Source organism: Vibrio sp. T3Y01, from assembly GCF_013114525.1.
GTDB lineage: Bacteria > Pseudomonadota > Gammaproteobacteria > Enterobacterales > Vibrionaceae > Vibrio > Vibrio chagasii_B.
In genome coordinates this window covers 1-115,343 of the sequence record NZ_VTXJ01000014.1, presented here as the reverse complement: position 1 = coordinate 115,343, position 115,343 = coordinate 1, and the positions used below count along the sequence as shown (strand labels likewise).

Annotated in this window: 88 protein-coding genes and 3 pseudogenes (1 of these 91 running past the window's edge); 54 read left to right on the top strand and 37 right to left on the bottom strand. The window is 43.9% G+C overall.

All coding sequences use genetic code 11. The annotated features are described in order from the left end of the window. Positions 1 to 199: the 3' portion of a Na+/H+ antiporter NhaA gene (gene nhaA, locus F0232_RS15995; RefSeq protein WP_008222837.1), read on the top strand. Its footprint begins 965 nt before the window's first position; 199 of the gene's 1,164 nt are visible here — the last part of the coding sequence; its start codon lies beyond the left edge, outside the window; its stop codon occupies positions 197 to 199. A 195-nt stretch (positions 200 to 394) separates the two neighbouring features. On the opposite strand, the gene F0232_RS15990 is transcribed toward nhaA, so the two are convergent. Both F0232_RS15990 and F0232_RS15985 read right to left on the bottom strand, forming a co-directional pair. Continuing rightward, complete coding sequence (locus tag F0232_RS15990) at positions 395 to 1,006, bottom strand: OmpA family protein (protein WP_105059381.1); 612 nt, start codon at positions 1,004 to 1,006, stop codon at positions 395 to 397. Then, a complete protein-coding gene (locus F0232_RS15985) occupies positions 1,006 to 2,313 on the bottom strand; it encodes a TolC family outer membrane protein (protein ID WP_061031658.1) in 1,308 nt (435 codons plus the stop codon). The genes F0232_RS15990 and F0232_RS15985 overlap by 1 nt, the downstream gene beginning before the upstream one ends. A gap of 300 nt (positions 2,314 to 2,613) precedes the next feature. Here F0232_RS15985 and F0232_RS15980 point away from each other — a divergent pair, with 300 nt between their 5' ends. The 4 genes from F0232_RS15980 to fabV all read left to right on the top strand — a co-directional run bounded on the left by F0232_RS15980 (position 2,614) and on the right by fabV (position 10,885). Then, positions 2,614 to 6,066 (top strand): VCBS domain-containing protein, encoded by a 3,453-nt coding sequence (locus tag F0232_RS15980; protein ID WP_105059328.1) that lies wholly within the window; start codon positions 2,614 to 2,616, stop codon positions 6,064 to 6,066. A gap of 437 nt (positions 6,067 to 6,503) precedes the next feature. After that, positions 6,504 to 7,133 carry a TetR/AcrR family transcriptional regulator gene (locus F0232_RS15975; RefSeq protein ID WP_061031656.1) on the top strand — a complete coding sequence of 210 codons (630 nt, stop codon included), beginning with the start codon at positions 6,504 to 6,506 and terminating at the stop codon, positions 7,131 to 7,133. A 56-nt stretch (positions 7,134 to 7,189) separates the two neighbouring features. Next, positions 7,190 to 9,472: an acyl-CoA dehydrogenase gene (locus F0232_RS15970; protein WP_061031655.1), complete on the top strand. Its 2,283-nt coding sequence runs from the start codon at positions 7,190 to 7,192 to the stop codon at positions 9,470 to 9,472. A gap of 210 nt (positions 9,473 to 9,682) precedes the next feature. Continuing rightward, the gene (gene fabV, locus F0232_RS15965) at positions 9,683 to 10,885 is read left to right on the top strand and encodes an enoyl-ACP reductase FabV (RefSeq protein ID WP_061031654.1); all 1,203 of its coding nucleotides are present in this window, start codon (positions 9,683 to 9,685) and stop codon (positions 10,883 to 10,885) included. Positions 10,886 to 11,268: 383 nt separating this feature from the next. On the opposite strand, the gene F0232_RS15960 is transcribed toward fabV, so the two are convergent. Continuing rightward, entirely contained in the window at positions 11,269 to 12,951 is a 1,683-nt protein-coding gene (locus tag F0232_RS15960; protein ID WP_008222852.1) for an aspartate:alanine antiporter, read from the bottom strand. Between the two features lie 242 nt (positions 12,952 to 13,193). Then, entirely contained in the window at positions 13,194 to 13,457 is a 264-nt protein-coding gene (locus tag F0232_RS15955) for a GrxA family glutaredoxin (protein ID WP_004741562.1), read from the bottom strand. Between the two features lie 520 nt (positions 13,458 to 13,977). On the opposite strand from F0232_RS15955, the pseudogene F0232_RS15950 reads away from it, so the two are divergent. Next, a pseudogene (locus F0232_RS15950) lies at positions 13,978 to 15,123 on the top strand (iron-containing alcohol dehydrogenase); the annotation flags it as partial. A 237-nt stretch (positions 15,124 to 15,360) separates the two neighbouring features. On the opposite strand, the gene F0232_RS15945 reads toward F0232_RS15950, so the two are convergent. From F0232_RS15945 to F0232_RS15925, 5 genes are all read right to left on the bottom strand, one after another. Further along, positions 15,361 to 16,215: a MurR/RpiR family transcriptional regulator gene (locus tag F0232_RS15945; protein ID WP_004734686.1), complete on the bottom strand. Its 855-nt coding sequence runs from the start codon at positions 16,213 to 16,215 to the stop codon at positions 15,361 to 15,363. A 360-nt stretch (positions 16,216 to 16,575) separates the two neighbouring features. Continuing rightward, a complete protein-coding gene (gene panP, locus F0232_RS15940) occupies positions 16,576 to 18,219 on the bottom strand; it encodes a pyridoxal-dependent aspartate 1-decarboxylase PanP (protein WP_008224390.1) in 1,644 nt (547 codons plus the stop codon). A 118-nt stretch (positions 18,220 to 18,337) separates the two neighbouring features. Further along, complete coding sequence (locus F0232_RS15935) at positions 18,338 to 18,865, bottom strand: hypothetical protein (protein WP_008224391.1); 528 nt, start codon at positions 18,863 to 18,865, stop codon at positions 18,338 to 18,340. Positions 18,866 to 19,039: 174 nt separating this feature from the next. Then, a complete protein-coding gene (locus tag F0232_RS15930; RefSeq protein ID WP_061031651.1) occupies positions 19,040 to 19,945 on the bottom strand; it encodes a lysine exporter LysO family protein in 906 nt (301 codons plus the stop codon). A 39-nt stretch (positions 19,946 to 19,984) separates the two neighbouring features. After that, a complete protein-coding gene (locus F0232_RS15925; protein ID WP_105059330.1) occupies positions 19,985 to 20,905 on the bottom strand; it encodes an HDOD domain-containing protein in 921 nt (306 codons plus the stop codon). A 358-nt stretch (positions 20,906 to 21,263) separates the two neighbouring features. Between F0232_RS15925 and F0232_RS15920 the strand changes: the two genes are divergently transcribed. Beyond that, positions 21,264 to 21,845, top strand: a complete 582-nt coding sequence (locus tag F0232_RS15920; protein ID WP_004741568.1) for a TfoX/Sxy family DNA transformation protein — start codon at positions 21,264 to 21,266, stop codon at positions 21,843 to 21,845. Between the two features lie 140 nt (positions 21,846 to 21,985). On the opposite strand, the gene F0232_RS15915 is transcribed toward F0232_RS15920, so the two are convergent. From F0232_RS15915 to F0232_RS15905, 3 genes are all read right to left on the bottom strand, one after another. Further along, positions 21,986 to 22,528, bottom strand: coding sequence for a hypothetical protein (locus tag F0232_RS15915; RefSeq protein ID WP_004741569.1), 543 nt, complete (start codon positions 22,526 to 22,528; stop codon positions 21,986 to 21,988). A 293-nt stretch (positions 22,529 to 22,821) separates the two neighbouring features. Then, on the bottom strand, positions 22,822 to 23,319 hold the full coding sequence (locus F0232_RS15910) for a response regulator (RefSeq protein ID WP_061031648.1): 498 nt from the start codon (positions 23,317 to 23,319) through the stop codon (positions 22,822 to 22,824). Next, positions 23,312 to 25,255: an ATP-binding protein gene (locus F0232_RS15905; RefSeq protein WP_105059331.1), complete on the bottom strand. Its 1,944-nt coding sequence runs from the start codon at positions 25,253 to 25,255 to the stop codon at positions 23,312 to 23,314. Before F0232_RS15905 ends, F0232_RS15910 begins: the two co-directional genes overlap by 8 nt. 184 nt (positions 25,256 to 25,439) lie before the next feature. Here F0232_RS15905 and F0232_RS15900 point away from each other — a divergent pair, with 184 nt between their 5' ends. The 4 genes from F0232_RS15900 to F0232_RS15885 all read left to right on the top strand — a co-directional run bounded on the left by F0232_RS15900 (position 25,440) and on the right by F0232_RS15885 (position 31,455). Beyond that, positions 25,440 to 26,702, top strand: a complete 1,263-nt coding sequence (locus F0232_RS15900) for a DUF945 family protein (protein WP_061031646.1) — start codon at positions 25,440 to 25,442, stop codon at positions 26,700 to 26,702. 163 nt (positions 26,703 to 26,865) lie between these two features. After that, the gene (serC, locus tag F0232_RS15895; protein ID WP_061031645.1) at positions 26,866 to 27,960 is read left to right on the top strand and encodes a 3-phosphoserine/phosphohydroxythreonine transaminase; all 1,095 of its coding nucleotides are present in this window, start codon (positions 26,866 to 26,868) and stop codon (positions 27,958 to 27,960) included. 343 nt (positions 27,961 to 28,303) lie between these two features. Further along, positions 28,304 to 29,452, top strand: a complete 1,149-nt coding sequence (locus F0232_RS15890) for an extracellular solute-binding protein (RefSeq protein ID WP_061031644.1) — start codon at positions 28,304 to 28,306, stop codon at positions 29,450 to 29,452. Next, complete coding sequence (locus F0232_RS15885; RefSeq protein ID WP_105059332.1) at positions 29,449 to 31,455, top strand: GGDEF domain-containing protein; 2,007 nt, start codon at positions 29,449 to 29,451, stop codon at positions 31,453 to 31,455. The genes F0232_RS15890 and F0232_RS15885 overlap by 4 nt, the downstream gene beginning before the upstream one ends. A 37-nt stretch (positions 31,456 to 31,492) precedes the next feature. Here F0232_RS15885 and F0232_RS15880 read toward each other — a convergent pair whose 3' ends face one another. Then, positions 31,493 to 32,305: a helix-turn-helix domain-containing protein gene (locus F0232_RS15880; RefSeq protein ID WP_061031642.1), complete on the bottom strand. Its 813-nt coding sequence runs from the start codon at positions 32,303 to 32,305 to the stop codon at positions 31,493 to 31,495. Between the two features lie 87 nt (positions 32,306 to 32,392). Between F0232_RS15880 and F0232_RS15875 the strand changes: the two genes are divergently transcribed. Next, entirely contained in the window at positions 32,393 to 32,635 is a 243-nt protein-coding gene (locus F0232_RS15875; RefSeq protein WP_105059333.1) for a hypothetical protein, read from the top strand. 65 nt (positions 32,636 to 32,700) lie between these two features. Then, positions 32,701 to 33,393: an MOSC domain-containing protein gene (locus tag F0232_RS15870; protein ID WP_105059334.1), complete on the top strand. Its 693-nt coding sequence runs from the start codon at positions 32,701 to 32,703 to the stop codon at positions 33,391 to 33,393. A gap of 76 nt (positions 33,394 to 33,469) precedes the next feature. On the opposite strand, the gene F0232_RS15865 is transcribed toward F0232_RS15870, so the two are convergent. Further along, a complete protein-coding gene (locus tag F0232_RS15865) occupies positions 33,470 to 34,186 on the bottom strand; it encodes a 3'-5' exonuclease (RefSeq protein WP_105059335.1) in 717 nt (238 codons plus the stop codon). 5 nt (positions 34,187 to 34,191) lie between these two features. Next, the gene (locus F0232_RS15860) at positions 34,192 to 36,081 is read right to left on the bottom strand and encodes a DUF294 nucleotidyltransferase-like domain-containing protein (RefSeq protein WP_061031638.1); all 1,890 of its coding nucleotides are present in this window, start codon (positions 36,079 to 36,081) and stop codon (positions 34,192 to 34,194) included. 150 nt (positions 36,082 to 36,231) lie between these two features. Here F0232_RS15860 and F0232_RS15855 point away from each other — a divergent pair, with 150 nt between their 5' ends. After that, entirely contained in the window at positions 36,232 to 36,876 is a 645-nt protein-coding gene (locus tag F0232_RS15855; RefSeq protein ID WP_105059336.1) for an outer membrane beta-barrel protein, read from the top strand. A 103-nt stretch (positions 36,877 to 36,979) separates the two neighbouring features. Here F0232_RS15855 and F0232_RS15850 read toward each other — a convergent pair whose 3' ends face one another. The 3 genes from F0232_RS15850 to F0232_RS15840 form a co-directional block, all read right to left on the bottom strand. Beyond that, a complete protein-coding gene (locus F0232_RS15850; protein WP_061031636.1) occupies positions 36,980 to 38,170 on the bottom strand; it encodes an amino acid aminotransferase in 1,191 nt (396 codons plus the stop codon). A 202-nt stretch (positions 38,171 to 38,372) separates the two neighbouring features. Next, positions 38,373 to 39,875: an HD-GYP domain-containing protein gene (locus F0232_RS15845; protein ID WP_105059337.1), complete on the bottom strand. Its 1,503-nt coding sequence runs from the start codon at positions 39,873 to 39,875 to the stop codon at positions 38,373 to 38,375. A 299-nt stretch (positions 39,876 to 40,174) separates the two neighbouring features. Beyond that, positions 40,175 to 40,474 carry a hypothetical protein gene (locus F0232_RS15840; RefSeq protein ID WP_061031634.1) on the bottom strand — a complete coding sequence of 100 codons (300 nt, stop codon included), beginning with the start codon at positions 40,472 to 40,474 and terminating at the stop codon, positions 40,175 to 40,177. A 219-nt stretch (positions 40,475 to 40,693) separates the two neighbouring features. Between F0232_RS15840 and F0232_RS15835 the strand changes: the two genes are divergently transcribed. Both F0232_RS15835 and F0232_RS15830 read left to right on the top strand, forming a co-directional pair. Continuing rightward, positions 40,694 to 42,094 carry a PLP-dependent aminotransferase family protein gene (locus tag F0232_RS15835; protein WP_061031633.1) on the top strand — a complete coding sequence of 467 codons (1,401 nt, stop codon included), beginning with the start codon at positions 40,694 to 40,696 and terminating at the stop codon, positions 42,092 to 42,094. A 138-nt stretch (positions 42,095 to 42,232) separates the two neighbouring features. Then, positions 42,233 to 42,439, top strand: coding sequence for a hypothetical protein (locus tag F0232_RS15830; protein WP_061031632.1), 207 nt, complete (start codon positions 42,233 to 42,235; stop codon positions 42,437 to 42,439). Positions 42,440 to 42,568: 129 nt separating this feature from the next. Here the strand turns inward: F0232_RS15830 and asnS are convergent, their stop codons facing one another. Continuing rightward, positions 42,569 to 43,969, bottom strand: a complete 1,401-nt coding sequence (gene asnS, locus F0232_RS15825) for an asparagine--tRNA ligase (RefSeq protein ID WP_061031631.1) — start codon at positions 43,967 to 43,969, stop codon at positions 42,569 to 42,571. Positions 43,970 to 44,565: 596 nt separating this feature from the next. Between asnS and F0232_RS15820 the strand changes: the two genes are divergently transcribed. After that, positions 44,566 to 46,056 carry a SulP family inorganic anion transporter gene (locus F0232_RS15820; RefSeq protein ID WP_061031630.1) on the top strand — a complete coding sequence of 497 codons (1,491 nt, stop codon included), beginning with the start codon at positions 44,566 to 44,568 and terminating at the stop codon, positions 46,054 to 46,056. 109 nt (positions 46,057 to 46,165) lie between these two features. Here the strand turns inward: F0232_RS15820 and F0232_RS15815 are convergent, their stop codons facing one another. Continuing rightward, positions 46,166 to 47,788, bottom strand: a complete 1,623-nt coding sequence (locus F0232_RS15815; RefSeq protein ID WP_061031629.1) for a methyl-accepting chemotaxis protein — start codon at positions 47,786 to 47,788, stop codon at positions 46,166 to 46,168. Between the two features lie 747 nt (positions 47,789 to 48,535). Between F0232_RS15815 and F0232_RS15810 the strand changes: the two genes are divergently transcribed. Beyond that, complete coding sequence (locus tag F0232_RS15810) at positions 48,536 to 49,678, top strand: amino acid permease (protein WP_102423477.1); 1,143 nt, start codon at positions 48,536 to 48,538, stop codon at positions 49,676 to 49,678. Positions 49,679 to 49,772: 94 nt separating this feature from the next. Here F0232_RS15810 and F0232_RS15805 read toward each other — a convergent pair whose 3' ends face one another. From F0232_RS15805 to F0232_RS15795, 3 genes are all read right to left on the bottom strand, one after another. After that, on the bottom strand, positions 49,773 to 51,134 hold the full coding sequence (locus tag F0232_RS15805) for an L-serine ammonia-lyase (RefSeq protein ID WP_061031627.1): 1,362 nt from the start codon (positions 51,132 to 51,134) through the stop codon (positions 49,773 to 49,775). A 121-nt stretch (positions 51,135 to 51,255) separates the two neighbouring features. Continuing rightward, entirely contained in the window at positions 51,256 to 52,509 is a 1,254-nt protein-coding gene (locus F0232_RS15800; protein ID WP_061031626.1) for an aromatic amino acid transport family protein, read from the bottom strand. A gap of 309 nt (positions 52,510 to 52,818) precedes the next feature. Beyond that, positions 52,819 to 53,418, bottom strand: a complete 600-nt coding sequence (locus tag F0232_RS15795) for a CoA pyrophosphatase (protein WP_061031625.1) — start codon at positions 53,416 to 53,418, stop codon at positions 52,819 to 52,821. 281 nt (positions 53,419 to 53,699) lie between these two features. Here F0232_RS15795 and F0232_RS15790 point away from each other — a divergent pair, with 281 nt between their 5' ends. Together F0232_RS15790 and F0232_RS15785 are read left to right on the top strand one after the other, a co-directional pair. Next, positions 53,700 to 54,242 (top strand): heme NO-binding domain-containing protein, encoded by a 543-nt coding sequence (locus F0232_RS15790; protein WP_061031624.1) that lies wholly within the window; start codon positions 53,700 to 53,702, stop codon positions 54,240 to 54,242. Position 54,243: 1 nt separating this feature from the next. Continuing rightward, positions 54,244 to 55,962 carry an ATP-binding protein gene (locus tag F0232_RS15785; protein ID WP_061031623.1) on the top strand — a complete coding sequence of 573 codons (1,719 nt, stop codon included), beginning with the start codon at positions 54,244 to 54,246 and terminating at the stop codon, positions 55,960 to 55,962. 89 nt (positions 55,963 to 56,051) lie between these two features. On the opposite strand, the gene pabB is transcribed toward F0232_RS15785, so the two are convergent. Further along, positions 56,052 to 57,425, bottom strand: a complete 1,374-nt coding sequence (pabB, locus tag F0232_RS15780) for an aminodeoxychorismate synthase component I (protein ID WP_061031622.1) — start codon at positions 57,423 to 57,425, stop codon at positions 56,052 to 56,054. A 520-nt stretch (positions 57,426 to 57,945) separates the two neighbouring features. Between pabB and F0232_RS15775 the strand changes: the two genes are divergently transcribed. From F0232_RS15775 to F0232_RS15745, 7 genes are all read left to right on the top strand, one after another. Beyond that, positions 57,946 to 59,463 (top strand): fumarate hydratase, encoded by a 1,518-nt coding sequence (locus F0232_RS15775; RefSeq protein WP_004741550.1) that lies wholly within the window; start codon positions 57,946 to 57,948, stop codon positions 59,461 to 59,463. Between the two features lie 164 nt (positions 59,464 to 59,627). Then, positions 59,628 to 59,813 carry a hypothetical protein gene (locus F0232_RS15770; RefSeq protein ID WP_008222261.1) on the top strand — a complete coding sequence of 62 codons (186 nt, stop codon included), beginning with the start codon at positions 59,628 to 59,630 and terminating at the stop codon, positions 59,811 to 59,813. A 209-nt stretch (positions 59,814 to 60,022) separates the two neighbouring features. Beyond that, positions 60,023 to 61,396: a YcjX family protein gene (locus F0232_RS15765; protein ID WP_105059338.1), complete on the top strand. Its 1,374-nt coding sequence runs from the start codon at positions 60,023 to 60,025 to the stop codon at positions 61,394 to 61,396. A 15-nt stretch (positions 61,397 to 61,411) separates the two neighbouring features. Then, the gene (locus F0232_RS15760) at positions 61,412 to 62,485 is read left to right on the top strand and encodes a YcjF family protein (RefSeq protein WP_105059339.1); all 1,074 of its coding nucleotides are present in this window, start codon (positions 61,412 to 61,414) and stop codon (positions 62,483 to 62,485) included. Positions 62,486 to 62,629: 144 nt separating this feature from the next. Beyond that, positions 62,630 to 64,174, top strand: coding sequence for a transcriptional regulator TyrR (gene tyrR, locus F0232_RS15755; protein ID WP_102425570.1), 1,545 nt, complete (start codon positions 62,630 to 62,632; stop codon positions 64,172 to 64,174). Positions 64,175 to 64,192: 18 nt separating this feature from the next. Continuing rightward, positions 64,193 to 64,780, top strand: a complete 588-nt coding sequence (gene rimJ, locus F0232_RS15750; protein ID WP_004741545.1) for a ribosomal protein S5-alanine N-acetyltransferase — start codon at positions 64,193 to 64,195, stop codon at positions 64,778 to 64,780. A 141-nt stretch (positions 64,781 to 64,921) separates the two neighbouring features. Continuing rightward, the gene (locus F0232_RS15745; protein WP_004741544.1) at positions 64,922 to 65,395 is read left to right on the top strand and encodes a DUF2947 domain-containing protein; all 474 of its coding nucleotides are present in this window, start codon (positions 64,922 to 64,924) and stop codon (positions 65,393 to 65,395) included. A gap of 50 nt (positions 65,396 to 65,445) precedes the next feature. Here F0232_RS15745 and F0232_RS15740 read toward each other — a convergent pair whose 3' ends face one another. Further along, positions 65,446 to 66,444, bottom strand: coding sequence for a sensor domain-containing diguanylate cyclase (locus F0232_RS15740; RefSeq protein WP_105059340.1), 999 nt, complete (start codon positions 66,442 to 66,444; stop codon positions 65,446 to 65,448). Positions 66,445 to 66,776: 332 nt separating this feature from the next. On the opposite strand from F0232_RS15740, the gene F0232_RS15735 reads away from it, so the two are divergent. After that, positions 66,777 to 66,992, top strand: a complete 216-nt coding sequence (locus tag F0232_RS15735) for a hypothetical protein (RefSeq protein ID WP_105059341.1) — start codon at positions 66,777 to 66,779, stop codon at positions 66,990 to 66,992. Between the two features lie 157 nt (positions 66,993 to 67,149). On the opposite strand, the gene F0232_RS15730 is transcribed toward F0232_RS15735, so the two are convergent. The 3 genes from F0232_RS15730 to F0232_RS15720 form a co-directional block, all read right to left on the bottom strand. Beyond that, complete coding sequence (locus F0232_RS15730) at positions 67,150 to 69,990, bottom strand: Hsp70 family protein (protein WP_105059342.1); 2,841 nt, start codon at positions 69,988 to 69,990, stop codon at positions 67,150 to 67,152. Between the two features lie 153 nt (positions 69,991 to 70,143). After that, the gene (locus tag F0232_RS15725; RefSeq protein WP_105059343.1) at positions 70,144 to 72,072 is read right to left on the bottom strand and encodes an Hsp70 family protein; all 1,929 of its coding nucleotides are present in this window, start codon (positions 72,070 to 72,072) and stop codon (positions 70,144 to 70,146) included. Continuing rightward, positions 72,072 to 72,704: a DUF2760 domain-containing protein gene (locus tag F0232_RS15720; protein WP_105059344.1), complete on the bottom strand. Its 633-nt coding sequence runs from the start codon at positions 72,702 to 72,704 to the stop codon at positions 72,072 to 72,074. The genes F0232_RS15725 and F0232_RS15720 overlap by 1 nt, the downstream gene beginning before the upstream one ends. A 350-nt stretch (positions 72,705 to 73,054) precedes the next feature. Between F0232_RS15720 and F0232_RS15715 the strand changes: the two genes are divergently transcribed. Together F0232_RS15715 and F0232_RS15710 are read left to right on the top strand one after the other, a co-directional pair. After that, positions 73,055 to 74,593, top strand: coding sequence for a sensor domain-containing diguanylate cyclase (locus tag F0232_RS15715; RefSeq protein ID WP_105059345.1), 1,539 nt, complete (start codon positions 73,055 to 73,057; stop codon positions 74,591 to 74,593). Between the two features lie 87 nt (positions 74,594 to 74,680). Next, on the top strand, positions 74,681 to 75,211 hold the full coding sequence (locus F0232_RS15710; RefSeq protein ID WP_061031613.1) for a 3'-5' exonuclease: 531 nt from the start codon (positions 74,681 to 74,683) through the stop codon (positions 75,209 to 75,211). 134 nt (positions 75,212 to 75,345) lie between these two features. On the opposite strand, the gene F0232_RS15705 is transcribed toward F0232_RS15710, so the two are convergent. Beyond that, the gene (locus tag F0232_RS15705; RefSeq protein ID WP_105059346.1) at positions 75,346 to 75,876 is read right to left on the bottom strand and encodes a cytochrome b/b6 domain-containing protein; all 531 of its coding nucleotides are present in this window, start codon (positions 75,874 to 75,876) and stop codon (positions 75,346 to 75,348) included. Between the two features lie 186 nt (positions 75,877 to 76,062). On the opposite strand from F0232_RS15705, the gene F0232_RS15700 reads away from it, so the two are divergent. From F0232_RS15700 to F0232_RS15685, 4 genes are all read left to right on the top strand, one after another. Next, positions 76,063 to 76,419 (top strand): antibiotic biosynthesis monooxygenase, encoded by a 357-nt coding sequence (locus F0232_RS15700; protein WP_105059347.1) that lies wholly within the window; start codon positions 76,063 to 76,065, stop codon positions 76,417 to 76,419. 15 nt (positions 76,420 to 76,434) lie between these two features. Further along, the gene (locus tag F0232_RS15695; RefSeq protein ID WP_105059348.1) at positions 76,435 to 77,115 is read left to right on the top strand and encodes a hypothetical protein; all 681 of its coding nucleotides are present in this window, start codon (positions 76,435 to 76,437) and stop codon (positions 77,113 to 77,115) included. A 65-nt stretch (positions 77,116 to 77,180) separates the two neighbouring features. Beyond that, the gene (locus tag F0232_RS15690; protein WP_105059349.1) at positions 77,181 to 78,137 is read left to right on the top strand and encodes a winged helix-turn-helix domain-containing protein; all 957 of its coding nucleotides are present in this window, start codon (positions 77,181 to 77,183) and stop codon (positions 78,135 to 78,137) included. Continuing rightward, entirely contained in the window at positions 78,127 to 78,564 is a 438-nt protein-coding gene (locus F0232_RS15685) for a hypothetical protein (protein WP_102426187.1), read from the top strand. The genes F0232_RS15690 and F0232_RS15685 overlap by 11 nt, the downstream gene beginning before the upstream one ends. 117 nt (positions 78,565 to 78,681) lie before the next feature. Here F0232_RS15685 and F0232_RS15680 read toward each other — a convergent pair whose 3' ends face one another. The 3 genes and pseudogenes from F0232_RS15680 to F0232_RS15670 all read right to left on the bottom strand — a co-directional run. After that, on the bottom strand, positions 78,682 to 79,131 hold the full coding sequence (locus F0232_RS15680; protein WP_105059350.1) for a TerB family tellurite resistance protein: 450 nt from the start codon (positions 79,129 to 79,131) through the stop codon (positions 78,682 to 78,684). 110 nt (positions 79,132 to 79,241) lie between these two features. Further along, positions 79,242 to 81,230 carry an alkaline phosphatase D family protein gene (locus F0232_RS15675; RefSeq protein WP_105059351.1) on the bottom strand — a complete coding sequence of 663 codons (1,989 nt, stop codon included), beginning with the start codon at positions 81,228 to 81,230 and terminating at the stop codon, positions 79,242 to 79,244. A gap of 92 nt (positions 81,231 to 81,322) precedes the next feature. Next, positions 81,323 to 81,718: pseudogene (locus tag F0232_RS15670) on the bottom strand (hypothetical protein); the annotation flags it as partial. A gap of 81 nt (positions 81,719 to 81,799) precedes the next feature. Between F0232_RS15670 and F0232_RS15665 the strand changes: the two are divergent. The 5 genes from F0232_RS15665 to F0232_RS15645 all read left to right on the top strand — a co-directional run bounded on the left by F0232_RS15665 (position 81,800) and on the right by F0232_RS15645 (position 90,759). Continuing rightward, positions 81,800 to 83,116 (top strand): MipA/OmpV family protein, encoded by a 1,317-nt coding sequence (locus F0232_RS15665; RefSeq protein ID WP_008222110.1) that lies wholly within the window; start codon positions 81,800 to 81,802, stop codon positions 83,114 to 83,116. 398 nt (positions 83,117 to 83,514) lie between these two features. After that, on the top strand, positions 83,515 to 84,561 hold the full coding sequence (locus F0232_RS15660) for an alcohol dehydrogenase catalytic domain-containing protein (protein ID WP_008222112.1): 1,047 nt from the start codon (positions 83,515 to 83,517) through the stop codon (positions 84,559 to 84,561). Between the two features lie 22 nt (positions 84,562 to 84,583). After that, positions 84,584 to 85,795 carry an OFA family MFS transporter gene (locus F0232_RS15655; protein ID WP_008222114.1) on the top strand — a complete coding sequence of 404 codons (1,212 nt, stop codon included), beginning with the start codon at positions 84,584 to 84,586 and terminating at the stop codon, positions 85,793 to 85,795. A 285-nt stretch (positions 85,796 to 86,080) separates the two neighbouring features. After that, a complete protein-coding gene (gene hrpA, locus F0232_RS15650) occupies positions 86,081 to 90,121 on the top strand; it encodes an ATP-dependent RNA helicase HrpA (protein ID WP_105059352.1) in 4,041 nt (1,346 codons plus the stop codon). A gap of 143 nt (positions 90,122 to 90,264) precedes the next feature. Next, positions 90,265 to 90,759 (top strand): outer membrane beta-barrel protein, encoded by a 495-nt coding sequence (locus tag F0232_RS15645; protein ID WP_061031603.1) that lies wholly within the window; start codon positions 90,265 to 90,267, stop codon positions 90,757 to 90,759. 134 nt (positions 90,760 to 90,893) lie between these two features. Here F0232_RS15645 and F0232_RS15640 read toward each other — a convergent pair whose 3' ends face one another. Further along, positions 90,894 to 91,646 (bottom strand): hypothetical protein, encoded by a 753-nt coding sequence (locus F0232_RS15640; RefSeq protein ID WP_105059353.1) that lies wholly within the window; start codon positions 91,644 to 91,646, stop codon positions 90,894 to 90,896. Then, a complete protein-coding gene (locus F0232_RS15635) occupies positions 91,567 to 92,376 on the bottom strand; it encodes a hypothetical protein (RefSeq protein WP_171750865.1) in 810 nt (269 codons plus the stop codon). Before F0232_RS15635 ends, F0232_RS15640 begins: the two co-directional genes overlap by 80 nt. Before the next feature lie 311 nt (positions 92,377 to 92,687). Between F0232_RS15635 and F0232_RS15630 the strand changes: the two genes are divergently transcribed. The 8 genes from F0232_RS15630 (at position 92,688) to pheT (ending at position 104,795) form a co-directional block, all read left to right on the top strand. Continuing rightward, positions 92,688 to 93,872, top strand: coding sequence for a hypothetical protein (locus F0232_RS15630; protein ID WP_253821964.1), 1,185 nt, complete (start codon positions 92,688 to 92,690; stop codon positions 93,870 to 93,872). A 376-nt stretch (positions 93,873 to 94,248) separates the two neighbouring features. Continuing rightward, entirely contained in the window at positions 94,249 to 95,034 is a 786-nt protein-coding gene (locus tag F0232_RS15625; protein ID WP_004741595.1) for a TetR/AcrR family transcriptional regulator, read from the top strand. A gap of 170 nt (positions 95,035 to 95,204) precedes the next feature. After that, positions 95,205 to 97,667, top strand: a complete 2,463-nt coding sequence (locus tag F0232_RS15620) for an RND family transporter (RefSeq protein WP_253821963.1) — start codon at positions 95,205 to 95,207, stop codon at positions 97,665 to 97,667. Positions 97,668 to 97,711: 44 nt separating this feature from the next. After that, complete coding sequence (locus F0232_RS15615) at positions 97,712 to 98,518, top strand: outer membrane lipoprotein-sorting protein (protein ID WP_171750864.1); 807 nt, start codon at positions 97,712 to 97,714, stop codon at positions 98,516 to 98,518. 9 nt (positions 98,519 to 98,527) lie between these two features. Next, the gene (locus F0232_RS15610; protein WP_105059356.1) at positions 98,528 to 99,760 is read left to right on the top strand and encodes a hypothetical protein; all 1,233 of its coding nucleotides are present in this window, start codon (positions 98,528 to 98,530) and stop codon (positions 99,758 to 99,760) included. A gap of 203 nt (positions 99,761 to 99,963) precedes the next feature. Further along, positions 99,964 to 101,073, top strand: a complete 1,110-nt coding sequence (locus tag F0232_RS15605) for a GGDEF domain-containing protein (protein ID WP_105059358.1) — start codon at positions 99,964 to 99,966, stop codon at positions 101,071 to 101,073. Between the two features lie 332 nt (positions 101,074 to 101,405). Beyond that, positions 101,406 to 102,389, top strand: a complete 984-nt coding sequence (gene pheS, locus F0232_RS15600) for a phenylalanine--tRNA ligase subunit alpha (protein ID WP_004741591.1) — start codon at positions 101,406 to 101,408, stop codon at positions 102,387 to 102,389. Between the two features lie 18 nt (positions 102,390 to 102,407). Continuing rightward, positions 102,408 to 104,795: a phenylalanine--tRNA ligase subunit beta gene (gene pheT, locus F0232_RS15595; RefSeq protein WP_105059359.1), complete on the top strand. Its 2,388-nt coding sequence runs from the start codon at positions 102,408 to 102,410 to the stop codon at positions 104,793 to 104,795. Positions 104,796 to 105,128: 333 nt separating this feature from the next. Here pheT and F0232_RS15590 read toward each other — a convergent pair whose 3' ends face one another. From F0232_RS15590 to F0232_RS24945, 3 genes are all read right to left on the bottom strand, one after another. Then, positions 105,129 to 107,267: a glycoside hydrolase family 3 N-terminal domain-containing protein gene (locus tag F0232_RS15590; protein WP_253821962.1), complete on the bottom strand. Its 2,139-nt coding sequence runs from the start codon at positions 107,265 to 107,267 to the stop codon at positions 105,129 to 105,131. A gap of 419 nt (positions 107,268 to 107,686) precedes the next feature. Continuing rightward, a complete protein-coding gene (locus F0232_RS15585) occupies positions 107,687 to 108,859 on the bottom strand; it encodes a hypothetical protein (RefSeq protein ID WP_216608291.1) in 1,173 nt (390 codons plus the stop codon). A gap of 14 nt (positions 108,860 to 108,873) precedes the next feature. Beyond that, positions 108,874 to 109,356, bottom strand: a complete 483-nt coding sequence (locus F0232_RS24945; RefSeq protein WP_216608290.1) for a hypothetical protein — start codon at positions 109,354 to 109,356, stop codon at positions 108,874 to 108,876. A gap of 414 nt (positions 109,357 to 109,770) precedes the next feature. Here F0232_RS24945 and F0232_RS15580 point away from each other — a divergent pair, with 414 nt between their 5' ends. The 7 genes and pseudogenes from F0232_RS15580 to F0232_RS15550 all read left to right on the top strand — a co-directional run. Further along, a complete protein-coding gene (locus F0232_RS15580; protein ID WP_171750862.1) occupies positions 109,771 to 109,908 on the top strand; it encodes a hypothetical protein in 138 nt (45 codons plus the stop codon). A 350-nt stretch (positions 109,909 to 110,258) separates the two neighbouring features. Further along, positions 110,259 to 110,855, top strand: coding sequence for a chromosome partitioning protein ParA (locus tag F0232_RS15575; RefSeq protein ID WP_105059361.1), 597 nt, complete (start codon positions 110,259 to 110,261; stop codon positions 110,853 to 110,855). A 192-nt stretch (positions 110,856 to 111,047) separates the two neighbouring features. Beyond that, positions 111,048 to 111,647, top strand: coding sequence for a chromosome partitioning protein ParA (locus tag F0232_RS15570; RefSeq protein WP_105059362.1), 600 nt, complete (start codon positions 111,048 to 111,050; stop codon positions 111,645 to 111,647). Positions 111,648 to 111,838: 191 nt separating this feature from the next. Next, a complete protein-coding gene (locus F0232_RS15565) occupies positions 111,839 to 112,438 on the top strand; it encodes a hypothetical protein (protein WP_061031590.1) in 600 nt (199 codons plus the stop codon). A 191-nt stretch (positions 112,439 to 112,629) separates the two neighbouring features. Continuing rightward, positions 112,630 to 113,229 carry a hypothetical protein gene (locus F0232_RS15560; protein ID WP_061031589.1) on the top strand — a complete coding sequence of 200 codons (600 nt, stop codon included), beginning with the start codon at positions 112,630 to 112,632 and terminating at the stop codon, positions 113,227 to 113,229. Continuing rightward, positions 113,222 to 114,745, top strand: a complete 1,524-nt coding sequence (locus tag F0232_RS15555; protein ID WP_171750863.1) for a hypothetical protein — start codon at positions 113,222 to 113,224, stop codon at positions 114,743 to 114,745. Before F0232_RS15560 ends, F0232_RS15555 begins: the two co-directional genes overlap by 8 nt. Before the next feature lie 299 nt (positions 114,746 to 115,044). Beyond that, a pseudogene (locus F0232_RS15550) lies at positions 115,045 to 115,335 on the top strand (alpha/beta fold hydrolase); the annotation flags it as partial. Positions 115,336 to 115,343: the final 8 nt, after the last annotated feature.

The window sequence follows — 115,343 nt, the reverse complement described above, 5'->3', positions numbered from 1 at the left end:
CGCAGTGTCTGTGCTGTGTGGTATTGGCTTTACGATGTCTATCTTTATTTCATCGCTGGCATTTGGCCCTACAAACGCAGATTTCGATACGCTTGCTCGATTAGGTATCCTGATGGGTTCAACGACTGCAGCTATCTTAGGTTACTTCCTGTTAAGTATTTCTTTACCGAAAACTAAGCACCAAGAAGTAAAACTTTAATCGGTAACTGGCTCGGCTTACCGTCGAGCCACTTCCCAAGGAATAAGCTAACTCTTGAGTAGCACCAGCCACTGAACCATTCCCGAGAGCGATGTGGCTACAAATAACAAAAAGCCGCGATAGGCAATCCTATCGCGGCTTTTCTCTTTTTGTTTAATGCTCTTCCTTTACGTACTGTAACTGCGAAGCCTCTGTCTATTTTTCAAGTGTGGTGAAGATGGTCCACTCTTCTACGATTTGTTCGCTTAATCCAACCACGGTTGCGGTTACTTTGCGGTTCAAAGCATGGGAAGTGGGATCATCGCCATCACTCTCTAAGCGTTCTTCACCATAACCCACAATTCTCACACGTTCCGGCTCGATACCATTTGCAAGTAACTCATCTTGAACGTTATTTGCTCTCTTTTTGGACAGCTCTAAGTTGTATTCGTTTGAACCAAGCTTACTTGCGTAACCTTGAATTTCGATGGATGCACTTTTGTAGGTTTCAAGAAACTCTGCCATGGTGCTTATTTGGTCCGAGAATATTGGATTAACCTCATAGGAGTCGTGAGCAAAGAGTATTTTAAGTTGTCTCACTTCTTCTGATTTAATTGTTTCTCCACAGCCTTCATTGTCGACTTGCGAACTTTCTGGTGTACCGGGGCACGTATCACGCGCGTTTACGACACCATCCTTATCATCGTCTTGGAGGTCCGATATTTGTTCTGCCTTAGGTGTCTCAATATACTCTTCTTCCTGTTGGCTAGAACAAGCGAGCAATGTCATGGTTAATGCGGGAAGTAGTAAGTAAGTGATCTTCATAATTAATACTCCACTGCCGTTGTCCACTCATCTGGAATATCAACCAGTAGAGCGTTCAATAAAGAACCCGTTGCGTTCATTACTCGATACTTAGCGTATTGTTCAGCGTAATGGGCATCTAAATAATCTTTTCGAGCTTCAAACAGCTCATTCTCAGTGTTGAGCAAATCTAACAGAGTTCGTTTGCCAATTCGGTATTGTTTGCCATAAGCGATAACCGTCTCCGATGCTGAATCAACATGGTCAGATAAGAAGTTCTTTTGTTGCAGTGTTAAATCCAAGGCACTCCATGATAGGCGAAGCCCTTCTTCGACTTGACGATATGCTCTATCCCTCAAGTCTTTTGCTTTATTTAGTTGATAGGCGGCTGCTTCCGAGTTCGCGCTGTCTGTGCCACCGTTGTATAGGTTGTATCGCATTCTCAGCATCGCCAAAGTTTCTTGGCTAGAACCTTCGTCACCGCCTGCATCATCTCGCCATGATTGTGATGCTTCAATGGAGAATGTCGGGTAATTCACGCCTTTCGATTGTTTGTATTGGAAGTGCGCTGAATCGACATCCGCATTTGCGACTTTGATGACTGGGTGTTTGTCTAATGCATCAACGAGGGCATCCGTTAATGACAACGGAATCATTGATATATCGGCTCTTGGGTAGATTAAACCAAGTGGTTCTTGACCAACCACTCTTCGAAATTGGGTATGTGTATCCACTAGATTATTCTGAGCTGCTAGTAAGTTACCGTGAGCTTTTGCAATCCTAGCTTCTACTTGTGATACATCTGCTGTGGAGCCGATACCTGAGCTTGCTCGCTTTTTGATGTCCTTATAGATTTTTTTATGGATAGCAAGGTTACTTTCTGACAGTGCCAAGACTTCGGTTGCCTTTACCGCGTCTAGATATATTTGTGTTACCTCCAATGCTTTGTCTTCGGCATCAGCGATCAATTGCAAGCGAACCGACTCAGCTTCAGCAGCCGTCCGATCCATGTCGTATAACGTCGCAGAGCCATCCCACAGCAACTGAGTGAGGGAAATCGTCGCTTCCTTTCTGGTTAAGTCAGTATCGGGCCCATTGTTTGGTGCAGGGTTTATACCTTCATAACCAATACCAGCGTCAAGGTCGATACTGGGTCTGTATGCACCACTAGAAGCATCGTTACGCTTTCTCACACTCTCAAATTCATTAAAGATACTTTTTATCTCAGGGTTGGTTGCCAAAGTGATAGCGACAGCCTGTTCCAGAGTTTGAGCGGCGAGTGGTGTTGCTGCAAATACGCAGCATATTATGGGCAATTTAAACAATTTCAAAGTAGCTCTCCTTCTACTTTCAATGTTTTTCCGTTTCCCAACCTGCGTTTACCGCAGAATTAAGAGAGGGCTATTAAACGAAGCTTAGGACATTTGCCAAAAAATGCGAAGTTTGTTGAGTTATTTTTGCTTGTAAGTGGTTATTGCTATTGACTAATTTGAAAACTTGATTAATACACGTGCGCTAATGAGTTGATTATCAATAGTATGACTACTAAATTTATTGTAAGAAATTGCCATTGAACACAATGGGAGTGGGCCCGTGTTTTGGCGTATTCTGGTAGAAGTGGGAACGTGGATATGGGAAACATAAACCTAAATATACTAGGCTTGGCTAGTGGAAGCGTCGTGCTCGATGCTCAAGGTCAAGTCAGACGTTTGTCTCCTGGTGAGCAACCCGCCGCCGGTGATGTCATCATCAATCTTGGTACAAACCAGAACAGCGTGCCAGACGTCTCAGCACGATTTGTAGGTAGCCAAAACCAACAAGTAGACCTCGATATTGACGATGCGGTCGCTCAAGTCCAGCAAGCTATCGAGCAAGGCTTCGATCCAACGGAACTGGGAGAAAAGTTCGATACTGCTGCAGGTGAGGAGGGATCGAGCCTTACCAACAGCGGTAGGATTGAACGAACGGGCGCAGAAACGTTAGCAGAAACTAATTTTGAAACTGACGGTTTTGAATCTCAGGGATTGTCTGAGACTCAGAGTGTCGCTCTTTTTGATATTATCGCGTTAGTGCTCGTATCCGGTGAGACCGACGTTATCGAGTTTGAGCAGGATGAGCCTATTGAAACTGGGGGAGCGATAACCAGCGATAATCCAGACGTTACCTTTGTGGGCAAAGAGGTTGACGGGGATAATGGGCTTGGAACTTTCATTATTAATGAAGACGGGACTTGGACTTTTACTGCTAACAGTCCCTTCGATGAGCTCGCTGACGGTGAGCAGATTCAAGACACAACGACTGTGCAAACCTCTGATGGTCAAGAACAAGTCATTACAGTCACCATCATCGGTACTGATGATGCGGCTGTGGCAACTGATGATTCTGGAAGTGTAACCGAAGATATCAATGTAGATGAAGTCACAAACCAATTGGTCACTTCTGGGCAAGTGGTGGTGACGGATATAGATAGTGATATTCCTACCTTTTTGCCTAACGGCGATTTCAACCTTGAAGGCTCAACAAACGACTCACAGATTGGCGTTTTAACTATTGACCCTGATGGTGCTTGGACCTACGTCGTTAATAACGATGACGTGCAATACCTAGATGACGGCGAATCTGTTACTGAGGTTTATACCGTTACGGCCAGCGACGGCACCACAGGTGAAGTGACCATTACAATAAATGGTGCGGATGACCCATCTGAAATAACGGTAGGTGAAGGGGATTCGGACACCGGAGAGGTGACTGAGGACGTTGAGGTTGATCTAGAGAGCAATAATCTGACTACTTCTGGCACACTGACTATCACCGATGTTGATGCCAATGATGTCGCAGCTTTCCAACCAAACGGAATTTTTACCCCAGAAGGTTCAACGAATGAAACCGCATTGGGGATGTTGACCATCACTGACGATGGTGAATGGACCTACATTGTTAACAATGATGATGTTCAGTACTTAGATGACGACGAGTTTGTTACTGAGGTTTACATCGTAACAGCAATAGACGGCACAACCAGTGAAGTGACCATCACTATAAACGGTGCGGATGACCCATCGGAAATCACTGTAGGTGAAGGGGATTCGGACACCGGAGAGGTGACTGAGGATGTTGAGGTTGATCTAGAGAGCAATAATCTGACTACTTCTGGCACACTGACTATCACCGATGTTGATGCCAATGATGTCGCAGCTTTCCAACCAAACGGTATTTTTACCCCAGAAGGTTCAACGAATGAAACCGCATTGGGGATGTTGACCATCACTGACGATGGTGAATGGACCTACGTTGTTAATAATGATGATGTTCAGTACTTAGATGATGACGAGTTTGTTACTGAGGTTTACACCGTGACAGCAATAGACGGTACAACCAGTGAAGTGACCATCACTATAAACGGTGCGGATGACCCATCGGAAATCACTGTAGGTGAAGGGGATTCGGATACCGGAGAGGTAACAGAGGATCTTAATGTAAACACCGAAACTAATGAGTTAATGGCATCTGGTACATTGACTATTACTGATGTCGATACCAGCGATAACCCGGCGTTTAAGCCAAACGGAGTGTTTACACCAGTAGGGTCAACGTATTCACTTGCTCTAGGCATGTTGACTATCACACCAGAGGGAGCCTGGAGTTATGTTGTCGATAACAATGCTGTCCAATACTTAGGGGACGATGACACCGTAATCGAAAGGTATGTTGTTACCGCGACCGATGGTGTTGAACATGTTATTGAAATTACAATTAATGGTGTGAACGATGCGCCTGAAGCAACCAGTTTTACTGTCGTCAATGATGATGACGCCGTGATACCAATTCTGTTCGATTCTGAAGATGGTGGTATACCTGACTACATTTCAGATGTGGAAGATGATCATAATGACATAGCTTTACATGTTCGTATTCAGACACTGCCAACCAGTGGCACATTGCTATATACCGATGAAAATGGCGTTACTAGAGAGATTGTGCAGTCTGATGTGGATAATGAAGTATTGTTTATTCCAAACAACATTAGCTTCGTTGCCGGGCCTGGTCAGCCATTTGAAATGGGCTTTAGTGGCGAGCCGGAGGATATGCCAGCGCTCGTTGATGGATTTTACAATTGGGGGGTAGAGGTTTCCCCGACAGAGAGGCTGATTACATTAGAAAATGGCAACACGATTACTCTATCGATTGAGGACAACAACGATAAACCTCTGAAGCAATACCAAGGAGAGCAGCCTCATGTTGGCTTTGGTATTGGTGATACCGATGGTAGAGGTATGAACAAACAGGAAACCTTGATCCTCGATTTTTCAAATAACCCACTAGAGGTCGTTGACTTTGGTTTAGACGGTTTGGGTGGTGCGTTTAACACCAATAGTAACGTTTATGTGGAAGTTCTTTATACTTTCGCTGACGGTACAACACACACAGAGCAGTATCAAAAAGACCCTGGCGACACTGGGAACAGTCAAATTCTTTATGATTTTAGTTACTCCTCACCAAGTAACCCCATCGTGGGCATGGAGCTTTCGTCGACAGGGGGAAGTTGGGAGCTACGCTATGTACAAGGTAATGAAGCGGTTACCGATGACCCACAATTTGACTATGTTGCTGTTGATTCAACGGGTACCGAAAGTAGCGTAGAAACAGTGACCGTTGATATTGAAGAGCCACAACAATATAACGTGATAAGTGCAGCGAGTAACGAGCCCTTATTCGCGGGTTCTGGTAATGACTTACTGATTGGTGACAGTGACGATAACATTTTCACCTGGTTAGATTCAGCGCTTGATAATGGTACGGATATCATCAAAGATTTTGAGCTGTATACGAATGGTTCAGGTGATTTGATAGATCTCAATGATCTGCTAGAAGACCCACAAGATGAAACTCAAATGGCTGAGCTACTGGGTATGATTGAGGTTAATGTTGATGGGGATGATATTGCGTTGTCAATCCCAATCAATGATGGAGGTGATTCTCAAACTATTGTTGTAGAGGGGATTGCAACAGAAGTGGCCGCATCGGTTGACTTAGGTAATGATCTCGCAGTGCTGGGAGAGCTCATTAAAAATGATGCGGCCTGATATGTCGGGCCATGGTGCCAGCGTTTAGTCTAATCATAGCCCCCAATATTGGGGGCTTTTTTGTGGGAGAACACTGCCGGTAAAGAGTGAATCCCAGGCAAAAAAAAGCCCAAACCAACGTGGTTTGGGCGGATACAAGTATAGGAGTTAATAAGGAAAATGCAGTAATTAAGAAAGCAGGGAGAACAACAAGTTTGACGGCCTGTTAAACTTCTAAATACTCTGTTTTCTACGTAATTTATGACTCCCCATTTCTAATTCAGTTCCCAGAAAATTCATTAAATTTTACTTTTTTCTTAAACATCCCGCGATTCAATCGGTTAGTGGCGATATTTTTTAACTGGTACGACCAATTTGTGAAAATGTGATGTTGCTTGCTTGTTAAATAAATGTTCTCGTCGTATATTTCAAACAGTTGTTTAATACGAGTGATTGAAATGGCACCAAGAAGTACAACCAAAGACAAAATCTTAGACGTAGCTGAAGGCTTGTTTGCTGAGCATGGCTTTAATGACACCTCTTTACGCACCATTACGGGCAAAGCGAACGTCAACCTAGCTTCGGTGAACTACCACTTTGGCGACAAGAAAACTCTGGTTCGTGCGGTACTCAATCGCTACCTAGAAGCATTCATGCCTGCGCTGCAAGATGCACTAGTGAACTTAAACTTGAACGAAACGTATTCTATGAGTGACGTGTTTGAGTCTTTGAGACAGCCATTAAGAGCACTGAATGATGTAAGGCCAAATGGTACTAGCAGATTCATGTTACTTATCGGCAGAGGCTACACGGACGTACAGGGGCATTTGCGTTGGTTCATTACGACTCGTTACAGCGAAGTACTCACTTTGTTTACTAGCTCAGTAATGAAGGCTAACCCGAACCTCACCAAAGAACAGTTATTTTGGCGATTGCACTTCACCCTAGGAACTTGTGTATTCACCATGGCTTCCAGTCAAGCTCTCGTAGAAATTGCAGAGAATGATTACGGGAAGAAAATAGATGCCAAAGCAGTGGTCGATATTTTAATTCCATACTTGGCCGCTGGCATGTCAGCAGAAGAATAAAACAATAAAAAGCGAATAAATTCACAACCAATATAGTGAACAAAAGGATCTGAACTATGAGCTCTCTAAGACAAAAATGGGTAAGTGACCCAGCTTTTAAACTCTTTAAAAAAGTACTACCACCACTATCTAGCACTGAAAAAGAAGCGATGGAAGCGGGTAGCGTGTGGTGGGACGGAGAGCTGTTTTCTGGTAAGCCAGACTTCACTAAGCTGCACCAATACCCGAAACCTCAACTTTCATCAGAAGAGCAGTCTTTTATGGACAATGAGCTAGAAACCTTGCTTTCTATGCTTGATGACCATCAGATTGTGAAAGAAGATCGAGATCTTCCGAAAGAAGTTTGGAATTTCTTACGCAAAGAACGCTTCTTTTCTTTGATTATTTCTAAAGAGTACGGCGGTCGTGAATTTTCAGCACACGCAAACTCAACGATTGTTACTAAGATCGCAACTCGTAGTATCAGTGCCGCGGTTTCTGTAATGGTTCCTAACTCTCTTGGCCCTGGTGAGCTTTTATCTCACTATGGTACTCAAGAACAGAAAGATTACTGGCTACCACGTCTTGCTGACGGTACAGATATCCCATGTTTCGCACTAACTGGCCCAGAAGCGGGTTCTGATGCAGGCGGTATTCCTGATGTTGGTACTGTATGTATGGGGATGCACGAAGGTAAAGAGACACTGGGTATCAAGCTTAACTGGAACAAGCGTTACATCACGCTAGCACCAGTCGCAACAGTACTTGGCCTAGCATTCAAACTGCACGATCCAGAAAAGCTATTGGGTGATAAAGAAGATATCGGCATCACGTGTGCGCTTATTCCAGCAGATCATGAAGGTGTTGTGATTGGTGAGCGTCATGACCCACTAGGCCTGGCGTTTATGAACGGTCCAACACGCGGCCACGACGTATTCATTCCTATGGAATGGCTAATCGGTGGCGCAGATTACGCAGGTAAAGGCTGGCGTATGCTGGTGGAGTGTCTATCTGCGGGTCGTGGTATCTCATTACCAGCATTAGGTACGGCAATGGGCCACCTAACGGCAAGAACAACAGGTGCATACGCATACGTTCGTAAGCAGTTTGGCATGTCGATTGGTAAGTTTGAGGGTGTTGCAGAGAGCTTAGGTCGCATTGGTGGTTTAACGTATCTACTAGAAGCGACACGAACTCTAACGACGACATCGCTTGATATGAAAGAGAAACCGGGCATCGTAACGGCTATCGCGAAATACCACATGACAGAGATGGCACGTACCATTCTGAATGATTCAATGGATATTCACTCTGGTCGTGCAATTCAAGATGGTCCGATGAACTACTTGGCTGCGCCTTACCTAGGTATCCCAGTTGCAATCACAGTAGAAGGTGCAAACATCCTGACTCGTAACCTGATGATCTTTGGTCAAGGTGCGACACGTTGTCATCCATACGTATTGAGCGAGATGGAAGCGGCAGCTAATCCAGATGAGAAGCAAGGCGCGAAAGACTTCGATGACTTGTTATTCAAGCATATTGGTCACGCAACTAAGAACACATTTGGCGCGTTCGGTGCAGCATTGACTGGCTCTAAGTTTATTAAAGCGGACATGAGTGGTCCAACTAAGCCTTACTACCAAGACCTGACTCGTCTGAGCCGTGCATTAGCGGTAAGTGCAGACTTCGCGATGCTAACTCTAGGTGGTGAACTGAAACGTAAAGAGCTTATCTCTGCACGTTTAGGTGATGGTCTGAGTTACCTATACATGGCTTCAGCTGCGCTTAAGAAGTATGAAGACGAAGGTCGTCAACAAGCAGACTTAGACTATGTACACTACGCGGTTCAGCACTGTTTCCACCATGCTGCAAAGGCACTACAAGAGGCGTACCGTAACTTCCCGAATAAGGTGGTTGGTAAGGTACTTAAAGGTCTAATATTCCCTGTGGGCAACCACTTCGAGAAACCAAGCGATGATCTGACAGTCCAGTTGGCTGAAAGCTTGATGACTCCGGGTGCACACCGTGAACGCCTGACTCACCTTTGCTACATCGGTCAGGAAGAAGACGATAGCGTTGGCTTGATGGAAAATGCGTTCAATGCGATGTACAGCATCAAACCACTTGAACGTAAGATCTTTAAAGCGGTTAAAGAGGGCAAAGTAGCACGTAAAGGTCTACTGCAAGACAAACTTGCTCAAGCACTGGCAGCAGACGTACTGACTCAAGACGAAGTTGACCAAATCATTGCAGCAGACAAACTACGCTACGCTGCAATCCAAGTTGACCACTTCAGTCACGATTACAGTGAAACTTTGACGCGAAAAGAGTTAAAACCTAAGCTAAATAGCGTTGCTTAGATTAAGAAATGATAAAAGGCACCTTAAAAGGTGCCTTTTTTTGTTTTTGTCGTAGAAGTCGCAATAGACGCGTTAACAAATGGTGACTTAGTCAGCAAATATTTACTGAGTGCTCCAACCACTTGCATTTTCACCACATTTTTACAGAAATTAGATGCCATTTGCGTACGAAACTTTTATCCTTAACCTGATTTTTTAAGGAAGTTGAATATGATCATCAAACCTCGAATTCGCGGATTCATCTGTACTACAACACATCCAGTCGGTTGTGAAGCTAATGTAAAAGAACAAATTGCTTACACAAAAGCTCAAGGCCCAATCGCAAACGCACCTAAACGTGTACTAGTTGTTGGCTCTTCAAGTGGCTACGGCTTGTCTTCACGTATTGCGGCTGCATTTGGTGGCGGCGCTTCAACTATCGGTGTTTTCTTTGAGAAAGCCGGTACTGAGAAAAAGCCTGGCACAGCTGGTTTCTACAACTCAGCAGCGTTCGACAAGTTTGCTAAAGAAGAAGGCCTATATTCAAAAAGCCTGAATGGCGATGCTTTCTCTAACGAAGCGAAACAAAAAACAATTGACCTGATCAAAGAAGATCTAGGCCAAATCGATATGGTTGTATACTCACTGGCGTCTCCAGTACGTAAAATGCCAGAGACTGGCGAAGTAATTCGTTCATCTCTAAAGCCTATCGGTGAAACGTACACGTCAACTGCGGTTGATACGAACAAAGACACAATCATCGAAGCAAGCGTAGAGCCTGCAACTGAAGAAGAGATCAAAGACACTGTAACTGTAATGGGCGGTGAAGATTGGGAACTTTGGATCAACGCTCTTTCTGAAGCTGGTGTACTAGCTGACGGTTGTAAGACGGTAGCTTACAGCTACATCGGTACTGAACTAACGTGGCCAATCTACTGGGATGGCGCACTAGGTAAAGCTAAGATGGATCTAGACCGTGCAGCGACAGCGCTGAATGAGAAGCTAGGCCAAACTGGCGGTACTGCAAACGTTGCTGTTCTTAAGTCTGTTGTGACTCAAGCAAGCTCTGCAATCCCTGTTATGCCTCTTTACATCGCTATGGTGTTCAAGAAGATGCGTGAAGAAGGTATTCACGAAGGTTGTATGGAACAGATCTTCCGTATGTTCAGCCAGCGTCTATACAAAGAAGACGGTAGCGCTCCAGAAGTTGATGACGTAAACCGTCTACGTCTGGATGATCTAGAACTGCGTGACGACATTCAAGAACACTGTCGTAACCTATGGCCTCAAATCACAACTGAAAACCTAAAAGAGCTGACTGACTACGTTGAGTACAAAGAAGAGTTCTTGAAGCTATTCGGTTTCGGTGTTGAAGGTGTTGATTACGAAGCTGACGTTAACCCAGCTGTTGAATTTGATGTAGCTGACATCTAATTCAAATTATCGAATCTAAACGAATAGGCGCTCATTGAGCGCCTATTTTTTTGTCTGCTATTTGATTAAAGAGATTAAGAGCAGATACGGGATACGAAAAGATTAAGAGCGGATTCGGGATGCGAGTGGCGGGATGAGAAGAGATTAAATAGCAGATGTGGGATTCGAGTGGCGGGATGTGAAGAGGTTAAGAGCAGATACGGGATGCGAGTGGCGAGATACGAAAAGATTTAAGAGCAGAGACGAGTGGCGAGATTCGAGATGCGAAGAGAGCTAAGAGTAGGAGCGGGGAAGGAGGCTTGAAGTGCTAAAAACAAGCAATAAAAAATGCACTAACCCAGATGAATTAGTGCATTAGAAATGAATCGTTTAGCGATGTGTCGCTAGCTGATAATGATGATGAATGTACCAGCTAAGGTCATCAAGATGTTTGCTATTGCGTAAGTGCCCGCGTAACCCAGTGCTGGAATTGTTGAACGAGCGTGGTCATTTACGATGTCCATTGCAGGAGCACAGGTTCGTGCACCGATGATGGCACCAAACAACAGTGCACGGTTCATTTTCAATATGTACGCGCCCACTAAGTAAGCGAAGAATACCGGGATTACACTGACGATCAGAGCAATACCAATGACCTGAGGGCCAACTTGGGTCAGGTGCTCGAATATTTTTCCACCAGCGCTTAAGCCGATACCGACCATAAAGAACATCAAACCGAGGTCTTTGACCATGTTCAATGCCCCCTGAGGTACATAACCAAAGGTAGGGTGGTTCGCTCGTAAGAAGCCAAGCATGATACCGGATAGCAGTAGGCCAACCGCGTTACCTAAACCAAATGAAACCTGGCCAAATGTCATCGTGATCAAACCAAATAGAATGCCCAAGATAAAGAAGCTACAGAACGCCATTAGATCCGCCATTTGGCTGTGGATCGAGATGAAACCAATTTTCTCTGCTAGGCCGTGAACACGACTCTTTTCACCACTTACCTGCAGTACATCACCTTTAGAAAGCACGATGTTTAAGTCCATCGGCATTTCAATCTGAGCTCTTACTACGCGGTTTAGGAAACAACCATATTCAGACAGGTTTAAGTCTGATAAGCGTTTACCTGCGATACTGTCACTTTTAACGACGATCTCTTCTTCCACGATACGTAGGTCAAGAAGGTTACGGTCGAAAACCTCTTTGCCATTACGGAAACTTGGGTCTAGGCGCGCGTGGCTATCCGGGAAACCAACCAATGCGATCTCGTCGCCTTCTTGCAAAATGGCATCACCATCTGGGTGTGCAAGAATGCCATTACGGCGAATACGTTCGATGTAACAGCCTGTTTGGCGATAGATACCCAACTCACGCAGGTTTTTACCGTCAGTCCAAGAGATAAGTTCTGGTCCCACACGATAAGCACGAATAATTGGCAGGTAAACCTTGCGCTGGCCCGAAGCGCCTAAGCCTCGTTCTTGCGCAATTTGCTCTGCTGAGTCGTGCAGATTTACTTTCTGAAGTTTTGGAATCAGACGAGCAAACATAATCATACTGATTAAGCCAACTAGGTAAGCCATCGCGTAGCCGACCGATAGGTTTTCGATAATCAGGCTTAAATCCATGTTCCTAGGCACTTCAGCAAGCCCTGAGTTGAGTGCGTCCTGCGCACCTACCAAGATTGGTGTCGCCGTTAGTGCACCAGCCATCATGCCGGCAGAAAGTCCGAAACTAAGGCCTAAGTACTCGCTGCAGAAGTAGGTAAGCGCAATAGCTGTGGAGAGCACCACTAAACTTAAAATAAGGTAGTGTTTGCCATCTCGGAAAAAGATACCAAAGAAGTTCGGTCCCGCTTCAATACCCACACAGTAGATGAATAGCATAAAGCCAATCGTTAGGGCATCTGCGTTAAATGAGAAACCTAGGTGACCCATCACAAGAGAAGTAATCAGGACACCTATTGAGTTGCCAAGCTGGAGGCTACCAAAGCGAATTTTACCAATGGCTAAACCAATCGATAAAACAACAAAGATGAGGAGAATGGGGTTTTGTTCTAGCAGAAAAACAACGTCGATATTCACAGTGGTCGCTCAATAATAGGCGTGAAAAACAGGGTAAGTTTGAAATGTGGATTGTATCTAAATATAAATAAATTATAAGTGATATTTTCCCTTTTTACTTGATTTTGACCAGATTCTTATATCGCATGAAAACTGGCTATAAAAAAAGCCCGCTTTAATAAGCGGGCTTAATAGAAATCTTACAGTCTGACACTAAAAATGTTCAGCTGATTATGGGCTTAGCCCAAGGTTTGAAATCTAAATTAGTCGAAAAGACCTAGGTTTTCTTTTGCGTATGCTTCAAATTCTGTGCAGCCGCCGATGTGGTCTTGGTCGATGAAGATTTGTGGCACAGTTTCAACTGGCTTACCAACAGTCTTCTCTAGGTCTGCTTTGCTGATGCCTTCAGCGTGAATGTCAACATAACGGTAGTTGAAGTCATCACGTTTTGCTTTAAGAGTTTCTGCGTGCTCTTTTGCACGAACACAGAATGGGCAAGCTGGGCGACCAAAAATAACTACAAACATTTCATTTCTCCTAAATACGGGATGAGGCTCGTTAACCGAAAATACGTCAACTATTCTTAATTGAACAAGACTCAAAAATTCTTGAATCCAACTATGCCCTAATGCCCTAGGGAAATAAAGATGGAATTACCTCTTAATACAATAGGTTTTGCCTATCAGAACAAATAATCGTCATAATAAGGATCCATGCTGGTTTTTGATAGGTATCTAGATTGAGTACCCTTAGAAGTAGAGTGTGAATTACCCCTAAGAAACCGACTTTTATCTATCTTTAGCGCGACAAGTTGCACCGCGTCAAAAAAATTGCGATTAGAACGAGGCATCTTATTACAGATACGCGGAAATAAAGAGTTCGAGTGACACGCGGGTCAATACTACTTGTTCGCTCTCTTTTTCCCTATTCGACGCTTGTAAGCATAAGCGTCTTACGAATCGATTTTAAATCAAGCTTGAGATACAAAGATACATTCCAACAACCAAGAGTTCGCAGTTTTGTTTGGTCATAGGCGCAGGAGGCACCATGTTTCAATTTATGACATCTACAAAGATCATCTTTGGTGATGGAGCACTTTCCGCTTCATTGTCTCTCTTCAACCAATACGGTTACAGCGTACTGTTGGTGACAGGTAGCACATTAGAGCGCACATCCATTGTCACCGATTATCTAGATGCTCAAAGCATGCGCTATCAACACATCGCAGTTACTGGCGAGCCTAATATCAAAATGGTCGAAGAGGCCGCGATATCTGCACGACGATTTAAGCCAGACATGGTGATTGCTATGGGCGGCGGCAGTGCGATAGATATGGGGAAAGCGTTAGCAGCCGTACTACCTAACCAAGGCAACCTCTATGACTATGTTGAAGTGGTTGGACGTAATGTGCCTCTCAAAACCAAGCCACTGCCTTTTGTTGCCATTCCCACCACTGCGAGTACTGGTGCTGAAGTCACCAAGAACGCAGTGCTTAAATCAGGGCAAGACCAAGTAAAGATAAGCTTAAGAAGCCCAGACATGCTGGCTGACGTAGCGATTGTCGACCCAACTTTGACTTATGGTACTAACCTATACTTGTCAGGGCGCGGCGCAATGGATGCCTTTACTCACTTGATGGAAGCTTATGTATGCGGAGACCCAAACCCATTGACGGATATGATCTGTGAAGAAGGGTTGCGTAAGCTCAGTGGTTCCGTGGTGCAAGCGTGTGTTTATGATGAACCGCAAGCACGCTCTGATCTGGCATTCGCTTCCATGCTTGGTGGTATGGCAATCACCAACGCCAAGCTAGGTGCTGCGCATGGTTTAGCGTCTGCATTGGGCGGAAAGATATCGGCTCCACACAGCGTGATTACTGCTCGGTTAGCCCCATTTGTGATGCTAGAGAATATTGAGGTCGCGAGGGAGCATCAAAGAAGCGATATTTTAGAGCGCTATCAAAGGATTGCTCAAATAGTCACGGGCAAAGCACAAGCCTCGGCAGAGGATGCCATTCAGTGGTTATCAGAAGTACTCGATACGCTTAAGCTACCAAGTCTATTAGAGTTTGGTGTTTGTGAAGCGCAATTCGAAGAGGTATCGGCTGATGCACTTAAGTCGGTTGCTATTAAAGGGAATCCATTGCCATTGAATCAAGAGCGTTTGATTCATATTCTGCAGCAGGTTTGCGAGAAGTGCGATTGTGGCGAGCGCAGAGGCTCCGAGGCGTTGAAGCACCAAGATGAAGAGTCTTCAATGGTGGAGTCGAGTTTCACGATCATCAACTCTTATGCCTCAGAGAATAGTGTGGTGGAGAAGGGGAACAGCTGGACCATTTAATAGTATTGGTAAATGGCCATGACACTATTGAAGACGTAGATAAAGAAAAACGGAGCACTTGGCTCCGTTTTTTAATTCTAATCTTTGGGGTTAGAACTGAGAGTATTTCTCGTAGCGTGAATCACGAAGTGACTCTTTGACACGCTTTAGATTTTCTCTGAAACCTGAGCCACGACGCAATGTAAAGCCAGTTGCTAATACATCGATAACCGTCATTTGCACAACGCGGCTTGCCATTGGCATGTAAACGTCAGTATCTTCTGGCACATCCAATGAGATAGACAGTGAGCTTGCCTTATCAAGTGGAGAGTCTTTCGCTGTGATAGCGATAACTGTCGCGCCGTTTTCGCGAGCTAGGTTCGCAATCTCAACTTGGCTCTTCGTGCGGCCTGTGTGAGAGATAAGAACGATAACGTCGTTATCGCTGCAGTTAATGCAGCTCATGCGTTGCATCACGATGTCTTCAAAACACGTGATTGGGATATTAAAACGAATAAACTTGTTTTGAGCGTCTTTCGCTACGGCAGAAGAGGCACCTAGTCCGAAGAACGAAATGCGTTTTGCTTGAGTCAACAAGTCAACCGCACGGTTCACTTGCATCGCATCTAGACTGTTTTTAGCAACGTCTAGACATGCCATAGTTGATTCAAAGATTTTGTGCGTATAAGCATCTGGACCATCATCTTCTTCAACATTACGGTTCACATAAGGTGTACCGTTCGCCAAGCTTTGAGCTAGGTGAAGTTTAAAGTCAGGAAAGCCCTTTGTGTCTAAACGACGACAGAAGCGGTTAACTGTAGGCTCACTTACGTCAGCCATTTTAGCTAAGGTAGCAATGCTAGAATGGATTGCAGTTTGAGGGGAAGCCATAATTACTTCGGCTACTTTACGCTCAGACTTGCTGAAATTTTCCAGGTTTTTTTGTATTTTTTCTAATGTATTCATAGTGTTCACAAGGGTATAGAGAACAACTTGCTAGTTAATATCTTTTTACCAGGGGGTATGGCTGAAACAAATTTCAGTAAACACAGTACCAACGCAGTGTTGGGTGTTGTAATTACTGCTGTATCAAATAGATATCAAGCTAACTAGCACCATAGAGTCAGTATAAACCCAACATACTATTTACTAATACAAAAACACGGGATGAATGCTTAAGAATATGACAGGCCTCAACAAAATTTTAGAAAAGTACAGAATTGGAAGAGGCTTTGAGCAAAAAGAATGCGATTTGAGTATGAACTGACAGCTAAGTTACATCAAAAAGAAATAAATTTTCAATTTGATGCAACTAAAATTGAATGGCTATGCGTTTATTTGCGTAACCAGTTTGGTGATCTTACCCATCAAGTTAGGAGCAAGTTTAGAGATTTCACGCTGCTCTTCAAGTACAGAAGAAAGAATCTCGTTGCCCGTTAAGGGATTAGCAAGTACTACGCGGAAAACGATGATTGGCTGATGAGCCCACGCTTCAGGGTTTAGGCGAGTACGAGATACAAACGATTTGCCTGTTTCACGCTGTTTCTTCTGGATAAACTTAGTCAGTTCGTTCAGAAGTTCGTTCAACTCTACACGCTGTTCAGGAGCTGCTTTAAGCAGGGCTGCTTTTACCACTTCAGGAACGTAGCGGTAGGTCAGTAAGCAAAGCTCTGGTTCAGATACCAGTTCGAAATCACTTTGTTCTTTGATTAGGTCGGCAAAGTAGCGTGCTTTGTTGATGCTTTGATCGATCAGCAGTTCATAGCCTGGACGGCTGATGATGTGCATTGCAGCATAAACCAGCATCGCCATACCTGAACGAGAACCTTCTAAGGTATGGCTACCTAAGTCTTTCGATCCTTTACGCAGAATGTATTGCGCGTGGTGTTCAATGGCTGTCATCGCATCTGGTTTTTTAAATAGAACCATGCCAGCACCCATAGGGATGTAAAGCTGTTTGTGAGCATCGATAGTGACCGAATCAGCCAGCTCAATACCATCTAAAAGGTGACGGTGATTATTCGACATCAAGGTCGCACCACCCCAAGCTGCATCGACGTGGAAATGACAGTCAGACTCGGCACATACCTCTGCAATATCTCTTAGTGGGTCGATATTACCGGTTTCCGTTGTACCTGCGACGCCGATAACGGCGAAAGGCTTAATTTTGTTCTGCTTGAGCTGCTCGATCTTCAGTCGTAGGTCGTCAGTACAGATGCGATTGTCGTTATCTGTTTTAACTGATACAAGACCTTCCTGACCAATACCCAGTACGTCAGCGGCTTTTTTCAGGGAGTAGTGACCACGTTCAGAGACTAAGATGGCTAGACCTTCGTAGTCGTAGTGTTTCATGGCTTTGAATAAGCCTTCTTTCTCGACACCTTTGAACGAGCCCTGTGCTTTTAGTGCATTGTTACGTGCGACCCAAAGCGCAGTAATGTTCGCGATAGTACCACCAGAGCAAAACGCCCCTAATGAGTGATTTGCACTGTGCATCCAACGAGAATAGAACGCGTCATCATCTTGATAGATTAAGCGATGAAGCATACCTAGAACTTGACGTTCTAAAGGAGTGAAAGCTTTTGAAGTCTCGATTTTTACTAGGTTCTGATTCAGCGCAATCATGATTTTAGAAAGCGGCATCAAGAAGTAAGGCAGGGCAGACGTCATGTGACCAATGAAGCTTGGTGAAGACGTATGAACCGAGTGCGATACAAGAGAATCGAGGAGATGCTCAGTATGTTCAGAAACAAACTCAGGCTGCTCTGGGATATGAGCATTTGAAAAATCTTTCTCAATTTCACGCAGTGGCTTTTCTTCAGCCACGATATGTTCACGTAAGAATTGATTCAGGTTTCGTGAAAGTTTGTCTTCAATTTGAGTGAGTGTTGAATCTGGGCCTTCAGGTACCGTGAAGATACGTAGAAGACTGTCGAAGCTAACATCTGCTGTTTTTTGTTCCGTAACCATAGCAAGCGAGTTATTTTTCTAATATTGACGCGAGCGGGACAATCTAAACGAAAACGGGAACAATGTCCCGTCTTAATTATGAAATCCAACTTCTCATAAAAGCCTATTAAATGAGGGGTTACTTACATTTAATCGCTTCAAGTTCAGCAATAGACGTGTTGTAACGCTGCAGTGCTGTATCGATCTGTTTAGGGTGGCTAAGTAGCTCTGCAAACGCAGAACGCAGCTCGTAGTTTTGAGCGTGAGGCTTTGATTGACGGTCGTCGAACGTCGTTTTTGCTACCTTGCCTAGTTCATCATCGCGCTGTGATAGCGTTTTAATGTCATGTTGCTCAAGTTGCAGCCAACCTTCAACAGGTTGCTCTGTAGCTACTTTGCTTGAGTCGTTTACCAAGTAGTAGTGTACCGCTGCACGATTTAGCTCGAAGTGGTGCTTACGGCCTTCAAGGAACCACTCGCTGACTTCTGTTAGCTCTGGGTATTGTTCAGAGGTGAGTTCAGCAAGATCGGCGTACCAATTTAGAGAAGCGTCGATGTAAGCATCGTATTTTTTCGCTTGGCACTGGTTTGTTTCAGACATTGAATCTGCTGCAAAAGAGAAAGTAGAAGTTGAAGCTAGCAGTAATGCGACGCAAAGGCGTTTCATAGCGGGTCCTTTTGTAAGTTTATTCTTGTTATTACTTTGTCGTTACAGGTTACCGTGATCATTCTTTGTTGAGCAATGACACTTAGTGTCTTTTTATTTGGGTAACTGTATCGGTATCTTGGGCGTTGGTATTCGAGATGCATTCTAATCTAAATCGATCGCTATTCCTGCGATCTAGTTAGCAAGAGATACAAAGAACAACATCAAAATGGGCACGAGTAGACTCAATATAAATCCACTAACAATCGCGATCGGCACACAGCGGACGCCGCCTGTTGTTTGAATAACAGGCAAAGTGAAGTCCATGGCGGTAGCTCCTGCATAACCAATAGACGTACATGGATAGCTACGAATGAGCACTGGAATCAGGACTAAGGCAACAAGCTCTCTCAGTAGCTCAAGCATGAATGACGCTCCGCCGTAAACCGGACCAAATGCATCGCCCATTAGGATTCCAGCCAAAGAGTACCAACCAAAACCAGAAGACATGGCTAGCGCTTTAAACAGAGGGATATCCAACAAGTAAGCCGCTATCACGCCGCCTAACATAGAGGTGATAATTATCGTGACAGCGATGACCATGCCATGCTTGTTGAGCAAGATTTGTCTAAGGGTTAAACCACTGTTACGCAGTTGGATGCCGATGAAGAACAGAAGAACGAATAGGATCCATTCGCTGGCAGTGTCAACCCAATCTAGGCCGATAGGCAGAACGAGTCCTGCGATAAGACCAGAGCCGACAACCAAAATGAGCTTGGCAGATTCCATTGCCATAGAAGACAGAGGGAGCTTCTTTTGGCTGCTGTCTGTTTTTAGCGGCAGTATTTTGTCTATAGCGGGCAATGCCATCAGGTTACATACACTCAAGCAGACAAAGAAAGTGACCGTATAAAGAAGGATTGTCTGTAGGTTGCTACCAAGATTATCAAGCGCGGCAAGGCTTAATCCCATCAGCGCCAGAATTACATAGATCAAGCGCGATGTAGAGCGGTTGATGAATTCTAGCGTTTGGGTGTTTGAAATTGAAAATAGATACCCCACAACAAGTGGAGCAAATATGAAGATCATCCCTGTAAACATGCTTTCCTCTATTGCAATTACTTCAACTTTTTCTATGACTTAGAAGCCACTAGCGTTGATCACGTCGTTTAGCTTTGCATTAAAATCATGTTTACTCAAGTTGCTTAGATTATAAAGCACTTCTGCACCTGTCACGTTGAGCTCAACTTCGTGATCATCGATGTTTTCATCCTTGTTTCTGAACATCAGTAGGTGGTTAGCAATGCGTGCGATATCTAAGTAAGAAACTTCACGTTCTTCTTGTTTATTGATGGTGTTGCTGCACACGTCAATGAAGTCGCTGTCGAAGCCCCAACGCTTGAGTACTAGCTTGCTGGTAGCTGAACATTGACCTTGGAAAATCTGCAGAGCAATATCGTGGTCGAGGTAGTTACCGTTCTCAAGGTATAGGTGGTATTCGCTTACTAAGCAGAACAGCCCAATATCGGCTAACAAACCAACTAGCAAAGACTTCTCATGTTCAAGGTAGCGATATTCAGCAGGCGCGATCTCTTTAAAGCCATTGGTCACCAGTACCATGGTTGCGCCTAACTCTTTTGATACAGAAGCGCTTTGAATCAATAGCTGGTTACACTCTTTACTTAAATCAACAGAGTGCTTGAGCTGCTCGATCGCTTGTGCTGTCACGATGTCACGAACTCGCAATATGCCCAGGCGTGAAACGGCCGTCATAATGTCGACACAGGTAATGTTGCGCCTGTTAAAGACGACAGAGTTAGCCACTCGAATGACTATGGCGGTAAGGCCTGGGTCTTCAAGTAAGCACTCGGCAACCTCGGCTATCCCAGTCGATTCAAGGGTACAAAGTTTTTGGATTTTAAGTACAACGTTAGGGATAGGAGGAAGGGTTATTTTTCCCGCTGAGATGGAATGTCCAACAAGTTGGGCAAATTCTGATTCTAGGCCCTTAAGAAGAAGTGCCTTGTTTTGTGGTAGCCAGAAAAACGATAAATGATTCATATAAAAAGTAAAAACATGTATGTCCTACCATTTTACAAGCCACAATGCTGCGAGGCAATACTGATCGGTCCACACGAGCTTTTAAATATTGAACCGGTGTATCATCAAGCGTCAAAATTCAATCACGGAATGATAGCTTTGTGTGATGTTAATCATGAAAAAGCGTAATACACAATTGATTGATGTGAACTAAGTCCAGACTTATTTTTCTTTTCGAAGTATCATTTATTTAAAGGTGAAAAACGCAACTATAATATTCACCTAAACAATAAAAATAGATTTAAAAAATTTTTCGCATAAAAAGCTGCTTGTCTGGTGATCAACCTAATCGGGGTAATTTGATTAAGGATCAACGGATATGACCGAGACAGCATTTATTAATTACGTGAATCAATTTGGTGAGCATCAAAAACGTTCTATGTTCGGAGGTATTGGCCTCTTTCAAAATGACGCTATGTTTGCCTTATTGAGTGAAGGTTGTTTATTCATTAGAGGTGGCAAGTCATTAGATAAAAAACTGGCAGATCTTGATTGTGAAAAGTATCGCCATGTGAAAAAACAGACAACAGCAACCGTAAACTACTACGACATTACTGATCTGTTCACATGCGAACATCCTGAATTGGATAGCATTATTCGTACTTCTATCGATAATTCAATTCAGCAGCGCAGCTTCAAGAAGTCATCTGCTAGCCGTAGATTAAGAGATCTTCCTAACATGCAGCTTACGTTAGAGCGCATGGTGAAAAAGGCGGGTGTCGATGATGTTTCTATGTTTATGCAGTTAGGCGCACCAGAAGTATTTAATAAGGTTCGCAAAGCGTACGGAAACGATGTTGACCTAAAACTACTTTGGAAATTTGCGGGTGCGATTGATGGTATCCATTGGAAACTATTACAAGAACCACGCAAGCAGCAATTATTAAAGAGCTGCCACTAAAGAAGTCGTCCTTATATGCTTGAAATTACAGTTTATAAATAAAAACCGAGGAATAAATCCTCGGTTTTTTTGTTTCTGTCTCGACTAAAGAGACTGAGTCTTCTCTTAGAACCCGAAGGTTCGAACTCGTCAGCTAAGTATTAGTACTTGAAGCGAGCTGTGAACATTAGCTGATCACCGTAGAAGTCGTTGATACGAGCTTCAGCGCCGATAGAGAATAGCTCTGTAGAGTGGAAACGTGCGTAAACAGAACCGATCCAATCATCGTTGTCATCGATAGAAACGTAACCACCTTTACCACCAACTTCTAGTTGTGGACCAAGCCATTGGCGAACACCAATGTTCACTTCCATGCCGATATCAGTAGAGCTTGTGTGTTCAGGTTGAACGATGCGCGCTAGCATTTCACCTGTTAAGTCAGCCCAGTTGTTGATTGGAGCGTGGAAGCCAAGACCAACAGCAGAGTCGAAATCACTTTCAAATTCTGAATCAATGCGCGCAATCGCGTGAGCATTTGGGTGGATAGACTTACTGAACGCGCCACCAAATGTAACAGGGCTAGCACCGATACGTGCTTCAAAGTAATCGTAGCTGAAGTTGCTCATTACTTGTGGTTGTTCTTCGACAGCTAGCGCTTGGCTCGAAGCCAACAGCATAGCGGTAGTAAGTAGTATTTTGCGCATAACGACCGTAAACCTTTATTAGTGTTAATTCCTTTGGCTTGAGAGAAATCGACAAACCATAAACATCGAGACAGTTTAATCTAACTCACGGAAAAGTAATCCATTAAAATGTAAATCCTTAATCATTTAGTTAAAAAATAAACAAATTAAGGGTCAGTCTGCTACGGAGATCTCATGTTTTAGAGCAAATAAGAAAACGAGATGAGTAAATCATCCAAATTTTATATGTATCCATTGGCGCCTTATATTGACTGCTGTTTATCTCATTGCCCTTCAAACGTTAATTGTTAACGTTATTCTCCAAAGCTTGTGCGCTTGTCTGCCATCGAGGTAAGGATGCGCTCTGTATCAAGAATGGAAGTCCAATTCAGTAGCTGTTTATCGTTGGCAATTACGTAATCGGTTAGCTGCTGAGTAATGGTATCTCTGAGCTGATCACCTTGCCAAGGTTTCGAAATATAGAAATCGAGTGCCGCGTTATTAATGGCGGTTACTGTATCTTCCAGTCCGGCTTGCCCAGTGAGTAGTAGCTTGCGTGTTGGCTTTGTAGATTCGTGCTGGTTAAGTTCGATAAGAAAATCGATCCCTGTTTTTTCAGGCATGATGTGGTCGCACAAGATCAGAGCGAGCTGAATACCATCTTGTCCCATCTCTTTAATCACTTGCTTGGCTTCATCCACTGATTCTGCACCCTCGACGATGAAGTTATCTTCGAATGTGGCCAAGTCTTGAAGCACACTGTTGAGCACTTCTGGTTCATCATCAACGCATAAAATTAGGTACTTATTCATGAGGTGCTCCTTCTTGTTTGAATGGAAGCCACACTTGCATGTGCGTATGGCTGCCTACCTCAGACTCAACCAAAATAAACCCTTGATGAGCCGAAACAATTTGTTGAGAAATGGACAACCCAATCCCTAAGCCGAAGTTGCCCTCTTTTTTAGTCGTAAAGTTTGGGTTGAAAATAGAGTTGATGTATTCCTGCGCGATTCCAATGCCGGTGTCTGATATCTGTACTACTAGAAACGTTTGATTGTCTTTAGTTTGTTGGGAGGTGGTAATAGACACCTCGCCACGCTCTGATAGGGCATCAAGTGCATTGGAGAGAAGGTTGGTCCACACTTGTTGCAATGCAAGCGGCTGGCAAAGTAAAGCGGGTAAATTGGCGTCGTAGTGCTTTTCAAGTTGATGATGTTTCAACCTGTTTTCGAAAATCACCAAGGTATCTTCGAGCCCTTCATGGATATCGGCGTAGTGGCGAACCTCTTCATCTTCACGAGCATAGCTCTTTAGGCTTTTCACCATATCGGCAATGCGTTTGCTACACACTTGAATGGAACGGATAGAATTTCCAACATAGTGGTAATGCTCTAAGTCATTGAGTAGCTCTCTACCAGCGATAGGTGAGTCTTTCAGGGTCTCTAAAACCTTAGCATCTTGGCTTAAATTCAATCTAACCGCTTTTTTGGCGAGAGCACGGTCATCGATCGTTGATGTAAGGTGTTTTACCAGTTGCCTTTCTTGTGAAGTCGAAAGCGGTTTGGCTAATTTTGAACACGCTAACACCTCTGTTCCTTTATTAGATTCGGGAACAGCGAGGTTCTCGAGTATTTGGTCTAGATGCTCTGATAGCGTTTCAATACTTCTCATAATTGCCGCTATGGGGTTATTAAGCTCATGCGCGACACCAGCGACAAGTTGCCCAAGCATAGCCATCTTCTCTTTTTCAATTAATTGCTGGTGTGCGGACTCCAATGATTCGAGCGTTTGTTGCAACTTGATTTTATTGGTGATGCTGCGCTGTAAGCGTCGATTGAAATGCCGGAGTAATAGATTAGTGAACAGAGGAAGTAGGGTATTGTTGGAATGCATCACTTGAGCAAAACTCTCTTTGTCGAGCTTGATCACTCGTGTCTGGGTAAGGGTGAGCCCAGTAGAGAACGAAGGTTCGCCTGTCACAAATGACATCCCGCCGACTATGTTGCCTTTAGAGTGACGCACGACCTCTCGCTGCTGTCCTAATTCATCTTTCTTGTAGAGAGCGACTTCACCCTCAATGATCAACCACAAGAAGCGATTATCTTCTCCTTCAACCGTTAACAAATGCTCTGGTGAGTAATCGCGAATCGCTCTGGTCTTGTCATCTTTAGAGAAGACCTCTTGCAAGGCATTGAAGACACGTTCAGCGAGCGCATTGTCTGAGAGCTGGTGGTAATCGTGAATAAAACCTGATTGAAAAGATTGAATCTTTTGTTCTATGTGTGCTCTTAATAAGCGCTGTTGATCTAACGCATCACTATAAGACAACAGGTTTTCAGAGTCGTATTGGATAACAAAAGACGTCAGCTCCTTTTGAGCCGACTTGAAGAGAACCTTATCCTGAACCGGTTTCGTTAGGCAGTGGTTCAGCCTACCTTCGTTTACTGCCGTTAGAATGGATTGAATGTCTGACGACGCGCTGACCAAAATGGTTCTAGCAGTATTACTATGAGGAAGCTGTTCAAGTTCAATAAGAAACTGCACGCCATTAAATTCAGAGTGATGGTGAGTTATCACCAAAGCGACCGTTTGGTGGTTGTCATGGATGTCTTCCAATGCGTGGTGTGCATCTTCGATGTTCTCGGCAGTATAGATATCGAAAACACCAGACAACGGAGCCAACTCCGTACGTATCCTCTCAATGCTGATCGGATTATTGTCCAAACAGATAACAGCGTATTGATTCACAGTTTACCCTTAGTAGTAGCGACGCTTCTAGCCTAGCAAGAACTGTCGAATAAGGATGAGAGCTAGCCGTTAATTTGCTGAGTGAATTGCAGTATCGAGCAATAGACTGATTTAACTCAATGTTTCTTGTTTGCGACTGATGGGTTAGACTGAAAAAAAACAAACACATGTAGAAAGAGAACTCATGGAACAGTTAAGAAAAATTGGCGCAATTGGCGGCGCAATCTCATTGGCTCTTTGCTGGCCTTTAGCGGTTGGGCAAATTGGACAAAATGCGATTACTGATGGCGTTGCAAAACTTAACAATTCGAGCATTCAAGCTGAGATCGTTGAGTACGATAGGGGTTACCTTTCTTCTAATGTAACCACTCGCATCACTGTAACGGATGAAGATCTGAAAGAGCAGCTTGCGATAGATGGCTTACCAAGTGAGTTTGTCATTAACAGTGCGGTTAGCCATGGTTTGGTTAGTCTTAATGCTGTTTCGACGTTCGATAATGCTGACATTCTGCCTCTGACATTAACGACGAGCACAGAGCTAAACGGTAATACGGACTTCGACTTCGAGTTGAGCCAGTTTAATCATCAAGGCACTGATGAGAATGGTACCTCGGTGTCTATCACTAAGTCGAACCTGACAGGCCATGCGACAGTGTTAGGCCAAGTGGATTACGAGCTTTCTATCCCTTCTGTTCAGATCGATTTTGAAACGGGTGAAGAGGTGACGTTATCAAACCTGAAAGGCATCGGTTCAGGTCAACAAGCCAAAGGTTACTGGCTTGGTACACAGAACTTCACTATTGATAGTTTCTTGATTTCAGATTCGGCAATGCAGCCATTCATGACTATCGAGAACTCAACGTATGATTTTGAGTCGCACCTGGATGATGCAACCAAGCGTCTGCGTAGCAACCTTAAACTGGATATCGCAAACATCGAGACGAGTGAAGGACAAGTGAACAACTTAAATGTTGATTTCGAAATGTCGAAACTCGATAGCGAGTCGTTCGAGAAAATCTTTGAGATTTACCAGTCTAATCCTGTTCTAACACAAGAAGACGTTGCTGAGATCATCCCATTCATTGACATTCTATTTGCTAAGGGCTTCGACCTTTCAATGAACAACATGTCACTAGAGTTAGGCAAAGGCCAGTTTGAATCGAAGTGGTTGGTGAGTGTTCCTGAAGGTACAGAAAACATCAGCAGTAACCCTTCAATGATTATGCCTGCACTAACGGGTAATCTTCACTCGAGTTTCTCAAACGGACTGGTAGAAGAGTACCCATTTATTCGCGAAGGTATCGATGAGTTGATCGTGATGGAAATGATCAAAGAAACGGACAAGGGTTACGAAATCAGCGCTGACCTAAAAAATGGAAACCTAGTGTTTGAAAATGGACAAGAAATTCCACTAATTGCACTACTTATGCCGGCTTTTGTTCAATAAAACTGAGGAGGCAAGAATACTCATAGGGCAATTTAGCGCATTAAGATAAAGATTTTGTACTGTACGAAACAAAAGAGGTCATAAGACCTCTTTTGTTGTTTTTATGTTGAGTAAAACATGGTATTACTTGCATAGTTATTATTTAGCAGGAGCAATCATCCCCATGGAACTTACATTAGATAACGTATTCAATTTTAGTGCTGGCCCAGCGGCTCTGCCTAAGCCAGTAATGAAACAAGCACAAGCTGACTTCATTGATTGGAACGGTTTAGGCACTTCCGTTATGGAAATCAGTCATCGCAGCAAAGAGTTTATTCAAGTTGCTGATGAGTCTGAGCAAGACCTACGTGATCTTCTGAACATCCCAGACAACTACAAAGTTCTGTTCTGTCAGGGGGGCGCTCGTGCTCAATTCGCTGCTGTTCCTCTAAACCTGTTAGGTGATGCGACGAAAGCGACTTACATTGATGCGGGCTACTGGGCTGAAAGCGCAGTTACGGAAGCGAGCAAGTACTGTGAAATCGACGTGTTCAATGCAAAAACGACAGTCGATGGTAAAGCCGCTGTAGTTCCAGCTAAAGATTGGAAAATCGACCCAGAAGCGGCGTATGTTCACTTTTGCCCGAATGAAACCATCGATGGTATTGAGATCAGTGAGCTACCACAAACAGACAAGCCTATTGTTGCTGATATGTCATCTAACATCTTGTCTCGTAAGATCGATGTGTCTCAATATGGTGTTATCTATGCTGGTGCGCAGAAGAACATTGGCCCAGCGGGTATCTGTATCGCTATCGTGCGTGATGATCTGCTAGATCTTGCAAACGACGTATTGCCAAGCATTCTTAACTACAAAGTACTTGCTGAAAAAGACTCTATGTTCAACACGCCACCAACGTACGCTTGGTACTTGTCTGGTCTTGTCTTCAAATGGTTGAAAGCTCAAGGTGGTGTTGAAGCGATGGAGCGTGTGAACCAAGAAAAAGCAGCACTACTGTACAACGCGATTGATGATTCTGATTTCTACAAGAACGAAGTGCACGCAGCAAACCGTTCAAGAATGAACGTACCATTCCAACTTGCGAAACCTGAGCTAGATGCGAAGTTCTTAGAGTTGGCTGACGCTGCTGGTCTTAAGTCGCTGAAAGGTCACCGAGCAGTCGGTGGCATGAGAGCATCGCTTTACAATGCGATGTCTCTAGAAGGTGTACAAGCGCTTGTAAGCTTCATGAAAGATTTCGAAGAGAAATACGCTTAATCAATGACAGGTTAGTGAACGATACAGCGCTGAATTGCTTTTTGTTGTGTCGATTGTACTAAACGAGATGAATGCCGCTTTTGCGGCATTTTTTTTTGCCTAGAAATGCGTAAAGGGTATGATATGTTGCAGTTGTAGACAGAAGTGTTATGCATAGATAGCACTAATGTTTCTCGGGCGAAAAGATCAACCGCAAGCGTCACTTTTTCTGTTTATTCATGAATGTTTGCTATATAACGTCTCGCCCAACGTGTAGTCAGCACTACCGATTACTTGAGTTTTGTTATTTGTCAGCGTGGGTGCAACTTGAATTAACGATACGTTTTTACCATGAGGAAATAGTGTGAGGTTTTTGAGTACATTAGCGGCATTATTCCCGGTATTGACCAGCGCTGCTACGCTCGAAGTTTGGGTGGGCATCAATTACGAAACGGCAGGTTACGTCAAAGAGCATATTGAATCTATGACTGAGCATCGTGTCGAAATTCGCCCGTTTAATGTAAACAGTATTCGTTCGGAACTCCTTGTTGCCGATCCTCGTGATAAGACTTTTCCAGATGCGATCTGGGTACCCTCCGATTTTTTAGGTCTGACTGAATATATTGATTTAGCAACATTACCCTCCAATTGGGTTGATACTTCACGCTATGAGAAAAAAGCGTTGGGTTCAGTGGTGCTAAACGGTGAACTTAAGGCGTTACCTGTTGGTATCGGCAACCAGTTAGTGCTTTATTCTAACGAGCCTCAAACTCAAGCCATCACTTGGGAGGAACTAATGAAGCGTTCGTCTCAATCGATGCAAGCCAGTGTGCTTTTCCCCAATCCAAACATGTATTTCTTTTTGGCATTCTACCAGTTGTTTTCACAAGAGAAGCTCTCATCGAAAACCATCAATGGTGAGGACTTAGTGTCTGTTTTTGAGTTTATCGACATGCTCGAGAAGAAGAATGTTATTAAATCGTCTTGTGATGAAGTCTGTGCAAGGCAACGTTTTATCGATGGTGAGGTTGAGTTTTTAATTGATGGAGATTGGGCTTTTAGTGAATTAGAGCAAGCCTACGGCAGCCAGTTGCAAGTGAACTCTTTACCAACCTATCGAGGTCAGGCTATGTCTTCATTTAGCGGCGCTAAGATTTTTGCAGTGACCAAGAAAGGTATGCAAGACCCTGGAACCAAAGAAGTTTTAAAAGAGGTGGTTGAGTATTTGCAGTCGAACCGTTTCACCTACTTAGCGCATTCAAATGCAATGATCTCTCCATTCCATGAGGTGAATCAGCGTCGTGTTGATGAGGGAAATGTCACCTTTTCAAACATGTACGATGAATTTCAATCATCGCAAATGATGTCAAGCGACTACAAAATGGCGATTGTTTGGGAAGCAACTGCCAGAGCTTATGAGCGATATAAATCGGGAATGCCAAAGCAGAAGCTACATAAATTTTACGATGACTTTGTCGCGTATTACTCAGCGACCATGAGGTCTGCACAATGAAGTTCTCATTGAAGTACTCGACGGGTTTAGTGTTATTTGCTTGCTCTTTGCTGCCTGTTTATTTAGCGGGTCAACTCATACTGAATATGCAGAATGAGAGCTCTTTGGAACAGAAAGAGATCAAACTGGCCAATTCTAAAGCTGGTATACAACAAACGGTGCAGGAGCAGATCGACCTTACTGCCAGCCTCACCCAATGGTATTCACAAGATCGTTCCCTGATTAAAGCGGGTGGGAATATCTTTTTCTCTAGCGTTGTGTGGGACAAGATGGACAGCTTTAACACACTCGCGGATAGTGTGTCGGCGACATACATATTAGATCGCAACTGGAAACCCATTTATGACAGTAATGGCAGCTTGTACCACTTTGAACAAAGTCAGTTATTAGAGGAACTCAAGCATCCTCAGCCTGCATATACACAAGGCAAGATGTACCATATTGAATTCACTGAGTCAGAACTTGCTGATGATGCGAAGTCAGGCATTGCTTTTGTCGCACCAATACTGCCATATCGACTCATCGAGGGTTCCAACTACACACCACAAGGTTATCTTGTCGTGTTGATGGGGTACGATAGATTAGATTCGAAAGTCGCGCCATTCTTATATGAAAACGAATCTGTTGGATTTAAATACCTACCTTCTGATGCGCAAGACAGCACTTGGGCGCACAGTAAAATTGTATCCAACAACAACACTTTGTTTTCGAAAAATCTTGTCCTAGGAGTAAGACACCAGGTGTCTGATGAGGCTCGTTTGTTGGAGATGCAGCAATCTCAAGTTGTGTTTATTCGAATATTCTTCGCGACATTATTTGCTGCCATCGTTATTGCTTTAGTGCTTAATCGTTGGTTCTCTAAACAATTGAATCTACTGACAGAATCTGTTGAATCCTATTCAAACAATCGACCGCCTAGTCACGGTGCAAATGAACATCATTTTACAGAGTTCATTACATTTAGTCGTTTGCTGGAAAAAATGTGGGGACGAATACAGCATCAATTAAGTGAGGCACGAGTTCGTAATGACCAGTTAAGAAGTGCTTACCACCAAATCCAAGAGAGTAATCACAAGCTGGAGAATTTCAACCTTCAGTTAGAGCAAACCGTAGAAGAGAAGACGAGTAGGTTAACGCATTCATTGGCTCGTGAAGAGTCTCAGAAAAACCGTATTCTTAAGATCGTCAAGTTTGCTTCCACGAGGCAAAATGTTGAATACCGACTGATTCCAGAACATGTTAATCGACAACTCGAATCACTCCTTCCGAATTGCCTAATTGAGTTCAGCTTTAGTTGTATTGCTGACGGAGAAATCGTGGACAACGACTTTTCTGATCGTTACAAGGTTTTAAAAGACTCGAAAGAGATAACGATTGGTCACTTTTTCTCTCAAAGTTTTGCTTTGCTGAATGAAGAAGACCAGCTGATTTTTGACTTATACCAAAAGCAGTTAGTAGGTTGGGTTGAGCTAGAAAATATGAATCGTATCAACATGCCTACGGGGTGTTATAACCGTAAAGCCTTCGATGAAGATCTGGAATTTTATAAACAATGCGCGACCGAGAATAAAGATAGCTTATCTTTGTTGATCATTGATATTAATGGATTAAAGGCCGCCAATGACCAGCATGGTCATGCCGTGGGTGATGAGCTGATAAAAGGTTGTACAAACGTCATTCGTAATCGGTTAAGCGGGGCGAGCAACCTGTATCGATTAGGCGGTGATGAATTTGCCATTCTTACTTTGGCACCAGCCGATCAACAAGCACAAGATCCTCAGCAATTAGCTCAACGACTATATGCAGATCAATTTGAGCAGGTTGTCGAAACGCAAGCCGGCGGTAGCATTCCGGTTAGATTCTCGATTGGGGTCGCTTCAACAGAGTCGACCGGTATAGAAGACTTGTTCTCTCAAGCCGATGAAGATATGTATCTTCAAAAGCGTCGTTATTACCAAGGTTTGTCTGAGGCAGTAAAGTCGCGCGAATCAAACATTAGTTAGAATTAGAGTCGGAATTAAGGACTAAAGGCGGGCGTTCTTAGCTTCGACGCCCATTAAAGCGAAACTGCTGTGGCGTGACATCGAAAGTCGCTTTGAAGGCTTTAATGTAAGAGGAGTCGTTTTGGTAACCCACTTGATCAGCAATACTTTGTATTGAGTCATCTTCGTCTAGCAGGGACAATGAGTAAATCAGTCGTATTTGTTGACGCCACAGCTGGAATGAGGTGTTGAACTCCTTTGAAAATAAACGCGACAAGGTTCGCTCGGATGCACCTACTTTTTCTCCCCACGCTTTGAGCGATAAATCTAAATTTGGCTCATCAGTGAGGGCCTCAAATATCAACTTCAAGCGCCTGTCTTGAGGCAACAACAGCTGAAATGTCTGTACGTTGTCTTTCATTATTTGGTCGTGCAATACGGACAGTAGGCGAGACACTTCTTCATCGCTCACCAATCCCTCACACTGTCTGCGAATTTCTTGTAATAGCTCGTTTAGAAAAGGAGTCAGTGTAATGGTTCTAACTTCGGGCTCATACTTTGTTCCAAAGGCTGGGTTAAGGTAAATGCCAACAAACGTGGTATGGCTCAATGCGATAGATTCATGTGAAATACCGGCAGGTACAAACAAAGCCGATGTGTGCGGCACAAGGTGTTGATAGTGTTCTGTTTGAGTTTGTAGCAAACCTTTGAGTGGAAAGATCACTTGATGCCATGTGTGTTGGTGCATCGCATCGATGTAACCTTTCGGCATGTCGATAGTCTTAACGAGCGCGGGCGAGTTCGGATTGGCGACCATCATCTTGTTGGAGGTGACCACTCCAGTACGAGAATCGATTTGGCGGGTTAGCATGGTTAAGTGTCCTTATGTCCCTATTCTGACGGAGCGACCCTAGGCTATCATGCTCGACAAATAGAATGAAGCCGAGAGGATACGAGCATGCGCTTTCAAGTAGAGATATCCAAACAAAACCAGCTTTTGTTTAAAGTTGATATTGAGAATATCGACCGCAGAAAGTGTGAAACATCACTCGATACTGTATTAGCTAAGTTTCCAATCGAAGAGGGCTATCAGCGTCATGTGTTGGCTTCTGATAGTGAGACTCGCTACCTCAAAAGCACCGACCAGAGTATTGAAGTGTTGGCGGCGATTCCGATATTTAGATCATTAGGCGAGCGATAGTACTGCTCGTAGAAGACAATATTCTCGCAGAAAGAACAATAAGATTGAGACAAGAAGGGAGAGATATGAAGAAGTTAGGCGTGGTAAACAATGTATTGGCAGGCAAAACGGTCGCTTTCGCACATGGTGCAAAAAGTGCCATCAACAAACAAGTATTGTTGGAGCGTCAACACGCAACGGAGCTGGGTTTTACCAATGATGAGCAAGGTGATCCGCGTTTTCATGGCGGCATTCAAAAAGCCCTTCATATCTACCCAAGCGAACATTACCCAGTTTGGCAACAGGAGTTGGGCGACAAAGGTGTTTTTCAATCAGCTGGCGCTTTTGGGGAGAACATCAGCTCAAGCGGCGTGACCGAACAATCGATTTGCTTAAAAGATAAAATCCGTATTGGGTCTACTTTGTTGGAAGTATCGCAAGGGCGTATGCCTTGTTGGAAGCTCAATGTGCGTTTTGACCAACACGATATGGCAAAAAGGCTGCAAGACACACTCAGAACCGGTTGGTATTTCCGAGTGTTAGAAGAGGGCGAGATCGGTGCAGGTGATGAGATCATACTGTGCGAGCGTCCTTATCCTGATTGGTCGCTTGCTCGTATCATGGGGGCAGTTTTTACAGGAAGTTTAGATAAAGACTTATTAAGTCAAATGACGGTATTGCCATTGGTTGAGTCTTGGGGAGCGCTTGTTGCACGTCGCCTCGAAACGGGTAAAGTCGAAGATTGGGAAATGCGCTTGGTTGGGCCTACAGTGGTATAAACCAGTCGTTAGATAGAGAAAGCCCGCTATTGAGATATAGCGGGCTTTTTAAGTCTGATGAGCTTCGTAATTGCCGTTATAGCCAGAAACTCTTCAGCGGCATATCAGGCGAAAAGTGATGAGCAACTTGTGCTTGAAGCAACTCTGCGGTTGCAATTGCATCAGTAAGCGCATGATGTGGCGTGTAGTCGGGCAGGTGGTATCGACGACGGCTTTGCCCTAGTCGAACCGAACCAGGCTTCTTACCTTTTAATTTATTCCACAGGCCGCCAGCCAGCTTGTTCTGGATCTGAGACTCAATCTCTAGCGTGTCCAGCACCGGAAACTCGATGCCTTCATTCAATCGCACTTTCAATGCGTTGTTTAAGAAATCTCGCTCGATACGACGGTAGTGAACAACGGGAATATGACCAGCCATCGCTTGCAATACTTCATCCAACACTTCATCAAGATCCGGTGCATCGATGATGTCATTGTGGGTAATGCCGTGGATTACCACTGACTCCTCTTCTAGCTTCTGACTTGGGCGTAATGTCCAGTGCCTTGCTTGTCGCAGGTAGATTCGGTTAAGGGTGAATGGCACCAAACCTATGGTGATGATCCCATCTTTAGAAGGGTTCAGGCCAGTCGTTTCGAAATCCAACGCTAAGAACATCACCTCTGAAAGTGGTGTGTCAGGCGCAGGAAGCGGTTGGCTGTAGAACTGTTTTAAGCGTTCATCCTGGGCACGTTCAAGCTTTTGAGCAAACTTAAATGGCCAATCGACCGCGGGTGATCTGAATAGTTTGTTCATAGGCCCTACTTAAACTTGTTACTGGCTTGGTAACGGAACTTAAGGAAGTTTTGCGCATTACTTAAGATTTGGAATGCATCCTTAAGGTTACGACGTTCAAAATCAGACAGGTTTTCCGGTTCGATGTTGTTATCCGGCTCAACATTGTTATCAACATCGTGCGCTTGGTGGCGAATGCGCACCAGAGAGATGAACTCCATTGCGTCCTTAAGATCCTGTGCTCTGCCTTTTGGCAAAATACCGGCGTCGATAATGTCGTCTAAGCGCTCAAATGAGTTTTTAGAGCGAGAGCCCACCGCAAGAGAGTGAACTCGAATCAAATCGGCGAGAGGAGCCGTACCACGTCGTTTGAGGTTGATGGAGTTGTTATGACGACCATCTTTCTCCATAACGAAGTCTTTAAAGAAACCAAGTGGTGGAGTACGGTTGAGCGCGTTACGTGCCAGACACGCCAGGAAGCGGTTGTTCTTACGTGCACGTCTTACGATAAAGCTGTTTAACTGTTCTGCCCATTTCAGGCGGCCATAAACACCATCTAGGTCGAAGAAGATCGATGCGTTCAATAGCGCTTTCGGGTTTGGATCATCAATCCAGTCGGCGAAGCACTCTTCCCATTCTCTGCGTGTCATGCGCCAAGTTGGGTTAGTCGCCATGATGTCACCCGTACAATACACGTAACCACATTGGTCTAAGCCGTCACAAATGAATTTTGAGAGTGCTTCAAAGTACTTGCCGTGCTTTGCTTCGTCGTAGGTGTCATCAAGAATGATGGCGTTATCTTGGTCTGTCACCAGCAGTTGTTCATCACGCCCCATAGAGCCTAATGCTAGGAAACAATATGGAATTGGTGATTTGCCTAACTGCTCTTCGGCGAGTTCGATAATACGCTGCTTAAAGCTACGACCAATTACCGACATTGCGGTGCCAACCATATGAGCATTGGCATCTTCGTTAACGAGACGGACAAAGCTGTCTTTCACTTGCTCAGAGAGCACTTTGAGATCTTCGATGCTTTGTTGCTGGAAGATACTACTTACTAAGAGCAGCGAGTTTTGAGATTCGTAACGGACGATGTCGGTCGCTTCGATAATACCGATTGGCTTCTTATCTTTCAGGACAGGTAAGTGGTGCACGTTGTAGCGAAGCATGGTCATCATGGCTTCGTATACATAGGCATTGTGGTCAAGAGAGATAACCTCAGGTGTCATCACGCTAGAGACTTCATCGGATGGATCTAGACCTTCTGCCAGTACGCGAGTGCACAAATCTCGGTCTGTAATAATACCGATAACGGGCGTTGAGTCGTCTTCATCATCTTCAACGATGTCAGGGTCGATGATCAGCAAGGAAGAGACATTCTCTTCCGCCATCATGGTGGCCGCTTGTTGAATGGTGCGCGTTTTCTCAATCATCGGTGCTTCACTGGTCAGCAGCGTTTTCACTTTAGATGTCGTGAGGTCGTTGGCATCGTTATTACTTGAGTTTGCCTGACGTAAGCGCGCGTTATCCTCAACCTCTACGAAATCCGCAAAAGAGTCGTAGTTATCGTAGAGCTCTTGGAAAATAGGCTCAGGAATGCAATAGAGCAGCGTATCTTCGGTCGCTTTTACTGGGAAGCGTACCTTATTGTTGGTAAGCAGGCCCATTTGACCAAACAGATGGCCTTCATCAAGGCGGTTATACAGCTCGCCTTTACGACGATAGACTTCGACTTCGCCGCTTCGAACCATATACAGGTCATGAATTTGATCACCAAAGTGAATGATAGGTGTGTCTTGGCGGTAATAAGAAATTTCCACGCTACTGGTCACTTTCGTCAACATCTCCTCAGGGAGCTCATTGAAAGGGGGGTATTGCGCCAGAAAGTTTTGAATCTCTAATAACTCAGCATCCATAGTAATCATCCATTGGTTTGTATGATTTCATGGTACAACATTTGATAATAATTTGCCGTCACAAATCAATCTGTGAGCTAAAACCTTTTTAAAGTCTTAGGGATAGACTAACCTTTCAAATAATGGAGTGACAGTTTAAGGATGATGGGAATGTCGAAGTGGAAGCTTAGTTTTGTATCTGCAGTTTTTATGTTTTCTCCAAGTTTGTGGGCAGACACTCACAGTGTGGATATTCTTGATTACGACCACGTTTATGCAACGGCGCATTCAGGCAGTTTAAACGAAGACGCTGGGGGCAATAATAATGCATCGGCGTTTGGATTAGGTATTAGCTACACCATGACCGATGATTGGTTACTGCTTGGTGATTATAGCGCGCGTTTCATCCACCCTGACGAGAGTACTACTCGTATTGATACACTAATGGCTGGTGCGGGTTATCGTTATAGCATCAAGAAAGACTTGGATATTGTCGCTTCTTATTTGCTTGGTGTGACTAAAGGGGAAGTTGAGCTGAATGGCACCAACGAGACCTTAGAGTCGGACACGGAATTTGTCCAAGGTGTTAAAGCCGAGCTTAACTATGGCTTTGCTAAACGTTGGATTGCGAACGGTAGCGTGCAACTTAACCGCAGCGATTTATTCGATGAAGAGATTTACCACCTAGGTTTACGTTATTTAGTGACCAACAAGTTTGCGATTGGTGGCTCATACCAACATAGAGATGGTGAGGGGAGCACAGGCGTAAGTGAGAGGACGAATGAGTTAGGTGTCGAGTTCTTCCTCGAGTACTAATAGAATTAAATCTAATGCGTTACGACAGCTACAAAAAAGCCAGCTTAATCGCTGGCTTTTGCATATCTAAGTGTCTGCAAGAGCAGACTTGGTATTGTTACGATTAAAGAACCGCAGCGATACCTTTACATAGAGGGCCCATGTTTGACTTAGTCATGCCCGCTACGCTGATGCGGCCAGAGCCAACAATGTAGATTGCGAATTCGTCTTTTAGGCGGTTTACTTGCTCTTTGCTCAAACCAGAGAAAGAGAACATGCCGTTTTGGCGCTCGATGAACGTGAAGTCTGCATCAACACCTTCAGATTTCAGTGTTGCAACGAACAGTTCGCGCATCTCTTGAATACGGTCACGCATTTCAGCGACTTCCGCTTCCCATTCAGCACGTAGACCAGCATCGCCAAGGATGTGAGTTACGACAGCACTACCGTGCGCTGGTGGGTTAGAGTAGATAGAGCGAATGATGCTCTTAACTTGAGAGAATGCTGTTGTTGCTACGTCTGCAGACTCAGCAACCAAAGTGAATGCACCAACACGCTCATTGTACAGACCGAAGTTCTTAGAGAACGAGCTCGCGACTAGAATCTCTTTGTTGTATTTAGCGAAAGTGCGAAGGCCAGCAGCATCTTCTTCAACGCCTTTTGCAAAACCTTGGTAAGCAAAGTCGAATAGTGGAAGAAGCTTCTTCTCAGCAACGAGCTTAGCCAGTACTTCCCACTCTTCAGCTGTTGGGTCAATACCTGTTGGGTTGTGACAGCAGCCGTGAAGAAGAACGATATCACCTTCAGATGCTTTCTCTAGGTCTGCAACCATACCAGCGAAGTCTTTGTCTTTTGTTTCAGCGTTGTAGTAGCTGTACTGAGCTGTTTCGATACCCGCAGCAGCGAATACGCCGTTGTGGTTAGCCCAAGTTGGGTTGCTGATCCAGATCTTCACATCGCCAAGTTGGCGCTTAATGAATTCACCTGCAACACGTAGAGCACCAGTACCACCCGGAGCTTGTGCTGTTTTAGCACGTTGAGAATTTACGATTTCTGCATCTGAACCGAAAAGTAGCTTCTGTACTGCTAGGCCGTATTCAGCTGTACCTTCAATCGTTAGGTAAGATTTGGTTTTTTCGTTTTCAAGAAGTGCAGCTTCTGCTTTCTTTACTGTTTTAAGTACTGGCGTTTGACCATCTTCATTTTTGTAGATGCCAACACCAAGGTTGATTTTCTCTGCACGAGAGTCGTTTTTAAACTCTTCAGTAAGGCCGAGGATAGGGTCGGCAGGCGCAGCTAACACTTTTTCAAACATAATCTTCATCCATGTCAATTGAGAGGGGATAGTATCTATGGGTAGTTATACCTGTATGGAATTTTTAAGACAATACGAAGTGAACAGAAAGACCAAAAAAAATCCATTTCAATCAGATTTATTGACTAAAGAGGGTATTTGATAACAAAACACCCTACGGATTAACCTATAGGGTGCAAGAAGTTAGTGGTTTTTGAAAAGATTATGCGGTGGAAGTAATAAGGCTTTCTCTCTCCAGTTCGTTTTCTTCGTTTTTTCCATCTTTGTAAGTGGCCGCTATTTCAACAAAAAGGTCTTCGACGGCTAAAAAGGCTTGAACAACTTGCGGATCGAAATGAGAAGCTCCACCTTCTAAAATGATCGCTTTGGCTTGTTGATGTGTAAATGCTGGCTTATAGACGCGTTTAGAGATTAATGCGTCATAAACATCGGCTAATGCCATTAAACGACCAGATAAAGGGATGTCTTCGCCAGACAATTGATTTGGATAGCCGCTGCCATTCCATTTCTCGTGGTGAGTCAGGGAAATCTCTTTCGCCACTCTTAAGAAAGAACTGCTCCCGAGCTGCTTTTCAGCGATAGATAAGGCTTCAGCGCCAATAGCAGGGTGCCCCTTCATTATTTCAAACTCTTCGTCAGTCAATTTTCCCGGTTTCAACAGCACGCTATCAGGAACGCCTACCTTGCCAACATCATGCAGTGGCGCAGACTTATAAAGCAGTTCGATATAGTTTGGAGTTAACAAGGCTGAATGGGTTTCAGACTTACTAAGCTCTTGTGCGAGTACCTTAACGTATTCTTGAGTTCTAAGGATATGCGCGCCTGTCTCATTATCTCTCGATTCGGCAAGTGCAGATAGACTGACAATCGCGACATCGCGTGTGGTTTTCACTTCGTTTTGCGCTGTTTCCAAGCTATCGAGCATGGTGTTGGTCATGGATGCCATTGAGCCAAGTTCGTTATAGCCGAAAATAGGCAGGCGGACACCTTGCTCTCCATTTGTCACCTTGTTTAATGCGCACTCTTGGCTAAGCAAAATACGCTTAATCAGCTTGCTCCACAGTGTCATGATGACAATAGCGTAGCCGCCTAATACAAGTGCTAAATAGATGAATTCTTTGATTACGCTGATCTTGCCTGTGCCATCGAGTAAGCGGGCTGGATTGTGTTCCAGCCAAAATATGTCTTTGACTGCAATCATGGTTAGCATGGTCGTCAGTGTGACAAGAAGTACCATCACCAAGCCAATCATCTGTTTAACTAGCGAGCTTCTTTCACCGACCAGCTGAAAATCATACGTCCCTGTGGCTTCCATATCGTCCATTTGCTTTAGTTTGGCGCTTAGCTGGAGAATGGTGCCGGTAAAGAAGCCAAATAAGCTCATTCCAAATAAGACTTTTAGATTACTGTCTACGGTGAACTCGTAGCTAAGGTTGTAATACAGTGCGAATGGGATACTCGCTGCAAAGAACAGAAAGGTATCAAGCTGAGCAAACCTGCCTTGCTTAACCAAAGCGTGATTGGCGAATAAAAAGTGACGAACAAGCCAAACCAAGACAAAAACGATGCTGACGTGAGTGAAAATCTCAAGTGTGGATAGGCTCTCAAGCATCGGACACACTCGGCTACCATAAGTGCCAAAGAGCACCCCGGCGATAGCGTATAACTGGGTCGTTAGCGATTTATTATAGTTAGAAGTATCCATCGATAAGCCTTTGTTCTTGTTGATTTACATGAGCCTTAGATTGATTGACGGATAAAGACGCACGCACGATTAACATAGATGACATGAATGAGACCGGAAATTCTATCGATAGCTTTCGCGGATTGATACAAGAAAGTGGTTAGTGTTGGATTTTTGTTAGCTAGGTGGGGAATATTACAGCGTTATTATGAAGAGGTTTGAATAGCCTCGGTTGAGTCTCGAGGCTATTACGTCGATCAGGTTGCGATGAGAGCTGAGAAGATTTGCTACAACGCGACCTAACGATTATTAAAAGGCGGTTACTTTTTCAGATTGATTTCTGCTTCAATTGAACCAGTTTCAATCTCTGGGTGTGACGCCAGTTTGTCTGCTGCCCATTGGTTGATGTGCTTAAGAATTGCGGATACCGCGTGCTTTTCAGTAGGTGATTGATCTTGCTCTACATCTAGCTTCTGCTTTGGATGTGAGCCTGTCGCATCTTCAGCAATATGGAGCCAATCTGGGTGCCAGTAGTATGGCTGGCCACTCGGTGTTGTCCAACTGTGAACACCGTTTGACTCTCCTTTATAACTTAACTGATCTGCTTCTATTTTTTTCATTGTTATCTCGCATGTTTTTGGGTTACATCAAATTATTGAGGCGTAAAGCGAATTTAGCTCTTACCTTGGGTACAAACTTAGCAAAGCTTACAAAGTTATCTGTGAACCAATTCACACAATTATAGAAATTAGGTGCAATCATATGGATAGAAGCAATAGTTGATCACGTTAATGATAAGATCACCCGTCCACAGGAATTTATCTAGGTAGTACAATTAGATGGCGCGTTATGAAGAGCTTGCAAAGGATATTCGGACTCAGATCGCTAATAACACGTGGCGTTCAGGGGAGAAGATCCCTTCTGTACGCATGAGTTGTCGTAACTATAACGTCAGTAATAGTACTGTTTTACAAGCCTATCAGTTGTTAGAAAGTGAAGGTTGGATCATTGCCAAGCCTCAGTCTGGCTACTTTGTCGCCCCTAAGGTCGACGGCGTTGACTACGAAGCGCCAGTAGCACGAGAGAAGAAGGCGATTAATGATCGCTTGTTCGATTTCTTAAAGTCCAGCTCAGCAGAAGGCGTCATTCCTTTTGGCTCCGCTTTTCCTGACCCAGACCTTTTTCCTTTACCTACCTTAACTCGTAATCTAGCCAGCGCCGGCAGGAAGATGACGGGTGCTAGTGTCATTAACAATCTACCACCTGGAAGTGAATCTTTAAGAAGGCAGATAGCACAGCGTTATCTACAGCAAGGAATTACGGTTAACCATCAAGATATTGTGATTACTTCGGGTGCGATGGAAGCTCTGAACTTGAGCCTGCAAACCGTGACTCAATCTGGCGACTATGTTGTGATTGAATCGCCGGCATTTTATGGCGCTTTGCAAGCGGTAGAGAGGTTAGGGCTCAAACCGATAGAAGTGGATGTTTGCCCAGTCAACGGATTGGATATTGAACAGTTTGAAAGCGTACTGAAGAACCATAATGTGAAAGCATGTTGGCTGATGACGACTTTTCAAAATCCGACAGGCACAAGTCTATCAGACGAAGCTAAACGCCGCGTTGTAGAGATAGCAGAGCAGCACAATACCTACATTATTGAAGATGACGTTTATGGTGATCTTTACTATGAAGGACACAAACCTAAGCCTCTGAAGGCGTTTGATAAAACGGATTCGGTTTTGCTGTGTGGTTCTTATTCAAAAAGTCTTTGCCCTGGCTACCGCGTGGGTTGGGTGGTCAACACTCGCTTCAACGATGCGATTCAGAAGTTGCAACTGCTATCCACGCTCTCTAGTAGTGCGCCAGTTCAGCTTGGTGTCGCACATTTTCTAACTCATGAAAGCTACGATAATCATCTGCGTAAATTACGTAAGAATCTCTTGCAGAGAAAAGCACGCTTTTTAGAGGTCATCAAACAATATTTCCCACACTCTATTCAGCTTGAAGAACCCGCTGGTGGCTATTTTATTTGGATACGTTTCACTGCTGGTTTCGATAGCCAGCAGTTTCATCAACTAGCGATCGCACAGGGGATAAGTGTCGCATCGGGTGATTTGTTTAGTGAGCAGGGTAGTGTGGATAACGCTATTCGACTGAACTTCTCTTATGAACTGACTCAAGAAAGAGAGCAAGCCCTGAAACTGCTTGGAAAACTCGCACATCAGTCAGCGAATTAAGTGCCGACCTAAACGCTAACTGACTCATAAAAAACGACATAATGCTAACTGTACGGTTTTAATGTGGCGAAACTGTACGCCTTATTGGCTACAGAGTTGTGATTCAATAACGGTAGACCGAATATTGGAGAGACTGTTATGTTGAAGATGACTATGGGAAATGAATTGAAGCTGATTGTTGTCGCGATTGTGTGTGCGCTTCTACTTATTCTTGGCCATGTATTATTGGCAAAAGCATTCGCTGATATGGCTTGGGCGGAGTACACCACCGCTGCGATTCCATTCGTGATGATGGCGATCTGTGGCTTGGCAATAAAGTACGCTAGTAATCAAGATGTTGATTAGCACACCTATCAGGAGCTTGGTGTAGCATGACTCCTAATAACTTTTTCGTTTGTATTCTGAATATAAAAAAAACCTCCGCTATTGCGGAGGTTTTTATTTTCTTTCTTTTAATTCGAGCTTAATGCGGAATTAGAAGTTTGCAGAGCGAGGAGTACGTGGGAATGGGATAACGTCACGTACGTTGCCCATGCCTGTTACGTAAGATACTAGACGCTCGAAGCCTAGGCCGAAACCAGCGTGAGGCACTGTGCCGTATTTACGTAGATCGCGGTACCAGTTCATGTGCTCAGGGTCGATGCCTACTTCGCGCATACGCTCGTCTAGGATGTCTAAACGCTCTTCACGTTGAGAACCACCGATGATTTCGCCGATGCCTGGTGCTAGTACGTCCATTGCCGCTACCGTCTTACCATCATCGTTCGCACGCATGTAGAATGCTTTGATGTCTTTCGGGTAGTTCTTAACGATTACTGGCGCTTTGAAGTGTTCTTCAGCTAGGAAACGTTCGTGTTCAGAAGACATATCGATACCCCATTCAACCGGGAACTCGAACTCACGACCTGAATCTAGAAGAATCTGGATTGCGTCAGTGTAGTCTACTTGTGCGAAATCAGAAGTTACAAACTGCTCTAGGCGAGTGATTGCTTCTTTGTCGATACGTTGAGCGAAGAACTCAAGGTCGTCACGACACTCTTCTAGTACGGCTTTGAATACAAACTTAAGCATGTCTTCAGATAGCTTAGCGATATCTTCTAGATCCGCGAAAGCAACTTCAGGTTCAACCATCCAGAACTCAGCTAGGTGGCGGCTTGTGTTTGAGTTTTCAGCACGGAACGTAGGACCGAACGTGTAAACTTTGCTTAGTGCACAAGCGTAAGCTTCACCGTTTAGTTGGCCAGATACTGTTAGGAATGTCTCTTTACCGAAGAAATCTTCGTTGTAGTCAACATCGCCTTTTTCTGTGCGAGGTAGGTTTTCCAGGTCTAGCGTAGAAACGCGGAACATTTCACCTGCACCTTCAGCATCAGAAGCAGTGATCAGCGGAGCAGATACCCAGAAGTAACCTTGCTCGTGGTAGAAGCGGTGGATCGCTTGAGATAGGCAGTTACGAACACGCGCTACTGCACCGATTACGTTTGTACGTGGACGTAGGTGAGCTACTTCACGAAGGTATTCGATAGAGTGACGAGTTTTCGCCATTGGGTATGTTTCTGCGTCTTCAACCCAACCAACAACTTTAACGTCAGTTGCAGCAAGCTCAAAATCTTGACCTTTCGCTGGAGACTCAACAATCTTACCTGTTACTTCAACAGAGCAGCCAGTCGTTAGCTTTAGTACTTCGTTTTCGTAATTATTAAGATTATTAGGGACCACGGCCTGAATCGGGTCGAAACAAGAGCCGTCATAAATGGCAAGGAAAGAGATTCCAGCTTTGGAATCACGACGTGAACGGATCCAGCCGCGAACAGTTACTTCACTGTCTACTGCTAGCTTGCCGCCAAGTACGTCTTTTACAGGCGCGTAAGTCATGTTGGTTTCATTCTCCATTGAGGGACAAATTCAACGCAATGTTTGCAATTGATTGTTTATAGTTCGCTACATTTTGAACAAAAAACAATCGAAACATTGAGTTGTATAAACTTTTTAAATCAATGGAACATATTACCTGTCATACGGAGAGCTTCAACCTTTATTCTTGCTTGTAGAAAGAAATATTGTGTATGTCAGCCATAAAACCCAATAAGGGTTGGTTTTTTGTTCGATCTCTTAGTCTGTTTCCACTTCTTGCATGTTGTCACGTGCCACGCCTGTGATGAGTTGGTCGCTGCTCCATTGTAATCTTTGTTTCCAATAATGATTGTGTGATTACATTGAACCTCACACTATATTGTCGCGGTTTCTCCTATCTAGGAGACCATTCACCCTCTTTGTTTGTCGCGAATTCACTTTGCTGCGAATTAAAGAATCACCAGAGGAGTTTAATATTCACGTGTTAATTACGCCGCCTTAGCCCCTGCATTCTCTCTACACCCGCACTTTTCGAGCGCTCGCTCATTCATGAAAAACAGTCGAATACAATATGTCTGAACAAGGCAGGATAGGCTGTACAAGTAAAAGAGAATTACATGCTTAATTATTTAAAAACACACTGGTTATCAAATATTAAAGGAGATTCATTATCTGGGATTGTGGTAGCACTTGCATTGATCCCTGAAGCTATCGCATTTTCCATTATCGCAGGCGTCGACCCTAAGGTGGGTTTATACGCTTCATTCTGTATCTGTGTTGTCACCGCTTTAGTGGGTAGCCGTCCGGGGATGATATCCGGCGCGACAGGCGCAATGGCTTTGTTGATGGTTACGTTAGTCAAAGAGCACGGACTCGACTATCTACTGGCAGCTTCATTTCTTGCAGGTGTCATTCAGATTGTTGCAGGCTATTTGAAGCTTGGTAATTTGATGAATTTCGTGTCTAAATCTGTGATTACCGGATTTGTGAACGCGCTTGCTATTCTTATATTTATGGCTCAATTGCCGGAGCTTACCAACGTACCTCCAAGCGTATATTTGTTGGTCGTATTAGGATTAGCGATCATCTACTTACTGCCTTACTTACCGAAATTGGGCAGCGCAATTCCATCACCCTTGGTGGCGATTATTGTGCTCACCATCATCAGTTTGATGTTTGGCCTAGAAGTGAGAACTATTGGTGACATGGGCAAACTTCCTGATTCGTTACCCGTGTTTTCAATTCCGAATATTCCATTCACACTTAACACCTTCGAAATCATACTTCCATATTCCATCGCTTTGTCAGTCGTTGGCATACTGGAATCCTTGATGACTGCGACCATTGTTGACGATCTGACGGATACCGAAAGTAATAAGAACAACGAGTGCAAAGGGCAAGGTGTCGCGAACATTGTTGCGTCACTGTTTGGCGGTATGGCGGGCTGCGCGATGATAGGTCAGTCGATCATTAACATTAAGTCTGGCGGCCTTACTAGACTATCCAGCATGATTGCAGGTGTGGTTCTATTGCTCATGGTGGTGTTCGCTGCAGACTGGTTAAAGCTGATACCGATGGCGGCACTTGTCTCTGTGATGATCATGGTATCGATCGGTACCTTCTCTTGGCGATCGATTGTCGAACTTAAAGATCATACCTTACCGACCAATGTCACCATGCTGGCAACGGTTGTGGTGGTTGTCTTTACTCATAACCTAGCGATTGGTGTCGCGGTTGGCGTGGTGCTTTCGGCCCTATTTTATGCTCACACGAGCAAGTCTATGGTCTTTATCTCCGATGAAGTCGTGACCAATCAAATGCATACCACTCATAAAGTTAAGGGGCATGTGTTCTTTGCTTCTTCTGATGCCTTTGTTGATTTGTTCGATTACGACAAGGCGACGTCGTTGGTCACAATCGACATTTCTGAGGCGTCATTTTTAGATAACACCTCGGTTGAAGCGCTCGATAAGGTGGTCTTCAAGTTTCGTAAGAAAGGGGCTTATGTCGATGTATCTGGCATGGATGAGGTCAGTGCTAAGCTAATCTTCAAACATGCGATGTACCACAAGCATAAAGATTTATCAGCGGTGTCGATTACGCACTAGCGGCTGTTTAAACATAGAGTTCATAGCCTAAGTAATGGCTACGTAGAAAGGTGAAGCGCTCGTGGTTGAGCGCTTTTTTGTTGGGTGACAGTTAGGTACTGTTCTCGGTTTAGGCTTTGTCTTTGGTACAAGATAACGTGAACTGATTAATCAGGGATTCTAGGTGGTCAGACAGCTCTTCTAGATCAGTACTGATATTACGCGTCTCACCTGCTGATAGTGATGTGTCGTTAGCGTGCGATGTGATGGTTTCGACTTTCTGCTGAACATCTTTGGTTGCCTGGGTAGTAGATTGCGTCTGTTGTTGAATGTTCTGCGCATGGGCGAGCACCTGTTTCATCTCTTCGACAACACTATTCATTTCAATAGAGAGTGCATCAATGTCGGTAGAGCTTTGGTGTGCTTGTTCGCACACGCGATCGGCAGAGGTTAATGACTCTTCGCTGCCTTGTTGGAATTGGTGAATAATTGATTCAATACTGCCCGTGGCCTCTGCTGTTCGAGAGGCGAGGTGGCGAACCTCGTCCGCAACGACTGCAAATCCTCGGCCTTGTTCACCTGCTCTCGCAGCTTCTATTGCAGCATTGAGTGCCAAAAGGTTGGTTTGATCGGCAATGCCACGGATCACACTCAATATCGAAGACACTTCGCCTGTCTGTTCGTTGAGTGTGGTGATCTTATGTTTCACCTCTTCAATACTAGTAACAAGGTTCTTTATCTCGCTACTTGCATCATGGGCTTGGTTCGCACTTTTACATGCCACATCCGAAGTGTGATTGATGAGGTCAGATGCGGTTAATGTCGCTTGTTCTACATTGACCTGCTGAGCTTGTATTCCTTCAACATTACTTTGCACTTCAGCGGTCTCATTCTGCTGGTCGCTGGCGGCTTGCTCAGTAATTTGAGCTACGCTCGTCAGTTGATTGGCGGACGCGTTCAGCTTATGAGAGGTATCTTGTACTTGTTCTAAACTGCTTGATACTGTGCCCATAAACGAGTTAATTGATTTCGCCAGAGTGCCAATTTCATCTTGGCTCTTTTCCGGTAGGCGAGTGGAAAGGTCCTTATCGCTGCTGACTTGAGTCATAAAGCGAGAGGTTTGCTGAAGCGGGCGTACAATGATTTTACGAATCAGCCCCATCGTCAGCACAAAGCCAGCAAAGGAGATCACTGCCATGATACCGATCGCAGCCATAGTTTGAGTGTTAATCAGCGAATTAACATGACTCAGATTGTACTCTAGTCGAATTGCTCCCAATACTTCACCTTCTGGTGCCATATGACACGCGACACAATTGGTACCACGATAGTTTTCGCTCGACTTCATTGGTAGAGCTATCACCAAGCCTTTACCCCAGTCAGCAGAAAATGGCTCGATGACGGTTTCGCCTGACAAGGCTCTTTTGTCAATCGCATCCACGGGTGTTTGGTTGTCGTTACCCGGTCCATATAACTTACTTACGGCATCGGCGCGTAATACTCGAACGTCTTCAATACCTTCTTGCGCGAGTGCTTTCTGACGAAGCGTTTCTTTCTGTGCCATGGTGCCTGTCAGCATCATCATATTAAGGCTATCGAAATAGTTGCTCGCTTTATCGTGAAGTTGTTCACTTAGAACGGAATTAACCAGTTGTTTTTGTTGGGAGTATTGAAAGTAGGTGGATATTGCCAGTAAAAAGGTAAATACAATGGCAAGAGCAACCAAAATCTTGAAGGTTATTGTTGAGCGCATAGGTGTTTTTATTAATTCTGATGACGCGGATACTGTACTGGCAAGAGTCCTTACCACCTATGGGGTATATCGAATAATGTGACCACACTCCGGTTGTGGTTTTGTTTCTGTGATGTAGCGAGTTTGTATAATCACTGAGGTCTAATTGGAACATCTAAAGAGTAAGGATCCGATTTTGATAGTTTCGCCTAGCAAGTGAGTCGAAGCTGGTGCGAATAAAAGTACTATTTTGGATGGTTGAGTTTTATTAGTTAACAAGTCTTCTATTAATAATGATTATTGTTTTTTGATGTTTGGTGGTTAATTAATATCCAAATGCTTGTTTTGTTCAATTTAATAGCAAAAAATGTGGTTATAGCGTTGTGTTTCAGAGTTCATTCGATAATATGAAGTCACCTCTAATGATAGAGGAAGGGCAGCAACGGATACGCTGCTTTAAATAATATGGAATGTGACTTATTGATATTGGACACATACATGAAATTCAAGATTACATCACCGATCATCGAACCCACAGAAGGGTCACCACATCAGAACATGGCTTCTTCATCTGATCACACCTCTCTATACTCTCGCTTGTACTACTCGTTTTCTACTGCCTTTTCGCGATTTAACTCCGTTTATCGCTCCTATCGATATTCGTTTTAAAGCTTAACTTCTTTCGAATTTTCTTTGCATCTTGGTTGATGACAGAGAACTACACCTATTAAAAACTAAATAAATAAGTTAAAGACAATGAATATTAAAATGATGGGTAGCTCCCTAATTATCGCTGGTACCGCTCTTGGTGCTGGTATGCTTGCAATCCCAATGGTATTAGCTCAATTCGGATTGCTTTACGGCACACTGCTAATGGTTCTGATCTGTTTCGGTACCACTTATGCCGCATTACTACTTCTTGAAGCAACCATCAAAGCGGGTGGTGGCTTAGGATTAAACTCTATCGCTAGAAAGACACTAGGCAAACAAGGGCAGCTGATCACCAATGGTCTGCTTTACGCCTTACTGATTTGCTTGCTAATGGCTTACATCTTAGGTGCAGGTGACTTGCTGAGTAAGCTGCTGTCTAACCTCGGTGTCGATATTACTGCAACAACGAGTCAAATTACTTTTACCTTGATTGCCGGTGCTGTTGTGGCGAGTGGAACAGGCGTGATTGATAAGCTCAACCGTGCACTGTTCTTCGTGATGCTAGCAAGTTTGTTTGCAACGATGGCGTTTTTAGCGCCAAGCATGACGCAAGATAACTTAATGCAGGTAACGAGTAACAATCATGTAGACCTAATTAAAACGAGTGCAATCTTGTTCACTAGCTTTGGTTTCATGGTGGTGATTCCAACATTGGTTTCTTACAACCATGAAGCGACCGATAAGCAGCTTCGTAATATGGTGATTGTAGGCTCGCTTATTCCTTTAGTGTGCTACCTATGTTGGTTGTTTGCCGTGGTAGGTAACTTGAGTGAAGAGCAGTTTAGAAGCTTCCACAATGTATCTGACTTGATGGCTGCATTTGAAGCTCAGTCGCCATGGGTTGGTACCGTGCTATCTATCTTCACTGGTTTGGCTCTGCTGACTTCGTTCTTTGGTGTGGCTATGTCGCTATTCAACCAAAACCGAGATATGTTCAACCAGAACACGGCGGTGACTTACTGCATTAGCTTTATCCTACCGTTAGCGGGTTCACTGCTGGCTGCGGATAAGTTTCTACAAGTGCTGAACTACGCTGGCATCATTCTGGTGTTCTTGGCGGTATTCGTACCTCTGGTCATGGTTCACAAGCAACGCTTTATGAAAGTAGCAGAAGACAGGTACAGCGCAGAAGGTGGCAAACCAATGATGCTTTTCTCATTGTTGTTTGGTTGCTTCTTACTTATCTCTCAAGTGATTTAACCATTGCTGTGCTGAACAGCAGCTGATATTGAGATATAAAAAAAGGAACGCATATGCGTTCCTTTTTTATTGCTTGTTTGTTAGCGGGAGTCGATTAACAAACAACCTTAACAGCCAAACCACCTTGAGATGTCTCACGGTATTTAGCGTTCATGTCTTTACCGGTTTCTAGCATTGTTTCGATAACTTTATCTAGAGAAACAGTAGGAGCTGAAGAACGACGAAGTGCCATACGAGTTGAGTTGATTGCTTTTACAGCAGCAATACCGTTACGCTCGATACATGGTACTTGTACTTGGCCAGCAACTGGGTCACATGTTAGACCTAGGTTGTGCTCCATTGCGATTTCCGCAGCCATACATACTTGCTCAGGGCTACCACCCATAAGCTCAGCAAGACCAGCAGCAGCCATAGAACATGCCACGCCAACTTCACCCTGACAGCCAACTTCTGCACCAGAGATAGAAGCATTACGCTTGTAAAGACCACCGATAGCGCCAGAAGCCGCGAAGTAACGGATGTAGTCTTTCTCAGTCACAGTTTGGATGAACTTATCGTAGTAAGCCAGAACAGCAGGGATGATGCCACATGCGCCGTTTGTTGGTGCAGTAACTACACGACCGCCAGCTGCGTTCTCTTCGTTTACTGCGAATGCGAACATGTTTACCCAGTCAACAACAGACATTGGATCGTTTGTTGTTTTTTCTGAAGTCATTAGCTGTTGGCGTAGTGCAGCAGCACGGCGAGGAACACGCAGTGGACCAGGCAGGATACCTTCAGTATTCATACCGCGATCCATACACTCACGCATTGTTTTCCAGATGTTTGCGAAGTAAGTACGAGACTCTTCGTCAGAGTGGAAAGCTGCTTGGTTTTTCATAACCAGAGTGCTGATAGAAAGACCGCTGTCTTTACACTGATTAACTAGCTCTTCAGCTGTTGTGAATTCGTAAGGTGCTTTGATTGGGTTCTCTTCTTCTTTGCCGAAGTTCTCTTCGTCAACGATGAAACCACCACCAATTGAGTAGTAAGTTTTTGAGTATGCAACTTCGTCGTCAATCCACGCGTGGATGCTCATGCCGTTCTCGTGTAGAGAAAGGTTGCTAGTATGGAAGTTCATACCACCATCGCGAGGGAACGAAACTGTGTGACAGTGCATGCCAACAGGAAGGCGTTCAGTTTCTTCTACGCGAGCAATAAAGCCCGGGATAGAATCGATATCAACACGCTCAGGAGTATTGCCAGCAAGACCCATGATGATTGCGATATCTGTGTGGTGACCTTTCCCTGTCAGTGATAGTGATCCATATACGTCCACGGTGATTTTAGTGATGTCGCGCAATTTTCCCATTGAACGTAGGTCATCAATAAATTCTTTACCCGCTTTCATTGGTCCAACTGTGTGCGAGCTCGATGGACCAACACCGATTTTATAGATATCAAATACACTAATCATAGCGATTACCTCAAAAAGAGAGCCTCCCAAGGGGAGTAGGGAGGCTCATTTATTATCATTATATTTTGTGTCTAATCTCGCGATATAAGATGAAAGGCATCTTATAAAAGCTGCTTATAGATTAAAGAGCGCCGTAGATTACAGAACTAATAGCCGCTAGACCACATAAAGCTGTAAAGATTTGTACAGGTGCTGAAGTTTTGTACTTAGCCATTGCTGGTACTTTGTTCATCGCGAATACAGGCATTAGGAACAGGATAGCTGCAATCATTGGAGCACCCATTGTTTCAATCATGCCTAGGATGCTTGGGTTAATTACTGCAACAATCCAAGTAGTCACAACGATGAACGCTAGAGATACTTTTTCGATAGTGCTTACTGAAGAACCAGAGCGAGACTTGATTAGACCAACAAGACCTTCGTGAGCACCTAGGAAGTGACCGAAGTAGCTAGAAGTGATTGCTGCGAACGCTACTAGAGGACCCATGTAAGAGATAAGTGGAGACTCGTGAACGTTAGCTAGGTAAGAAAGTACAGAGATGTTTTGTGCTTGCGCTGTTGCTAGTTGCTCTGGAGATAGAGAAAGTACAACAGAGAATACGAAGAACATAACGAAACCCATTAGCATCATTGCCGCACCGCCAGTGATAGCGTCAGTTTTCTTAACTGCGTTTTCACCGTATACACGACGTTGCTCTTTAGAGAACTGAGAGATGATTGGGCTGTGGTTGAAAGAGAACACGATGATTGGAATTGCAAGCCAGATAACAGAAGGCATTGTTGACCATTCAGGCGTTACTTCCATCATTGAAGTGTTCCAATCTGGAACTAGGTAGAAAGACAGTGCTAGTAGGATGAATACTAGTGGGTAAACCATTGCTGAAGTTGCTTTCAACATTAGATCTTTACCGAATACAACGCCCGCTGTCATAGCAAGAATAAGTGCACCAGAAAGAAGAGGACGAGGAATAGACTCCATGCCCATTTGGTTTACTAGGAAAGAATCAACAGTGTTTGTGATACCAACACCGTAAATCAGAACGATTGGGTAGATAGCGAAAAAGTAAGCGAAAGTAATAAGGTTTGCGCCGGTCTTACCGAAGTGTTCTTCTACTGTATCTGTAATGTCAGCTTCAGGGTTTTTTGCAGACAGTACGAAACGTGCTAGAGATTTGTGTGCGAACCAAGTCATTGGTGCAGCAATAAGAGCTAGGATAACTAATGGCCAAAAACCACCCGCACCAGCTTTAATTGGAAGGAATAGTACGCCAGCACCAACTGCTGTACCGAATAGTGATAAACACCAGGTAAAATCTTTATAGTTAAACTTGCTTGAATCTTTAACGGCATTTGCCGAAGAAGTTGTTGTGTTCATGTTAAATTACTCATTTTTTGGGAACAGGAAATAAGTCGGGGCTAATTCTGCAGAATTTTCTTCGGCAAAAAATAGATCTAAATCATGTAATGAAACGGCGTGTCACATGATATGCGAAAAACGGATTTTTGATCACGAAAATGCCGTGCTACATGTGATTTATGTTCATGTCTGGCATTAGTTTTTTTTATCCGAAAGGGGTGACTGTACAGATTTATACCAAGTAAACGTTTGCGTAAAATTGCATTAATAAATCTGTTCCATAGAAAGGCTAGCGTTTGTTAACAGAGATTAAACAAAACGTAGTTGTTATGTAATTTGTTGCACTACATGCTGCTGCAATGATTGGATGATTTGTGCCGTGACGCCCCATATAAGGTGCTCTTCGAAGGGCATCGCGAAAACACGATGTTTGATTTGCTTAAAGTTTACTGTGTGGCTATGCAGCTTCGCTTGGTCTAAAACATAGGTAGCTGGGACTTCAAAAATGGACGCAACCTCGTTCTCATCAATGATGGGTTTATAGTCAGGATCGACTAATGCGACAATCGGCGTAACAGAAAATTTACTAATAGTACTCAAGGTGGGTAATTGCCCAACAATTTTAACCTGATCCGATCGAATTCCTACCTCTTCATGAAGCTCTCTAAGTGCAGTAAATTGCATAGATGGGTCGGAAAGCTCATGTTTACCGCCAGGAAAGCTAACTTGCCCCGGGTGATGTTTTAAATGAGCCGCTCTTTTAGTAAAAATGACATGTAAACCATCTTCCCTTTCAACTAAACCGACCACAACGGCCGCTTTGCGCAATTCATCATCACTAATATGAGAAACGCGCTCTACTGATTCAGGGTGATAACCAGCAGGAGGGTTAAGCTGAAACTGCTGAAGGAAATTATCTCGGTTCATAACATGCCAATATATTGATTATTATGCCTTTAAGTATAGGCACAACCGACAGTGGAACGCCAACCTAACCATCATCGGAGCTGTTAACCTTTAGAACTGCCTGTGATTGCTTTGGCTACTTACTGTTTCTCGGTTTTTGCTATATTCAATATGAGCATATGGGAGAGTCAACTTGGGCGAGGTCATAAAATTAACCAAGAAAACGTACTTTTTTTGATCAAGAATTTGATAACAACAACTTAGTGGCTCATTCTAAAAAGAAATAGATCAAAAGGTATGAGATGAAAGGAATCATATTCACCGAATTTTTAGAGCTTGTTGAAGATAAGTTCGGTTTAGAGCTTTTGGAAGAAGTGCTAGAAATGTCGGAAGATGAGGGGATCTACACATCGGTTGGTAGTTATGACCATAAAGATCTAGTGAAGCTCATCATTAACCTAAGTAAAAAAACGGATATTGACGCCGCCAGCTTGCAACGAGTGTTTGGCCAATCGGTGTTTAAGAATCTATTGGCTTCAATTCCTAATAAAGCGAGTCTCAAACACAGCAATACGACGTTCCAATTTATCCAGCACGTTGAGCGTTACATTCACGTTGAAGTGAAAAAGCTCTACCCAGACGCTGAGCCACCGGAGTTTAGCTTTATCACGACAACAGAAGCCCAGCTTGTTTTCGATTATAAAAGCGCACGATGCATGTCTCATGTTTGTTTAGGGCTAATCGAGGGATGTGCCGAGTACCATGGCGAATCGATTGCAGTGGACATGACACCTCAAAATGATGACCAAAGTGTGGTTAGGTTTAATCTCAAAGTAGAAAAGTAATATGAGTTTGGTAACCGCGCTAGAGAGCAAACTAAAGCGCCAAATAGCCGCCCGCAAAGTGGCTGAAGCTCTGTTGGAGCAAAAAAGTCTTGAATTGTTCGAAGCCAACCAACAGCTGGAGCTTGCCCTGCGGCAGTTGGAAAAACGTTCCAACGCGAACATTCGTCGTATCGAGTTTCAAGAGCAAATTGATAATCTGTTGATAGATTTTGGTCGCGCGTTTCTTCGAAGCGACTTAGATGATGTGATGCTGTCTCAACTGACCACAAACGTGACAAACAGTTACCTTATTGAAGCTAGCCGCTTAATATTGCCATCGAAGCTGCTTCCACAACTTCAAACCTACGATTATGGTGATGCATCGGTTGGTGATTTCGACCCAAAAATCGGAGAAACACAATGGGAAGGTGATCTACTCACTGTACCGCTTGAGGTTGAGAAGGTTATCGTTGGAGCATTGATCGTAAAGGTCAACCTATCTGAACAAGATGTCGATTTTATCGAGAGCCAACTCTTATTGGTTACAGATCTTATCTGCAGTGCCATTACTCACCAATTAGCTATCAATCGAAATATTGAGTCTCGTAAGCGAGCAGAGGAATCTGAACGGGCGACGCGCGATTTTGTGGCGATGATTAACCATGAGCTAAGAACGCCGCTCAACGGTTTATTGGGAAGTGCTGAATTAATCAGTGATACCGAGCTCAACAGTTCCCAACGTGAAATTGTGAATAACCTAAGTCAATCAGGTGAGTTTTTAAGGACCATCATCAATGACTTATTGGACTACAGCAAAATCAATGCGGGCATGTTGGAGCTGATTCCAAAGAAGTTTGCACTACTTGATTTAAGAAACACCATTGAAAGCATCTTTACGAATCGAGCCAAAGAGAAGCAGCTTGAATTTAATATCAGCGTGGCACCAAATGTTCCATCTCACTTCAAAGGCGATTTAGAGCGCATTACTCAGCTCTTTGTAAACCTCATCGGTAATGCGATTAAGTTTACCGAAGAGGGGCATGTGAACGTTGATATTGAATGGGACAACGAGCATTTCGTTTTCTCTGTGGAAGATACTGGGGTTGGGATTGCTAAATCCGCCCACAAAACACTCTTCGAACCTTTTACACAGGCGGATAATTCGAGTAGCCGAAATTATGAAGGTACAGGCCTTGGTTTAGCTATTTGCCGTAAGTTAGTGGCGTTGATGCGTGGCGACATTGGGGTGACCAGTGTTGTAGGTACTGGCACCACCTTTACTATTTCGGTTCCGCTTCAAGTGGTCGATATGCCAACAGAAAGCGACCAAGTATCGAAAGGCTTTGAAACTGAGGTCGAACTGTCATTACTTAAAGTGTTGGTGGTTGATGATATTAAGATGAACCAGATCATCATCCAACAGATGTTACGTAAGCATGAGATAGAGCCAGCCATCGCCAGTAATGGTATTGAGGGGCTGGAATTGGCATCTCATAATGAGTATGACATTGTATTTATGGATTGCCGTATGCCAGTGATGGATGGTTTTGAAGCAACAGAGAAACTCAGAGAGAAAGGCTATGAAAGATCTATTGTTGCATTGACTGCGGGAACGACCTTAGAAGAGCGTGAACGCTGCATTCAGTGTGGTATGGATGACATTCTGAGTAAGCCATACACTGCCAACGACCTTAAAGATATGCTCAAGAAGTGGGGCATGACTCCGTCCAATGCCGCCTGATAGTATCCATATATTATTTGAGAGACTAAAAAGCCGAAGTGATCATTTAGATGACTTCGGCTTTCTTATACTTTTAGCGTTTAGTTAACCTAGCACTCTTCAAGCACGGGTAGGATACGGCTTAGCTTATCCAGCGTCTCTTGGTATTCAGACGCACAATCACTATCGAATACCACACCACCGCCAGCCCAAGCGTAAAGCGTATTGTTCTCCGCCACTAAAGTTCGGATGGTAATGCTGGTGTCCATTCTGCCGTTTCGGCTAATATAGCCAATGCTTCCACAATAAGCAGATCGTCTATGTGGCTCCAGTTCTTCGATGATCTGCATTGCACGAACTTTAGGTGCACCAGTAATAGAACCACCGGGGAAGCAAGCCCTCAGTAGATCTGTCGCTGAGTATTGATAATCAAGGTCGGCCCTTATTGTACTCACTAAGTGATGCACAGCAGGGAAGCTTTCAATATCGAACAATTTAGGGACATGAACCGTTCCTGGCTTTGCCACTCGACCGATATCATTACGAAGCAGGTCGACAATCATCAGGTTTTCAGCCTGGTCTTTATCCGCGCTCGCTAGGTCTTGTGCATTTGAGTCATCGATCACATGGTCATCAGAACGGGGGCGAGTACCTTTGATCGGTTTCGTTTCAATAACGTTATCTTTTAGCTCTAGGAAGCGTTCTGGTGAGACACTAATAATGGCACTGTTCGCCAAACGGATGAAACCAGAAAACGGAGCTGAGTTGTACTGCTCAAGTTTTTCGTAGGCCAACCATTCGCTACCTTGGTATTTGGCATTGAAGCGCTGAGCCAAGTTGATTTGGTAACAGTCACCAGACAACAGATATTCTTGAACGCTATCGAACTTATCTGCGTAGCTCTGCTCGCTCATGTTCGATTGCCACTGTGTCGTTAGGCTAAATTCTTCAACGCTAGGTTGAGCTTGTTGTTGAGATAACCAATCCCAGTGAGCTTCGATGTTTTGTCCAACCACACAGGCTGTTTTCAACTTGTGGTCAACCACAATTGCCCATTCATACAGACCCACCGCCATATCGGGTGCATCAATATCACGTGTTGAGGTAGCCGGAAGTATTTCCACTCGGCGGCCTAAATCGTAGCTAAAGTAGCCTAAGGCGCCACCGATGAACGGCAACTCAGAGTGCTCATTCGTGGCCGGTAACAATTGCTGCTGATAGTAGTTTAGCAGTTCGAAAGGATCGGAATCTGAAACCTCACACGTCTCTTTAACATTAATGGTGGTTTTTGCACCAATTGTTTCGAAGGTGGCGATGGGTTGAGCAACTAAAATGTCGTATCGACTATCAACGTGGCTTTCTGAAGCAGAGCGTAATAGCATTGCCCACGGCAGGTTTTCGATGTGAGAAAACAGCTGTTTAGCTAAAGTTGATTGATATTCAAGCGGCTTGATTTGGATAGCGCGAAATTCGTTGTTATTCATTTGTTTAATTTGTGACAAAGAGTTCGATCACTGCATGGCTTGTGAGAGGAAGCAAGAGTATCATAAATTGAAAATAAAATGGGTTCTTGATTAGGGCGTGTTGATCTTTCGAGCTGATTTTTGCAGCGAGTTGCTGGGCCTTTATACAAGGCAGAGGCGTCGACGTGTAGCTAGCCTACATGAGAGGCCGATAACGTAGTAGAAATGACCAGCAAACGCTGCCCGAAGGGTTCGGCTAAAAGCGTTTTACTCTTTGTTGAGGGAGATTTGCTTAGAGTGACTAGGCTACTTCCCCCTCGCCGCGATTAAAACGCTTTTATCTCGAACAAAATTGAACCACGAAAGGTCTACACGCCCTAGAACATTGTAATCCAAGTGGTTTAGTTTAAAGCTATGCAAGCGATTGCTAAAGCAACTAAATACAGCTCAACATTATAAAAAGCTAAACCTACTGATCTCATTTAGCGTTATTCGTTAAATAGTGAACCCACATGGAACTAGAACAATAAAGAGGCATGCAATGACGGTTATTCGTAAGCAAGATGTGATCAGCAGTGTCGCTGACGCACTTCAGTACATTTCTTATTATCACCCTTTAGACTTTGTCCAAGCCCTAGAAAAAGCGTACGAGAAAGAAGAGAGCCAAGCAGCTAAAGATGCGATCGCTCAGATTCTGATTAACTCACGTATGTCTGCGGAAGGTCACCGTCCTATCTGTCAGGATACTGGTATCGTTACTTGTTTCGTGAACATCGGTATGGATGTGAAGTGGGAAACGGATCTAACAGTACAACAAATGGTTGATGAAGGCGTTCGTCAAGCTTACAACAACCCAGATAACCCACTGCGTGCATCAGTCCTAATGGACCCTGCAGGTAAGCGTATTAATACTAAAGACAACACACCTGCGGTTGTTCACATTAATATGGTTCCGGGCAACAAAGTTGAAATTCAAATCGCGGCGAAAGGCGGCGGTTCTGAGAACAAAACTAAGATGGTTATGCTAAACCCTTCTGATGACATCGCAGAATGGGTAGAGAAAACGCTACCAACGATGGGTGCAGGTTGGTGTCCACCGGGTATGCTAGGCATAGGCATCGGCGGTACGGCTGAAAAAGCAGCGGTACTGGCGAAAGAGTCTCTGATGGAACACATCGATATCCAAGAGCTTATCGAGAAAGGTCCTGAGAACGCAGAAGAAGAGCTTCGTCTAGACATCTTCAACCGCGTAAACAAGCTGGGCATTGGCGCACAAGGTCTTGGTGGTCTAACTACCGTTGTTGATGTAAAGATCAAAACCGCACCAACACACGCAGCGTCTAAGCCAGTATGTTTAATCCCTAACTGTGCAGCAACGCGTCACGTGCACTTCACATTAGATGGCAGCGGCCCAGCAGAGCTAACGCCACCTAAGCTAGAAGAGTGGCCAGACATCACTTGGGAAGCGGGCGCAAACACACGCCGTGTGAACCTTGATGAAGTGACTAAAGAAGACGTTCAAGAGTGGAAGACGGGTGAAACGGTTCTTCTATCAGGCAAAATCCTAACGGGCCGTGATGCAGCGCATAAGCGTATTCAAGGCATGCTTGAAAGCGGTGAAGGTCTACCTGAAGGCGTCGACTTTAAAGGCAAGTTCATCTACTACGTTGGTCCTGTGGATGCAGTAGGCGACGAAGCGGTAGGTCCTGCGGGCCCAACAACGTCGACACGTATGGATAAGTTCACAGACATGATGCTAAACGAAACGGGCATCATGGGCATGATCGGTAAAGCGGAACGTGGTCCTGCTACGGTTGAATCAATCAAAGAGCATAAAGCGGTTTACTTGATGGCTGTAGGTGGCGCTGCTTACCTAGTAGCAAAAGCAATCAAGAAAGCACGTGTTGTTGCGTTTGAAGATCTTGGTATGGAAGCGATTTACGAGTTTGAAGTTGAAGACATGCCAGTAACGGTTGCGGTTGACTCAACGGGCGCAAACGCTCACCAGATCGGCCCTGACACGTGGAAAGTGAAAATTGCCGAAGCTGAAAAAGCTTAATCAACCGAAGTCAAAAAGTCGTAATTGATGCTGACCTCAGCGTTTGAATTGCAAGTTTTGACAGAAAGTTAAAGACAAAAGTGCAGCATTATCTGCACTTTTGTCTTATTATCAATGATATAGTGATAAACACATCGTTTGATATAAGAACATAGGAGAGAGGAATGCCTCGTTTTATTCAGATCCTACAAATTATCTTGGCAGTGGTGATTGGTAGTTTCATTGGTTACGATTTGATCTTGCACGGAATCAGCATCTTTAACGAAAAATACGTAACCATTACATGTGTATTGTGGTTGATTGCTGAGATAGCACTGTTTGTTATCTACAAGCTCATAGAAGACGATTAGTCTGCTATTCATTAAAGAATTTCAAAGCCCCTGATTATGAATGTAGTCAGGGGCTTTTATTCATCTAGCATTAAGAATGGGTATTGCATACTCACCACTATTAGCAAAAGAACAAGCAACAGCATACAAACTATCCCAACAGGGAAAGAACATAGGCTTGCCTCTCTATCATCATAACCAGCTTGCCTAAATATCACGGAGTCGTTCAAATGAAACACCTAACTCAAGAAATGAGTGACTTTATAAGCAGAGGAACGGATTCTCACATTAGAGTAGCGGTCACGGGTCTGTCTCGTGCAGGTAAAACAGCATTCATTACCTCGTTGGTTAACCAACTTCTTCATACCTCTACTCATAAGAATCTACCGCTTCTTGCATCAGCGAGAGATGGAAGAATTATTGGTGCAAAGCGCATCCCACAACACAACATGATGATTCCGCGTTTTTCTTATGACGAAGCGATGGAATCATTAAATGGTCAGCCACCAGAGTGGCCAGTACCAACACGTGATGTCAGTGAAATTCGCTTAGCCATCAAATATAAGCCTGCAAAAGGCGCGAAGAAGTTACTGAGTAAAAACAGTACCCTTTATCTCGATATTGTTGACTATCCGGGTGAATGGTTACTTGATTTACCGTTACTGGATATGGATTTTGAAACGTGGAGTCAATCTCAGTTTGCCGCATTAAAAGGTGACCGAGAAACTTACTCGCAAGAGTGGAGTGCAATGCTTGGCGACGTTGACCTATTGGCTGAAGCTGATGAGAAGAAACTGGTTAACATTGCGGATAGCTACACTCAGTACCTTCATACTTGTAAGAGCAATGGACTACATTGGGTGCAACCGGGGCGATTTGTATTACCTGGTGAACTTGAAGGCGCACCTGTGTTGCAGTTTTTCCCCTGCACCGCACCACAAGGTAAATTCTCGAAAACAAGTAACTATGCGGTGCTGAAAGCACGTTATGAAGAGTACCAACAGAAGGTTGTTAAAGCGTTCTACAAGAATCATTTCTCAACCTTCGACAGACAAATTGTGCTGGTGGATTGCTTGCAGCCACTCAATGCCGGCTATGACTCTTTCATGGATATGCGTGGTGCACTTGAACAGTTATTGAAGAGCTTTAAATATGGTCGAAGCAATATCTTGAGACGTTTGTTTGCTCCGAAGATCGATAAGATCCTGTTTGCTGCGACCAAGGCAGACCATGTAACACCAGATCAGCATCCAAACTTAGTGTCACTGCTGCAGCAGATGGTACACCCTGCTTGGCAACAGGCGGCGTTTGAGCATATCGATATGAGTTGCATGAGTATCGCATCTATTCAAGCGACCAGCGCAGGTTATATCTCGTCGGGCTCGGACAATGTGCCAGCGCTGCAAGGTGTTACTTTGGATAACGTTCCTCAGACTATGTATCCGGGTGAGGTGCCACGCAAACTGCCGAACAAGCAGTATTGGGAAACCAACCAGTTTGATTTCACGAGCTTTAGGCCAATGGAACAACACTCTGATGAGCCTTGTCAGCACCTAAGGGTTGATAAGGTCTTAGAGTATCTCATTGGCGATAAGTTAAAGTAATTGAGGCAATAAAAGATGAGTGAATTAAAAACAAAGCAGGTCTTTAATGAGCCGCTAAAGACCTCTTTTGATGACAACGATAATGCTTTTGGTAAACAAGGGGCGGGGGAAGCGTCTCCAGAATTAGGCGCCCAGCAGTTGTTTACGGAACAAGAGAAATTTGTACCTGTAGCACAACAGGTTGAGAGCGAGCTAGATGGTGAAGCCGAGCAACAACTGGAACAGATCATTCGTCCAAGTAAAAAGAGAAAGTGGTTAGGTTCTGGCTTACTGGTTGCTTTCGCGGGCTTAGTGGGCTGGCAGGCTATTGACTCTGTCATCACTGCGATTCAATCAGCAGATTGGCTCGCGCTCGGTTGGGTAGGTTTCATTGCGGCAATCGCTTCATTGGGCTTAGGAGCAATCGGCAAAGAGCTGTGGAAGCTACGCTCATTGAAAGATCACTTTAGCGTACAAGAGCAGAGTGAAGAGTTATTGCAAAGCCAAAGTGTCGGCAAAGGCAAAGCGTTCTGTGAAAACATCGCTAAGCAAGGCGGCATTATTGCTGAGTCTCCGGCGTTCGATAAGTGGAGAAACAGCATCAACCCAGCACACAGCGATGCCGAAGTGTTGGATATGTACGATGCGTTGGTTGTTGCACAGCAAGATAAAGTGGCAACTCAAATCGTGACTAAGTTCTCGACTGAATCGGCGGCTTTGGTGGCGGTGAGCCCATTGGCAGCGGCAGACATGCTGCTGGTGGCGTGGCGTAATTTCACCATGATCGACAAGTTAGCTGATGTGTATGGCATTGAACTTGGCTACTGGTCTCGCATCAAACTGTTCAAGTTGGTGTTAATCAACATGGCAGCTGCCGGCGCAAGTGAACTCGCGATTGATGCAAGCATGGACTTAGTTTCCATGGATCTGGCTGGTAAAGTCTCAGCGAGAGCTGGGCAGGGCTTGGGTGTTGGTATCCTGACTGCTCGATTGGGTCTAAAGGCCATGACACTGCTTCGCCCTATGCCTTGGCACAATGAACGCAAAGTAAAACTGGCCGACATGCGCAAAGCCGTCCTTTCTGAAATAAAGCGTATTACCCTTAAATAAAACGTACGTCTTTGAAACAAAATGTATGACATTGAGTGGTTTGCGAGCGAAGAGTAAACATATGTTTACTCTTCTTCTTGACTGAACTCAGACCTTAATTCACACTACTGTCAACTTATCCTGACACCTATAATAGGACTATTTGTGCGTCTTGAAGTATTGTGTGAAGACCGACTCGGCTTAACGCGTGAGTTGCTCGATATCTTGGCCTCAAAAAGCATTGATTTACGAGGAATCGAAATCGATGTTAAAGGCATTATTTACCTGAACTGCCCTGATATTGATTTTGATGCTTTTAGTGAACTTATGGCTGAAATTCGTCGAATTTCAGGTGTAAAGGATGTACGAAAAATACAATTCATGCCAAGCGAAAGGCACAACACTGAGCTGATCGCTTTGCTTGCTAACCTACCTGATCCCGTTATTGCGATTGACCTTAAAGGTTCAGTCGATATGGCAAACCACGCTGCACTCAACCTATTTGGCAAGCAAGAAGACGAAGTTATTGGCGAACCGCTCGCGTCCTTCGTACCTAGCTTTAACTTTGGTCGTTGGATCGAAGGTGAAGTTACACGCCACCGTGAAGTTGTTGTGTTGGACGGTTTAGACTTCTCTATTGAAATCCTACCTATCTATCTGGGTGGAGACGTCAACGAACCTGTGCTTGCGAGCGCGGTGATGACGATTCGTTCTTGCAACCAAGAGATGAATACGCCCGATGCGATTCCGGAACAGAACAACTTAGGCTTTGAGCATTTTGTTGGTGTTTCTAATCGCCATAAAGCGTTAATCAGCCAAGCTAAAAAACTGGCGATGCTTGATCAGCCTTTGCTGATTGAAGGCGATACAGGTACAGGTAAAGAGATGTTGGCGAAAGCGTGTCATAACCGTTCAAACCGCTCGTCTTTCCCATTCTTGATTCTGAGCTGTGCATCGATGCCTGATGACGTAGCAGAAACCGAGCTGTTTGGTCACGCTCCGGGTTCATTCAACCATGAACAAGGTCATAAAGGCATTTTCGAACAAGCTAATGGCGGTACTGTATTTTTAGATGAGATTGGCGAAATGAGCCCACATCTACAAATCAAACTGCTTCGCTTCCTACAAGATGGTTCATTCCGTCGTGTGGGCGAAGAAGAAGAGATGCACGCTGACGTTCGTATTATTGCGTCAACGCGTCACCGTCTTTCTGAACTTGCTGATTCTGGCTCGTTCCGTGAAGACTTGTTCTACCGTTTGAATGTACTGACTCTCTCTATTCCAGCATTGCGTGAACGTTCTAACGACGTAGCACCATTACTGGAACTGTTCGTAGCTAAATACGCGCAGCAGCTTGGTATGTTAAAGCCTAAGCTTACTCAAGAGTTAATCGACCAACTTGGTAATTACCAATGGCCGGGTAACATTCGTCAGTTAGACAACATGGTATTACGTGCGCTTACTGAGCTCGATTCAGACACGCTATCGGTTGAGCAGTTCCACTTGCCTCAGTTAGAAACCATGACAACAGGCATGGCGAACTTGAGCTTAGATGGTTCTCTGGATGAGATCATGAAAGACTATGAGTCTCAGATCTTGGAGAAGCTTTACCAGTCATTCCCATCAAGTCGTAAGTTAGCTAAGCGTTTGAACGTGTCTCATACCTCTATTGCGAATAAGCTTCGTGATTACGGTATCAGAAAGAACTGATCGAATAAGACCTAAATTATGGAAGATTTGAGCACACCAGAACGCATTTACAAGCGAGATGGAAATCTGATTCTACGTACCGCTGAGATAGACGATGCGACGATGATCAGTGAGTACTTTCAGGTGAATCGAGAGTATCTCAAACCTTGGGAACCGATTCGTGAAGATGCATTTTTTGAGAGAACAGGCTGGGCACAGCGCCTAATTAAGCTAAACGAGCTTCATAAAATGGGGCTCGGCTACTACTGTTTATTGATTAATGCCGATACTAACGAAATGTTAGGGACTATCTCGTTCAGTAATTTGTCTCGTTTCCCGTTCTATGCATGTAACGTAGGCTATTCACTTGCAGAGCAAGCTCAGGGCCATGGTTACATGCGCAGAGGTCTCAGTATGGCGAAAGACTACATGTTTGACGTGCAGAACATGCATCGCCTAATGGCGGGTTATATGCCTCACAATGAACGAAGTGCGGGCGTACTTGAGCATCTCGGTTTTGTACGTGAAGGTTTTGCTAAAGATTACCTACAAATTAACGGTAAATGGGAAGACCACATACTGACAGCGCTCGTGAATCCTAATTGGGAAGATAGACGCAACATATAGATAACGCAGTTTATAAGCTCACAAACGAGTAGTGATTTAAAAAGGCAGCGAATAGTAAGCGATGTAGCGTTGCTGCCTGTATTAAAAGAACATTGAGCCATGGTTGAACCATCGGCCTGAGAAGATATTTGAGGAATTTTGATGTCATACACAACTTTGGACGAATACCAAAGAAAATGGATTTTTACTCACCAATCGATGCCACTGCCGGCTGAGGATTTGGAAAAGATTAAGCCAATGACACAGGCAAGAGCGTCTCAGTTTTGGAAAGAGAACGTGAGTCCTCAAAGTCCAGATGCTGAGCGACTAAGCTCGCAAGATTGGCCTAGCAAGGCATCGAACTGGAAAGAAGAGATCAGCTGGATGGCACATTGGGAAGCCGATGAGCCGGAAATGCCAGAAGAGATCCTTAACTTTATTGACTGGCAAGATGACGTAACTGTTTATTTTTGTTATGAAAAATATAATGTTCTTGAAACCAAATGGGCCGTTTTCAAGAAGCATTGGAAGAACTTTTTGTTCTACGATGATGGTCCAATTCTGTTAGGCCGTCGTCGCTCTGAAGCGCTTTGGTTTGCGACTAATGGTACTGTGAAAATCGGTAACCGAGCATAAGCTGAAAACGAATTTTGAACGGTAGAAAAGCGAGCATAGTGCTCGCTTTTTTATTTTAGTTGAGCGTAACGTTTACTCATTTTGTTTTCGTACATTTGCTCATCTGTTAGTCGAATTAACTCTTCGATAGGTGGAATATTTGACGAGTAAATAAGTGAACCATGGCTAAAAGTTGCGTGGCAATCTATACCTAGTTTTTGGGAATGTTTGTTAAAGTCGGATTGAACTCGGCTTATTATCTTATTTAGGGAGTCTTCGGTGATGTCTCTACACAATAAGAGAAACTCATCTCCTCCAAGTCTTCCACAAATATCATCCTTACGAGTGTTACGTTGAAGTGAATGAGAGAAGGACTTTATATATTGGTCGCCAATATTATGTCCGAAGTTATCATTAACATACTTAAGTCCGTCGATATCAAAATAAACAGTTCCAATACTCACGCCATTTTCTATAGTGCTATCGATGAATTTGGGTGACTCGCTTAATATCGCTCTACGATTAAATACTTGAGTCAATTCGTCGTGATTAGACGTATACTTCAATTTGCGTACTCGTTCCGCAGTATGTACTTCTCTTTCTAATAGCGCGCGAATGCTCTCCATTAAATTTATTTGTATTGGTTTATAAGAGGTCTCTTTAGTATCTAGCGCACAAAGTGTTGCAAACATGCTGCCGTCCGATTGGAAGATCGGCAAGCCTAGGTAAGAGACGTAGCCCATCTGCGTGAGTTCGGGATTGTCGCTCCATTCCTCTTTACCAGACGCATTTTTTACATAAAGCATTACTCTGGTTTCCATCACTTTCTTGCAGTACAAATTGATGTCTCTGGGGATGATTTTGCCAGGGTTCGCTTTAACTCCTGGTGAAGAAGACATCGCAATGTTTTGGAATCCAACTTCAGACGTAAGAATAAGCCCAACAGCGGGAGCATTAAGCACTTCTGCTATGTTATTGAGCATGCTTTTCCATAAAGAGAGGTCCATTTCTTTCACTAGATCATTGATGGCATATTTAGAGCTGGATTGATAGATATTGGTAAATGGCATGAATGATCACCTTTTTGGAATGTCATACTGTTGACTCTAATGTCAAACTTCTGCCTTTGCAATCTGAAATAATGTATTTCCTTCCGTTTGTATTTTTAATAAGACAAAGGCATAACCCATAGGTGGTGTGTTTATAAAAACTATATAAAAAACGCTACGACCATATTTATTTCTTAATAAAAATAAGTGAACTCTATTTGTTTAAATAATGTGCTTATAAGGCGGTTTTCGATATGTAAATCACAATTTCACTATGGTTTAACCGGAAAGTATTGAATCAATAGGGGAGAGTCCTATATTGGGAAGTGTAGCCTTAGTGGAGGTGAAGTATTATGATTTGGGATACTCTCGAACGTGTAAATAAACTTCGCAAGGAAGCAATGGAGGATCCAGAATTCTTGGATTCAGCAAAAATGCATGAGGAATGGCTTTTGAGCGAAACTCATAATCAATCCAATAAAGGAGCAAAAGAAAAGAAACCAAAAAAACTGTCTGACATCTATGAGAATACAGACTTTACTATCAACCCAAACGGAACGAAACATTAAACAATGATTAACTGTAACACGGCTGAGGCTCTTAACCCGAAAGCTAAGTACCAACGACACACACCAGCCTTTAGCCACCAATAAAAAAGCCACTTTCAATGTATCGAAAGTGGCTTTTTCTTTTCTAGCTGCGTAGAAGTGATATCTGCATTCAGTCCTAGCTGTTGATTAGGCTTAAACCACTTGGCAAAGCATCACCAAACACACGCTTAGATTCGCTCTCGGACAGCTCAGTTACTTCGCTAACCAGCGTTAACCAAGACTCTGGAACCTTGCTCTGCTTTAGCTTCTCAATCACTTGATTACGGTAATCGTCAGAGATATCAAACTGTCGGTCGCCAGTCTTGCGACAAATCATCACTGCGGCAAAGGCAATCATCTGCTCTTTCTGCCAGTTCTGCTCAAGTAATTTTGGTAACCACTGCTCAGCTTGCTCTCTAGGAATCACACTGTGCTGGCTGCCATACAAAGGGGTTCTTGAAGCCAGTCGACCTAGCGCCCACCAATGCGCTTGTTCAAACTGGTTTTGATTGATCGCTTTGCTTAGGAACCAAGACGCAAGAAGCACTTTGTCTTCCACTTCGAGTTGCTCAAGGGATGCCGCCAATCTAACCATGGCTTCATAACCATTGTCTTGGGCATCTTTAGCACTCTTAGGGTTCTTCATTGCACCTGGGTGAAGGTACTTAGCAATGTCGGCCAAGATAGTCTCTTGTTGCTCTTGGTTTAAACCACCCGCAACACGACGCCAGAAGACCCACCAGTCAGTCCAACCTTGGTGATTCTTAAACTGGATGTTTTGTTGATAAAGGCCCCAAATTTGCTCGATACGCCATGAGTCCGTTGGATCACCAAAGCCCGGGCGCAGCGAGTAACCCGCTAAACGCAGCCAGTTCTTCTCGTGTGCCTCTGAGCGACGACGACGTTTGCGACCTAACGAGAAGCTATCGAATAGATGACGGAGGGTGGTGAAATCCCACTCATCGCGTTTACCGAGTCGTTTCTCAAGATCTTTAGACAGAGTCTTGATCTCTTTCGATTCTGCACTCTTCTTATTGCCGCTGTAGAGGCGAGAAATCAGCTCTTTACACTCATCCAATCTTGGATGAAGTTTAGAGTTATCGGATTCTTCACCTTGCTTGTTTCTGACTTCAAATTCTAACAACCAACGTTTCGAGTCATCTTCAGTACTCACGCACTCCATTTTCAGTGTGCCGACTTCGGTTAACTGACAAGCGAGCAGCACTTCAACACGCTCTTTTTGGTTAGCTTGAAGCTCTGCTGTACCTGAGCCTTCCAGCGTCGAGATGTAAGGTGGAAGAGGGGAGAATAGGTCAGGATCAACATCGACCATTACACCGTTTTGGATCGCAGTATCGTGAGCGATTTGATCGTGTGTTGAAGTCAGTAGGTTAAAACGAACCGGTTCGCCCAGCGTCAAAGAGAAACGACGGCTGTTCAAACGGATTTCTTGACCTTCTTCTGTACCTTTAGCAAGTAGACACAGCGCTTTACCCATCTTGTTCTTTTCTTGTAGATGTAAGAAATAAGAGCGAGCAGCACCACCACCGATTTTAAGTTGGGCACCGCGGCGTGCCTTACCAAACGCAACCGCGCCAAGGGCAACTGACCAATCTGGGTGAGGGTTATCTAATACTGTGATTGGAGCGCCGTTCCAGTTGCCTAGGAGCTGAGTAATACGCTCTGTAACAAGCTCACTGTTGAACACACCGCCGTTAAGCAGCACACCGACAGGGATAGCAGGTTTCGTGTCATCGAACTCAATAGAGTCAGAGTTTTCCAGTGCAGCTTTAGACACTTGTTGGTGTGTCGTCAGGAATTCTGCAACGTGTTTACTGACTGCAGGATCGGCAACGTAAGGCAGGCCGAATTCGACTACGGCGCTGCGACGCTTGTCTGGTGTTTCGGTAAACTCAGACAGTGGGAAGAAGCCTTCCAATGCGATTTGATGAACTTCTTGCTTGGTTAAGCCAATACTCTTAGTGCCGCCTAATAGCTTCGAACCGCTACCAAGCATTGTGATTTTGACGTCGTCAGGTGCATCAGCAGAAAGCAGGCTCTCTTTTGCGGCGCGGGTCTGTTGAATCAGTTTGGTGAGGCTAGAGGCATTCAGTTTTTTGTTTTGATTGAAGCGCTGCTCTGCAAGATGAGCGAGGGCCAAATCTAGATTATCACCACCTAGCATTAAGTGTTCGCCAACGCCAATACGGTCGAGTGCTAGTTCGCTATGGCCTTGCTTATCGGCATTGAACTGGGCTTCAATTAAGCTTAAGTCGGTAGTACCACCGCCGACATCACACACTAAGATCAATGGGATCTGTTGAAGCTCATCCGCCGCCGTTTGTTGGTGGCGCGCATACCAGTCGTAACAAACCGCTTGAGGCTCTTCGAGCAATAGAATCTTACCTAAGCCTGCAAGTTCTGCGGCTTCAAGTGTCAGCTTACGAGCTGTCTCATCGAATGATGCAGGAACCGTTACAACAACATCTTGGTCTTCAAGTTTGTTGCTTGGATTACGGTAGTTCCATGCTTGGCGAATGTGATTCAGGTAGCTCGCACTCGCGACAACTGGCGATACTTTATCGACATCTGCTGCGCCAGCCCAAGGGAGAATGTCTGAGCTACGATCCACCGCTTGGTGCGATAACCAACTCTTCGCACTCGATACTTGTCGACCTTCAACCTTAGCACCCAATTCACGCGCCCACTCACCGACGATAACATTCTTTATATCGCCTTCAACTGGGTTTGGTTCCCACGGCATAGTTAGGTCTGAAGGGGAGATTTGACCTTGTGCAGGGTGGTAACGAAACGATGGGAGTAGAGGCTTACGAACCACTTCACCAGGGCCGATAAGCTGATCGATTTCGAAAAGGGAAACGGGAGCGTGTTGTAGGTCGTCGTTAATTTCACAGTAGGCAACCACAGTGTTGGTTGTGCCTAAGTCAATGCCGACTAAAAAACGAGGAGTTGCCATACAAAACCTTATTCTTCCAGAGTGATGACCAGTGTGTTGATAGTTTTGGTCTTATTGTTGTTATTCGTATACGTCGTTCCTGAGAAACAGGTAGGACTGAATTGGGAGCGGTATTGATAAAATAACGGCACCCGCTAAGGTGCCGTTGATTCATTATGCTTCGTCGTTTGAGTCGTTGTTCGAATCTTCACGAACGTCGAACTCAACGTGCCATTTCTGACCATTATCAGTGGCAATCGCTTCTAGGTATAAAGTACCAAGCTCAGTAACGCGAGAAGCCAAAGTAACCGGAACTACTTCACCTTCGCGTCGGCCTTCAGAAACTGGCAGTGTTACTTGGATTTCAGGAAGCTCATCGAGCTCTTCTGGCGCCCAGTGATCAAGATGAGTACCAGCTTGATCTTCACGGCGAGTTGTTGAGCCGAAGAACTGGAAGTGAACTGGCTGACCAATCACTAGACCAAATTCTTGGCTAGGCACTTGAACGCTTGAGCCCTCTTCCATACCAAACGGTGCAACACACAGAGCTTCCATAGGAGGAGCCATACCTGGGATTGCAGGCATCGCGCTTTCAATACCTACATAGTAAGCAGAAGCGATACCACCGCGGATACGAACGCCTTGACCACGACGTACCGCGCCGTAGTAAGAAGCACCACTTGCAACCGCAAGGTCTAGGTCTAGGCCTGAAAGTTGTTTAGCAAATTCAGCGTCAGCATTGATCAACCACTCGTTGATTGTGTCTGAAAGACGATCAGCGAGTAGGTTAGATTTTAGAACACCACCGTTGAACAGGATTGCTGTTGGTTTGATGAAGTCAGCAGCAGGCGCTTCAGCACCTGGCATGCCCGGCATATTTGCAAACGGATTGAAATCTTGTTGAGCCGTTTCACCATTTCCAGAAAGCGCGTTCGCTTGCTTAGAAAGGAATGCGGCAATGTGACGAGTGATACCTGCATCTTGTGCGTAAGGCAGACCCATTTGAGTCAGTGCACCACGCGTTTTTTGTACCGGGTGATCAGTCACAGCAACTTTAGGGAAGAAGCCATCAACCAATGTTTGTTGTACTTCTTGCTGAGTCAGTTCTGTTTTTAGCGTCGCGCCAAGTAGCTTAGAGCCACGGCTAGGAACCACGATTGGCACAGCTTGAAGCTCTGCGTCGTTCAGTAGCGCTTCTTTTGCGTCACGACATGCGTGAGTCATCGCTTGAACTTGCCAAGGTGCCAGCTCTTTGCCTTCTTGTGCTAGCTTCATCTTCAAGCGGTAAGCCAGAGCCAAGTCCATGTTGTCGCCGCCAAGTAGGATGTGTTCACCTACAGCGATACGGTTCAGGCTCAGGTTGCCATCGTCTTGAGTCACTTCAACTAAAGAAAGGTCGGTAGTACCACCACCGATATCCACAACCAGTACGATGTCGCCAACGTCTACTTCGTCGCGCCACTTGTCGTTGCTGTTATCGATCCAGCTATAAAGCGCTGCTTGAGGCTCTTCTAAAAGCGTTAGATGAGTGAAACCAACATTACGTGCAGCTTCAGCTGTTAAATCACGAGCGGCAGGGTCAAACGAAGCAGGAACCGTGATTGTTACGTCTTGGTCTGCCAGTTTGTGTTCTGGGTTCGCGTGGTTCCAAGCCTCTTTAAGATGCTCAAGATAAAGCTCAGTTGTCTTAAGCGGAGATACTTTTTCTACTTCTTCTGGGCTACCTGCAGGAAGGAAAGCATCACGACGGTTTACACCACCGTGGCATAGCCAAGATTTCGCACTAGCGACCAAACGGATAGGGGTTTTAGAACCAAGGTTACGAGCAATCGCACCAACCAGTGCTTTTGGCTCAGAAGACCAAGGTAGAACACGTGATGCTTCGTTCATTTCGTGCTCGTGCGGTTGGTATAGGAACGAGCCAAGTTGGCTGCGAGTTTCTACTGTACCAGGAGCAGTAAGCTGAGGAATTGGCATTACCTCAACACGTGCATCTTCATTCGTTGTGTCGATGTAAGACAAAACGCAGTGTGTAGTACCTAAATCGATACCAACGCTGAATTTAGGAGCTTGCTGTTCTTGTGAATGTTCTTGGTGTTCCATTATAGCTCTACCTCTGCCGGTGCAATTACAGATGCATCGTAGTTTTCAGCAAGCTTAGGTAGGTTCATGTCAGTTGCTTTCCAGCCTTTGTGAACAAGTGTACCGTTGAATGGTGCGTTACCTGTTACGTTGCCTGTTAGGCGGATTTCTTGAGGGTTGAAACCTTCAGCTACTGTGATGCGAGTCTCTTCATCTTCGCTGCGGATATGAGCAAGCGTTACGTAGTCTGCTAGTACTTTTTGACCGCCCGTGTGAATAACACGTGCAGCTGCGCCAACTTCTTCGTCAGAGAACGAAGTCAGGTCTTCTTTTAGGAAGTCGATTAGTCGCGCTTCTTGTTGCATGATAGACAGTAGCTGCATTGCAGAATCTGTTGGTGCTGTTGCCAGCTTAGATTCAACTTCTATTACTTTTTCGATGACTTTCTCTACTTCAACAACTTTTTCTACTTCGACAATCTTTTCAACTGGCTTTTCAACTTCAACGATCTTTTCTACTGGTTTTTCTACGACTTTCTCAACCACTTTGGTTTTACGAGAAACGGCAATTAGCAGTAGTAAAACGCTTGATGCAGTAAGGCCTGCGTGAAGCATATCAAACGTCTGTGGGATTAGGTTCAAATCAACGATCATAGTGATTTTTCTCTTTAAATTGATTTAACGGTATATTCGTCGGTTTCATGGAATATACAGGTTGGAAAGAAACGCATTGGGACAAAACCAAAATGGTCGCTTTCAAGCTATAAATATGAATGGATACTAGCATATTCAAGGCTTAAGAGTGGTAATTTATGTTTTCAAACAAGTGGTTTTTGAGTGTGTTAGCTTGAAATTTAGTCGAGATTTGGTTGATTGTTAACCTGTGATGTAAGGGCGAAGTAAACTGTGCACGATTTATGTCATTTTTAGGACGAAAACTTAAATGGAGCATCATTCCCTTCCGTTATATACTTTTAGTTCATCGAAGCCTAATTGGAACCTTTATGCCACACACTACCGACCCACTAACAGGGTTGAAGAGACGGACGCTCCCACTGGTCGTATTTTCGGTCAGTTTTTTGATAACAGTGTTGTGTTTTATACTCGTCGCACTTAACCAAAATCGTGCTTTAAATATGAATTTGGACAGTTTTGCTAAACACCAAACACTGAGCTTGGAAGCGTTTATCGACAATGATGTGGCCTACATAGGTTCGGGTGCAAACTTCTTCTATTCGAATGATCCTGAAAATTGGGACAAGTTCGATCGATTCGCACAGCAAACCATTAACGGTTCAAAGAGCTTGATTGGCTTGCAGTGGATGCAGAAAGTTGCGGCAGATGAAATTGCCGAACATACCGCGAAAATGGAAGCAAAGTATCCGGCTTACCAGTTGTTCACTATCCCTAAACATGAAGAGAAAGCTTATGACTACATTCTAAATGGAGAGCCAGCTTATATCGCGACTGATATTTACCCAAATACCGAAGCCAATGACAAAGTGATTGGTTTCTACTCTTCTCGTGAACGTTTTAGACTGATCATCGAAAATATTAAACAGACGCGCCAAGCGAATATCTCGGACAAAGTACGCCTTATTCAAGATGGTCTAACTCAAGATACGCCTAAGGCAGGCATGCTGGTTTATCACCCTGTGTTTGAAGGCGAAAGTGATAACCTACTTGGTGTTGTGATTGGCGTGGTTCGCACAACTTACTACTTTGAGAACCTGTTAGCCTCTGCCGTCGGTGATATGGACGTGTACATTCGCGTTACGGATACCGGGTTTGAAGCTGAAGACTCCCCAATTCTATTTGAAACTCAAGGTTATGAGGGAGTAACAGGGCACCATATAACTAAGACAATCGAGTTGACCAACCGAAATTGGAAGATCGATTACAAGATAGATGCCTGCATCTCTTTTTATGGCTACCTAGTACTAACTGGAATTGCCTTAGTCGGAACAACCATCTCATTGTTGTTAGCGTACATCGTGAATATGCAGATCAGAGAAAAAGAGCGCCTGTACCGCATGCTAGACAAAAGAACGGAAGAGCTCCGATTCCTTGCGAACCACGATAGCTTAACTGAAATCTATAACCGACGAGCTTTCAATAAGATGTTTGATAGGGCGGTTAAGCGAAGTGAGTCATTTAGCTTGATTGGGTTTGATGTCGATAAGTTTAAAAGTATCAATGACAAGTTTGGTCACCCTGCTGGTGATGCTTTGCTTGTGCATGTCATCAAGTTGATTTCGGTAAACCTGAAAGAAGGGGATAACCTTTTCCGTTTGGGCGGAGATGAATTCTGTATTATTTCGAGCATCTCAAATCATGAAGCGCTAGACAGCTACTTACAATGCATACTAAATACAGTAAGTCACTCTCATTGTGAGCATAAAGGGCAACAGTTAAGCTGCACATTGAGTATTGGTGCCGCGATTCATACCAGTGAAGACACAGAAGAATTGCTGCAAAAAACAGACAGTATGCTTTATCAAAGTAAGTCAAATGGCCGAAATCGAGTCACAATTGCAGGCTAAGTGAGCACTTGATGCAACTGGGGTCGAGTTCTGTATTGGGCTCATGTACAATTTCACAAAATTTTTTACGAGAGAATTAGGCGACGTATGAATCACAATCGAGTGGTGTGTTTCGATTTGGAAATGTGCTGTTGGAGCGAAAATGGTGTAGGAACAACAGGCGAGATCATTGAAGTGGGTCTTGCTGAGATTGATCTAGCATCTGGAACCATCGTGAAACGAGCGCAATACTACGTTAAGCCAGAAAAAGACGAAGTCTCTCAGTTCTGTGCCGAGCTAACCGGCATTACTCCACGCAAAATCGAAAAGCAGGGTCGTCCGCTAGAGTCAGTCATCAAATCGATGATCAAGAACTTTGGTGGTCCAAACAAGATCTATGCTGCGTGGGGACGCGATGACCTGATTTTACACAAAGAGTGTCAAGAGAAAGGCATCGAGCCACCATTTAGCGAGTTCATCAACATTGCGACGCTTTATCGCGTGCAGAACCGTTTGAAAGACAAACGCATCGGCCATCGAGCGGCTCAAGAAGCAAAAGACATCGAGTGGGAAGGTCGCCAGCATTCTGGTTATGTTGATGCTTACAACCTTGCGAAGCTTGCTCTGACGATGCTTTAGCTATAAGCGAATATTAATTATTTACTTCGAAATATAAGAAAGCCACCTGGATAAGGTGGCTTTTTTACATCTTCCTGTGGGCTGTTATTACCATAGCGACTAAATAAATCATCATCGTTCGCGTATTAAGATATTTATTTCCCTAGCATTACCTTGAGCTTATCGCCTTTATCAAAGAAGTGATGCTTCAATGCCCCCAATATATATAATGTCACTAACGACATAAAAACTTTAATCGCAGTAGCGTGAATCAAAAACAGTAAAGAAAATACTTCTCTAGAGGTTGCACTATCGCTAAATACCCATGAGTACAAACTGAATACTGGCGTATCAATCAGTGCCATGCTTAAACCTGATATAGCGATAAAGGTCAATGTAACTGCTTGAACAAATTGAACTACTTTAGGCAAGGTGAACTTGCGTTTCTCTGGCTCTGGTTTAACTAACATTCTTGCAATTAATATATTGATGAGAATAAGGACAATTGAGCCGAGTATCTGATGAATTAAAATCGTTGGATACTTGTCTGAGAAAGGCAGAAGTCGGCTTGATATAAAACCGAGAGTTAACGTTAGCATTACCCCACTAAACATCCCCCAATGAAGAAAATCGACTTTATTAGCGAGGTTATTCTTTACTCTATTATCTGATCGTTTTTTGAACATTATGAGTTCCATTATTAGCGTGTGAAAAATCTATTATATTTCTCAAGGCTTTGTTATGGATGTGTTTGTCGAATGTTTAATATTAATAATCGAATAGCCATTTAATTAATATTAAATCGTTAGCTTGGCTCTTGATGAGTCTTTTATCTCTGTTAGCGTGTGCAACATCTAACCAACGGAGGTCCTATGAAGCGGTTTATTAAAAGTTCCATCGCATTGAGCTTATTAAGTATAAGTTCATTAGCGTTTGCACAGCCCGTTGTGCTTATCAACACATTTTCGGTAGATGCGAGTAAGCATGAAGAAACCTTAGCCTATTGGGAAAGTGCTAGGGGCGTGCTAGTCCAACAACCCGGTTATATCTCTACTACGTTACATCGAGCGTTAAGTACAGACGCCACTTACCTTTACGTAAACGTCGCAAACTGGGAAAGCCAAAAACACTTCATAGATGCTATCTCTGTAATGAGAGAGGAGCTACCTGCTCTTAATCTTGAAGGCGTTACTGCAAACCCTAACCTTTACGAAGTTATCCGAAATTAATAGAGAGTGTCCTGAATGAAATATGTACCACGACTGTTTTTAGTTATTTTTAGCTTTTTGTTCTCGGTTAATAGCTATTCAGCTGCCTATGGCGTATCGATTGCTTGGAAAACACAAGATGCTCAAGCTGTATTTGATGTGATGCCTCAACAGAAGAAAGCATTTGCTAACTTAATTGATGCTGGCTTAATTCACGATATGTTTGTTTCTGAAAGCTTTATTGGCGAAAAGCAGTTTCCAATAATTAAATTTGTAATGGAAGCCGATAGTGAAGAGGAAGTAAGACGTGTTATTGGAAATCTTCCTTTTCAATTTAAAGAGCTAGCTGAAATAACAGAAGTAAGAGACATCGGAAGTAAATGGTTAGATACTCAAGTTGCTTTTAAAAACTATGCGATTGAGTTGACTTGGAAAGAGCCTGAAGATCAAATGCTGGTAGATAAAATTATTAGTGTTGATTTACAAAAAGTGGTCGATTGGAGCACTCAAGGCGTGATTACTTCGGCTTATATAAAAAATCAATCTATTGCCGAGCCGAAGCCAAATCAGACAGCGATGATTCGACCAATATATTCTATCGCGGTATTGGCAAAGGATGAGCAACATGCTCTTGATATTGCTAATGAACTTAACGCGGTTAAATTAGGCTTCGCTAGCGTCAATGTCAGTGAATTGGGCTTTAAATTATCCCTGTGATTTTGAATTAATGTAAACCCTCGTGTTATTCTAAGGTGAGATTATTAACAGTGTTAGCTCACCTTATGAATAATAATAAATTACAAGAGTATGATTTGGTTATTGAATTTGATGACCGTACATTGATTAACCCGTCATTGAATAAAGTCGTGACATTGTCGCCATCAGAGTGTCTGCTTTTAAAGCATTTAATGGACAACTGCTCACAAACTTTAGGTCGTGAATTCCTTTTAACGCATTGTTGGCCGGGGCGCATTGTTACTAATAGCTCTCTGAATGTCGCAATCAAAAATGTTCGCAGTGCGCTCAAAGAAGTAGGGTCCGACTGCAAAGTGATTACGGTACAAAAGGAAGGCTATTGCTTTGTTGCTCCTGAGAATAGTACCGTACCTGATAGCTTTGTTGCACCTGATACCTTTGTTGCACCTGAGAGCTTTGTCGCATCTGATAGCAGTGTCGTATCTGAAAGCCTTATAGGATCAGAAAAATCAGCAGCATCAGAACACTTTGCCGAACAAGACAAAGACATACCGAAATCTGCCAGTTTGGGAGACAAGGAGGATTCTACTCGCTCGGAATTCACTGTGTTGGAGTCAAAATCAGCTTCTGATTTAAATGAATCAGCTGACACTTACGGGCTATCAGAGAATACTCAAGCACAAGGCAAGCATGCATCTTCTAAGTTTATGCCGCTTGTTAGCGGACTCGCGGTAAGTCTGTTTATAGTCATTATCCTGTCTTATCTTGGGTTGTTTATGGACAGAGCTTCCATCAAGGGTGTCGATGTATACCACGACAATGTCGAGTTAGAACCAGAGTTGGTGGAAGACTTAACCTCACTTGCTAAGCCTGGCGTAGAGGCGATCTATTTCCACCGTATGGGTATAGAGTGTGGTGGCATGCAAGTCGTGGTGTTAGACGAAAGTGGTTGGCACGACATTAGCGCAGATTTCAAATCTAGGCGCTGCTCACAAGGTCAGAAAGAGGCTGAAAAGGTAGAAGGAACTGCAGATGAAGCGTAACTTTTGGCTGCCGATTGTTGTAACCGTATTTGTGATCTTAGCGTTTGGCTTGGTCTCCGGAGTAGCGACCAAAGGTTCGTATCAGTTTGAAAGCCAGTACGATAATTATGGTCGGGAGGTTTTGACCCTTGAGCTAAAAAACGGACGCTCAAAAATGCGCTATGTTGGCTACGACCGAAACGGACGAGTCGTGCAAACCAAACAGTTGTTTGGTGTGTTTTTGCGTTGGGGTAATCACTATTATTTCTATCAGCTTGAACAGCACCAAGCCCACGGGAATCAAACCTTCAACGTTAAAAATCTGTTTATCAAGCACCATGACAACAAGCGTAGTGTTTTGATCTCCGATCAGCGAGGTGCGTACATTACGAAAGACGGTGCGATCTTAGAGCTCAATGGCATTCTTTACGGGAAGGCAATGCGTTGATTGTGATGCAGCACACTGAGGCGATTAGTGAGATCTGGTTGGTTGGAATGGGGTGTTACTAGTAATCTAAAGCAGCGTTGGGTTCATTGCCTAACGCCGCTTATTTGCATGATTGGCTTAGTCTTCGCCAAGTACGTCAAGTTTGCTCTTGATGAAATCTTTGTGGTCAACGTAGATCAGTTCAGCGGTTTTTCTGATCACTGAATCTTCAAGTGGATCAATCTCTCCATCGGCATGCGCCACTTCCCACATTGCCTTAATCAGGTCGATTCGCACTGGCTGTGATAGCTCACGCAGTTGGGAGGTGAAATCATACAAAGAAACAGATTGTTCAACTTGCGGCTCAGCTTGTTGTAACAAGGCTTTCGACTCTTCTTCCGTAATGCCCAACAGACGTTGCAGTAAGTTCAACTTCGCTTCTTGTTCTGATTCGTTGATCTCATGGTCTGCGCCTGCGACTTCGCATAACAAACTGGCGATAGCTAAGTTTGGTGAGGCAGTAGGCGTTTTGCCTAAATCAGAGCCTTCGACCAACTGTTTAAATAACGATGTAAGTGAATTAAACATAAGAGCGTTCCAGTAATGGTGAATAATATAACTATTGGGCCTACATAGTGTGATCGCAAGCCCCTTTACTTAAAACTGACATTACGTATAAGCCAGCAATAAGGAACATATTAGGTTGGCTCTGGAAAACGCGTTACTTTGCCATCGCCGCTTAGGGTGGTGATGGATTGTGGTTTGCCTTCGCTATCTAGCCTTAATTCACCAATCGCGCTGCGGTTCGAAAGGCGATAGAAGGCTTGGTTGTCTGGGCTTCGCTTTTCTATTTTTAAACGCTTACGTTTGGTGAAATAGTTAAGCACCGAGCGTGGGCTATACAACAGCCGGTCACATACGTCGCAGAATTTTAGCAATGGCGCAGGGAACTGGTTTTTAATACCGCTGCAGGTAATCTGGTAAATGTTCGGACTGTTGCGGCGATATCTAAGCTTAATGTCGTAAGCAAAGGAGTAGTGTACATCACCAGAAAGTACCACGAAGTTCGTTGGTGTTTTGGTATGAGTAAAGATACTAATCAGCGTGTTGGCACTACCAGGGTGCGCCATCCAGTTCTCAGCATCAATCACCAGTGGCTTACCTACTGTGGTAGCCATCTTTTGCAGCGTTTCAATAAACTTCACGCCAAACATCGGTGCGGCGGAGATAATCACCACTTTATCTTGATGAAGTAACTGATGTTGGAGTTCAACCAATGCTTCCCAGTCCATCAAGCCGGACGGTTTGTTCATCCGAGACTCGGAGCGCCAGCGGCGGGTACGAGTATCCAACACAATCACTTTCGGCGAAGTGTTGATGGTGTAGTGCCACTCTTCAAAGCGATCGAGCATTTCAAGATACTGTTTGTGTCTTGCAGGTTCGAGTTGCCCAATAGGCGCTTCAATAGCTTTTTCGCTCTGATTGGTATTCACCAACTCCGAGAACAGCTCTTTCGTTTGCTCCATAAAATCGTGGTTGAAGTTCTCCGGTGCATTACCCCAACCTTGGCACATCCAATAAGCCGCAAGGCCGTTACCAATGACTTGTGTCGCAAACTGGTTTTGATCCACCGCATGCTCCCAACCAACGGTGAGGTTCCAGTCGTCAGTGACATCATGATCATCGAAGATCATGTACGTTGGAATATGAGCAAATAGACGCTGTACTTGCGGCAGACCGGCGATGAAATCATCGATGATGACACTTTCATCACGCCATTGTTGCTGCTCAGCTGGTGTGAGCTGGCGGCCAGCCTGCATGAAATTATTCTCGATCAACCGTTCGCGGTTAATGCACTGCCACAAGGTCGGTGACCAAACCAGCAGATACATGGCAATAAATTCAGACAATGTTACCAAGTGATTTTCACAATCAGTGGAGCTGAAGATGGGTATTCCGCGTTTAGGGAACAACTTGTCGAGCAATGAGTGTGATGTGTTATGGTGTGGTAGTAAATGATCACGTTGATAGAGGTGATAGTCGCTGTTAAACAGAGCTTCACTGCTATCGATTTTTCCGTCTAATGAATCGGTCGGTAGTGCTTCGCTCACTAATCCAAGTAGCTGAATCACTTGATGAATCGCATCGAGTGTTGGACCGGCAACGTGATCTGCGTAGATCTGGTCGCCGCTCATCATCAGCATATCTGGACGCTCTAATACGGCTTGCTGCTCAACTTTATTATCGGCTGCGACTAGGCTGTCTTTGCTTGGATGATGAGGATTACGACAGGAACCATGCAAGATGTAGTCGGCGCTGGTTGATATTTTAAAGGCTATTCTTGGCGCACCAGTGGTGTCTTGTTGCTCTTGGTACACTAAATGCGGAGCCAACTTGGTTAACGCACCTTGATCAGTCTCTATCTGATATTCCAAAGGCGTGTTGGTTGGAAACTCACCTTTTAATTGAATCAAGCTTACCCAAGCATGTGTGCCGACCTGAATCGATTCATGTTCGCTCAGTGGTGAGGTATAGAAAGGGGCTTCTTGGCCTTGGTTATATAGCTCAGCATTACCATTGAGTGGTGTGCTCGTAACAACCCAAAGCACAACCTCAGTTGCGGTCGTCTTTCTTAAAATAGGGCCAGCGAGTAAGAAGGGAAGAGAAGATGTCATCGGGCGTTTCAAGTCGATTCCTAAATCTTTGGTGGTTAGTCGTTCAGCGCTTGGGCGTTGTATTCTGGAGCGGCCATTTCATGTTCATTGGGTTCAATGTCTGGCTCTGTTGATTCCAGGATTTCGATAACTTCTGAGCTAGAAAGTTCATGTCCCATCAGAAATATTGCTAACAGGGCGTCGGCTTTCGTTTTGGTATCAGAAGGCTCATCCAACACTTGCTCGAGTTTTTCTCGAATCATTGCGATCTCGTGCTCAACAAAGCCACGGCCTTCGCTGTCCCCTTGGTTTTCTTCAGGGGCGTTATCGAATTCAAGAAAGAGCATCTCACCGTCTAATTTTGTGTTGATCAGTCGCTCTGGCAACCATTCCTCACCCATAACGATATCTGGGTCGGAATCATTGGGTAAGTGGTCTATAATGTTTTGTAATTCTGAGACTTTCACAATACTTTCATTTAACCGAGAATATTCTTCATTGTAACGGTCTATTCCGATCAAACCTAAAATTTGTTGGCTACAATGGTCAATAAATGTCTAACCAGTACCACAAAACTTATTACAAAGAGTAATTAAACAAGAATGAAGCGCAAAATTTCACCGAAGCTCATCTCGTATGGGACGATTCTATTAAGTAACGCTTTCTTAGCGAATAGCGTGGCGTGGGCTGCTGAAGAGCAAGAGTGGGGCATTGCGGCAATGTTCCGTACTGCCAGTATCCCGTATGACACGTCTGGTGGTGATAAGACAGTAAGTTCGTTTGTTCCGATGTTGTTCTTTAAAAACGACTACGTGTTCATTGATGGCACGGAAATGGGCGCTTACCTATATCAAACTGAAGATGAAAAATGGTCTTTCAATGCCATATCTCGAATGCGCTTTATTGATATCCCAGCCTCTGAACAGAACGCAATTGAAGGTGATACCGCTGACTTTGGTGGACAACTGACATACCAGTTGGACGAACAGTGGGCGGTTGAAACGGAAATCATGAGTGATAGTGAATTCAACCTTCACAGCAATTTGCGTGCGAAAGCGAAGTACGAAACTGGCGATTGGGAGTTCTACCCAAGTGCAACACTGCGCTATAAGAGTGCGGATTTTAACAGTGAATACTACTCAGCTGCGGGTCAGTCGATCGGTGCAGGTGTAGATTTAAATCTTGGCGTTGAAGCGCGTTATCATGTTATCTCCAACCTTTATCTATTGGGTTCAACCAGTGTGACTCGATTGGATGATAACGCCTACGACTCTTCCATTATCGAAGATCGTTATCAGGGCGAACTTTACCTTGGTTTTGGTTTCTTTAATGACAAAGAGAAAGCGCCTAAGCCTAAGTTAAGCAACGCACCTTATTTACGTGTGGCGCATGGTTGGGCAACGCCGTCGAATATCGGCGACATCATGAAATTCAACACCGAGAAAGACGAGTACAATAACCAACTCACATCATTCTTTTATGGCCACCCTTTGACTGATGAGATCTTTGGTTTGCCGTTGGATATCTACTTAACGCCAGGTATCGCTCACCATTGGAGTTCAGAGGTTCAATCCAGTAGCACGGAATACATCATTGCAATTAAAGCGTACTACACCTTCAACTGGCCAACTCAGTGGCGATTCGGTGTCGCAGAGGGTATGTCTTACATAGATTCGATTACTTATATCGAAGGCTCTGAAATGGATCGTAAGGGCTACACGGCAAGCCACCTGTTAAACTACTTGGACTTCTCATTTGATGTGAACGTCGGTGACCTTATCGGTAAGAATGACCTCAACAATTTATGGTTTGGTTACTCACTGCATCACCGCTCGGCGATCTTTGAAAATGCGTCCCAGTTTGGACGTATCAAAGGCGGCAGTAACTACAACACGGTTTACTTCCAATACGAGTTCTAAAGTATTACATCTACTAAAAATGCCGCTCCAAATAGAGCGGCATTTTTTATCATTAAAGAAAAGAGCTAATCACTATTGGTCACTGATAATTAACTATTCGAAAGCCACTTCAACTGAAACCTAATATATGAGTTTATTCTGATTATCTAATATTTTCTGTCTCCTTTTCGGATTTTACTACTATTTTATTATTTAACCTTCTTTCATTGTTTGTTAACTTTTTTATATTATTTACAATGACTTATATTATATCGGCATCCTGGGTATTTATGGTGTTCTAACTGTGTTTGTTATCTGTTAATCGATTGTTAATCGCCGTGCTGGTCACGTTAATTATTTAATTGCGTCTATATGATGAGCTCGAATTTATATAACAACAACGTCAGCTAGGAAGAATAATGAAAGCATATGTATTTGATGGAAAAGACAGCGCGAAATTGGAAGAACGTCCAATCCCTACAATTGAGAAGCAAAGCGATGTCATCGTAAGAATCGAGAAAACCACAATTTGTGGTACGGATTTACATATATTAAGAAATAACGTTGCGACATTTAAGCCAGGCACAATCATGGGCCATGAAGGGGTTGGTATCGTCGAAGAATGCGGTGAGTTGGTGAGTAAGTTTAAGCCAGGCGATCGCGTGATCGTGTCATGTATTACTTCATGTGGTAGCTGCAAAATGTGTCAAGTGTCTAAATTTGGTCAATGTTTAGATGGTGGCTGGCTACTTGGTAATGAAATTGATGGCTGCCAAGCGGAATACGTTCGAGTTCCTTATGGCGATACAAGCCTGCATCTTGTCCCTGACGACATCGATACAGACTCTCTGGTTTTATTGAGCGATATTTTCCCAACGGGTTACGAAGTGGGTGTATTAGATGGTCAGGTTCAGCCAGGTTGCTCTGTTGCCGTTATTGGTTGTGGCCCCGTTGGCCTTGCAGCTCTGATGACCTCTAAGTTCTTCACTCCAAGTGAAATCTATGCAATCGATACTAACCCTCATCGACTGCAAGTGGCTAAAGAGCTAGGTGCAACCCATGCGATCGATAACTCAGATGGCAGCGCCGTACAGCAAATTCTTGACATGACAGATGATGTGGGTGTCGACGTGGTGATTGAGGCTATTGGCATTCCTGCTGGTTGGGATATGTCTCAGAAGTTGGTGTGCCCAGGAGGCAACATTGCAGTGCTTGGTGTTCATGGTAAATCTGCAACGATTAACCTAGAAGACATGTGGAAACGAAACTTCACTATGACAGCTGGCATGGTTCATACCAATACAACGCCAATGTTAATCAAGCAAATTAGAGCGGGTTATCTGGAACCTCAAAAACTGATTAGTCACCAGTTCAATTTAACAGAGTCAGAAGAAGCTTATTCAACATTTATCCATGCTTCAGACCACAAGTCGTTGAAAGTCATCATTTCTAACGATTGTTCATAAACAGCGAATTGTTGAGGTTAGCTTGATTAGTAAACCATTTAAAATACTAGTGATAGGTTTAATCGTGAACCTATCGATCGGTATCCTATATGTATGGGGCGTTTTCAGTGAACCTTTGGCTGAGGCGCTAGGTGTTGATCCTAAGGACGTAGATGGGCCTTACCAGACTTCCGTGTTCGCATTTTCGGTAAGTCTGTTTTTGGCTGGGGTATGGCAAGACAAAATAGGGCCAAGGAAGGTCACAATACTTGGTGTGTTTCTTGTCGGGGCGGGGCTTTTAGCGTCTGGTTATGCCTCAACATTAGCGGAATTGCAGGTTACTTTCGGGTGTATGGTCGGTGCGGGGATGGGCTTTGCCTATGCCTGTATTGGCCCATGTACCATGAAGTGGTGGCCAGAGAACAGAAAGGGGTTGGTTAGTGGCTTAACCGCTGGTGGGTTTGCGATGGCGGCACTGTATTTGGCTCCGTTATCGACCGTTCTGATCGAACACTATGGCATTTTAGATACGTTCAAGATCCTTGGTGTCGGCTTGCTCTTTATGATCCCGATGGCTTCTCTTCTGGTCAATCCACCCAAAGGGTATGTTTCAGAAATTCCCGGAGGAAAGGCTGCGGAATATGGATCAGACGTAAACATCCAGTGGCTAGATATGCTGAAAACCCCTCAATTTTACCAGATCTGGTTAATGTTCATGGTGTCATCAGCAGCAGGTATCATGCTTATCGGCTCTATTGGCAACGTTAGTAAATCGATAGGATTAACCGCTGAAGAAATTGCGTTAGGTATCATTTTATTAGCCATTTTTAATACCGCAGGGCGAGTTATTGGCGGCGTTGTATTCGACAGGATAGGGCGTGTTCATACACTGGGCTTAATATTTATGTTGCAAGCGGTCAATATGGTCTTTTTTACAACCATTGAAACGACCATTCCTCTCATGATCGGTATCTCCGCAGGCGCCATGTCTTATGGTGCGTTATTTGGTGTTTTCCCTCCAGTAACAGCGGTGGATTATGGTCTGAAGACGTATGGAACCAACTTTGGAATACTCTATTCAGCATGGGGTGTGTCAGGGTTCTTCGGAGGAATACTCGCTTCCGTAGCGGGGACGGCTGAAAATACCTATTTGGCTTACGCTGCTCTGCTGGTTTCGATCACCGTAATGAATTACCTAATGAAGCCGGTCGATAAGTCCGTGCTATTAAAAGACGAAGTTAATCTGGAATATTAAACGCGAGAACTGTGAGGCTCTTATTAAATTCAGAGTCTCTACCGATAACGTGTTTCCACCTATTGTTGGCTTGGGCAATCTAAGCCAACATTTTTTAATCGAATCATCGATTGCCTACCAATAATCAGCTTCAGTTTTAGTATAACAATTGAACACGTTAGTTTGCATTATCCCTTGTTTCAGCAGGCGCTTAGGCAGCTAATATTCCTTGCTTTGTGTTAACTCGTTCCTTTCCTTTATGCTACAATCGCGCGAGTTTATATAAGAGAAAGAATAGGACACGCTGTGACTTCGTCTCCGGAAAAAGCAGATAAAAATAACCATGTAGCGAATACCAACGCGACATCGGACTCTGCTGCTGATCAAGCTAATCAAAAAAAGCAAAACAACAAACAACAAGCACCTAAAGCTAGCGCATCTCAAAATAGCCCAGCCTCTCTTCGTAAGGCCTTAAATGAGTGCATGATGCGCGACCGCTTCCGTCTAAGTAAGCGTATTTCTGGTGCAAGCCGTATTAAGAACGAAAAATCCAAGCATGCTGTTTTCGATGAAATCGCATTAGACATTGCCCAATCGATGATGACGGCAACCCAGCGTGCTGCGCAAAAACCAACCATTGAATACCCAGAAATTCTCCCTGTTAGCCAAAAGCGCGATGATATTGCGAAAGCCATTGAAGAAAACCAAGTGGTTATCGTGGCGGGTGAAACGGGCTCGGGTAAAACCACTCAGCTTCCTAAGATCTGTTCTGAGCTTGGCCGTGGTCGCTTTGGCCTAATTGGTCATACTCAGCCGCGTCGTCTGGCTGCGCGTTCGGTTGCGAACCGTATTGCCGAAGAGATGGAAACCCAGTTGGGTGAATTTGTTGGTTATAAGGTTCGATTCAACGACCAGATTTCTGACAACACACAAATCAAACTGATGACCGACGGTATTCTACTGGCGGAGATTCAACACGACCGTTTCTTAAACCAGTACGACACCATCATTATCGATGAAGCGCACGAACGCAGCCTGAACATCGATTTCATCATGGGTTACCTGAAAGAGTTGCTACCAAAGCGTCCTGATCTAAAAGTGATCATCACGTCGGCAACCATCGACCCTGAGCGTTTCTCTAAGCACTTCGACAATGCACCAATCATTGAAGTGTCGGGCCGTACTTACCCTGTAGATACGCGCTACCGTCCATTAGGTGGTGACGACAGCGATTCTGATCGTGACCAAATGGAAGGTATCTTCGAAGCGGTTGATGAGCTATGTGATGAAGGCTTAGGCGACATCCTGATCTTCATGAATGGTGAGCGTGAAATTCGTGATACTGCGGACGCACTAAGCAAGCGTAATCTGCGTGATACCGAGATTGTACCGTTGTACGCGCGCCTTTCGGCAGGTGAGCAGAACCGTATCTTCCAATCTCATACTGGTCGACGTATCGTGCTGGCAACCAACGTGGCAGAAACTTCGCTAACCGTTCCGGGCATCAAGTACGTAATCGACCCAGGTACAGCGCGCATTAGCCGCTATAGCTACCGCACCAAAGTACAACGTCTACCGATTGAGCCGATTTCTCAAGCGAGTGCGAACCAGCGTAAAGGTCGTTGTGGTCGTGTTGCTGAAGGTATCTGTATTCGCTTGTACTCTGAAGAAGATTTCGAGTCACGCCCAGAGTTTACCGATCCTGAGATCCTGCGTACCAACCTAGCGTCTGTAATCCTTCAGATGACAGCACTAGGCTTGGGCGATATTCAAGCTTTCCCATTCGTTGAAGCGCCAGATAAGCGCAACATTCAAGATGGTGTAAGACTGCTCGAAGAGCTAGGTGCGATTGCTTCGGGCAAACCGAGCAATAAGAACAAGAACCAAGGCGACGATACTAAGAAGCTAACGGCAATTGGTCGTAAGCTGTCTAAGCTACCGATCGACCCGCGTTTAGCGCGCATGGTTATCGAAGCGCCAAACAACCGCTGTCTACACGAAGTGATGGTTATTGCGTCTGCACTTTCAATCCAGGACCCGCGTGAGCGTCCATCAGACAAACAGCAATCGTCTGACGACAAGCACAAGCGTTTCTTCGACAAAGACTCAGACTTCATCACCTTTGTGAACCTATGGGACTACATCAAGAAGCAGCAAAAAGCGTTGTCGAGTAACCAGTTCCGTAAACAGTGTAAGCAAGATTACCTGAACTACCTGCGCATTCGTGAGTGGCAAGATGTGTACTTCCAAATTCACCAAGCAATGCGTGAATTGGACACCAAGCTCAACGATGAGCCGGGCAGTTACGATGGTATTCACCAGTCGCTACTTTCAGGATTGCTTTCTCATATTGGTATGAAAGACCAAGAGAAGAATGAATACCAAGGTGCGCGTAATGCACGCTTCCATATCTTCCCTGCGTCTGGCCTATTTAAGAAGCAGCCTAAATGGATTATGTCTGCTGAGCTGGTGGAGACCTCAAAACTTTGGGGTCGTGTGATTGCTAAAATTCAGCCTGAGTGGATTGAACCGTTAGCGAAGCACCTAATCAAGCGCAGCTACAGCGAACCACACTGGTCGAAGAAACAAGCGGCGGTAATGGCACACGAAAAAGTGATGCTTTACGGAATCCCGATTGTTCCTAAACGCCTAGTGAACTATGGCGCGATTGACCCAACCATCAGTCGTGAGTTGTTTGTACGCAGCGCACTGGTTGAAGGTGAGTGGGAAACCAAACACGCGTTCTTCAAACAGAACCGCAAACTTCTACAAGAAGTGGAAGAGCTAGAGCACAAATCACGTCGTCGTGACATCTTGATCGATGATGACGAGCTGTTTGAATTCTACGACCAGCGCGTAGGCGAAGAGGTGGTTTCAGGCCGTCACTTTGATACTTGGTGGAAGAAAACCAGCAAAGAGACTCCAGAGCTACTTAACTTCGAGAAATCGATGCTGTTCCGCGGTGATGCAAGCCACGTTACCGATTTAGATTACCCGAACTTCTGGCACCAAAATGGCCTGAAGTTAAAACTGAGCTATCAGTTTGAGCCGGGCGATGACAACGATGGTGTAACGGTGCACATTCCGCTGCCTATCTTGAACCAAATCGACCAGAACGGTTTTGATTGGCAGATCCCAGGCCTACGTCAAGAATTGGTGGTTAGCTTAATCAAGTCACTACCAAAGACGTTACGACGTAACTTTGTACCTGCGCCAAACTACGCGGATGCGTTCTTGGCTCGTGTGACACCACTTGAAGCGCCGTTACTGGACTCTCTTGAAAAAGAGCTACGCCGCATGACGGGTGTTGAAGTGGTACGAGATGACTGGAAGTTAGACCAGATTCCAGAGCACTTAAAGGTAACATTCCGTGCGGTGGATCATCGCAAACGTAAGTTGAAAGAACACAAAGACTTACATGAACTGAAAGAGAGCCTGAAAGACAAAGTTCAAGAAACGCTTTCTAAAGTTGCGGATGACGATATCGAGCAGCAAAACCTGCATACGTGGAGCTTTGGTGAGTTACCAAAAGTCTACCAACAGAAACGTGGTGGCTACGATGTAAAAGCCTTCCCAGCGTTGGTGGATACCAAAGACAGCGTAGAGATCAAACTGTTCGAGACGGAACAAGAGCAGATCTCAGCAATGAAATCGGGTCAGCGTCGTTTGATCTTGTTGAACGTGCCGTCGCCAATCAAATACTTGCACTCGAACTTACCGAATAAATCGAAACTTGGCTTGTACTTCAACCCATACGGCAAGGTTCTCGATCTTATCGATGACTGTATCGCTTGTGGTATTGATAAGCTGATCGAAGAGAAGGGCGGTTTGGTTTGGGAACCAGAGCAGTTTGAAGCACTGAAAGAACACGTACGTGCAGAGTTGGGTGATACCGTGGTTGAGATTGCTCAACAGGTAGAAACCATCCTTACTACGGCATTCAGCATCAGCAAGAAGCTGAAAGGGCGTGTGGATCTTTCTATGGCATTTGCACTTTCTGACATAAAAGCTCAGGTAGAAGGTTTGATTTTTAAGGGTTTTGCCACAGAATGTGGATGGAAACGCTTGCCAGATATCCTACGCTATATGAAGGCAATCGAACGCCGCATGGAGAAGCTGCCAATTGACCCTAACAAAGATCGTTTGCATATGATCAAAGTTGAGTCAGTAATGAATGATTACAAAGAGCTGCTGAATAAAATTCCAAAAGGGATCGCGGTTCCAGAAAACGTAAAAGAGGTGCGTTGGATGATTGAAGAGCTTCGTGTAAGCTTCTTCGCACAGCAACTCGGTACGCCTTATCCAGTGTCAGATAAGCGTGTTAAAAACGCAATCGATGCTTGCTAAAGGAATAATGCTAGACGCAATGGCAAGGTTTGGGTATAAATCTTGCTTATTGCATTACTAATTGAATAGTTATTACATACAGGGCGACTTGGTGGCAATTTATTACCGCTCAAGGCCTGCCACTAGGACGAAAAAGGTCGAATATGAAAAAAACGTTATTGGCACTAGCACTGCTAGGTGCATCTTCAACAGCAATGGCTGATTCTTGGTTGTACGGCGGCGTAATGGGTGGTCAAAACTCATTCGCAGGCGAAGATGAAAACGCAGTGGGCATCCACGTGGGTACAGGTATCCTGCCACTTATCGGTGTTGAAGCGGGTTACTGGGATCTAGGTTCTTTCGACAACGTTAGCTACGGCAACCGTGCTGCACAAAACGTTGACGTAAGCACAGCTTACCTAGCAATCAAACCAAGCATCGATTTCGGTCCTCTTCACGTATACGCGAAGGGTGGTCTTCACTCTTACGAAGTGAAAGGCGATAGCTTCAAGCAAGACGACGTTGATATCATGTACGCTGTAGGCGCTGAATACTTCATCTTCGGTCCACTATCTGTAGGCGCTAGCTACCAAAACTTCAAAATGAAAGATGACGACGCAGGCGTTTTCTCTCTAAACGCAACTATCCACCTACTGTAACTACTCAGTAAGGCGATCGTAAATAACGGTTGTTTAGTCGCTAAAGAGTTCGTAAGAATTCATAAAAAATGCCAGCTTAATTGCTGGCATTTTTGTATCTGCTCACTGTGTTTTTCACATTAGAAAGCGAGTGGCTATTTCTTGCTGTTGAGAATCTGTTGGATTCTTGGATTCAGCGCTTTACCGTGTTTGCTTTCGTACTCTTCACGCTTCAAATCGTTCAAGTTCTTCACTGAGTTAGCGGCAAGTAGGAATTGTGGTAATTCCGTTTCAAGCATGCCTTTCTCGTCTAAACGCTTCGCTTCCAAGTAGTACTTCTTAAACAGGCCATCAAGCTTGTTTTCCGCAGTGCGTTTTAAGTCATACAGCTTGTTTTGAATAAGCCATTTCTCAATCTTGTTCGCAGCGGTGCGAGACAATACTCGAATGCGGCTATCCAACAGCTCTTCTTCTGTTAGAGAGTCTTTCAGAATCCAAAGCTCACCCATTTGCGGTGGCCAGCTGTTGCCAAGCTGAATACGTTCATGACAGTGCATGAGCACGCGGTTAAGCCCGTCAGAATCGACAGAGTTAGCAAACTCAATGAACTTACCGCTTGGTTCACTACCGTATTGGTATTCCCACTGAGTCTCGTACACGCTCAAGAAAGAGCCGAACACATGGATACACCAATCCGTCAGTTCTAGTTCTGCAGGATCTTGGTCTACGACAGGTACTTGTTGATTTGAGCCAGTGTCTGATTCAACAACAGGTTCTGATAGCGACGAAGCTGCCGGTAAAACTTCTGGAACGACTGCAGGTGCAGGATCAGAAGGTTGGCTTTTTGCCTTTTTGAATGAGCTGCTGCCTGAAGCGTTCAGATGGGCTAAGCTTTTGTCGATACCCATTTCCTTGAGCTTGTCCTGCATTTCCTGAATATTGAGAGGTCTTCTGCTGTTGTTGTCTTTCATTTTGCTTCTCGTTAACTAACCAGTACTGCAACTTAGATTCGATGCGAGAGATTGGCATGAGTTCATTGGCTTTGGCTTTATACCAGAGGACAAATTTTTTCCATATTAAGCTATGGTCACCAGCAAGGCCGGAGAATTTAAACGCACGTTCTGCCCATGTTGGAATGATCTCTTCATCCAAATCATGAGTGGAAACCGTGTTGCTGGTCATTGAGCCTCGGCTTTGTGGACGAGGGGCATGCTGCATGTTTTGCATTGGCGCCGGAGCAGGCTGAAACTTAGGTGCAGGTGCAGGTGCAGGTGCAGGTGCAGGTGCAGGTGCAGGTGCAGGTGCAGGTGCCGTAGAGTAGACCGGAATACTATTGACCGGTTGAGCCTCAACGGGCGCCGCAGCTTGCTCTTGTTCAATGAGCAGTTTGAATACGTGGATCTCTTTTTGATCTCGATAGTCTACTTTTACCTTATCGAGAATACCTTGGTCGACTAGGCACTTAAGGCAGTCGGCTAAACCAAACGTAGAGAGAGCACAAAGCTGACTTGCCGATTGCAGACACACATTGGTGTAACCGGATTCATCCGCACCGTCTGCAAGCATCAATAAAACAAGCTTTTCTGCTGGGCTAGAAGTATTCACTTGCCAAGCTAAATAAGAATATTTGGCGCTCAATATCGTGTTCTCAAAAAAGGTAGGTCGTTGACTCTATTGTAAGTCACCCCATACCGAATTTATAGCAACTTAGCAGAAAACCACATCAGTGAGACAAATATTAACCATAAGGAGAGGTTTGCCCCATAAAGGCAGCATGACTCGCCAATTTTTTCGTAGCGCGCTCGCACAATTGCTATGTTCAAATGAGTACGTTTAGGGATTCTTGTTAAAACAACACACCCAGTTTGCTCAATCGTTTACGCTTAATCGCCAAGCTAGCCTACAAACGAACAATCAACTCAAGGATGGACACGACAGAAGGAGACTGTATGCCAACCAGTGTGGAATTCACCATGATGCCGGAAAACGGCACCTCGTTTACCAAAACAGAGTGGGAATTGAAGAAAGAAGAAATCAAAAAGCGCAAGCCAGAAGTTCTCAAGCATATCGAGAAATCGACTCATATGTCTCAAGGTTTTCGTTTGGTCAACAACAAAGCCTATCAACAAGCCTTAGCGGAATTGAAAGCTAGCCTACAAGGCCAATCCTTTCGGAATACAGAGCAGGGCAAAGTCGCCCAGTTGATGTATTCGATTTTAACCGACGACAATGCCTTCAAAACTTACCTTAGCGAAGAGATGCAGGGCAATGTGGTTACCTCACCCAATGGCACCTCCAAGATCATGTCGAAAGGGGCGAGCTTTAAAGCCAAGAACCAACTGGCGAATGCACACCTTAAACGCAAACAACTGTTCATGATGTATCGCGAGATCATCCAAGCACAAGAAGAGCTGAAAGAGTTCTCTAAACACGTTGTTTCTCTGTTCAATGGCAAGCTCTCGGTTCCCCCGGGCGCGTATGGCGGCATTAAAAGCTTCAATGGTGCATTGGATAAAATTACCAACCGTAATCCTCTAGATGATATCGGAGACCTAAAAGATTGCGCACGTATGACGATAGAGTTCGATAGTGTACGAGCGATGTCGGCGGCAAAGGTATTCATATCCAGAACCAAAGAGTTCAAAGATCTCCAGCATTATCAGTCAGCCTTGAAAGATCGTTATGGTCTGGGCTCAAAACTATCCGGGTTAAGCCAGTTCAATAAAAAAGCGCAAGGCTCGGGTTATAAGGACATCAAATTCTTCTTAAAGATGAAAAATGGCATCATCGGAGAGTTACAACTCAACATCTCAGGCATGTTGGTCGCCAAAGAGAAAGAACATGTTATTTATGACATTCTGCGCGACGCTAAAGAGGGGGCAAAAACCTTCACCATCGTTAACAAAGATGTGTTGGACAAAGTAAAGCACCACATGAACCCGGATTGGTTTCAGTTTATCGACACTCGCATTCCGAGCGTGAGACCACAGTTGATGATAGTTAGACAGATGTTGAACCGTTTGAATGACAGTAGCGTGTCGTCGTTAACCGTCAGTGAAACTGAAACCGAAGCGTTGAAGACCATTAGTTTGGCGCTGTACGCCCAGGGCGAAAATGGTAAAGCCCTGTTGTAACAGAATTAGTAACGAGCACTAGTAACAAGCGCTCGTAATAAGAGTTGGTAAAAGTCTGATTGCTAGGTCCGATTGTTGAGTGACATTCAATCAGTATGGAACCCGCAAGCCAGTGACTTGGACAGTCGCTGGCTTTTTAATGTCACCAAGCCGGCTATTGATAATTTACCTATCTATTCATAAATCATATTTAATTTATAAAACATCTTGATATGATCAATAAATGAGCTATTATGACGATAAGTCAGAAATGACGAAGCGTCACAAAATGGTTAACTACATGAATTTACTATTCGTGTTAATATATTGGATAGGAGTGTTTTTAATACTGGCTAAGCTTAGATAATGGCTAAGCTCAAATACGGACTGAGAAATTATGTTTGGCTTTGGTTGTAAAGGCGATAAACAAGGTATCTTTGGTTGCAAAGGCGTGTTGTCTAAAAAGCAGCAGTCTATTGCAGACCGAGAAGTAGAGTTGATGTTGTTGGCGAAAGATCTGGTTCGAGAACAAGGGTTCGGAAACCTAACGATGGACAAGCTAACGGCAGCGAGCTCTTATTCTAAAGGGACAATCTACAATCACTTTTGCAGCAAAGAAGACGTCGTTTTAGCGTTATGTATTCACTCTCTTAAGACAGAAGCAATGATGTTTGCTCGCTCTGGAGAGTTTGAAGGCAACACACGTGAAAAAATTGTCGCACTGCACGTTGCTTACCGAATTTATGCTCGCATGGAACCGGTATTATCAACCTGTGCGATCATGGCTAAAAGCCCGTGGGTTCTAGAGAAAGCGTCTAGTGCACGCGTCGCCGAGATGAATGAACTGGAAGAGTTGGTGATTGAACAATGCGACTCTATGGTTAACCAAGCGGTAGAAGCGGGTGACCTAAAGTTCTCTTCTGGCGTTGGTTCTGATGCCATCGTTTTTGCTAACTGGTCAATTGCATTTGGTTCAAATGCCTTGTCACAGAATGCATCAAACAGTCATTGTATTAAGCGGTTACAAGACCCGTATTCAGTATTACACAACGCGAACATGATTCTAGACGGCCTCAATTGGCAGCCCCTTTCTAGCGATTGGGATTACCGCAAAACTTGGCGTCGTGTAGAACAAGAACTGTTCAGTGAAGAGATCGCTTACTTAGAGTCTGTAGGTCGATAGCTTTCATTAAGCCCACAGATGTGGGTTTATTAATAACCATTTTTGACGATTCGTCACAAACTTGAGACTAACGACTGTGGTTGCTGTTTTCTTGAGTATTTGACTAAGCATTGTGTCTTTTGTCAGCTTCGGCTGGCTTTTTATGACACATATATGACGAATCGTCACAAATGGAGACTGTGATGAAACATGACAGCCAGAAGCCCACGTTCGATCAGCAAAACCGAGATAACCCTAATGCCGATAGCGCAAACACAGATCTAAATAGTTGGCACTCAATACCGACCAAGCGTTCGTTTATCGTTCTGCTGGTGGTGTTTTCAATCATCATTCTCTCTGCATTAGGGGCTAAGAACCTCTACTTTAGAGGGGACTACAACATCTTCTTCGAAGGCACCAACAAGCAGTTGATGGCGTTCGATGAGATTCAAACCACCTTTGCAAAAACCGACAACCTTGCGATTGTTGTCGCCCCTGAAGATGGCAATGTCTTCACCCCTGAAACTCTCACCCTGATTCAAAACCTCACGGTCGATGCGTGGCAGATCCCGTATTCAAGCCGTGTCGATTCCCTAGCTAATTATCAGCACACCGAAGCCATTGAAGATGACCTCTTGGTAGAAGACTTGCTGTATGAAGAGTACGAGCACACACCAGAGCGCATCGCCAAAGTAAAACAGATCGCCCTCAACGAACCGTTGCTTAAGAATGCTTTGGTGTCGGCCTCTGGCGATGTAACGATTGTTAACGTAACCGTGCAGCTGCCAGAAGTGGACAAAACCGCGGAAGTGCAAGAAGTGATCGCGGCAATCAATGCCATGATCGGCAAGTACCAAGCTCAGTACCCTAATGTCGAGTTCCATAAAGCGGGCATCATTGCCATGAACAATGCGTTTATGACTTCAGCTCAAGAAGACAGCTCAACGCTGGTTCCCTTAATGCTGTTGGTGGTACTGGTATTCCTGACCTTTATGCTGCGCTCGTTCTTTAGTGTGGTGGCGACACTTATTGTGATCATCTCTTCAATTGTTGCCACCATGGGCTTATCTGGTTGGGCAGGGATGTTCTTGAGCACCGCAACCGTGAATGTTCCAACTTTGGTTTTAACTTTGGCGGTGGCTGATTGTGTTCACGTGATTGTGACCATGAGACAAGCGATGCAACGCGGGATGGAGAAAGCACAAGCCATTCAATACAGCATCAAGCTCAATGCGATGCCGATTCTGATCACCTCAGTAACCACTGCGATAGGTTTCTTGATGATGAACATGTCGGACTCTCCGGTGCTACGTGATTTCGGTAACTTGTCGGCACTAGGCGTACTTATCGCGTGCTTCCTGTCTGTGACTATGTTGCCTGCACTGCTAAAACTGCTGCCAGTTAAACGTCTTTCTGCCAATCCTGAAGCGGCAGACAAAATCACCTTCATGGATAAGCTGGGGGATTTTGTCGTCACCAACCGTAAAGCACTGCTGCCGATTTCAACTCTGGTGATTGTTGGCGCTGCGGCGTTAATTCCACTCAACAAAGTGAACGATGAATCGGTGAAGTATTTCGATACCTCAAGCGAATTCAGACAAGCCGCCGACTTTATGGAAGAGACCGTAAGCGGCATGACCACCATCAGCATTGCTGTTAAGACCAATGAGTCTCAAGCGATTGCTGATCCTGTGTTTTTGCAAGCGATTGGTGACTTTACTGAATGGCTACGCGTTCAACCAGAGACCGACCACGTGGCAACGCTTTCTGATGTTTACATGCGTTTGAACAAGAACATGCATGGCGACGATGACAGCTACTACAAGCTACCGCTTAACCGTGAACTTGCCGCGCAATATCTGCTGCTTTACGAAATGTCTTTGCCGTATGGCTTGGACTTGAACAACCAGATCAACGTCGATAAGTCATCGATCAAAATGGTACTTACCGTCGATAACCTCGGCAGCGTTGAGCTAGTCGAACTCGAAGAGCGCATTTACTCATGGTTTGCAGCCAATGCACCTCAGTATGAAGTGGTCGCGTCGAGCCCATCACTGATGTTTGCTCACATTGGCGAAACCAACATGGCGAGCATGCTCTCGACTCTTCCTATCACCTTAGTACTTATCTCTGGCTTGATGATCTTTGCGTTGCGCTCAGTTCGCTTGGGCATGATCAGCCTAGTGCCAAACATTGCACCTGCAATTATTGGCTTTGGTTTATGGGCGCTTATCTCTGGTGAAATCAACCTTGGTTTGTCAGTGGTGGTGACGCTCACTCTGGGTATCGTGGTTGATGATGCGGTGCACTTCTTAAGCAAATACCAGCGCGCAAGAATCGAAGGCAAATCAGCAGAAGAAGCGGTTCGATACGCCTTTCACACGGTGGGACGCGCATTGTGGATCACCACAGTGGTACTTGTAGCTGGTTTCTCTGTACTGGCGATGTCGAGCTTCAGACTCAACTCGGACATGGGCTTACTCAGCGCGATTGTGATTTTCATTGCGCTGGTGGTCGACTTCATCTTGTTACCAAGCTTACTGATGATCTTCGACAAGCAGACCCATTATTCAGTTAACACTCAGCACGAATCAAAGCCTGACACCAAGTCACAGCTTAGCTCGACAGCCGAACTGACTACATCGACCAAATAAGGAAACGTCAGCCTGCTGCGGTGGGCTGACTCAAGGAGATATTTATGAAAAGCGTTAAACAAACATTCGTTACTACATTATTTGCTGTGAGCACGTTAAGCATCAGCACATTCGCCGCTTTCCCAGCATTAGCAGACCCAGCGAAAGGCTTAGAAATTGCCGAGCAACGTAAAGCGGTCGATGTCGGGTGGGGCGACTCTGTCGCAACCATGGAAATGCTACTTCGCAACAAACAAGGTGAAAGCAGCACACGCCTGATGCGATTGAAATCATTAGAAGTGGATAACGATGGCGATAAAGGCTTAACCATTTTTGATGAACCGCGCGACGTAAAAGGCACGGCCTTCCTAAACCATTCTCACATCACTAAGTCCGATGACCAGTGGTTGTATCTGCCTGCATTAAAACGTGTAAAACGCATTTCTTCACGCAACAAATCGGGCCCGTTTATGGGCAGTGAATTTGCGTATGAAGATTTAAGCTCGTTCGAGCTAGAAAAGTACACTTTCAACCACATTGAAGATGCAAAACTGGAAGGGGTAGATACCTTTGTTTTAGAGCAAGTACCGACCGATAAAAACTCTGGCTACACCATGCAGAAAGTATGGCTAGACCAACAGCATTACCGCCCAATGAAAGTCGAGTTTTACGACCGCAAAGGCGCACTGCTTAAGACCCTATCGTTCCAAGATTACAAACAGTACCTAAACCAATACTGGCGCGCACACACCATGTCGATGCAAAACCATCAAACAGGCAAAAGCACCGTATTAACCACGACAGATTTAGCCTTCCAGACCGGTCTTAAAGACAAGGATTTCCAAAAGAACACACTAAAACGTGCGAAATAAGGCAGGAATATGAAAAGGATTGTGGCAACAGGAACCCAATTATCCTTAACCTTGGCAGCGACAGTTGGGCTCATGCAAGTGTCGTTGCCATGTGTTGCGGCAGGCTTTAGCTCTGAGTTCGTAGAACAGGTCACCCCGGAGCTAGCAGGGCAGGTTAACCTTGAACACAGGCAGTTCTTTAATGACGGCTTGCCAGGGCAAGACAAAGGACAAAGCTCACTGGTGTTACAACCAGAGTTTTATTGGGAACAACAAGAGGGCAACGGCAGCTTTACCTTTACCCCGTTTTATCGTCTAGACAGCGAAGACGATGAACGAACTCATGGTGATATTCGTGAAGCCTTGTATCTCACTTACTGGGACGACTACGAACTGCGGGCGGGTGTTGGAAAGGTATTTTGGGGTGTAACCGAATCGGCGCATTTAGTGGATGTGGTAAACCAGACCGATGCCATTGAATCGGTCGATGGCGAATCCAAGTTAGGTCAGCCTATGGTGCACTTCACCTCGATAAAAGAGTGGGGCATCATCGACGCCATGTTACTGCCGTATTTTCGTGAGCGTACCTTCGCAGGCGAAGACGGTCGATTAAGGCCAACCGTGCCAGTATCGGACGATGCGCTTTACGAATCTTCACGAGAAGAAAAGCATGTGGATGTCGCGTTGCGCTATAGCCAAATGTACGGTGATTGGGATGTCGGTTTAAGTTACTTAGGCGGCACAAACCGCGACCCTTATTACCGTGTGCAAGGCAATCAGCTAAAGCCATACTACGCGCAAATGCAGCACTTCGGGCTAGACGTGCAAGGCATTATTGGTGACTGGTTATGGAAGCTGGAAAGCATTTATCGCGACAGTTACGACAACCACACCGGCGTAGCAACGGGCTTTGAATACACTTGGGTTGGGGCGCTTGAATCATACTGGGACATCGGCTTCATCGCTGAATACCTGTATGACAGCCGAGGCAATAACGCGCAAACCATCGGCCAAAACGACGTGTTCCTTGGTACGCGTTTCGCCTTGAACGATGAAGACGGCACCGAAGTGCTGACTGGCATCACTCAAGACTTGGATAACAGCGATGTCTACAGCGCCAAGCTAGAAGCTTCAAGTCGCATCAACAACAACCTTAAGTGGCGACTGAATGCTTGGTTGTTTGAGAACGAAACCCCAGAGGACTTGTTGTTCTTCGCACGCAAGGATGACTTTGTTGAGATGGCGTTGGAATATTATTTCTAGTGTTAGCTTCATGAGACGTTCTTGTTAAGAGGGGCGTCTCAAATTTAAGATGAGTTATATTTAGAGTGTTCAATATCTTCTTTTTATAAAATGAATCAAACAATCTAATAGACCCACAGGTAAGATGGTTATATTTTTTCGAATATCTATAACCTCCGAATATGCATGTAAATCGTGCTGGTGGTATCGGCCTTAAGGGATTTATGAATTCATTTAATTGGGATAAAAACTTTGAAACAGGCATTGGTGTTGTAGATGAACAGCATCAATATCTTGTTGGTTTTATCAACCACTACGGAAACCTGTTGTCAGAGAATACTATCTCTATCGACGACATTAACGTCGCTTTACTCGATCTCACACGCTATGCCGAATTTCACTTTAAAGAAGAAGAATCTTTGATGAGAGATTGCGGTGTGTATGAGCGACACATTGAAGAGCACATCAAAGTGCATCGTGTATTTATGCAAGATATCTACAGTATGCAAGCTTTCATCATGGAAGAAGATCAGTCGTCAGCACGGCAGTTACTTGATTTCTTGATCCACTGGCTTGCTTACCACATCCTCGGTATCGACCAAAACATGGCGCGACAAATGACCGCCATAGAAGAGGGGGCGACACCTCTGCAAGCCTTTGAAGCGGAAGAAAAGCAGCAAGACACTTCGACTGTTCCTTTGTTAGCAGCGCTTAACGGCTTATTTGAACAAGTCTCTGAACGCAACAAGCAGTTGCTACGCTTCAATCAGGTACTTGAAGATAAAGTCGAGGAACGTACGGCAGAATTAAAACGAGCGAACAAGAGACTTGAAGAGCTGGCATTAACCGACTCGCTTACTAATTTGCATAACCGTCGTAGTGCTTTTAAACAGTTAGCGCTGCATTGGCAAGACTCCAAAGAACTGGGCATACCTTTAGTGTGCATTATGATTGATGCCGACCACTTCAAGCGCATTAATGACACCTGCGGCCATGATGCAGGCGACTTGGTGCTAAAAACCCTCTCCCGTGAGCTGAAAAATACGTTCCGTAATGATGATATTGTTTGCCGGTTAGGTGGCGATGAGTTCTTGGTTATTTGCCCTGACACCGACCTTAAAGGTGGGATGTACATCGCGGAAACCGCTCGACAGAAAGTGTCTGAATTAGAGGTTGAAACCAGTCATCAAGTTTGGATTGGCAGTATTAGTGTCGGTGTCGCTGAAATAACCGAAGAATTCAGCTCAATGAACGATTTGATTAAAGCCGCCGATGACTCCGTCTATTTAGCGAAAAACGCAGGTAAAAACAGCGTTTGTTCGATTCAGATTTAGAGCTCGGTTTACTTGAGAACGAGAGCACCTTTCGCTTTAGTCTTTGATCGCTACTCACTTCAAGTCTAGAACCTAGCAGCTTTAAATCTAAAACCTAACTCGCTTTAGTTTTTAAGCGCTATCCACTTCAAAATAAACAAGTGGCACCCGTATTTGTGCCACTTCTTCTTCCTCCTCATTAATATCCTGTTAAATTTGCCGTGTTTTTAGGCAATAACTTGTTCTTTTGGCGATTCAATTTGGCATTGGTTGCGTGTTTGATTACTATGTGTAGCTATCTAAAAAAACTAATCATCCGATACGGACACTACCAACTGGTAGATGAGGAAATGATGCAACATCTAGAAGAGATCATTGCTAATGCAACGACTGCTATTGATACAGCAGATTCGTTAGTCGCACTTGATGAAGTGCGAGTTCAGTATTTAGGTAAGAAGGGTGAACTAACTCTTCAACTACAAAGCCTAGGTAAACTTCCACCTGAAGAGCGTCGCACTGCTGGTCAAGAGATCAACAAAGCGAAAGGTGCTGTTCAACAAGCGATCGCAGCTCGCAAAGACGCACTACAACGTGCAGAGCTTGAAGCGAAACTAGCTGAAGAAACTATCGATGTGAGCCTACCAGGTCGTCGCATTGAGAACGGTGGTCTTCACCCAGTTACTCGCACAGTTGAGCGTATCGAACAGTTCTTTGGTGAGCTTGGTTTTAACACTGAGTCTGGCCCTGAGATCGAAGATGCATTCCACAACTTTGATGCACTAAACATCGCAGACGATCACCCAGCTCGTACTGATCACGATACTTTCTTCTTCAACCCTGATCTAATGCTACGTACGCACACTTCTGGTGTTCAAATCCGTACGATGGAAAACGGCAAACCGCCATTCCGCTTCATTGCTCCGGGTCGTGTTTACCGTAACGACTACGATCAAACTCACACGCCAATGTTCCACCAAGTGGAAGGTATGTTAGTTGATGAGAACGTAAACTTCGCACAACTTAAAGGCATTCTTAACGATTTCCTTTGTAACTTCTTTGAAGAAGAAGTTGAAGTGCGTTTCCGTCCTTCATTCTTCCCGTTCACAGAGCCTTCAGCTGAAGTTGACGTGAAACGTAAAGATGGCAAATGGCTAGAAGTTCTAGGCTGTGGCATGGTTCACCCTAACGTACTTCGCTCTGTTGGCATCGACCCTGAGAAATACTCTGGTTTTGCATTCGGTATGGGTGTAGAGCGTCTAACGATGCTTCGTTACGGCGTAAATGACCTTCGTGCGTTCTTCGAGAACGACCTTCGTTTCCTTAAACAATTCAAGTAATCCGGGGCAGTCAAAACTATGAAATTCAGTGAATCTTGGCTACGCGAGTGGGTTAAACCTGCAATTAACAGCGAAGAGCTAGCTCACCAAATCACTATGGCTGGTTTGGAAGTTGACGATGTAGAACCTGTTGCTGGTGAATTCACCGGCGTTAAAGTAGGTAAAGTGGTTGAGTGCGGTCAGCACCCAGACGCAGACAAACTACAAGTAACTAAAATTGATATCGGCGAAGAAGAGCTGTTAGACATCGTATGTGGTGCATCTAACTGTCGTCTTGGCCTAACTGTAGCAGTAGCAACAGTTGGCGCAGTACTGCCTGGTAACTTCAAAATCAAGAAAGCAAAACTACGTGGCGTTCCATCGCACGGCATGCTTTGTTCTTTCTCTGAGCTAGGTATCGACGTAGAGTCTGACGGCATCCTTGAGCTGCCAGAAGGCACAACGCTAGGTATGGACGTTCGTGAGCTTCTTGAGCTTAACGACGTAACTATCGACGTAGACCTAACAGCAAACCGCGCTGACTGCTTCAGCATCCGTGGCCTTGCTCGTGAAGTTGGCGTACTAAACCGCGCAGACGTTACAGAGCCAGCAGTTGAAGCTGTTGCAACAAGCATTGAAGACACAGTATCTGTTGAAGTTAAAGCAACTGATGCTTGTCCACGTTACCTTGGCCGTGTGGTTAAGAACGTAAACGTGAAAGCGGAAACACCAATCTGGATGCAAGAAAAACTGCGTCGTTGTGGTATCCGTTCAATCGACCCAGTTGTAGACATCACAAACTACGTGATGCTAGAGCAAGGCCAACCAATGCACGCATTTGATCTAGCTAAGATCGAAGGTGGCATCGTGGTTCGTCTAGCAGAGCAGGGCGAAAAACTAACACTTCTAGATGGCAACGAAGCTGAACTAAACAGCAACACGCTTGTTATCGCTGACCACAACAAAGCACTAGCAATCGCTGGTATCTTTGGTGGCGAAGAGTCTGGTGTAACAACTGAAACTACAGACGTTCTTCTAGAAGCAGCATTCTTCGCACCGGATCACATCCGTGGTCGCGCACGTGCTTACGGCCTACACACAGATTCTTCTCTACGTTTCGAGCGTGGTGTTGATTCAACACTTCAGCTAGCTGCTATGGAGCGTGCAACACAGCTTCTAGTTGAAATCTGTGGTGGTGAAGTTGCGCCAGTAAACGGCAGCGAATCTGAAGCTGATCTTCCTAAAGCAAACGTAGTATCTCTACGTCGCGCTAAGCTAGACAGCCTACTAGGTCACGAAATCCCATCTACAGACGTGGTAGAAATCCTAACTCGTCTAGGTTGTGAAGTGGAAACTACGGACGCAGGTTGGACGGCAACGTCTCCATCTTGGCGTTTCGATATCGCAATCGAGCAAGACCTAATTGAAGAAGTAGGTCGTATCTACGGTTACGATAACATTCCAAACCAAGCGCCTAAAGCGGCACTTAAAATGAACGACCACAAAGAAGCTGACCAACCGCTTAAGCGCGTTCGTGACCTTCTTGTAGACCGTGGCTACCACGAAGCAATCACATACAGCTTCGTAGAACCAGAACAGCAAAAACTTGTTGTACCTGGTGTTGAGCCGCTAATCCTGCCATTCCCAATCTCTGCGGACATGTCAGCAATGCGTCTTGGCCTAATCCAAGGTCTTCTAAACACAGTGGTTCACAACCAGAAGCGTCAACAGTCTCGCGTTCGTCTATTCGAATCTGGCCTACGTTTCATCCCTGAAGCAACTGCTGAAAACGGCATGCGCCAAGAAATGATGCTTGCGGGCGTTATCTCTGGTACTCGTGGCGAAGAGCACTGGGACGTTGCAACTAACACTGTAGATTTCTTCGACCTGAAAGGCGACCTAGAAGCCGTTCTAGAGCTAACAGCGAACGAGAAAGCTTACAGCTTCAAAGCAGCTAAGCACCCAGCACTTCACCCGGGTCAAACTGCGGCTATCGTAGTAGACGGTAAAGAAGTGGGTATCATTGGTACTGTTCACCCAGAACTAGAGCGTAAGTTTGGTCTTAACGGCCGTACTATCGTATTCGAAATCGAATGGGCAGCTATCAACACTCGCGTGCTTCCAGAAGCAGTAGCAGTATCTAAGTTCCCTGCAAACCGTCGTGATATCGCGGTTGTTGTTGACGAAGCAGTCGCTTCTGGCGACATCGTAGAAGCGTGTATCGCAGCGGGTGGCGAATTCCTAACAGACGCTAAACTGTTCGACGTTTACGTAGGTAAGGGCGTAGAAGACGGCAAGAAGAGCCTAGCTATCGCACTGACTCTACAGTCTGTAGAGCGCACACTAGAAGATGCAGACATCGCTGGTTCAGTAGATGCTATCGTAGCTTCAATCTCAGAGAAATTCGGCGCAGCACTTCGCGACTAATCTTTTCTGATAGACAATCAAAGGCCTCGCATTGCGAGGCCTTTTTTTGTTTTGATAGCAAATAAATGGTAAGTAATTTTAGTCAAAGGCCGCTAGGGTTTAATTTGCAACTTCATCTTATTTGAGTAAAGGACAGGGACTCTACTACTTGTCATATTAAATTAATCATAAAGACTTATATGGGTTTGGATTCACTCACATTTAAGTTCATGAGAAATTTACCACCGTACCTTACAGCTAATCGCACCTGACGGACAGAAAATCAAAGACATAAAAATTGCGAGGTCCTTGGTTTAAGTAATTATTTGAAATAATATTACCTGCACTTGAGGCTTAAGGGAGGAATGACATAAGGTTAACAAGTTGCTTGTCTAACCATACTAGAAAATCAAATAGCTTTTTTACCATAGTTGTTTGTACTTGATAATCTGATGATGTTACAAATTCGCTAAAATCCCCTGGGCTGGCAGCTAAAATCGGTAATGAAAAAGAGCATATTATTAATAGAGCTACTAAGCCTTTTCGCTTATAGTAATTTTTACTAACGATTGCTTCCTTCCAAAAAGCTTTCCTGCTAATTGTTTCCTCATGGCTTTTTGCATGACAAGAAAATATACTAAGAGATATAAATGTTACAAAAATCAAAGATAGAATTATAAAGACATATACTAAGATGTTGTTTTTTTGAGTAGCCAAATTTTTTTCAGATAATTCTTTTGCTAACTGACCGTCATCTATATCTGATGCTATTTTTTTTCTGTCATCAAGCTTAAATATAGCTCCTGATCCTATCTCAATTGGTGAGTTATGAAGTTTTCTTGGTTCAATGACCCCTTTTAATATAAGGGCTAGTGGTCGTGTGGAGTGTGGTGCATCGTCAAAGTTACTGATAACTTGAAAGTGTAGTAAGGTTTCAGTTTTGATTGGCATCGTTGTTCCGTGTACGGAAATTAGTACTCGATTGGAATCAATGTTATTAAATCGTAATGAGTCTAAAATATTAAATGAATCTAAGTTTGATACAAGAAAAACAAGATAGTTACCATCCTTAACTAATTCGGATATATCCATACCTATTTTTGATATTTGACTTTTTGATTTGGAATATTTTGATTTAAATGAAGATAAAGTTTTGTATTCAATTAGTCCATCTTCACTAATTATATTTTTCATTTCCGGAAAGTATTTTTCTTCCCCAACTATAAATATCTTGTTTGATGACTCAACATCATCTATAAAATTATAATTATTTGTTTCATTGGAAGAGCTTAGCTTTAATGTGCCAGTTTCTAAAACTGCCATGAACCTATTATTAATATCGTCTATATCTTTTCCAGTAACATTGGCTTTTATAGGCTTAGATACTGATTCTTTCATAGATAATACTTTTTCTAGAGAAGACTTAATTCTCTTTAACCCTTGGTCACTTTTACTATAACTCGCCAGTTCATCGATCGACTCTTTTACATCATCCACTGTGAAATTATTGTTACTATGATGTTCGAGGTGACTGATTAGGATGATGTCATGGCCTGCTTCAAAAGCGCTAATTACTAGCTTTGCGTTGTTTAACTTTGACTTGTTTTTATAGTCGTTAATAGAGCGCATGTTTGATATGTCATCGGTCATGATGACTCTATTTCTAATTAGGCTAAGTGATTCGTTGTCAATTAGAGTCTGTAAGCTTTTTTTGCTTACGGTTAGAGGTCTATATGATTTATTTAAATATAGGTGTGAAGTCATTACTCCTGAAATTATATTTATAGTGTTTTTAAAAGGTAGTAAGTTGCTGATGATTGTTTCACTAGTCGCATTTATTCCGACTTCATTTGTATAATGTGGATTACTTTGAGCAAACCTATATCCTGGGAAGTGTTTTGCTATAACAGCTATATTATGGTTTTTAGCTCCTCGGATAAATTCAGAAGCTATGATAGAAATTATTTTTTCAGAGCCACCAAAGCTTCTATTTCTCAAGGTTGTGTTTCTCACACCTTGAGTATTGACATCTTTATCAAAGACAGGGCCAAGGAGCATGTTAACTCCCACACTCTTTAGTTGTTTTCCAACATCATTTCCAACATCATAAGCAACTTTAGTCGAATTGTTTGCTGTAATTGTCATGGCACTAGGTGGGGGAACTAAAGGAAATCTTATGGATGAAAATCTATAGCTTTCAAAATCAGCAGCAAACAACAAATTGTTTCCGTCACGGTGCATTCCTCTAACTGACTCCGTAAAGTCTCTAATAATCTGGAGGGCTTTATCTCTGCTATCAGTTTCAGATAGGCTTTTCGCTGGTAGATTGTATGCATTGAGCATAATACCGCCAACGTTTAAGTTGAGCAGCTCTTGAGTTTTTCTGTTAGTTCTAAAGTTATTGTAATCTGCAATGATTCCTGTCACTAAAAGTTGAGCAACTGAGTTTTTTATTCCATGTTGGTCAATGTAGGCATCAGCTAGTGGTGTCAAAGACTCTTTAGGAGTTGCGATGGCTTGTGGGATTGTGGGTAACAGTAGGAAACTGAGGAATAAAAGGAATCGATACATCCGCGTTTTTTCTTAATTTATTATTAATATAGACAGATAGTATCTTATCATATGAATTTAAAAACCTATATGAATAACTAATAAATGATAATTTACTCAATTAATAACTTTGTTAGGCAGAGTTTGTTCGGTTGTAATGGTTAGGATAAATATAATGTGGAAATTGTTGCTTTTAATTGTAAATTTATGGTCTCTTGATAAATTAAAATCAAGGTTCTTCTAGGTGCTGGATTGTACTTATGTTCAGTGTTTCTGGTTATTCTTTATAAATATGTGCTATTCAGCCACAAGCGTTAGTAGTTAAAACATTACATCAACCATAGCTCGTGGCAAATGTTACATTAATGATATTCTTCTTCGGACTCTATCGATTCAAATCTTTCGGAACCTGTTACTTCGATATCTAATGAGCGATATAGCATTTTGTGTACTTTGATTTGAGAGGCTCGTCTAACTTCCCCTCGACTTACGGTACTTTGGTCAAAGAAAGACCACATAAATGTGCTTAATGCACTGATTTTTATTCCAATAGCGCCAACCCGATAAAGACAAATTAGAATTTTGTTTAAAATCTCTGTTTGCTTAATATCTCCCGTGTTATCAAAGTACTCTTTGGCTGCAAGTACGCAAGGGTCATCCGTTTGTTGGTCATAAAGATCCGTAATTATATGGTCTAGTCGTGCATCAGAAAGGTCGGACCGTTTAAAAGACGTTTGTAATCCTCTTACGATCTCAATCGTTTCGTCAAATGAAGGGTAGACTTCGCCCCATTCTTCTTTGAGTGATTTTAATCGCTTTTCTGAGTACTGAGCTTCGGCTGCATAAATTGATCGCCAAGAAATTCGTTCTCTTCCATATGAAACTTTAAAGCACTCATTTATAAATTGAAGAGCATCTCTCGGACGAAAAAGTGTGCGTTCCATAATAAAGTCAATCGCTAATTGACCTCCTCCCTTTGTTGCAGATGGGAATATATCTTTGAATGCAACTTCTTCATTGGTGTACTGGCGCTTAAAAACTTCTTTGACGCGTCTTTCTACTAACTCAGTTAATTCATCTCGCGTCCACTGTATTAGCAATATATACGATTCATACTTTTCTTCTTGGAAACCGGCTCCACGTGTTTTATCAAATACCAAATCTAATAAATCCTTACGCATTGCAGCAATGATTTTAATGTTTTCAATTTTCCTAAAAATCTTTATTTCTTCTATTAAAGCTCTAATGAATTTACACCTTGTAAGCGTATTGGCCCAACTTTCATCAAGTTGGTCAATCACGAGGTAAAACTTTTGTTGAGAGTCATTGAATGAGTGTTCAGCGATCAGGTCTAACATCTCATTTAACTTTTTTATTTGAAGACTGCTTACTACTTGACTTGCTCTTTGTTTTATCTCTGTCTTTTGTTCGTCGGAGAGTTTTTCAGCCCCACTAACACTAAAAGAGATGCTTTTGTACTTTGCACCTAAATTGGCTTTAGTATCATTTTCTAGCTTCTGAGTAATTACTTTCAAATGTTCGTCAGTGTCTAACCAAAACTTGTCACCCCATTCTCTGAAGTATTCAATAGCTTTTTTCTTAACCGTGTCTCTACGGAAGTAATCGCTAATGCTGTCAAAGAAATTGCGGTTATCATTTTCATTTTTATATTGTATCGAAGCTTCAATAATTCAACTATAAGGATATGCCGCCATAATAGGCGGTAGAAAAGATCTAGGTTAACGTCTAAAGTATCGAGGAATTGGATTATATCTGAATGCTCTAAAAATCTAACTGATATATCATTGGGATCTATTTGCTTTGATTTTTCGGCTAACTGAGATATTTTATAAATCAGAGCGCTTTTACCTGCGCCAGTTCGTCCTAATACTATAGATAGCGGGTCTTTCACGTCCATTAACTGACTTATATAGCCTTTATCTATAAAACACGTTTCTAGTAGACTGGTATCAGTTTCAGCATCAAGGTCACCAACTTTTAAGTTGTTTTTAATGATTATTGGATTTGCCAAGTGTTACTCCTTAACCTTATATTGTCGTTGTATCTTTTATGATTACACTATTCCCTTAAATTAGTAGGGTCAAACTGCTAGGTTAGGTAATGAGACAGACAACTGAAATTATTTGATCTTTGCTTCTCATAGTTGTCGAGCATGGCACTTTAATATGCGTCCGCCACTGACGATAAAGTTAATATTTCTAAGGTTTACTATATGTTCCCTTTTGTTGTTACTGAATCGAGTATTAAACTAGTCGTGATATGGTTTGGGACAACGAATTAGCTGTTGACCAAAGACGTTTTCTTCACCCAACTTAGTTATTGCTATAGGTCTACTTGACCCGACTAAAGCTTCACACTTTATAGTGACTACATTGATTGAGAGGCGCACTTTCTGCTCTCCCTCTAAAGTAACTAGAGAGACACTATGAAACCTTTAAATCTAAATATCACACTCTTGGTATTCATGGCGCTTGGTAGCTTTAATGCCATGGCTCGTCACCAAGTGATCACTGTGGTTGCATTAGCCAAAGACGTGAAATCGGCAATCTCTTCTGATAGATAGAAAACCAAAGGCCTCGCATTGCGAGGCTTTTTTAGATCCGGAAACGGATGCTAACTCATTATTGGACAAAAATGCGTTTAGGAAAATAGAACATTAGCAAAACATGAATAACTAAAAGTATGGAAAGTCACTTAACTTGGTATCCAGTGTTGATGGAGCAGGTCATTTTGACAATGAACGTGATTAAAACTGCTCGATAAGTACTTGCAATTCTTGTTCTTGGTTCATGTTCGCTTACGATTCATTCTGCCTATCACCACTCCTTATGCTGTCATTAAAATTCTTTATTATTCAGTGAGTTAATTTGTCCTTATTCTCTGGTGTCTATTTGAAATACTAGGGAAACAAAAATGAAAAATGGGTTAGTCTGCACATTAGCAGTGATGTTAATTGTAGGGTGCAAAGAATCGAATGAGCCAAACGCTGCAGTGGAACAACCGAGTGTCATATCACACATAGAGAAAACACCTGAGCTAGTCGCGGAATTAAAGGCACAAGAAACAGTTGATGATCAACTTAGGCTGCTTTATGAGCGTTTTGAACCCATGCTTGACCGCAGCGACTCTCTTACTGGTACGGATGCAAACAATGATGGTATCCGCGATGACATTGAGGCGTTTATCGATGCGTTAGAAGTGACCGAGCCAGTCCGAAAAGCCTTAAAACAAAATGCGCACTACGCACAAGAGAGTCTCTATCACGACTGGAGTGAAAAGAACAACTCCAATATAAAAAAGGCACTAGCGATTAGTCATAAATATGAGAAAGTTCTCGCTTGTAAGAGGTTTATTGGTATTGATGTTGATGACAATATAAATACAGGAAGAACCATCAGGGCGCTCACTTACAACACCAAAGCCCGTACTATGGCGTACTTAGCTTATAATCATTTACAAGATGGCTCTGTAAGTTCCTCTCTGAAAGCTGAGGCTAAGTACTGTAAATAAGCTAGTCACCCCGTTCAAATCTCCCCCTTAATTGATATTTTCCCCCTTTTTTGAAACACAGAAAAGGCGGAGGGTAAGAACATCTAACTTTCTATTTTTGTTTGTTATGCCCCTATGCAAACTCTTTATTATTCAGTGAGTTAATTTATCCGTATTCTCTGGTATCTATTTGAAATACTAGGGGAAACAAAAATGAAAAATGGGTTAGTCTGCACTTTAGCTGTGATGTTAATTGTAGGGTGTAAAGAATCTAATGAACCAAACGAGACTGCAGTGGAGCAACCGAGTGCCATATCTCACATCGAGAAAACACCTGAGCTAGTCGCGGAATTAAAGGCACAAGAAACAATTGATGATCAACTTAGGCTTCTATATGAGCGTTTTGAACCCATGCTTGACCGCAGCGACTCTCTTACTGGTACTGATGTAAACAAAGATGGTATCCGCGACGACATTGAGGCGTTTATCGATGCGTTAGAAGTGACCGAGCCAGCCCGAAAAGCCTTAAAACAAAACGCTCGCTACTCACAAGAAAACCTGTACCACGACTTCTCGAAAAAGACTAAAACCAATATCGACAAGGCAATGGCGATGGGTAATAGATATAACAAAGTTATCGCCTGTAAGAAGTTTGTTGGCATTCCAGTCAGAGATAGAACAAATACAGGAAAAACCATTAGAGCTCTCACCTACAACACCAAAGCCCGTACTATGGCGTACTTAGCTTATAATCATTTACAAGATGGCTCTGTAAGTTCCTCTCTGAAAGCTGAGGCTATGTACTGTGAATAAGCTAGTCACCCCGTTCAAATCTCCCCCTTAATTGATATTTTCCCCCTTTTTTGAAACACAGAAAAGGCGGAGGGTAAGAACATCTAACTTTCTATTTCTCTTTGTTATGCCCCTATGCAAATTCTTTATTATTCAGTGAGTTAATTTGTCCGTATTCTCTGGTATCTATTTGAAATACTAGGGAAACAAAAATGAAAAATGGGTTGGTCTGTACATTAGCAGTGATGTTAATTGTGGGATGCAAAGAATCGAATGAGCCAAACGCTGCTGTAGTGGAACAACCGAGTGTCATATCACACATAGAGAAAACACCTGAGCTAGTCGCAGAATTAAAGGCACAAGAAACAATTGATGATCAACTTAGGCTTCTATATGAGCGTTTTGAACCCATGCTCGACCGCAGCGACTCTCTTACTGGTGTGGATGAAAACAAAGATGGTATCCGCGATGACATTGAGGCGTTTATTGATGCGTTAGAAGTGACCGAGCCAGTCCGAAAAGCCTTAAAGCAAAATGCCCATTACACACAAGAAAACCTCTATCACGATTTTTCACAAAAGACCGACGCTAATATCAAAAAAGCTCTATATATTTCAGATAAATACGACAAAGTCATTGCTTGTAAGGAATTTGTTGGTATTGATGTGGATGACAGGATAAACACCTCCAATACAATTACAGCTCTAACCTATAACACCAAAGCTCGTACTATGGCGTACTTAGCTTATAATCATTTACAAGATGGATCTGTAAGTACTTCTCTGAAAGCTGAGGCTAAGTACTGTGAATAAGCTAGTCACCCCGTTCAAATCTCCCCCTTAATTGATATTTCCCCCCTTTTTTGAAACACAGAAAAGGCGGAGGGTAAGAACATCTAACTTCCTATTTTTGTTTGTTATGCCCCTATGCAAACTCTTTATTATTCAGTGAGTTAATTTGTCCGTATTCTCTAGTATCTATTTGAAATACTAGGGGTACATAAATGAAAAATAGATTAGTCTGCACGTTAGCCGTGATGTTAATTATGGGGTGCAAAGAATCGAATGAGCCAAACGTAACTGTAGTGGAACAACCGAGTGTCATCTCTCACATAGAAAAAACACCGGAACTAATTGCAGAATTAAAGGCACTGCCGACCATTGATGATCAACTTAGGCTTCTATATGAGCGTTTCGAATCCATGCTCGACCGCAGCGACTCTCTCACTGGTACTGATGCAAACAATGATGGTATCCGCGATGACATTGAGGCGTTTATTGATGCGTTAGAAGTGCCCGAGCCTGTCCGAAAAGCCTTAAAGCAAAATGCCCATTACACACAAGAAAACCTCTATCACGATTTTTCACAAAAGACCGACGCTAATATCAAAAAAGCTCTTGATATTTCAAGTCAATACGACAAAGTCCTCGCCTGTGAAGAGTTTGTAGGAATTGATATTGATGACGGCATAAACACCTCCAACACAATCACATCTCTCACCTACAACACCAAAGCTCGTACTATGGCGTACTTAGCTTATAATCATTTACAAGATGGATCTGTAAGTACACTCCTTCCTGCTGAGGCAAAATATTGTGAATAGGCAAACAATATTATTCATATTAGTGGTTTTACTGCCATTCAATGCAATCGCTAACTCATGCAAAATAGAAGGTTACACTATCAGCTTTTTTAATGGGGTAGCAACAACCAAAGAACAAGCTAAAAGGGGACAAAAGAAGATCAAAGCCACTCTAGGTATCAGCCATTACAACGGTGAGTCTGTCGAATACCAGCTTTTCTACAACGATTCTTATATTGAAGGAAGTGGCCTTAACGTACTGGCTGATTTCGCTGAAACCTTTGACCAAAGAACTTCCGAGTTAGAGCAGAAACAATTCGACCGGTGGGAGGCCTTTTGGGATATTATGAGCAGTAGGCAAAACAGCGCTATCATCAAAAAAATCAGCGCCACTTTTGCTTGGTTTGCTGGGTTCGTTCTCGACTTCACCAGTGAAGCCATCAATGCAACCATCACGACATTTTTAAAAGAATTAGCATCACTTGTTGATGCCCCCGAAACCAGCCAAACTAGAATGAAGCATCATCTTTTAAATGACTCTCTTACGTGGAAAGGAAAAAAGCTCATTTACATCGCTCATTCACAAGGGAACTTATGGGTAAACGAATCATATAAGCATGTTACGTCCCAATACGGTTACAGTGCCGATAACATTCGCGTCGTTCACATCGCTCCCGCTTCCCCAACCCTTAGCCCAGACAGTGATTATATTTTATCGACCTCAGATCTTGTGATTAATGGGCTGAACTTTACAGGGATAGGCAGCGTTCCGCCTCCCAACACCGTGATAGCACCGAGCAAATTAGACTTTGCGGGACACGGATTAATTCCGATTTACCTCACTCATCCCAAATCCATTGAGAAAATCAAAGCGTCGGTCGATAAAGCTTTTACCTCTCTTACTAAACCTGAGATGGAAGATTTTTTGTTTAAAATTGAGTTCGATTATAGTGTTAGTTATGACGCACTTCATGATAATCCTGTTTATGAAATTGTTGACGCTAATAAAACTGACGATTTTGGGTCTTACCTAAAGAGTCCTTCTTTTTATCTCAGCCCGAAAAATGAGTCTTGGCCTAAGAAGACGGTGGATTCTTATATACAGGATGAGGATAGATTGCCATTTAGAGTTGAGAACAATGCTGTGGTTTTGTTTGATACTTGTAAAAGCCCGAACGAGGCAATGAATGACATTCCATCGATTCCCTCGCAAGACACTTATATGTTCATACAATGGCGAAATTTGAAACGCTTTGAGCGAGGTACATTTAAAGATATTTGGAGGTCAAGAAAGATGACCGATAGATATGGATTGGTAGATGAAACCCCAATAGCATTTCGAGATATGGACGACGACTATTTCATTTGTGCTGGGGATGGCGATGCCATTGAACTAGAAGCAACACAGCACTTTTATAGTGAAGAACAACGTCAATATTTAGCCACTCAGCATTTATCAGGACGTTATGATGTGTCGGCACGATATGAGACACCTTACCTTCCTTTCCAACCTACCAATCTTTGCCAAGGTCATTGAACATTATCCACAGAATCAATGTATTAGTAACAAATTCTCATCAACTAATCGCTAAATGACAAATATTATGTAGTCATGATTCAGATAACTATTAATAAGTAAAAACAGTATTAGCAAGATGCTGATGAGTATCAACTCTAAATGATAATGGGGCAGAAATAAGTTGGTTAAGTCACCAGCACGGGAGAGGCTTTTATTTAAATCACTATTGACCCGTCTACAACTTCACACTTTATAGTGGCTACATTGATTGAGAGGGGCGCTTTCTGTGTTCCCTCTAAAGTAAGTAGAGAGACACTATGAAACGTTTAAATCTAAACATCACACTCTTGGTATTCATGACACTTGGTAGCATGAGTGCCATGGCTCATGATTCAACGGTTAAGTACGGTATTGCGATATCTCACGATGGTGAGCAAATTGCGTATGGCAAAAGTGGGAGCGGGGATACAGCATTGATCTTCATTCACGGCTGGAGCTTAGACAGCAGACTGTGGCAAAACCAAGTGAGTGAGTTTTCAAAGCAGCACCAAGTGATCACTGTGGTTGCATTAGCCAAAGACGTGAAATCGGCAATCTCTTCTGATAGATAGAAAAC

Excerpts from the sequence above, each read along its gene's own strand:
- F0232_RS15980 (WP_105059328.1), top strand. The coding sequence starts at position 2,614 with ATGGGAAACATAAACCTAAATATACTAGGCTTGGCTAGTGGAAGCGTC.
- F0232_RS15975 (WP_061031656.1), top strand. The coding sequence starts at position 6,504 with ATGGCACCAAGAAGTACAACCAAAGACAAAATCTTAGACGTAGCTGAA.
- F0232_RS15970 (WP_061031655.1), top strand. The coding sequence starts at position 7,190 with ATGAGCTCTCTAAGACAAAAATGGGTAAGTGACCCAGCTTTTAAACTC.
- fabV (WP_061031654.1), top strand. The coding sequence starts at position 9,683 with ATGATCATCAAACCTCGAATTCGCGGATTCATCTGTACTACAACACAT.
- F0232_RS15955 (WP_004741562.1), bottom strand. The coding sequence starts at position 13,457 with ATGTTTGTAGTTATTTTTGGTCGCCCAGCTTGCCCATTCTGTGTTCGT.
- F0232_RS15945 (WP_004734686.1), bottom strand. The coding sequence starts at position 16,215 with ATGAATACATTAGAAAAAATACAAAAAAACCTGGAAAATTTCAGCAAG.
- panP (WP_008224390.1), bottom strand. The coding sequence starts at position 18,219 with ATGGTTACGGAACAAAAAACAGCAGATGTTAGCTTCGACAGTCTTCTA.
- F0232_RS15935 (WP_008224391.1), bottom strand. The coding sequence starts at position 18,865 with ATGAAACGCCTTTGCGTCGCATTACTGCTAGCTTCAACTTCTACTTTC.
- F0232_RS15930 (WP_061031651.1), bottom strand. The coding sequence starts at position 19,945 with ATGTTTACAGGGATGATCTTCATATTTGCTCCACTTGTTGTGGGGTAT.
- F0232_RS15925 (WP_105059330.1), bottom strand. The coding sequence starts at position 20,905 with ATGAATCATTTATCGTTTTTCTGGCTACCACAAAACAAGGCACTTCTT.
- F0232_RS15920 (WP_004741568.1), top strand. The coding sequence starts at position 21,264 with ATGACCGAGACAGCATTTATTAATTACGTGAATCAATTTGGTGAGCAT.
- F0232_RS15915 (WP_004741569.1), bottom strand. The coding sequence starts at position 22,528 with ATGCGCAAAATACTACTTACTACCGCTATGCTGTTGGCTTCGAGCCAA.
- F0232_RS15910 (WP_061031648.1), bottom strand. The coding sequence starts at position 23,319 with ATGAATAAGTACCTAATTTTATGCGTTGATGATGAACCAGAAGTGCTC.
- F0232_RS15900 (WP_061031646.1), top strand. The coding sequence starts at position 25,440 with ATGGAACAGTTAAGAAAAATTGGCGCAATTGGCGGCGCAATCTCATTG.
- serC (WP_061031645.1), top strand. The coding sequence starts at position 26,866 with ATGGAACTTACATTAGATAACGTATTCAATTTTAGTGCTGGCCCAGCG.
- F0232_RS15885 (WP_105059332.1), top strand. The coding sequence starts at position 29,449 with ATGAAGTTCTCATTGAAGTACTCGACGGGTTTAGTGTTATTTGCTTGC.
- F0232_RS15880 (WP_061031642.1), bottom strand. The coding sequence starts at position 32,305 with ATGCTAACCCGCCAAATCGATTCTCGTACTGGAGTGGTCACCTCCAAC.
- F0232_RS15875 (WP_105059333.1), top strand. The coding sequence starts at position 32,393 with ATGCGCTTTCAAGTAGAGATATCCAAACAAAACCAGCTTTTGTTTAAA.
- F0232_RS15870 (WP_105059334.1), top strand. The coding sequence starts at position 32,701 with ATGAAGAAGTTAGGCGTGGTAAACAATGTATTGGCAGGCAAAACGGTC.
- F0232_RS15865 (WP_105059335.1), bottom strand. The coding sequence starts at position 34,186 with ATGAACAAACTATTCAGATCACCCGCGGTCGATTGGCCATTTAAGTTT.
- F0232_RS15860 (WP_061031638.1), bottom strand. The coding sequence starts at position 36,081 with ATGGATGCTGAGTTATTAGAGATTCAAAACTTTCTGGCGCAATACCCC.
- F0232_RS15855 (WP_105059336.1), top strand. The coding sequence starts at position 36,232 with ATGTCGAAGTGGAAGCTTAGTTTTGTATCTGCAGTTTTTATGTTTTCT.
- F0232_RS15850 (WP_061031636.1), bottom strand. The coding sequence starts at position 38,170 with ATGTTTGAAAAAGTGTTAGCTGCGCCTGCCGACCCTATCCTCGGCCTT.
- F0232_RS15845 (WP_105059337.1), bottom strand. The coding sequence starts at position 39,875 with ATGGATACTTCTAACTATAATAAATCGCTAACGACCCAGTTATACGCT.
- F0232_RS15840 (WP_061031634.1), bottom strand. The coding sequence starts at position 40,474 with ATGAAAAAAATAGAAGCAGATCAGTTAAGTTATAAAGGAGAGTCAAAC.
- F0232_RS15835 (WP_061031633.1), top strand. The coding sequence starts at position 40,694 with ATGGCGCGTTATGAAGAGCTTGCAAAGGATATTCGGACTCAGATCGCT.
- F0232_RS15830 (WP_061031632.1), top strand. The coding sequence starts at position 42,233 with ATGTTGAAGATGACTATGGGAAATGAATTGAAGCTGATTGTTGTCGCG.
- asnS (WP_061031631.1), bottom strand. The coding sequence starts at position 43,969 with ATGACTTACGCGCCTGTAAAAGACGTACTTGGCGGCAAGCTAGCAGTA.
- F0232_RS15820 (WP_061031630.1), top strand. The coding sequence starts at position 44,566 with ATGCTTAATTATTTAAAAACACACTGGTTATCAAATATTAAAGGAGAT.
- F0232_RS15815 (WP_061031629.1), bottom strand. The coding sequence starts at position 47,788 with ATGCGCTCAACAATAACCTTCAAGATTTTGGTTGCTCTTGCCATTGTA.
- F0232_RS15810 (WP_102423477.1), top strand. The coding sequence starts at position 48,536 with ATGATGGGTAGCTCCCTAATTATCGCTGGTACCGCTCTTGGTGCTGGT.
- F0232_RS15805 (WP_061031627.1), bottom strand. The coding sequence starts at position 51,134 with ATGATTAGTGTATTTGATATCTATAAAATCGGTGTTGGTCCATCGAGC.
- F0232_RS15800 (WP_061031626.1), bottom strand. The coding sequence starts at position 52,509 with ATGAACACAACAACTTCTTCGGCAAATGCCGTTAAAGATTCAAGCAAG.
- F0232_RS15795 (WP_061031625.1), bottom strand. The coding sequence starts at position 53,418 with ATGAACCGAGATAATTTCCTTCAGCAGTTTCAGCTTAACCCTCCTGCT.
- F0232_RS15790 (WP_061031624.1), top strand. The coding sequence starts at position 53,700 with ATGAAAGGAATCATATTCACCGAATTTTTAGAGCTTGTTGAAGATAAG.
- F0232_RS15785 (WP_061031623.1), top strand. The coding sequence starts at position 54,244 with ATGAGTTTGGTAACCGCGCTAGAGAGCAAACTAAAGCGCCAAATAGCC.
- pabB (WP_061031622.1), bottom strand. The coding sequence starts at position 57,425 with ATGAATAACAACGAATTTCGCGCTATCCAAATCAAGCCGCTTGAATAT.
- F0232_RS15775 (WP_004741550.1), top strand. The coding sequence starts at position 57,946 with ATGACGGTTATTCGTAAGCAAGATGTGATCAGCAGTGTCGCTGACGCA.
- F0232_RS15770 (WP_008222261.1), top strand. The coding sequence starts at position 59,628 with ATGCCTCGTTTTATTCAGATCCTACAAATTATCTTGGCAGTGGTGATT.
- F0232_RS15765 (WP_105059338.1), top strand. The coding sequence starts at position 60,023 with ATGAAACACCTAACTCAAGAAATGAGTGACTTTATAAGCAGAGGAACG.
- F0232_RS15760 (WP_105059339.1), top strand. The coding sequence starts at position 61,412 with ATGAGTGAATTAAAAACAAAGCAGGTCTTTAATGAGCCGCTAAAGACC.
- rimJ (WP_004741545.1), top strand. The coding sequence starts at position 64,193 with ATGGAAGATTTGAGCACACCAGAACGCATTTACAAGCGAGATGGAAAT.
- F0232_RS15745 (WP_004741544.1), top strand. The coding sequence starts at position 64,922 with ATGTCATACACAACTTTGGACGAATACCAAAGAAAATGGATTTTTACT.
- F0232_RS15740 (WP_105059340.1), bottom strand. The coding sequence starts at position 66,444 with ATGCCATTTACCAATATCTATCAATCCAGCTCTAAATATGCCATCAAT.
- F0232_RS15735 (WP_105059341.1), top strand. The coding sequence starts at position 66,777 with ATGATTTGGGATACTCTCGAACGTGTAAATAAACTTCGCAAGGAAGCA.
- F0232_RS15730 (WP_105059342.1), bottom strand. The coding sequence starts at position 69,990 with ATGGCAACTCCTCGTTTTTTAGTCGGCATTGACTTAGGCACAACCAAC.
- F0232_RS15725 (WP_105059343.1), bottom strand. The coding sequence starts at position 72,072 with ATGGAACACCAAGAACATTCACAAGAACAGCAAGCTCCTAAATTCAGC.
- F0232_RS15720 (WP_105059344.1), bottom strand. The coding sequence starts at position 72,704 with ATGATCGTTGATTTGAACCTAATCCCACAGACGTTTGATATGCTTCAC.
- F0232_RS15715 (WP_105059345.1), top strand. The coding sequence starts at position 73,055 with ATGCCACACACTACCGACCCACTAACAGGGTTGAAGAGACGGACGCTC.
- F0232_RS15710 (WP_061031613.1), top strand. The coding sequence starts at position 74,681 with ATGAATCACAATCGAGTGGTGTGTTTCGATTTGGAAATGTGCTGTTGG.
- F0232_RS15705 (WP_105059346.1), bottom strand. The coding sequence starts at position 75,876 with ATGTTCAAAAAACGATCAGATAATAGAGTAAAGAATAACCTCGCTAAT.
- F0232_RS15700 (WP_105059347.1), top strand. The coding sequence starts at position 76,063 with ATGAAGCGGTTTATTAAAAGTTCCATCGCATTGAGCTTATTAAGTATA.
- F0232_RS15695 (WP_105059348.1), top strand. The coding sequence starts at position 76,435 with ATGAAATATGTACCACGACTGTTTTTAGTTATTTTTAGCTTTTTGTTC.
- F0232_RS15690 (WP_105059349.1), top strand. The coding sequence starts at position 77,181 with ATGAATAATAATAAATTACAAGAGTATGATTTGGTTATTGAATTTGAT.
- F0232_RS15685 (WP_102426187.1), top strand. The coding sequence starts at position 78,127 with ATGAAGCGTAACTTTTGGCTGCCGATTGTTGTAACCGTATTTGTGATC.
- F0232_RS15680 (WP_105059350.1), bottom strand. The coding sequence starts at position 79,131 with ATGTTTAATTCACTTACATCGTTATTTAAACAGTTGGTCGAAGGCTCT.
- F0232_RS15665 (WP_008222110.1), top strand. The coding sequence starts at position 81,800 with ATGAAGCGCAAAATTTCACCGAAGCTCATCTCGTATGGGACGATTCTA.
- F0232_RS15660 (WP_008222112.1), top strand. The coding sequence starts at position 83,515 with ATGAAAGCATATGTATTTGATGGAAAAGACAGCGCGAAATTGGAAGAA.
- F0232_RS15645 (WP_061031603.1), top strand. The coding sequence starts at position 90,265 with ATGAAAAAAACGTTATTGGCACTAGCACTGCTAGGTGCATCTTCAACA.
- F0232_RS15640 (WP_105059353.1), bottom strand. The coding sequence starts at position 91,646 with ATGGGTATCGACAAAAGCTTAGCCCATCTGAACGCTTCAGGCAGCAGC.
- F0232_RS15630 (WP_253821964.1), top strand. The coding sequence starts at position 92,688 with ATGCCAACCAGTGTGGAATTCACCATGATGCCGGAAAACGGCACCTCG.
- F0232_RS15625 (WP_004741595.1), top strand. The coding sequence starts at position 94,249 with ATGTTTGGCTTTGGTTGTAAAGGCGATAAACAAGGTATCTTTGGTTGC.
- F0232_RS15620 (WP_253821963.1), top strand. The coding sequence starts at position 95,205 with ATGGAGACTGTGATGAAACATGACAGCCAGAAGCCCACGTTCGATCAG.
- F0232_RS15615 (WP_171750864.1), top strand. The coding sequence starts at position 97,712 with ATGAAAAGCGTTAAACAAACATTCGTTACTACATTATTTGCTGTGAGC.
- F0232_RS15610 (WP_105059356.1), top strand. The coding sequence starts at position 98,528 with ATGAAAAGGATTGTGGCAACAGGAACCCAATTATCCTTAACCTTGGCA.
- F0232_RS15605 (WP_105059358.1), top strand. The coding sequence starts at position 99,964 with ATGAATTCATTTAATTGGGATAAAAACTTTGAAACAGGCATTGGTGTT.
- pheS (WP_004741591.1), top strand. The coding sequence starts at position 101,406 with ATGCAACATCTAGAAGAGATCATTGCTAATGCAACGACTGCTATTGAT.
- pheT (WP_105059359.1), top strand. The coding sequence starts at position 102,408 with ATGAAATTCAGTGAATCTTGGCTACGCGAGTGGGTTAAACCTGCAATT.
- F0232_RS15580 (WP_171750862.1), top strand. The coding sequence starts at position 109,771 with ATGAAACCTTTAAATCTAAATATCACACTCTTGGTATTCATGGCGCTT.
- F0232_RS15575 (WP_105059361.1), top strand. The coding sequence starts at position 110,259 with ATGAAAAATGGGTTAGTCTGCACATTAGCAGTGATGTTAATTGTAGGG.
- F0232_RS15570 (WP_105059362.1), top strand. The coding sequence starts at position 111,048 with ATGAAAAATGGGTTAGTCTGCACTTTAGCTGTGATGTTAATTGTAGGG.
- F0232_RS15565 (WP_061031590.1), top strand. The coding sequence starts at position 111,839 with ATGAAAAATGGGTTGGTCTGTACATTAGCAGTGATGTTAATTGTGGGA.
- F0232_RS15560 (WP_061031589.1), top strand. The coding sequence starts at position 112,630 with ATGAAAAATAGATTAGTCTGCACGTTAGCCGTGATGTTAATTATGGGG.